This window comes from Aeromonas sp. QDB14 (assembly GCF_027707845.1).
GTDB classification, from domain to species: Bacteria; Pseudomonadota; Gammaproteobacteria; order Enterobacterales; family Aeromonadaceae; genus Aeromonas; species Aeromonas caviae.
This window is the reverse complement of sequence record NZ_JAPCJD010000008.1, coordinates 1-99,102: the sequence shown is the minus strand read 5'-3', so window position 1 is coordinate 99,102 and position 99,102 is coordinate 1. Positions and strand designations below refer to the sequence as shown.

89 protein-coding genes and 1 pseudogene are annotated in these 99,102 nt (G+C 61.5%); 53 read left to right on the top strand and 37 right to left on the bottom strand.

Annotated features, from left to right (window positions below):
* The first annotated feature begins 209 nt into the window (after positions 1-209).
* The 3 genes from PG887_RS04535 to PG887_RS04525 all read left to right on the top strand — a co-directional run bounded on the left by PG887_RS04535 (position 210) and on the right by PG887_RS04525 (position 1,759).
* Positions 210-683, top strand: coding sequence for a cupin domain-containing protein (locus PG887_RS04535; protein ID WP_039040728.1), 474 nt, complete (start codon positions 210-212; stop codon positions 681-683).
* A gap of 17 nt (positions 684-700) precedes the next feature.
* A complete protein-coding gene (locus PG887_RS04530) occupies positions 701-1,186 on the top strand; it encodes a GNAT family N-acetyltransferase (protein WP_201926149.1) in 486 nt (161 codons plus the stop codon).
* Between the two features lie 264 nt (positions 1,187-1,450).
* On the top strand, positions 1,451-1,759 hold the full coding sequence (locus tag PG887_RS04525; RefSeq protein WP_042879252.1) for a putative quinol monooxygenase: 309 nt from the start codon (positions 1,451-1,453) through the stop codon (positions 1,757-1,759).
* 45 nt (positions 1,760-1,804) lie between these two features.
* Here PG887_RS04525 and PG887_RS04520 read toward each other — a convergent pair whose 3' ends face one another.
* Positions 1,805-2,743, bottom strand: a complete 939-nt coding sequence (locus PG887_RS04520; protein ID WP_270821242.1) for a LysR family transcriptional regulator — start codon at positions 2,741-2,743, stop codon at positions 1,805-1,807.
* Between the two features lie 308 nt (positions 2,744-3,051).
* Here PG887_RS04520 and xapA point away from each other — a divergent pair, with 308 nt between their 5' ends.
* The 4 genes from xapA (at position 3,052) to PG887_RS04500 (ending at position 7,006) form a co-directional block, all read left to right on the top strand.
* On the top strand, positions 3,052-3,879 hold the full coding sequence (xapA, locus tag PG887_RS04515; RefSeq protein WP_048207782.1) for a xanthosine phosphorylase: 828 nt from the start codon (positions 3,052-3,054) through the stop codon (positions 3,877-3,879).
* Positions 3,880-3,904: 25 nt separating this feature from the next.
* Complete coding sequence (locus tag PG887_RS04510) at positions 3,905-5,164, top strand: NupC/NupG family nucleoside CNT transporter (protein ID WP_042879248.1); 1,260 nt, start codon at positions 3,905-3,907, stop codon at positions 5,162-5,164.
* Between the two features lie 62 nt (positions 5,165-5,226).
* On the top strand, positions 5,227-5,784 hold the full coding sequence (gene deoC / locus PG887_RS04505; protein WP_270821241.1) for a deoxyribose-phosphate aldolase: 558 nt from the start codon (positions 5,227-5,229) through the stop codon (positions 5,782-5,784).
* Positions 5,785-5,980: 196 nt separating this feature from the next.
* Positions 5,981-7,006 (top strand): Wadjet anti-phage system protein JetD domain-containing protein, encoded by a 1,026-nt coding sequence (locus tag PG887_RS04500; protein ID WP_104454229.1) that lies wholly within the window; start codon positions 5,981-5,983, stop codon positions 7,004-7,006.
* A 341-nt stretch (positions 7,007-7,347) separates the two neighbouring features.
* On the opposite strand, the gene PG887_RS04495 is transcribed toward PG887_RS04500, so the two are convergent.
* Positions 7,348-7,926 (bottom strand): PhnA domain-containing protein, encoded by a 579-nt coding sequence (locus PG887_RS04495; RefSeq protein WP_039040739.1) that lies wholly within the window; start codon positions 7,924-7,926, stop codon positions 7,348-7,350.
* 179 nt (positions 7,927-8,105) lie between these two features.
* Between PG887_RS04495 and PG887_RS04490 the strand changes: the two genes are divergently transcribed.
* From PG887_RS04490 to PG887_RS04465, 6 genes are all read left to right on the top strand, one after another.
* Positions 8,106-9,299, top strand: coding sequence for a methyltransferase (locus tag PG887_RS04490; protein ID WP_049636771.1), 1,194 nt, complete (start codon positions 8,106-8,108; stop codon positions 9,297-9,299).
* Between the two features lie 188 nt (positions 9,300-9,487).
* Positions 9,488-10,933, top strand: a complete 1,446-nt coding sequence (locus PG887_RS04485; protein WP_270821240.1) for a chitinase — start codon at positions 9,488-9,490, stop codon at positions 10,931-10,933.
* A gap of 122 nt (positions 10,934-11,055) precedes the next feature.
* Complete coding sequence (locus PG887_RS04480) at positions 11,056-11,421, top strand: VOC family protein (protein ID WP_221365486.1); 366 nt, start codon at positions 11,056-11,058, stop codon at positions 11,419-11,421.
* A gap of 207 nt (positions 11,422-11,628) precedes the next feature.
* Complete coding sequence (locus PG887_RS04475) at positions 11,629-12,027, top strand: GFA family protein (protein ID WP_041211468.1); 399 nt, start codon at positions 11,629-11,631, stop codon at positions 12,025-12,027.
* 29 nt (positions 12,028-12,056) lie between these two features.
* Positions 12,057-12,284: a DUF4287 domain-containing protein gene (locus PG887_RS04470; RefSeq protein ID WP_270821239.1), complete on the top strand. Its 228-nt coding sequence runs from the start codon at positions 12,057-12,059 to the stop codon at positions 12,282-12,284.
* Positions 12,285-12,330: 46 nt separating this feature from the next.
* On the top strand, positions 12,331-12,741 hold the full coding sequence (locus PG887_RS04465) for an SRPBCC domain-containing protein (protein ID WP_270821238.1): 411 nt from the start codon (positions 12,331-12,333) through the stop codon (positions 12,739-12,741).
* Positions 12,742-12,831: 90 nt separating this feature from the next.
* Here PG887_RS04465 and smrB read toward each other — a convergent pair whose 3' ends face one another.
* Entirely contained in the window at positions 12,832-13,356 is a 525-nt protein-coding gene (smrB, locus tag PG887_RS04460) for an endonuclease SmrB (protein ID WP_041211465.1), read from the bottom strand.
* A 65-nt stretch (positions 13,357-13,421) separates the two neighbouring features.
* Between smrB and prmB the strand changes: the two genes are divergently transcribed.
* Both prmB and aroC read left to right on the top strand, forming a co-directional pair.
* A complete protein-coding gene (gene prmB / locus PG887_RS04455) occupies positions 13,422-14,357 on the top strand; it encodes a 50S ribosomal protein L3 N(5)-glutamine methyltransferase (protein WP_039040745.1) in 936 nt (311 codons plus the stop codon).
* 16 nt (positions 14,358-14,373) lie between these two features.
* Positions 14,374-15,462 (top strand): chorismate synthase, encoded by a 1,089-nt coding sequence (gene aroC, locus PG887_RS04450; RefSeq protein ID WP_042017130.1) that lies wholly within the window; start codon positions 14,374-14,376, stop codon positions 15,460-15,462.
* 87 nt (positions 15,463-15,549) lie between these two features.
* On the opposite strand, the gene PG887_RS04445 is transcribed toward aroC, so the two are convergent.
* The gene (locus PG887_RS04445) at positions 15,550-16,368 is read right to left on the bottom strand and encodes a substrate-binding periplasmic protein (RefSeq protein ID WP_442866331.1); all 819 of its coding nucleotides are present in this window, start codon (positions 16,366-16,368) and stop codon (positions 15,550-15,552) included.
* A gap of 305 nt (positions 16,369-16,673) precedes the next feature.
* Here PG887_RS04445 and PG887_RS04440 point away from each other — a divergent pair, with 305 nt between their 5' ends.
* On the top strand, positions 16,674-18,080 hold the full coding sequence (locus tag PG887_RS04440) for a DEAD/DEAH box helicase (RefSeq protein WP_201893893.1): 1,407 nt from the start codon (positions 16,674-16,676) through the stop codon (positions 18,078-18,080).
* An 86-nt stretch (positions 18,081-18,166) separates the two neighbouring features.
* Here the strand turns inward: PG887_RS04440 and PG887_RS04435 are convergent, their stop codons facing one another.
* The 4 genes from PG887_RS04435 to cra all read right to left on the bottom strand — a co-directional run bounded on the left by PG887_RS04435 (position 18,167) and on the right by cra (position 22,296).
* Positions 18,167-18,856 (bottom strand): RES family NAD+ phosphorylase, encoded by a 690-nt coding sequence (locus PG887_RS04435; RefSeq protein ID WP_270821237.1) that lies wholly within the window; start codon positions 18,854-18,856, stop codon positions 18,167-18,169.
* Positions 18,856-19,260, bottom strand: coding sequence for an antitoxin Xre-like helix-turn-helix domain-containing protein (locus PG887_RS04430; protein WP_039040750.1), 405 nt, complete (start codon positions 19,258-19,260; stop codon positions 18,856-18,858). Before PG887_RS04430 ends, PG887_RS04435 begins: the two co-directional genes overlap by 1 nt.
* Before the next feature lie 243 nt (positions 19,261-19,503).
* The gene (locus PG887_RS04425) at positions 19,504-20,697 is read right to left on the bottom strand and encodes an aromatic amino acid transport family protein (RefSeq protein ID WP_041211460.1); all 1,194 of its coding nucleotides are present in this window, start codon (positions 20,695-20,697) and stop codon (positions 19,504-19,506) included.
* Positions 20,698-21,309: 612 nt separating this feature from the next.
* A complete protein-coding gene (gene cra / locus PG887_RS04420) occupies positions 21,310-22,296 on the bottom strand; it encodes a catabolite repressor/activator (protein ID WP_010674823.1) in 987 nt (328 codons plus the stop codon).
* Positions 22,297-22,603: 307 nt separating this feature from the next.
* Here cra and fruB point away from each other — a divergent pair, with 307 nt between their 5' ends.
* From fruB to fruA, 3 genes are read left to right on the top strand one after another with little or no spacing between them, the layout of a single operon-like run.
* A complete protein-coding gene (fruB, locus tag PG887_RS04415; RefSeq protein WP_151027431.1) occupies positions 22,604-23,704 on the top strand; it encodes a fused PTS fructose transporter subunit IIA/HPr protein in 1,101 nt (366 codons plus the stop codon).
* A complete protein-coding gene (gene pfkB / locus PG887_RS04410) occupies positions 23,704-24,693 on the top strand; it encodes a 1-phosphofructokinase (protein ID WP_270821236.1) in 990 nt (329 codons plus the stop codon). The genes fruB and pfkB overlap by 1 nt, the downstream gene beginning before the upstream one ends.
* Positions 24,690-26,414: a PTS fructose transporter subunit IIBC gene (gene fruA, locus PG887_RS04405; RefSeq protein ID WP_103243090.1), complete on the top strand. Its 1,725-nt coding sequence runs from the start codon at positions 24,690-24,692 to the stop codon at positions 26,412-26,414. The genes pfkB and fruA overlap by 4 nt, the downstream gene beginning before the upstream one ends.
* Before the next feature lie 82 nt (positions 26,415-26,496).
* On the opposite strand, the gene PG887_RS04400 is transcribed toward fruA, so the two are convergent.
* On the bottom strand, positions 26,497-26,748 hold the full coding sequence (locus tag PG887_RS04400) for a DUF1289 domain-containing protein (protein ID WP_104454219.1): 252 nt from the start codon (positions 26,746-26,748) through the stop codon (positions 26,497-26,499).
* Positions 26,749-26,898: 150 nt separating this feature from the next.
* On the opposite strand from PG887_RS04400, the gene mltA reads away from it, so the two are divergent.
* Positions 26,899-28,050: a murein transglycosylase A gene (gene mltA, locus PG887_RS04395; RefSeq protein ID WP_270821235.1), complete on the top strand. Its 1,152-nt coding sequence runs from the start codon at positions 26,899-26,901 to the stop codon at positions 28,048-28,050.
* A gap of 111 nt (positions 28,051-28,161) precedes the next feature.
* Here mltA and yfaE read toward each other — a convergent pair whose 3' ends face one another.
* The 5 genes from yfaE to ubiG form a co-directional block, all read right to left on the bottom strand.
* Entirely contained in the window at positions 28,162-28,482 is a 321-nt protein-coding gene (gene yfaE, locus PG887_RS04390) for a class I ribonucleotide reductase maintenance protein YfaE (protein ID WP_406568611.1), read from the bottom strand.
* A 48-nt stretch (positions 28,483-28,530) separates the two neighbouring features.
* Positions 28,531-29,664, bottom strand: a complete 1,134-nt coding sequence (gene nrdB / locus PG887_RS04385; RefSeq protein ID WP_104454217.1) for a class Ia ribonucleoside-diphosphate reductase subunit beta — start codon at positions 29,662-29,664, stop codon at positions 28,531-28,533.
* A 79-nt stretch (positions 29,665-29,743) separates the two neighbouring features.
* Positions 29,744-32,011: a class 1a ribonucleoside-diphosphate reductase subunit alpha gene (gene nrdA / locus PG887_RS04380; RefSeq protein ID WP_010674815.1), complete on the bottom strand. Its 2,268-nt coding sequence runs from the start codon at positions 32,009-32,011 to the stop codon at positions 29,744-29,746.
* A 588-nt stretch (positions 32,012-32,599) separates the two neighbouring features.
* A complete protein-coding gene (locus PG887_RS04375; RefSeq protein WP_029314563.1) occupies positions 32,600-33,286 on the bottom strand; it encodes an HAD family hydrolase in 687 nt (228 codons plus the stop codon).
* Positions 33,286-34,002, bottom strand: a complete 717-nt coding sequence (gene ubiG, locus PG887_RS04370) for a bifunctional 2-polyprenyl-6-hydroxyphenol methylase/3-demethylubiquinol 3-O-methyltransferase UbiG (protein WP_270821234.1) — start codon at positions 34,000-34,002, stop codon at positions 33,286-33,288. Before ubiG ends, PG887_RS04375 begins: the two co-directional genes overlap by 1 nt.
* Positions 34,003-34,201: 199 nt before the next feature.
* Here ubiG and gyrA point away from each other — a divergent pair, with 199 nt between their 5' ends.
* Positions 34,202-36,949: a DNA topoisomerase (ATP-hydrolyzing) subunit A gene (gene gyrA, locus PG887_RS04365; RefSeq protein ID WP_270821233.1), complete on the top strand. Its 2,748-nt coding sequence runs from the start codon at positions 34,202-34,204 to the stop codon at positions 36,947-36,949.
* Between the two features lie 304 nt (positions 36,950-37,253).
* Positions 37,254-37,427, top strand: a complete 174-nt coding sequence (locus PG887_RS04360) for a hypothetical protein (protein WP_164882096.1) — start codon at positions 37,254-37,256, stop codon at positions 37,425-37,427.
* Positions 37,428-37,433: 6 nt separating this feature from the next.
* On the opposite strand, the gene PG887_RS04355 is transcribed toward PG887_RS04360, so the two are convergent.
* On the bottom strand, positions 37,434-38,489 hold the full coding sequence (locus tag PG887_RS04355) for a PA0069 family radical SAM protein (protein ID WP_239053626.1): 1,056 nt from the start codon (positions 38,487-38,489) through the stop codon (positions 37,434-37,436).
* A gap of 174 nt (positions 38,490-38,663) precedes the next feature.
* On the opposite strand from PG887_RS04355, the gene PG887_RS04350 reads away from it, so the two are divergent.
* Positions 38,664-39,254, top strand: a complete 591-nt coding sequence (locus PG887_RS04350) for a tetratricopeptide repeat protein (RefSeq protein ID WP_199767334.1) — start codon at positions 38,664-38,666, stop codon at positions 39,252-39,254.
* A 3-nt stretch (positions 39,255-39,257) separates the two neighbouring features.
* Here PG887_RS04350 and PG887_RS04345 read toward each other — a convergent pair whose 3' ends face one another.
* Positions 39,258-39,473, bottom strand: a complete 216-nt coding sequence (locus PG887_RS04345) for a hypothetical protein (RefSeq protein ID WP_124245003.1) — start codon at positions 39,471-39,473, stop codon at positions 39,258-39,260.
* 322 nt (positions 39,474-39,795) lie between these two features.
* On the opposite strand from PG887_RS04345, the gene thrS reads away from it, so the two are divergent.
* The 13 genes and pseudogenes from thrS (at position 39,796) to PG887_RS04280 (ending at position 54,974) form a co-directional block, all read left to right on the top strand.
* Entirely contained in the window at positions 39,796-41,724 is a 1,929-nt protein-coding gene (thrS, locus tag PG887_RS04340; RefSeq protein WP_010674801.1) for a threonine--tRNA ligase, read from the top strand.
* 3 nt (positions 41,725-41,727) lie between these two features.
* Complete coding sequence (gene infC / locus PG887_RS04335; protein WP_026139078.1) at positions 41,728-42,276, top strand: translation initiation factor IF-3; 549 nt, start codon at positions 41,728-41,730, stop codon at positions 42,274-42,276.
* 86 nt (positions 42,277-42,362) lie between these two features.
* Positions 42,363-42,560: a 50S ribosomal protein L35 gene (gene rpmI / locus PG887_RS04330; RefSeq protein ID WP_005300673.1), complete on the top strand. Its 198-nt coding sequence runs from the start codon at positions 42,363-42,365 to the stop codon at positions 42,558-42,560.
* Between the two features lie 15 nt (positions 42,561-42,575).
* Positions 42,576-42,932, top strand: coding sequence for a 50S ribosomal protein L20 (gene rplT / locus PG887_RS04325; RefSeq protein WP_010674800.1), 357 nt, complete (start codon positions 42,576-42,578; stop codon positions 42,930-42,932).
* A gap of 306 nt (positions 42,933-43,238) precedes the next feature.
* Positions 43,239-44,222, top strand: coding sequence for a phenylalanine--tRNA ligase subunit alpha (pheS, locus tag PG887_RS04320; protein ID WP_041211447.1), 984 nt, complete (start codon positions 43,239-43,241; stop codon positions 44,220-44,222).
* Between the two features lie 12 nt (positions 44,223-44,234).
* Positions 44,235-46,622: a phenylalanine--tRNA ligase subunit beta gene (pheT, locus tag PG887_RS04315; protein WP_128271363.1), complete on the top strand. Its 2,388-nt coding sequence runs from the start codon at positions 44,235-44,237 to the stop codon at positions 46,620-46,622.
* A gap of 3 nt (positions 46,623-46,625) precedes the next feature.
* Positions 46,626-46,922: an integration host factor subunit alpha gene (gene ihfA / locus PG887_RS04310; RefSeq protein ID WP_005300715.1), complete on the top strand. Its 297-nt coding sequence runs from the start codon at positions 46,626-46,628 to the stop codon at positions 46,920-46,922.
* 36 nt (positions 46,923-46,958) lie between these two features.
* A pseudogene (locus tag PG887_RS04305) lies at positions 46,959-50,899 on the top strand (ATP-binding protein).
* A 1-nt stretch (position 50,900) separates the two neighbouring features.
* Positions 50,901-52,151 carry a response regulator gene (locus tag PG887_RS04300; RefSeq protein WP_052815378.1) on the top strand — a complete coding sequence of 417 codons (1,251 nt, stop codon included), beginning with the start codon at positions 50,901-50,903 and terminating at the stop codon, positions 52,149-52,151.
* On the top strand, positions 52,152-52,766 hold the full coding sequence (locus PG887_RS04295; RefSeq protein ID WP_052815379.1) for a GNAT family N-acetyltransferase: 615 nt from the start codon (positions 52,152-52,154) through the stop codon (positions 52,764-52,766).
* A gap of 72 nt (positions 52,767-52,838) precedes the next feature.
* A complete protein-coding gene (gene cobB, locus PG887_RS04290) occupies positions 52,839-53,612 on the top strand; it encodes a Sir2 family NAD+-dependent deacetylase (protein ID WP_041211443.1) in 774 nt (257 codons plus the stop codon).
* Positions 53,613-53,697: 85 nt separating this feature from the next.
* Entirely contained in the window at positions 53,698-54,177 is a 480-nt protein-coding gene (locus tag PG887_RS04285; RefSeq protein WP_041211442.1) for a hypothetical protein, read from the top strand.
* A complete protein-coding gene (locus tag PG887_RS04280) occupies positions 54,174-54,974 on the top strand; it encodes a hypothetical protein (RefSeq protein WP_158656183.1) in 801 nt (266 codons plus the stop codon). Before PG887_RS04285 ends, PG887_RS04280 begins: the two co-directional genes overlap by 4 nt.
* A gap of 89 nt (positions 54,975-55,063) precedes the next feature.
* On the opposite strand, the gene PG887_RS04275 is transcribed toward PG887_RS04280, so the two are convergent.
* The 7 genes from PG887_RS04275 to PG887_RS04245 form a co-directional block, all read right to left on the bottom strand.
* A complete protein-coding gene (locus PG887_RS04275; protein WP_041211440.1) occupies positions 55,064-56,089 on the bottom strand; it encodes a substrate-binding domain-containing protein in 1,026 nt (341 codons plus the stop codon).
* Complete coding sequence (gene rbsK, locus PG887_RS04270; protein ID WP_270821232.1) at positions 56,089-57,021, bottom strand: ribokinase; 933 nt, start codon at positions 57,019-57,021, stop codon at positions 56,089-56,091. Before rbsK ends, PG887_RS04275 begins: the two co-directional genes overlap by 1 nt.
* 97 nt (positions 57,022-57,118) lie before the next feature.
* Complete coding sequence (rbsB, locus tag PG887_RS04265) at positions 57,119-57,994, bottom strand: ribose ABC transporter substrate-binding protein RbsB (protein ID WP_039040773.1); 876 nt, start codon at positions 57,992-57,994, stop codon at positions 57,119-57,121.
* Between the two features lie 30 nt (positions 57,995-58,024).
* The gene (gene rbsC / locus PG887_RS04260) at positions 58,025-58,993 is read right to left on the bottom strand and encodes a ribose ABC transporter permease (protein WP_042863889.1); all 969 of its coding nucleotides are present in this window, start codon (positions 58,991-58,993) and stop codon (positions 58,025-58,027) included.
* Entirely contained in the window at positions 58,990-60,519 is a 1,530-nt protein-coding gene (rbsA, locus tag PG887_RS04255; protein WP_270821231.1) for a ribose ABC transporter ATP-binding protein RbsA, read from the bottom strand. The genes rbsC and rbsA overlap by 4 nt, the downstream gene beginning before the upstream one ends.
* 35 nt (positions 60,520-60,554) lie before the next feature.
* Positions 60,555-60,974: a D-ribose pyranase gene (gene rbsD / locus PG887_RS04250; RefSeq protein ID WP_128342447.1), complete on the bottom strand. Its 420-nt coding sequence runs from the start codon at positions 60,972-60,974 to the stop codon at positions 60,555-60,557.
* Positions 60,975-61,219: 245 nt separating this feature from the next.
* Positions 61,220-61,837 carry a glutathione S-transferase family protein gene (locus PG887_RS04245; protein ID WP_039040777.1) on the bottom strand — a complete coding sequence of 206 codons (618 nt, stop codon included), beginning with the start codon at positions 61,835-61,837 and terminating at the stop codon, positions 61,220-61,222.
* Positions 61,838-62,094: 257 nt separating this feature from the next.
* On the opposite strand from PG887_RS04245, the gene PG887_RS04240 reads away from it, so the two are divergent.
* Positions 62,095-62,850, top strand: coding sequence for a hypothetical protein (locus PG887_RS04240; protein ID WP_042017089.1), 756 nt, complete (start codon positions 62,095-62,097; stop codon positions 62,848-62,850).
* Positions 62,851-62,911: 61 nt separating this feature from the next.
* Positions 62,912-63,574 carry a DUF2987 domain-containing protein gene (locus PG887_RS04235; protein ID WP_041215137.1) on the top strand — a complete coding sequence of 221 codons (663 nt, stop codon included), beginning with the start codon at positions 62,912-62,914 and terminating at the stop codon, positions 63,572-63,574.
* 71 nt (positions 63,575-63,645) lie between these two features.
* Here PG887_RS04235 and ttcA read toward each other — a convergent pair whose 3' ends face one another.
* The 11 genes from ttcA to ccoN form a co-directional block, all read right to left on the bottom strand.
* Positions 63,646-64,554, bottom strand: coding sequence for a tRNA 2-thiocytidine(32) synthetase TtcA (ttcA, locus tag PG887_RS04230; protein ID WP_010674783.1), 909 nt, complete (start codon positions 64,552-64,554; stop codon positions 63,646-63,648).
* 67 nt (positions 64,555-64,621) lie between these two features.
* Entirely contained in the window at positions 64,622-65,569 is a 948-nt protein-coding gene (gene uspE, locus PG887_RS04225) for a universal stress protein UspE (RefSeq protein WP_039040780.1), read from the bottom strand.
* Positions 65,570-65,705: 136 nt separating this feature from the next.
* Positions 65,706-66,461 carry an FNR family transcription factor gene (locus PG887_RS04220; RefSeq protein ID WP_010674781.1) on the bottom strand — a complete coding sequence of 252 codons (756 nt, stop codon included), beginning with the start codon at positions 66,459-66,461 and terminating at the stop codon, positions 65,706-65,708.
* Positions 66,462-66,529: 68 nt separating this feature from the next.
* Entirely contained in the window at positions 66,530-67,216 is a 687-nt protein-coding gene (locus PG887_RS04215; protein ID WP_201997120.1) for a sulfite exporter TauE/SafE family protein, read from the bottom strand.
* Entirely contained in the window at positions 67,200-67,406 is a 207-nt protein-coding gene (gene ccoS, locus PG887_RS04210; RefSeq protein WP_124243799.1) for a cbb3-type cytochrome oxidase assembly protein CcoS, read from the bottom strand. Before ccoS ends, PG887_RS04215 begins: the two co-directional genes overlap by 17 nt.
* Positions 67,407-67,488: 82 nt before the next feature.
* The gene (locus PG887_RS04205) at positions 67,489-69,885 is read right to left on the bottom strand and encodes a heavy metal translocating P-type ATPase (protein WP_270821230.1); all 2,397 of its coding nucleotides are present in this window, start codon (positions 69,883-69,885) and stop codon (positions 67,489-67,491) included.
* Between the two features lie 88 nt (positions 69,886-69,973).
* On the bottom strand, positions 69,974-70,462 hold the full coding sequence (locus tag PG887_RS04200) for a FixH family protein (RefSeq protein ID WP_134997855.1): 489 nt from the start codon (positions 70,460-70,462) through the stop codon (positions 69,974-69,976).
* A 113-nt stretch (positions 70,463-70,575) separates the two neighbouring features.
* The gene (gene ccoP, locus PG887_RS04195) at positions 70,576-71,565 is read right to left on the bottom strand and encodes a cytochrome-c oxidase, cbb3-type subunit III (RefSeq protein WP_270821229.1); all 990 of its coding nucleotides are present in this window, start codon (positions 71,563-71,565) and stop codon (positions 70,576-70,578) included.
* Complete coding sequence (locus tag PG887_RS04190; protein WP_010674775.1) at positions 71,565-71,744, bottom strand: CcoQ/FixQ family Cbb3-type cytochrome c oxidase assembly chaperone; 180 nt, start codon at positions 71,742-71,744, stop codon at positions 71,565-71,567. Before PG887_RS04190 ends, ccoP begins: the two co-directional genes overlap by 1 nt.
* An 11-nt stretch (positions 71,745-71,755) precedes the next feature.
* Positions 71,756-72,370, bottom strand: coding sequence for a cytochrome-c oxidase, cbb3-type subunit II (gene ccoO, locus PG887_RS04185; RefSeq protein ID WP_010674774.1), 615 nt, complete (start codon positions 72,368-72,370; stop codon positions 71,756-71,758).
* An 18-nt stretch (positions 72,371-72,388) separates the two neighbouring features.
* Positions 72,389-73,813 carry a cytochrome-c oxidase, cbb3-type subunit I gene (ccoN, locus tag PG887_RS04180; RefSeq protein WP_010674773.1) on the bottom strand — a complete coding sequence of 475 codons (1,425 nt, stop codon included), beginning with the start codon at positions 73,811-73,813 and terminating at the stop codon, positions 72,389-72,391.
* A gap of 279 nt (positions 73,814-74,092) precedes the next feature.
* Here ccoN and PG887_RS04175 point away from each other — a divergent pair, with 279 nt between their 5' ends.
* The 14 genes from PG887_RS04175 to rmf all read left to right on the top strand — a co-directional run bounded on the left by PG887_RS04175 (position 74,093) and on the right by rmf (position 94,412).
* Positions 74,093-74,551, top strand: coding sequence for a hypothetical protein (locus PG887_RS04175; RefSeq protein WP_103243112.1), 459 nt, complete (start codon positions 74,093-74,095; stop codon positions 74,549-74,551).
* A gap of 108 nt (positions 74,552-74,659) precedes the next feature.
* The gene (locus PG887_RS04170; RefSeq protein ID WP_139736345.1) at positions 74,660-75,118 is read left to right on the top strand and encodes a GAF domain-containing protein; all 459 of its coding nucleotides are present in this window, start codon (positions 74,660-74,662) and stop codon (positions 75,116-75,118) included.
* A gap of 101 nt (positions 75,119-75,219) precedes the next feature.
* Entirely contained in the window at positions 75,220-75,864 is a 645-nt protein-coding gene (proQ, locus tag PG887_RS04165) for an RNA chaperone ProQ (RefSeq protein WP_010674770.1), read from the top strand.
* Between the two features lie 8 nt (positions 75,865-75,872).
* Positions 75,873-77,888 (top strand): carboxy terminal-processing peptidase, encoded by a 2,016-nt coding sequence (gene prc / locus PG887_RS04160; protein WP_045524882.1) that lies wholly within the window; start codon positions 75,873-75,875, stop codon positions 77,886-77,888.
* 129 nt (positions 77,889-78,017) lie between these two features.
* Positions 78,018-80,642 carry an aminopeptidase N gene (gene pepN, locus PG887_RS04155; RefSeq protein WP_270821228.1) on the top strand — a complete coding sequence of 875 codons (2,625 nt, stop codon included), beginning with the start codon at positions 78,018-78,020 and terminating at the stop codon, positions 80,640-80,642.
* Positions 80,643-80,709: 67 nt separating this feature from the next.
* The gene (locus PG887_RS04150) at positions 80,710-80,931 is read left to right on the top strand and encodes a DUF2835 family protein (RefSeq protein ID WP_010674767.1); all 222 of its coding nucleotides are present in this window, start codon (positions 80,710-80,712) and stop codon (positions 80,929-80,931) included.
* A gap of 274 nt (positions 80,932-81,205) precedes the next feature.
* On the top strand, positions 81,206-86,047 hold the full coding sequence (locus tag PG887_RS04145; protein WP_270821227.1) for an NAD-glutamate dehydrogenase: 4,842 nt from the start codon (positions 81,206-81,208) through the stop codon (positions 86,045-86,047).
* A gap of 47 nt (positions 86,048-86,094) precedes the next feature.
* The gene (gene pyrD / locus PG887_RS04140) at positions 86,095-87,105 is read left to right on the top strand and encodes a quinone-dependent dihydroorotate dehydrogenase (protein WP_039040791.1); all 1,011 of its coding nucleotides are present in this window, start codon (positions 86,095-86,097) and stop codon (positions 87,103-87,105) included.
* An 85-nt stretch (positions 87,106-87,190) separates the two neighbouring features.
* Positions 87,191-87,727: a cell division protein ZapC gene (locus PG887_RS04135; protein ID WP_270821226.1), complete on the top strand. Its 537-nt coding sequence runs from the start codon at positions 87,191-87,193 to the stop codon at positions 87,725-87,727.
* Positions 87,728-88,035: 308 nt separating this feature from the next.
* Positions 88,036-90,207, top strand: coding sequence for a bifunctional 23S rRNA (guanine(2069)-N(7))-methyltransferase RlmK/23S rRNA (guanine(2445)-N(2))-methyltransferase RlmL (rlmKL, locus tag PG887_RS04130; RefSeq protein WP_039040793.1), 2,172 nt, complete (start codon positions 88,036-88,038; stop codon positions 90,205-90,207).
* Positions 90,207-90,434 carry a glutaredoxin family protein gene (locus PG887_RS04125; protein ID WP_042017071.1) on the top strand — a complete coding sequence of 76 codons (228 nt, stop codon included), beginning with the start codon at positions 90,207-90,209 and terminating at the stop codon, positions 90,432-90,434. The genes rlmKL and PG887_RS04125 overlap by 1 nt, the downstream gene beginning before the upstream one ends.
* A gap of 72 nt (positions 90,435-90,506) precedes the next feature.
* Positions 90,507-92,417, top strand: coding sequence for an ATP-binding cassette ATPase Uup (gene uup, locus PG887_RS04120; protein WP_029314544.1), 1,911 nt, complete (start codon positions 90,507-90,509; stop codon positions 92,415-92,417).
* A gap of 8 nt (positions 92,418-92,425) precedes the next feature.
* The gene (locus tag PG887_RS04115) at positions 92,426-94,075 is read left to right on the top strand and encodes a DUF3466 family protein (protein ID WP_010674760.1); all 1,650 of its coding nucleotides are present in this window, start codon (positions 92,426-92,428) and stop codon (positions 94,073-94,075) included.
* A gap of 157 nt (positions 94,076-94,232) precedes the next feature.
* Complete coding sequence (gene rmf / locus PG887_RS04110; protein ID WP_005315693.1) at positions 94,233-94,412, top strand: ribosome modulation factor; 180 nt, start codon at positions 94,233-94,235, stop codon at positions 94,410-94,412.
* A gap of 80 nt (positions 94,413-94,492) precedes the next feature.
* Here rmf and fabA read toward each other — a convergent pair whose 3' ends face one another.
* The 3 genes from fabA to PG887_RS04095 form a co-directional block, all read right to left on the bottom strand.
* Positions 94,493-95,053 (bottom strand): 3-hydroxyacyl-[acyl-carrier-protein] dehydratase FabA, encoded by a 561-nt coding sequence (gene fabA, locus PG887_RS04105; protein ID WP_010674758.1) that lies wholly within the window; start codon positions 95,051-95,053, stop codon positions 94,493-94,495.
* A gap of 78 nt (positions 95,054-95,131) precedes the next feature.
* Positions 95,132-97,111, bottom strand: coding sequence for a Lon protease family protein (locus PG887_RS04100; protein ID WP_041211430.1), 1,980 nt, complete (start codon positions 97,109-97,111; stop codon positions 95,132-95,134).
* Between the two features lie 207 nt (positions 97,112-97,318).
* Positions 97,319-98,614, bottom strand: coding sequence for a tyrosine-type recombinase/integrase (locus PG887_RS04095; RefSeq protein ID WP_041201615.1), 1,296 nt, complete (start codon positions 98,612-98,614; stop codon positions 97,319-97,321).
* 229 nt (positions 98,615-98,843) lie between these two features.
* On the opposite strand from PG887_RS04095, the gene PG887_RS04090 reads away from it, so the two are divergent.
* Positions 98,844-99,083 (top strand): hypothetical protein, encoded by a 240-nt coding sequence (locus tag PG887_RS04090; protein ID WP_270821224.1) that lies wholly within the window; start codon positions 98,844-98,846, stop codon positions 99,081-99,083.
* The last annotated feature ends 19 nt before the right edge of the window (positions 99,084-99,102 follow it).

Genomic DNA, 99,102 nt, shown 5'->3' with positions numbered 1-99,102 from the left:
AGGGTACCACCAATCAGCAGTTGGCCACCTCTCGCCATTCATCCATGAGTGTCGCACTTATTATCTGAATTCCCGAAACAGGGTGTCTTTGCCATCTGGCGGCAACCGGGCATGACATGGTGTGTGAGACCCCCTTCAACCCCTGCCCATGTTTCGCCGCTAAGGAGCAGGCTATAAAGTGAGACGTCATTCACAGGGAGGATCAGAACATGACTGACAAGCGCGCCATTCAGGCAACGGCCATCCCCGAGCACAAGGCAAAGTCCCTCTATCCGGAGCCCTTTGCCTCCCTGGTCAAGCACCGCACCCGGCGCAGGCTGGGGGATCATTTCGGCCTCGCCAATTTCGGGGTCAATCTGACGACCCTGGCACCGGGGGCCATCTCGGCGCTCAAGCACCATCACGGCCTGCAGGACGAGTTCGTTTATGTGCTCTCGGGCAATCCCACCCTGCGCCACGGGGAGGAGGAGTACCGGATGTCGCCGGGGGAGTGCATCGGCTTCAAGGGGGGCAGCGGCCTGGCCCACCAGTTGCTCAACCACGGTGAGGTGGACGCCGTCTATCTCGAGGTGGGGGACAGGCTGCCAGGGGACACCGTCGACTATCCCGACGACGATCTGGCCCTGGTACAGGGGGCCGATGGTGCCTGGTCAGCCAGACACAAGGATGGCAGCCCCTACTAGGGGGAGCTCTTCGGGCAATGAGAGAGACCTCCATGGTGTTCAGCCCCTTTTCTGCTGTCAGGGCAGAGGATTTTCTGCCGCTGCTCAACGACGAGACGCTGCGAAAGCACCTGATCCCTCACCCGCTTTTCGATGTGGCCGGGGTGCACGACTGGATGGCGTACAAGCTGGGAGTCGACGCCCGGCCAGGTTGTCGCGTGCGCGCCATCTTCCTCGACGGCACCCTGGCGGGGTGGTGCGGCATCCAGCCCGATGACGAGGGGGTGGAGCTTGCCATCGTGCTCGCCAGGGCCGGCTGGGGAAGCGGCGTGGCGATTTTCAACGAGATGATGGGGTGGGCGAGGGAGCTTGGCCATCGGACGATCCTCTTTCACTTGCTGGATACCCGCCCGCCTTATCGATCCCTCGCCAGACGGGCCATCTGGGTGAGGAAAACGCGCCTGGGCGAACACCCTTTCACCACCTATTGCCTTGACGTTGAGCGCTGGTCTGCAGGCCCTTAGCCTGGACCAGGGGGCAGCAAGCCGTGCCGCCTCCTGGCGGGTCCCGTTGCCACCCTTTGCGCCATGATCCCTCCCGCTCGTTTGTTCCTCCGTGCACGGCGTGGTTATCCACCCCGTTGAACACAGTGTTCATTCTGCCCCCCTATATGGCCTCCACCGTCCTGCCTACACTGGGCAACGTCTGATGGGGGGCATTCGGCAGTATAAATCGCTGTCCAGGTTGCACTCTCTGGCGTGTTGACGATGTACAACGGAGAAAACTGGATGAAAAAAGAGACAGACAAACTGGTATCGATCGCGGTGCTCAAGGCCCGTGACGGCATGGGAGAGCGCCTTCGCGATGCCCTGCTTACCTTGATTGACCCCACTCGCCAGGAGCCGGGCAACCTCGATTACGTACTGTTCGAGTTGAAGGATGAACCCGGCACCTTCTACATGCGGGAAGCCTTCGTGAGTCAGGCCGCCCTGGATGCCCACTGTGAGACCGCGTATTTCCAGGCTTTCGCTCGCCAGGCGGACGAGCTGCTGGCCGAACCCCTTCGGCTTGTCTTCATGGAAGAAGTGAGCCCCTGATCCTTGCCGCAGAGCCCGATGATCCCCTCATCGGGCTTTTTGCCTTCAGCCTCGCTCCGGCAGGTTCATCTGCTCGCTCATGGTGTCGATGAAGTGGCGGATGGCGGTGGTCGTCGGCTGCCCGGCCAGGGGCGGAGCATGGAGCACGCAGAGATCGGCGGGGATCCCCTGCTCGAGGCGGATGAAGCGCATGTGGGGCCACTTCTGGCGGGCGTAGCTCGCGGGCACAAGGGCCACCTGCTGGCTGGTGGCCACCACTGCCATCAGGGTATTGAGCTCCACCACCTCCTGACGCAGGCGGGGGTAAAAGCCCTCCACCAGGCAGGCGTTGATGATGAGATCCGTGGAGGCGGAGTTGGCGCGGCTCATCAGCACGAAGGGCTCTGCGGCGAGTTCAGGGAGGGAGACCCGCTTGCGATCCCGCAGGGGATGCTCGTCCGATACCACCAGCACCATGGACTCCCGATAGACAGTCTCGGCCTGCAGCGGGTGGATGTTGAGGGTGTCGGCGAAGCGGGCGAGGCCGATGTCTATCTCCTTGCTGGCCAGCGCCTGCTTCTGGCGCTCGGGGGAGAGCTCGGTGAAGGAGATCTCGCACTCGGGGTGGCGCTGGTGACAATGGCGGATCACCTCGCCAAAACCGGCCCAGAAGATGGAGCTGACCAGCCCGATGCGGATCTGGTTGCGCTCCATGCGCCCTGCCTGCACCACCCGGTTGAGTCCGCTCTCCAGCACGTCGAACAGGCGATCGCATTCGGCCTGCAACAGGCGCCCTGTGGGGGTCAGGTTCACCTGGCGGGTGTGGCGCTCAAACAGGGCCACCCCCAGCAGGGATTCGAGTTCCTTTATCTGGGCGCTGAGCGGCGATTTGGAGACATTGAGCCGCAGGGCTGCCCGGCTGAAGTGGCCCTGGCTGGCCACTTCATGGAAGTAACGCAACATCTTGAGGGTGACGCGATCGCGCCATTGGGTGTCCGGGAACATGGTCTCTCCAGGCTTTAAGGGTGAGATCGCCGTCAAAGTTCGGGCACGGGAATGGCGGGGCAGGGAGGCAGGTCCCTCCTTAAACCGCGATCCGCATCACTCCGGTTTTTCCCCTCCGGCGACCCGTTTGACGGTGAAATGGCATGAAGCAGCGGTTTTTGGGCCATTTCGTGTGCGTCATTACCCCATTACGCCGCTCATTGTGCTGTATATCGGGATAATCAGGCCGATTTTAGCGATTTTTGTCGTCCAATACCTCCCCTAGAGTGAGCGTCATGTCTCATTCACAGCCTCAAGAGGTACAACTCATGCAACACGATCCCGTACTCAATGCCGTCGCCACCATTCTTGCCCGCAAGCCGGGGTTTGCCCCCCGCGCCGCCATGATCCTGGGCTCCGGCCTCGGGGTGCTGGCCGATGCGCTGGAAGAGAAGGTCACCATTCCCTACGAGGAGCTGGACGGCTTCCCCGTCAGCACGGTAGCGGGCCACAGCGGCGAGCTGGTGCTCGGCAAGCTGCACGGGGTGGACGTGGTCTGCATGAAGGGGCGTGGCCACTACTACGAACACGAAACCATGAAGGTGATGACTACCCCGGTGCGCACCTTCAAGCGCCTGGGCTGCGAGCTGCTGCTGGTAACCAATGCGGCCGGCTCGCTGCGCCCGGAGCGCATCGGGGTCGGCTCCCTGGTCATCTTCAACGATCACATCAACACCATGCCGGGCACCCCCATGACGGGGGCCAATGACGAGGCCTACGGCCCGCGCTTCTTCAGCTTGGCCAATGCCTATGACAAGGGGTTGCGCAGCGAGGCGCTGGCGCTGGCCGAGCGGGAGGGGATCGCCGTCAATCAGGGGGTGTTCGTCTCCTACAGCGGCCCCTGTTTCGAGACCGCCGCCGAGATCCGCATGATGCAGATCATCGGGGGCGACGTGGTGGGGATGTCGGTGGTGCCCGAGGTGGTCAGCGCCGCCCACTGCTCGCTGCCGGTGCTGGCCATCTGTGCCATCACCAACATGGCGGAGGGGCTCGGTGACGTGCAACTCTCCCACGAGCAGACCCTCAAGTGCGCCAAGCTGGCGGAAGCGGACTTCATCCGCCTCATCAACGCCTTCATCCAGCACCACTTCCAGTAAGCAGGGAACGACCAGGAGGTCAGATATGTTTGCAGCAGGATTTCTCGGTATGGCGGCGCTGATCCTCATCGCCGTGTTCGCATCGACCAACCGCAGGGCCATTCGCCTGCGCACCGTGGGGCTGGCGCTGGCCTTGCAGGTCGCCATCGGCGCTCTGGTGCTCTATGTGCCGCTGGGACGCCGGGCGCTGGAGGGGATGGCCCACGGGGTCGAGGCGGTGCTGGCAAGCGGCAAGGCGGGGATCCACTTCCTGTTTGGCAACCTGGTCAACTTCTCGGTGGACGGCATCGGCTTCGTGTTTGCCCTCAACGTGCTGCCCCTGGTGGTCTTCTTCTCGGCGCTCATCGCCGTGCTCTACTACCTCGGCATCATGCAGGTGGTGATCCGCATCATCGGTGGCGCCATGGCGCGGCTGCTTGGCACCTCCCAGACCGAATCCATGTCGGCGGTGGCCAACGTCTTCGTCGGCCAGAGCGAGGCCCCGCTGGTGGTCAAACCCTACATGCCCAGGATGAGCGATTCGGAGTTCTTCGCCGTCATGTGCGGCGGCATGGCCTCGGTCTCCGGCACCGTGCTGGCGGGCTACGCCATGATGGGAGTGGACATGCAGTACCTGCTGGCGGCCTCCTTCATGGCGGCGCCGGGCGGGATCCTGTTTGCCAAGCTGATCATCCCCGAAACCAGCCAGCCGGATTACGTCTTTGACAACAGTATCCAGTTTGATGGCAAGAAGCCGGAGAACGTGCTGGCAGCGGCAGGCGAGGGGGCCAGCAGCGGCCTCAAGCTGGCGGCGGCCATCGGCGCCATGCTGATCGCCATGATTGGTCTGGTGACCCTGGTCAACACCCTGCTGGGCGGGGTGGGGGAGATGGTGGGCATGCCGCTCTCCCTCGAGCTCATCCTGGGCTGGATCTTCTCGCCGCTCGCCTTCCTGCTCGGGGTACCGCTGGCGGACATCGGCATCGCTGGCGCCATGATCGGCAAGAAGCTGGTGGTGAACGAGTTCGTGGCCTACAGCGATCTGGCGCCCTACCTGAAAGACGCCAGCACGGTCACCGCCGCCGGTCTGCAGGTGCTGGAGGAGAAGTCCAAGGTGATCATCAGCTTCGCTCTGTGCGGTTTCGCCAACCTGGCCTCCATGGGGATCCTGATCGGTGGCCTCGGCACCCTCTGCCCGTCACGCACCGACTTCATCGCCCGCTACGGTCTGCGTACCGTGCTGGCGGCCACCTGCTCCAACCTGATGAGCGCCGCCATCGCCGGTGTCTTCTTCTCCCTCGCCTGAGTCTCTCACCCTTTGTTTCGGGGCGCTGCGGCGCCCCTCTCTTATCCCGACAGGAGCTATTTATGAACGACGTGACTGCTTTTGAACCTGCCTGCGCCACCACAGAGGCGGCCATCCTAGCCATCCACTTGATGGATCTCACCAGCCTCAACGACGATGACCACGACGCGCGCATCATCGCCCTCTGCCATCAGGCCCGGACCCCTGTCGGCACCACCGCTGCGGTGTGCATCTACCCGCGCTTCGTGGGGCTGGCCATGCTCACCCTGGCGGCTCAGGGCACCCCCGAGGTCAAGGTTGCCACCGTGGTCAACTTCCCCCACGGCGACGATGATCTGGCAACCGTGTTGGCCGAGACCCGCGCCGCCCTCGCGGATGGCGCCGACGAGATCGACCTGGTGATCCCCTGGCGTGCCTTGATGGCCGGGGACGAGGCACCCGCCCGGGCGCTGGTGCGCGGCTGCAAGGCGTTGTGCGGCGCCCGGGTGCTCAAGGTGATCATCGAATCCGGCGAGCTGCAGGAGCCTGCGCTTATCCGTGCGGCCTCCCTGCTTGCCATCTTAAATGCGAAAGGGGACTCCCTCCGACGTAGGTGGGAGGGAGTCCCCTTTCGCATTTAAGATGGCGTCGCAGCATACTGATTTCACCGATGTCGATGGATTGCCAATCGTAACCGCTGACCATCCTGCCACGAGCTTGTGGACGGGTGACGGTTTGAAAGAGCGATCTTCCTTTGGTGCGAGACAGGTCACGGTTGTGGACAGAAAGATCCCCTCTACTTGGCCATATGGAACCGCAATGAAAGAGGGGGGGAGGATGTCACTTTTTGATGAGCGTCGTGTGCAGGATCTCTGTGCCCGCTTGCTGGCAGACACTAATAACCAGGGATATTCACTCGATAGCAAGCATGGCCGCGAGTTGAGAGATCTCCTGCAGGCTGTGGGTGGAGTCAAGCCAGTGGGACGAGGGGCTCGTCATGTGTTGACCGATGCTGGAAGGAATTATCTCGCAGCACAGCTGGCACAGGTTGCACCAGTGATGCCGGACAGGCGTGACACGATACGGGCTCTCGGGGTGGACCTGCCCGCACATCTAAACCAGGCCAGTTTTCATGCCCTCTGGTATGGGGACAGCAAGAGCGGGATAGATCCAGATAATGATGCTATCGACATCACGCTGACACAGGATGAAGTGATTCGACTTCGCACGCTGAGCCCGCTGTCACTCATCGACCAGGACGGACTGCGCCACGACATGAGGGCGCAACTGGCACTATTGGGAGAGCTGGTCTTACCGGAGCGCTGCTTGAGTAAGTTACATGGCATTGAGTGGCAGGGGCGGCAACTGGTCACGGTGGAGAACAAGGGAGCTTTCGTGGATTACCCGCTGCAAGTGGGGGAGTTGTTGCTCTATGTGCCTGGCCGCAATACCAAGTTGGCACGTCAGGTATTCCCGCTGTTGCCGGCTGCCGTACCCTGGGCCCATTTTGGCGATCTGGATCAGCGCGGATTGGATATCGCTAACGAGCTGGCCCATGCCCTTCGTCGTCCGTTGGCTCTTTGGCTACCCGACACCTTGATGGCCTATGTTCATCACTATGCCCGCACTCTGATCCGCCGTCTGGAGGGGCAACCGATCAGCAGAGGCAAGATCCCATGGGAGGAGGTCCCCGTGGTGAGTGAGCATGGCAAGCAACTGGAAGAGGTCCTTATATATCTGATCGAAAGGGGATTGTGGTTGGAACAGGAAGTATTGGTGCTAGCCGGAGGTTGGCAGTCATGGCCACTCGACGCGCCTTGCGGCCAACGCAGTAATGAAAAAACCGCCATCAGGCGGTTTTAATGGTTGTCAGCCCCTATTTCAGGGCTTTTTTCAGCTTTTTGATCTTGCTTTCGTGCTTGGCGATTTTCGCCTGGCGGGCGGCGATCTTCTTCTTGATCTCTTTCTTGCTGGCCATGGGGCGGCTCCTTGTCTCGTGGGCGCCATGGGGATCAGGGTGCCCGGGGTCTTTCCATGCGTGCCGGGAAGGCCCTCTCCGTTGGCGCACTGACAGTCAGGGGAGGGGCATACCGCGGAACTGGTTTGCAGGATAGTCCAGTTTCCCGCGAGTGCCACCCGAACGGCAGGAAACAGAGGCAACAAAAAAGCGCCCCTGGGGGCGCTTCTGGCTTGAAGGGGCGGTATCAGGCCTTCTTCAGATAGGCGGCCACCAGCACGATCTGCATGCCGTTGACCTTGCCCTCGATGTGCAGCGGGTTGTTGGTCAGGCGAATGCCCTTGACCAGGGTGCCGCGCTTGGCGGTGAAGCCCGCGCCCTTGACGTCCAGATCCTTGATCAGGGTGACGGAGTCCCCTTCCACCAGCACGGCGCCATTGGAGTCGACGGTCGGCACGCTGTCGTCATCGTCGCTGGTCACGCCGGCGTCTGCCCAGGCCTTGACCTCGTCTTCCATGTACATCATGTCCAGCATGTCCTGGGCCCAGAGCTCGCCCCGGGCGACGAGGGCCTTCAACTGGCGCCAGGCCATCACCTGCACCGCCGGCACCTGGCTCCACATGCTGTCACCCAGGCAGCGCCAGTGGTTCACCTCCGTGGTGTCCGGCTGCTCCAGCTGGCCGCGGCAGGTGGCGCAGAGGGCCACGCTGTGGTCGTCGTCGCTGGCGGGGGAGTGCGGCACCGGGAAGGCAGTCAGCGCATGTTCTGCGCCACACAGCTCGCATTTGGCATTTGCACGGGCTTGCAGGATGGCATTGATGGTCATGATTGGGTTCCGTTTATAGGGGTAAAGCGGCTCGCCGTGGCGGGCTGCGCGAATGAGGGGGCGGAATATAGCACAAATCCCTGCTTTTTGTCAGGCTACCAGCGGCGCACAGGCGAGTGCTTTTTGACGGCAGATCGCTAGAATGAGCCTCCCTTTTTGCGCCAAAGGACAGGTTCACCGTGCTGGCCCACCGTTTTCGACAACTGGACTGCTTGCTCACCGCCGAGCGACGCTGGTGGCAATACCAGCCCTATCACCATTTGGGGATCGCCTTTGCCCGCGAGGCGCCAGCCCTTGCGAAGTGCCTGGCAGCCCTGACCCTTGACGAGATAGCGCACCTCGACGGGGACATGGATGCGCTCTGCACCCTGCTTGCCCCCTGGATCCCGGCGGGGGCCGAGTTGCAGGCCCTCGGCGAGCTTGCCCCTTTCGCCCCAGAGCCCGTCCAGTGCGCCAGGACCATGGCGATGTACATGCCGGGACGCAAGCAGGGGCAGATAGAGGCCTTCACCGGCTGCCTGCCCCCCCACCAAGGTCCCTATCTGGAGTGGTGCGCCGGCAAGGGGCATCTGGGGCGCCTGGTGTCGCTGCACCGTGGCGCGGAGATCCTTAGCCTGGAGTGGCAGGGGGCGCTCTGCGAGGAGGGGCGGCGGCTCGCCGCGCGCGACGGCGCCAACATGCGGTTCGTGGAGGCGGATGCCTTTGCCGCCGAGTCCGGGGCCCTCATCGCCCCGCACCATCACGCCATGGCGCTCCATGCCTGCGGCGATCTGCACACCCATCTGTTGACGCGGGTGGCCGAGGGGCGTGCCCAGGGGGTGACCCTCTCCCCGTGTTGCTACCACCTCATCAGAGGAGAGCACTACGCGCCCCTCTCCCGGGCCGCCAGGGCCAGTGCCCTGCGCCTTGGCAAGAGCGATTTGAAGCTGCCGCTGCAGGAGACGGTGACCGGCGGTGCCCGCATCGCCCGGCTGCGGGAGCGGGAGGTGGTGTGGCGCCTCGCCTTCGACTGCCTGCAGCGCCAGGTGCGCGGGGTGGATGAGTACCTGCCGGTGCCCAACCTGCAAAAGAGCCTGCTGACCGGGGGCTTCGAGGATTTCTGCCACTGGGCCGCCGAACGCAAGGGGATGGGCTTGCCCGCGGGGCTCGACTACGCCGCCTTGCTGGCACAGGGGGAGCGGCGCTTTGGCGATGTCGCCCGCATGGAGCTGGTGCGCCACCTGTTTCGCCGTCCCCTGGAAATCTGGCTTCTGCTCGATCGCGCCCTTTTCCTCGAGGAGCAGGGCTACCGGGTGGAGGTGGGCACCTTCTGTCCCAAACCCATGACCCCGCGCAATCTGCTGATCCGGGCGGTGCGCGCAGGGGGGATCTGAGCAAGAGTCCGGACAGGTCGGATGGCTGCGGCCGCAAGACCAGGGGCTGGATCCCCCTGCAAACGAGCGCCATCTGAGTGCAGGGAGGCATGGCTCACAATTTCGCCAAATTCTTAATTCTTGTCGTGAATTTAGTTGTCAGGATGCCTATGCTCGCCCTGACATTTTCAAGACAAGGATGGTTACCCATGTTCATGCTCACGCGTACCGCCTGCCTGGTTGCCCTCGTCTGGGCACTGCCCAGCCAGAGCGCCATGACAATCCAGCCCGATCCCCAGAACAGCGGCGGCTATGTGATGGCGGCGGCGGATCTTGCCAGTGCGGCCCAGGCCAAGACCGCCAACCCCATGTACGGGATCTGGTCCCACGCCCTGGCCACCCGGCCCAATTCGGTGGTGGAGGCCATCGTGGCACGCGCCCCCGGCAACCCGGACAACGTCAAGCGGGTCGAGCGGGTCTTCACCGAATCGGACTGGGAGTTCCTGACCCAGATGGCCGCCCCGGAGTACACCTACGAGCGCTTCCTGCGGGCGGTGGGCAAGTTCCCCGCCTTCTGCGGCGACTACACGGACGGGCGCAATGCGGACGCCATCTGCAAGAAGTCCATCATCACCGCCTTCGCCCACTTTGCCCAGGAGACCGGCGGCCACATTGCCAAGGAGAATGTCTCCGACAACCCCCTTGGGCTGGAGGAGTGGCAACAGGCCCTGGTGCACGTGCGGGAGATGGGTTGGTCTGAGGGGCAGACCGGCTACACCACGGGGTGTGGCCAGAGTGACTGGCAGAACCGGCGCTGGCCCTGCAGCACCGGTCAGGGCTATTTCGGTCGCGGCGCCAAGCAGCTCTCCTACCACTTCAACTACGGCGCCTTCTCCGAGGCCATGTTCGACGGCGACGCCACCGTGCTCCTCAATAACCCCGGGCTGGTGGTGGACTCCTGGCTCAACCTCGCCTCCGCCATCTGGTTCTTCCTGACGCCCCAGGCTCCCAAACCCGCCATGCTGCACGTCATCGACCGGACCTGGGTGCCCTCCCAGCGTGAGCTGGCGGCGGGCATCGGCTACGGCTTTGGCACCACCATCAACATCATCAACGGTGGCATCGAGTGCGGCGAGCAGAACAAGAACAAGGGCCAGCCGGTCAACCGCATCCGCTACTGGGAGGGGCTTGCGGCCCACTACGGGATCCCGCTGCTGGCGGACGAGAAGAACACCTGCTGGCAGCAGATCCCCTATGGCAGCCTCAACCTCAACGGCGCCACCGACGTGCTCTACACCAACTGGGACGGCAACTGGAAATACTACCCGGACAGACCCGGCGGCTACTCCTTCGAGTGTGATCTGGTGGGGTACCAGACCGCCTATTCGGCCCTGGTGCCGGGGGATTACGAGAAGTGCGTGACCAACTTCTACGGCTCCCACGCCAGCTGGCCCAAGGTACAGGTGGTGGCCACGCTGGATCCGGCCCCGGTCGACCCCGGCACGCCGCCGGTGGACGGGGTACCGGCCTGGGAGGCAGGCAAGGTCTACACCGCGGGCAACAAGGTGAGCCACAAGGGGGTCATCTATCAGGCCAAGTGGTGGACCCAGGGCAACGAGCCGGGCAAGGGGGATCCCTGGGCACCGGTGACCTGAGAGTCAGTACAAGCGCAAGCACCCCGTGGAGGCCGCGCGCCTCCCTTGTTGATCGCCGCGCTGGCTTGTTGCGCCTCTTTTGGCACTGATAGCCTGCGGGTTCACACCGAGGGAGGATGACCATGAACATCGCCATTCATTTTGAAATTCCGGTACAGGATTTGGAGAGAGCCATTCGCTTCTATGAGGGGGTCTTCGAGACGGTGCTGGAGCGGGTGCAGATCGATGGCAACGAGATGGCGCTCTTTCCCCTGGAAAGTGGCACGGCGGGCTGCTCCGGCGCCCTGGCGAAGGGGGAGAGCTATGTGCCGAGTCTGGATGGCACCCGGATCTATCTGCGGGTGCCTGACATCGAGGGGGCCATGGCCCGGGCACTGGCATCGGGCGGGGCCTGTCTCTATCCCGTCACCCGGGTCGGGGAGAGCCTCCGGGTGGCGGAGTGTCGGGATTGCGAGGGGAATCGCATCGCCTTGCAGGAGGGAACCTGACCATTATTTATCCTGTGCATGGGGTGTGTTGAGTCATTCACTCGATGAATAAAGAAGGGGATTTTCCCGCTCCGGGAGCCTCAGCCCCGCGGTGAGGCTCCGGAATGGTCAGTTGCCGCCCCCCGGATCCCGTGCTACTTCATCTGGTGCGGCAAGAAGGCGAGCACCCGTTCGCCCGGTCTGTCGCCCCAACTCTCAGGAGGCATCATGGAAGGACATTGTCTGTGTGGCGGGATCACCGTGTCGAGCGGCGATCACAAGGAGGTCAACCTGTGTCACTGCGCCATGTGCCGGCGCTGGTCAGGGGGACCCATGTTCGCGGTGCACGGGGGCAAGGGCGTACGGTTCACCGGGATGGCCCCGGTGGCCTACCGCTCGTCGGAGTGGGCGGAGCGCGGATTCTGCCCCACCTGCGGCACCCATCTTTTCTACCATCTGTTGCCGACGGACGAGTACATCCTCTCCGCCGGCCTGTTTCAGGATCAGGGGTTCGAGCTCACCGGGCAGATCTTCATCGACGAGAAGCCCGACTTCTATGCCCTCAAGAACGACACCCCGACCCTGACCGGACAGCAGGTGTTCGAGCAGTTCGCCCCCAAACCCTGAGCCTGTGGCCACCTTGAGGAGAAGCCATCATGGATGAACAACCGAAGGTGAAGGGGCCTGCCTTCTATTTTCCCGCCATCGAGCAGAAATACGGCCGGCCCATCGCCCACTGGCTGACCCTGCTGGCGGGGCGAGAGGAGCGCAAACACGTGGCCCTGGTGGCCTGGCTCAAGGACGAACACGCCATGGGCCACGGCCATGCCAATGCCCTGGTGGCCCACTTTTTGGCGCAGCCCGATGCGCCCGGCGTGGCATGACAGTGCCACAGTGCAAAACGTGCAGGAAAGCCAGAGGAGCAGAGAGATGAAGATAAGCGTCAGCGTCTGGGTTGCCAGGCCGATTGCCGATGTGTGGCAGGGCTGGAACACCCCCGCCAGCATCATGGCGTGGAATGCCGCCTCCCCGCAGTGGCACTGCCCCCAAAGTCGGGTGGAGCTGCGGGTGGGTGGGCGTTTTTGCCGCCACATGGCGGCGCGGGATGGCAGCACGGGGTTTGATTTCGAGGGGACCTTCACCGAGGTCACCGCGCCGACGGGGCTCGGCTACGTCATGGACGATGGCCGCGAGGTGAGCGTGCGGTTCGTGGCAGAGCAGGGGGGCACCCGGGTGGAGGAGCGGTTCGATGCCGAGTCCCTGCACAGCGGCGAACAGCAGCGGGCGGGGTGGCAGAGCATCCTGGATAACTTCAAGCGCCATATGGAAGTCGTCGGCTGACCCCTGTGGGGCGCCAAGAAAAAACCACCGCAAGCTGGCGGTGGTTTTTTTATGGCGTTCGCCCGGGGCAAGGTGGGGCGGGGAAGGGGGTCACTCCTCGATGTCCAGCAGCACCAGGATGGCGCTCTCGCCACCCCACTCCCGCGGCGCCTGGTGAAAGGCGCGCACAGCGGGGTGCTGGGCCAGCCAGCTCGGGATGCGCTGCTTGAGGATGTGCTTGCCGATGCCGTGCATCACCGAGGCGACGTGGATGTTCTCTTTTCGGCACAGGGTGAGCAGGGCCGCCAGCTCCTGCTTGGCCTGGTGCTGGTTCATGCCGTGCAGATCCAGATAAATCTCCGGCGGGTAGCTGCCGCGCTTGAGCTTTTTCAGCTCGAATTTTGACACGTCGTCGCGCACGTAACGGGTCGGCCCGTCCGCCTCGAGATGGGGCTGGTACTCGTCGCTGAAAAAGTGGTCAACCCCAAGCTTTTCGCGGCTCTCGCGCACTTCGCGTTTCTGCTTGACCGGGCTTGAGGAGGCCCTTATGGTATCTTGCTTAATTTTCCGGGTACCTTTGACAGCATCACGAAACAGCAGGCTTTCCTCGTCTGTGAGTGAGGGCGTTTTTTTCATCAGGTACTCGTCTTGCTCGCTGTATAAAATTCTCGGGCCGGATATTACTCGACTTGGAGGTGGATTTGGACAAGATATTTATCGATGAGGTGGTTGCCGAAATGCACACCATCCAGGACATGTTGCGCTGGGCCATGAGTCGTTTCAACGACGCCGGGATCTTCTACGGACATGGTACCGACAACGCCTGGGATGAGGCCGTGCAACTGGTGCTGCCCGCGTTACATCTGCCGCCGGACGTGGATCCCGCCATGCGCCACTCCCGCCTGACCACCAGCGAGCGCCACCGCATCGCCGAGCTCATCATCCGCCGCGTGCAGGAGCGCATTCCGGCGCCTTACCTGACCAACAAGGCCTGGTATGCGGGCTGGGAGTTCTATGTGGACGAGCGGGTGCTCATCCCGCGCTCCCCCATCGCCGAGATGGTGGCCAACCGCTTCGCCCCCTTCCTGAAAGACGAACCGACCCGGATCATGGACTTGTGCACCGGCTCCGGCTGCATCGCCATCATCATGGCCCACGAGTTCCCCCATGCGGAAGTGGATGCCATCGACATCAGCGTCGATGCCCTCAACGTGGCCGAGCGCAACATCAACGATCACGGCCTCGAGCAGCAGGTCATCCCCATTCGCTCCGATCTGTTCCGGGATCTGCCGGCCGGTGACAAGTACGATCTCATCGTCTCCAACCCGCCCTATGTGGACTCCGAGGACATGTCGGATCTGCCGGAGGAGTTTCGCCACGAGCCGGAGCTGGCCCTGGCGTCTGGCTCCGACGGCCTCAAGCTCACCAAGCGTCTGCTGGCCAATGCCGCCGACTTCCTGAAAGAGGATGGCGTGCTGGTGGTCGAGGTGGGCAACAGCATGATCCACCTGGAAGCCCAGTTCCCCGAGGTGCCCTTCACCTGGGTCGAGTTCGAAAACGGCGGCCACGGCGTCTTTGTGATGACCCGCGCAGAGCTCGAGCAGTACCAGGCCCATTTCGCCATTTACAAGAACTAAGCAGCAAGGAGCATTCATGGCAGGGAACAGTTTCGGCCAACTCTTTCGGGTCACCACCTTCGGCGAGAGCCACGGTCTGGCGCTGGGCGCCGTGGTCGACGGCTGCCCGCCAGGGCTGGAGATAAGCGAAGACGATTTGCAGGGGGATCTGGACAGGCGCAAGCCCGGTACGTCCCGCTACACCACCCAGCGCCGCGAGGCGGACGAGGTGAAGATCCTCTCCGGGGTGTTCGAGGGCAAGACCACGGGCACCTCCATCGGGCTGCTCATCGAGAACACCGATCAGCGCTCCAAGGACTACTCCGAGATCAAGGATCTGTTCCGACCCGGCCACGCCGACTACACCTATCACCAGAAGTACGGCCAGCGTGACTACCGTGGCGGCGGCCGCTCCTCGGCCCGCGAGACCGCCATGCGGGTCGCGGCGGGGGCCATCGCCAAGAAGTACCTGAAACAGGTGCACGGCATCGAGATCGTGGGTTTTCTCTCCCAGCTCGGCCCCATCAAGGCGGAAGGGTTCGACGAGAGCCAGATCGAGCAGAACCCCTTCTTCTTCCCCGATGCGGGCAAGCTGGAGGCGCTCGATGAATACATGCGTGCCCTCAAGAAAGAGGGCAACAGCGTGGGGGCCAAGGTGTGTGTCGTGGCGCGCAACGTGCCGGTGGGCCTTGGGGAGCCGGTGTTCGACCGCCTCGACGCCGACATCGCCCACGCCATGATGGGCATCAACGCGGTGAAAGGGGTGGAGATCGGTGACGGCTTCGCGGTGGTGGAGCAAAAAGGCTCCGAGCATCGGGACGAGATGACTCCGACCGGCTTTGCCAGCAATCATGCGGGGGGCATCCTGGGGGGCATTTCGTCGGGTCAGGAGATCGTGGTGAGCATGGCCCTCAAGCCCACCTCCAGCATCACGGTGCCGGGCAAGACCATCACCACCAGCGGTGAGGCCACCGAGATGATCACCAAGGGACGTCACGACCCCTGCGTCGGCATCCGTGCCGTGCCCATCGCCGAGGCCATGCTGGCCCTGGTGCTGATGGATCACCTGCTGCGCCACCGCGCCCAGAACCAGGGCGTGCACACCCAGACCCCGCAGCTGCGCTGATCATGCTGCGGGCAGGGTGAGTGATCACCAGGAACGACAAGGCGACCCCAGGGTCGCCTTTTTCGTGGTTTTTTGCCGGCGTCGGCGTCAGGGGGCCGATGGCGTCGAGAGCGATGGGTGCCGGGTTGCGTCCAGGCGGCAGCGGGGCGGCGTAAAGGCGGGGTCCGGTGAGGGCAGGGTGGCGATGGCGGCATCGATGCGGGCGAGCGCCTCATGGTTCACGGCCTCTTTGGCAAACATCAGGCGCACCGGCTGCTGGTGCAAGAGCACCTGACACTGGATGGCGTCGCTCGCCCCGAGCTGGCCGAGCCGGTAGCGGGCGTATTGCCACTCCATGATGACGCCGTCGAGGCGGCGCGCCAGCAAGAGGGTGAGCAGCCTGTCATCGCTGTTGTATTCACTCGCCTGCCCGAGGGCAGGGCACTCCTCGTTCATCGGCAGGGGGCGGGTACCCCGCAGCTTGCCAAGTCGAAGCCCCTTGGCCTGGCAGAGGGTTGCCAGCTCGGTGAACCCTTGCCAGCTGTCGGGCTCTCCGGCCTGCGGGCGCTGGCTCAGCAGCACGAAGCTGGCGCGCCGATAGGGGGCGGAGAAGCGGGCGAACCGCTCCCGTTCAGGGGTTTTCAGGGCGCCCATGGCCACGTCCAGCTGCTGGCGCTCCATGAGGTAGAGAGCCCGAGCCCAGGGGAGGTTGCGAAAGGCGGGCTCAACGCCTGCCTTGTCCAGGATCTGGCGGGTCAGGGTCACGTCCAGTCCGCCGAGGGTGCCGTCGGCAGCGATCTGGCTGAAGGGGGGCCAGTGGCTCCAGGCCACCGACAGGGTCTCCCTGGCGACGAGGGGCGGGGCGAAGAGCAGGGGCAAGACGAGGCCCAGCATGCGCCGGGCGGTGGGGGTGAACTTCCGTTTCAATCAAAACCTCCTGTTCCGTGTATCGCGCCGTCCCCGGCAGGCTGTGCAGGGGCTTTGATACATACGGCGATTCGGGCCATTTTGTCCTGCCTTTGTCGCTATTTCCAGCCGCGCTGGGAGGTGCATCACATTTTCCTCGTCTAAGTGCGCCAACTCCGTTAGACTGCGCCTCTATTCTTTCCCCTTTGCTCTGCTCCCCGGGGAAATCGTTGTTTTCTCTATAGGCCCGGATCCTGTGAGATGGCATCGGCTCAGCAGAGGAGCCCCACCACGATCTTTGGCGCCCCTATCCCTAGCAGGTAACTATGAGTTTTACTTCCCTCGGTCTGGCCGAACCCTTGTTGCGTGCCGTTGCCGAGCAAGGCTACGACACCCCGTCTCCCATCCAGCAACAAGCGATCCCGGCGGTACTGGCTGGCCGTGATCTGATGGCCGCCGCCCAGACCGGGACCGGCAAGACCGCAGGTTTTACCCTGCCGATGCTGCAGCGTCTGACTGAAAGCAAGCGCAAGGTCTCCCCGAACCGCATCCGCGCCCTGGTGCTGACCCCGACCCGCGAGCTGGCCGCCCAGGTGGGCGAGAGCGTGCGCAACTACGGCAAACACCTGCCGATCCGCAGCCACGTGGTGTTTGGCGGCGTGAGCATCAACCCGCAGATGATGGCGACCCGCCGTGGTCTGGACGTGCTGGTGGCCTGCCCGGGCCGCCTGATGGATCTCTACAACCAGAACGCCGTCAAGTTCGATGAAGTGGAGATCCTGGTACTGGACGAAGCGGATCGCATGCTCGACATGGGCTTTATCCGCGACATCCGCCGCATCCTGGCCCTGCTGCCGAAGAAGCGCCAGAACCTGCTCTTCTCCGCCACCTTCGCCGACGAAATTCGCGAGCTGGCCACTGGCCTCCTGGACAACCCGGCGGTGATCGAAGTGACCCCGCGCAACAGCACCGCCGAGCGCATCGAGCAGCTGGTGCACCCCTGCGACAAGGCCAACAAGATTGCCCTGCTGAGCCATCTGGTCACCAGCAACGACTGGCAGCAGGTGCTGGTGTTCACCCGTACCAAGCACATGGCCAACCGCGTTGCCGAGACCCTCGACAAGAACGGCGTCAGCGCTGCCGCCATCCACGGCAACAAGAGCCAGGGTGCCCGTACCCGTGCCCTGGCCGGTTTCAAGGATGGCAGCGTCAAGGTGCTGGTGGCGACCGACATCGCCGCCCGTGGTCTGGACATCGACAAACTGCCGCAGGTGGTCAACTTCGAGCTGCCGAACGTGGCGGAAGATTATGTGCACCGTATCGGCCGTACCGGCCGTGCCGGCGCTGCTGGTCACGCCATCTCCCTGGTGGCCGCCGATGAGGGCAAGCTCATCAAGGCCATCGAGCGGCTGACCAAGCAGAGCATCCCCTGCGAGCAGGTGGCCGGTTTTGAAGCCTCCCGCGAGACCCTCGACAACATCGCCCGTGGAATCGGTGCGCCGCTTCGCAAAGAGCCGCGGGATCCGAGCGAGCAGCGCCGTGCGCCGCGTCCGCAAGGTCAAGGCCAGCGGCAGGGTGCCGGTCGCTCCGGCAATGGCGCCGGTGGTAACGGCGGTGGCAATCGCACTGGCAACGGTGGCAAGCCCAAGCCCCAGGGTGGTCAGCGTCCGGCTGATGGCGCCGCGAAGCCGGCCCAGGCCCGTCGTCCCCGTCGCGCCAGCCACAACCAGTAAGCGGCCAGGGAGCCAGGCTCCCCCACTGTTCGGTTGATACAAAAAGCCCCGCCAATCTGGCGGGGCTTTTTTTGTCCTAGTAGACGCTATTCACCGTAGAGGCGGATCTCCAGCACATGAGTGATGGCCTCGCCGCTCCAGTGGTACTCCAGATGACGGGCGTGGTCCACCCGGCTGACCAGACGGGGGCGATAGAGCACGTGACAGTCGTGACCGGGGTGGCGCACCGAGCGGTAGTGGATGCCGTCCGCCCCGGCGACCTTCTGCTCCCGGGCGAAGGCCTGGGCGGGGCCGTAATCGGTGGCGTGATAGAGGGGGCCTGGCAGAAACGCCGGGCCCGTGATGTCGATGAGGCTGGCCCTGAACTGCGCCTGGATCACCCGCATCTGCACCTTCTGGGCCGGCTCCCGGGTGTACCCGAAGATCCGCTCCCTGTGGTAGACCGTCTCCTTGATGCCGGTGTCGAGGGAGGGGGCACAATAGTAGCCGCCAAAGTCCCCCGTGGTGAAACGGGCACCCTCGGGATTGAGGTGGGTGAAGGCGGCCATCACATAGCTGCCGCCGGGCAGCCCCACCAGCCAGTCTTCCCTGGGCACCCGCATCAGCTCGCCCGCCTCTTCCCTCAGCCTGTCGTTGGTCAGCGCCTCGACGGCCCAGACCGCCTCAAGCTCGTCGGCGGTAGCGACGTCTTCATAGAGGCAGATGGGGGGAAAGCGGCTCGGAATGATGCGATAGGCGCAGGCATTGTGGAAGGTGCGCAAGGGCGGGGAGGACATCAGGCCATCTCCCCGCGCCAGGCGTGCAGCCGGGTGGCCACTTCGTAGAGATCGGCCACCCGCCCACCCTGCATGACCTCCATGGCGCTGCGCCCGGCGAAGAAGGGGTGGCTGTTGGGTTTGCGCACCCAGCCATAGATGCTCTCATCCAGGCTGAACAGCAGCCGCAGGCTCTTGTGGATGTTGAGTAGATAGCTCATCCGCTCCTGGAGATCGGCGCTGAGCCGAATGCCGCCGCTGGCCTCCTTGTACTTGTTCAGGGTGGAGCGGGAGGTAATGCCAAGCAGCCTGAGCTGTTCATCCGTGCTGCACTGCCATTTGTCCAGGATGCGAAACACCACGGGCAGGGCCTTGCTGGGATCGACGGCGGGCTGTTGCCGGGGGAGAGATGCGGTGGCGGCCATGTTGCCTCCCGGGTTGGCGTGCCAGACGGGCACGGGATCATGGGTTGTCTGCTAAGCAGTGTAGGGCAGGGGCGCAGTCATGTACATATCTATACATGGTTGCACTCAAATGTTCATTATTGGATGGGCTTCGCGAGGAGGGGCGCGGGTCGGCCAAGTGAGCCCGTGCCAATGACACGCCCCGCCAACTGGGTTGGCGGGGCGTGTCTCTTTGCGGCGTTTCTGCTTGTCGGGTCGGGGAGATCAGAGGGCGGGCAGCAGCCCCATGCTGACGCTGACCTGTACCCCGACGATGAGTACCCCCATGGCACCGGCCAGACCCAGGGCCAGCACGCCACCCGGGACGCGGTAGTGGTCTGCCTCGGCCTGCTTTCGGCTCTGCCACACCAGGGCCACCGGCAGCAGCACCGCCAGCACCGCCAGCGCAATGGCGGCGTAACCCAGCGCCATGATGAAGCCTTGCGGGAAGTAGAGGGCGAACAGCAGGGGCGGCACGAAGGTGATGAGGCCGGTCTGGGTGCGGCCCTGCCAGTTGTCCTTGCGACGGGTCACCTTGGCCATGAAGTCGAACAGTCCCAGGGTCACCCCGAGGAAGGAGGTGGCGAGCGCGAGATCGGCGAACAGATGCATCGCCTGGTTGAAGGCGGGCCAGCTCACCAGGCCGCCGACGTTGGCCAGCAGGCTATCCAGGGCGCCGCCGGTCTGGATCAGGGATTGCTGGCCCAGCAGCCCCAGTATGGCGACCTGCCACAGTACGTAGAGCACGAGCGGCAAGGCGGAGCCCCACACGAAGACCCGGCGCAACTGCCTGGGGTTGTCCCCGAGGTAGAGCATGACACTCGGGATGGAGCCGTGAAAGCCGAAGGAGGTGAAGATGACCGGCAGGCCCGCCAGCAGCAAGCCTTCCCCGAGGGGCATGGAGAGCAGGTGCTGCCCCTGGGCGCGGGGCAGCAGCAGCGCCAGCACCGCCACCATGATCACAAGCTTCACGGTGAACATCAGGCGGTTGAGGTAATCCACCTGCCTGGTGCCGACGCACACCATGCCGCCAAACAGCAGGGTAAAGACCCAGGCCGCCTGCTCCTGGCCGAGGGGCAGGCCGGCATCGGCCAGTGCCTGGGCCAGCAGGCTGCTGCCGCCGCTGATGTAGGCGGAGGCCAGGGCGTAGAACAGCATCAGGATGCAGAAGGAGGCGATGCCCTTGCCCCAGGGGCCGAGCAGGTGATCCGCCAGCTGGTGCAGGTACCACTTGCCGGTGCTGAGGCTGGCTTCCACCTGCAGCATGGCGGTGAAGGCCATCAGGGCCCAGAGGCCGATCATCAGCATCAGGGTGGCGGGGCCGCCCAGGGACGAGGAGGCCAGCGGCAGGGCCAGCATGCCGGCGCCTATGGTGGTGCCGGCAATCAACAGGGTACAACCCAGGGTCTTGGTATTCATGTCATCCATCCGAAAGTGAGGGGCGCTGTTGCAAACAAGAGAGAGCCAGTTGGCTGTGTCGGGAGACGCCTCCGGGGAAAAGCCGGAGGCTAGCAATATCGGTGTGGATACATCTGTACCTGAAACCTGTCAGTTGTAAAAATTGGTTGCCAAGTTAGCGGATTGAAATGGCGGAAACAACCCCTTGAAAGCGGATTTTGTGCTGTAGCAAGCCGAAGGGTGGCAATAAAAAGTGACACATTGCGCCATGCGCCGAAAAAACGCGCCCCTCAGGGGGAGGCTGCCCGTCAGGCTGCGTTGCGGGTCGACATCGAGAGCGCCCGCGTTGGCGGCAACAGGGCTTGCAGAGGGTAACACGGGGCCCTGGTGGTGCGACTGGCCCGATATAAGCAAACATCGGGTCATACTCCCAAAAGCCATCATTTTCACTTATAGCGAGCCGAGGCGCCGATAAACGTGCCCTGGCGCGGGGTTGCCGCCCGGCAGATCACCTCAAAGCCAGAAGGCGAAGGGCAAAAGCTGAGACAACAGAGGAGAACACAAGCAGGTGTGGGGGAGGAGGCTCAGGGGCTGGCACTGCGGGCCGCCCCGGGGTGGTGCGTCGTTGCCGGGTCAGCGGCGGCGTTTGAGGGTACGGCTCACATAGTGCAGGCCGCTCTGGTAGTCGCCATTGACCGCCTTGAGGGCCAGCGTCAGGGCCTGGCTTGCCAGGGCGTCGTGCTGCTGGGGCAGGGAGTTGATGCCAAAGGGAAGGAAATCGAGCAGGCGGTCATCCCCGAAGGTAGCCATGGCGAGCTGGCTCATGTCGGCCTCCTGCTCCAGCAGGTAGTCGAGCACCCCCTCCATCAGGATGTAGGAGGTGGTGATCAGCGCCTCGGGCAGTTGGCCGAGCTGCTGATGGAGCGTCTTGATCAGGCGATACCCTTCGGTGCGCGAGAAGTGGGCCCCTTCACACAGGTGGCGGGTCGCACTGTGGCTGGCAATGGCCTGCTCGAAGCCCGCTTTTCGCTCCTGGCTGATCGTCAATTCCGGTAGTGCAGTGATCAAGGCGATATGACCGATGGCCGGGGTGAGCAGGGAGGCGGTGAGGTCCAGGCTCGCCTTCTGGTTTTCACTCGCGACGGTGACGAAGTGCTCGGTGGCCATGGCACGGTCGATGGCGAGGATCTGCACGCCCCGGGACTGCTGCTCCAGGTAGAAGGGATCCGCCGGGGGGAGGCAGCTTGCCACCAGGAGCGCGTCCACATGGCGGCTCACCAGCATCCGGGCCAGCTCCTTTTCGGTGTCCGGATCGTCCTCCGAGCAGACGATGAGCAACTGATATCCCTGGGTGCGAGCCCCTTGCTCCAGGCGCTTGGCGAGCTTGGCGTAACTGGCGTTTTCGAGGTCGGGCAGGATGAAGCCGAGGGTGCGGGTCTGGCCGCCGCGCAGGGAGGCGGCGCGGCTGTCCGGCTGATAGTTGTGGGCATGGACCACGGCCATCACCTTGTCGCGGGTTGCCTGGCTGATGCGGTATTGATCGGCCTTGCCATTGATCACATAGCTGGCGGTGGTGCGAGAGACACCGGCCAGCGCGGCGATTTCATCCAGTTTCATCATGTTGGCTCTGTTTGAGTTGCAAGGCCCGCGCCGGTTCCTGGTTGGGGCGCCGAAAAGTGTGCGCGGGATCATATCATTGAAACGTACTTTCTGCGGGATCTTGAACAATGCGCTGAAACGATTCAGTCTGAGTGTAAGTGAAACGATTCAGCTTGTCAGTAACGGATGATTATCTGCACTTGGAAATGGGTTCCGGCTCACCAAAGCGAGAGATCACCGTCTATTGTCAGCAGGCAAGTTACCCAAAAATCGAGTTGAGTTGAGCCGGTACGCCGCGAGGCGAAGCCGGACCTGATGGAGAATCTCTATGTTGAAGTTGGCGCGACAGCAAATCCTGCTGGGACAATCGGTGACGACCAAGGCGGACGCCATCGCCCTGCTGGCAAGCAAACTGACCGACGCCGGTCTGGTTGAAGCAGGTTACGTGGACGGCATGCTGGCGCGGGAAGCGCAGCACGCCACCTATCTTGGCAGCGGTATCGCCATTCCCCACGGCACCACGGACACCCGTCATCTGGTGAAGAGCACCGGCGTCATGGTGGCCCAGTTCCCCCACGGCATCGAGTGGGACGAGGGGCAGATTGCCTACGTCGCCATCGGCATCGCCGCCAAGTCCGACGAGCACCTGGGGATCTTGCGCCAGCTCACCCACGTGCTGGGTGACGAGCAGGCCGCAGCCCAGCTCAAGGGGGCGATCGACGAAGAGACCATCATCAATATCCTGACTGGAGCGACTGCCGCCAAAGAGGTGCAATACCTGACCCTGGCGGACTTCCCGGCCGACGACCAGGACCAGTTGCTGCTGGGGGCTGCGGCCCGCGCCAAATCCGCAGGCTGGGGAGACGCCGCCATGGTGAGCGCCCTCCTGGCCAGCCAGCCTGTTCACCTGGGGGAGGGCATCTGGCTGGCCCGTGCGCAAGCGGCCCAGACCGGTTGGGTGCTGGCCACCCCGAGCACCCCGCTGAACGTCGGTGAATTGCCGGTCAGCGCCCTGCTGCTGCTGTGTGCCGCAGATAGCGGCCATTTGCCGCAACTCGAGAATCTGGCCAAGCTGGCCGCAGCCGGCCAGCTGGCCACCCTCTCTGGCAGCGACGGTCTGGCCATGTTGCAGGCGGGTCCGGCGAGCGGGCTGTCCGAGACCTTCACCATCATCAACCCCCACGGTCTGCACGCCCGTCCGGGCGCCATGCTGGTCAAGGTGGCCAAGGAGTATGAATCCGACATCCGCGTCGCCAACCTCGATGGCAGCGGTGAAGCCGTCTCTGCCAAGAGCCTGATGAAGGTGATCGGGCTTGGGGTCAAGTGCGGTCATCGTCTGGCGTTTCGCGCCGAAGGAGCGGATGCCGAAGCAGCCCTCAAGGGCATTGGCGAAGCCATTGCCGCCGGCTTGGGCGAGGGGGCGCACTGATGGACATCGTCACCATCACCCTCAATCCCGCGCTCGATCTCACCACCCGTCTGGAGGCCATGCACCCTGGCGAGGTCAATCTGGTGAGCGAGGCCAACTTGCGCGCAGCGGGCAAGGGGATCAACGTTGCCATGGTCTTGAAAGATCTCGGCCGTGACGTAGGCCTGACCGGCTGGCTCGGTGAGGGCAACCAGCAGAGCTTCGTCTCCCTGTTCGAGGAACGTGCCCTTGCCGATCACTTCGTGCGCGTGGCGGGCGACACCCGGATCAACGTCAAGATCTCCGAACAATCCGGCCGGGTGACCGATCTCAATCTGCCGGGACTCGCCGTGCAGGAAGGCGATGTCAGCGCCCTGGAAGCGGCGCTGGAGCGACTGGCTCCCCACTCCGACTGGTTCGTGCTGGCGGGCAGCCTGCCCAAAGGGGTGGCCCCCGATTACTGCGCGCGCCTCATTCGCCTGCTCAAAGCCAAGGGCAAGCAGGTGATCTTCGATTGCAGCGGCGCGGCGTTGAGCGAAGGGATCAAGGCGGCGCCGACGCTGGTCAAACCCAACCTGGAAGAGCTGAGCCAGTGGGCCGGTCGCCCCGTGAAGACCCTGAGCGAGCAGGCCGAGTGCGCCCGCGCGCTGCAGGCCAGCGGGATCCCCAACGTGGTGATCTCCAATGGTGCCGACGGCCTCATCTGGTTTGCACCGGATGCCACCTGGCAGGCGATGCCGCCGCGCATGGAGGTGGTCAGCACCGTGGGTGCCGGCGACTCCCTGGTGGCGGGCCTGGTCCATGGCATGAGCCTAGACTGGACGCCGGAGCAGACCCTGCGTCTGGCCACCGCCGTCTCGGCACTGGCGGTGAGCCAGGTCGCGGTCGGCTTCAACGATATCAATGTGCTCAAACCGTTACTCGAGCAGGTGCGCGTACAGAGTCTGGATGATCTGGCACCGACTCAACCTCAACCCCATTTGATGGCTAACTCAGGAGATGCCCAATGAAAGCAATTCTGGTTACGGCTTGCCCGGCGGGCATTGCCACCAGCTTTCTCGCTGCAAAACGGATAGAACAGCAGGCCAAACTGGCTGGCTGGGAGCTCACCCTCGACGTCGAGTCCAGCGTGCAGCCCCGTCAGGTTCCCTCGAAAGAGCAGATTGCCGCCGCCGACCTGGTGCTGGTCGTTGCCAGCGCACCGGTGGATCTGGCCGCCTATGACGGCAAGTCGCTCTATCGGGGCGACATGGATCTGGCGCTCCAGGATCCCGCTGCCCTGCTGGAAGCCGCGCGAAGCGGTGCCAGCGTCTATCGCCATGAGGCGGCACCTGTGGTTGCCAAACCGGCCAGCGGTGCCAAGCGCATCGTGGCGGTGACGGCCTGCCCGACCGGGGTGGCCCACACCTTCATGTCGGCCGAGGCCCTGGAGACCATGGCCAAGCAGCTGGGTCACCAGATCCGCGTCGAAACCCAGGGCTCGGTCGGTGCCCAGAATGCCTTGACGGCGGACGAGATTGCCGCCGCCGATCTGGTGTTCCTCGCCACTGACATCGAGGTGGACATGGCGCGCTTTGACGGCAAGCCGGTCTATCGCACCAGCACGGGGGCTGCCCTGAAGAAAACCCGGGCCGAGCTCGACAAGGCCTGGACCGAGGCGAAGGTCTATCGCCACAGCGGCGCGGCTGCGGTCAAGAAAGAGGAAAAGGCGGGCCCCTACAAGCACCTGCTGACCGGTGTCTCCTTCATGCTGCCCATGGTGGTAGCGGGGGGCCTTATCATCGCGCTCTCCTTCATCTTCGGCATTGAAGCGTTCAAGGAAGAGGGGACGCTGGCCGCGGCCCTGATGAAGATCGGTGGCGGCTCCGCCTTCGCCCTGATGATCCCGGTGCTGGCAGGCTACATCGCCTACTCCATCGCCGACCGTCCGGGTCTGGCGCCCGGCATGATCGCCGGTATGCTGGCAAGCTCGCTCGGCGCCGGTTTCCTTGGCGGCATCGTCGGCGGCTTCCTCGCCGGTTACAGCGCCAAGTTCCTGAGCGACAAGGTGCGCCTGCCGGTCACCCTGGAAGCCCTCAAGCCCATCCTCATCATTCCGCTCTTTGCCAGCCTGTTCACCGGTCTGGTGATGATCTACGTGGTAGGTGGCCCGGTGGCGGGCATCATGAATGCCATGACCGAGTTCCTCAACAACATGGGCTCTGCCAACGCCGTGCTGCTGGGTGTCATTATCGGCGCCATGATGTGCTTCGACATGGGTGGCCCGGTCAACAAGGCGGCTTATGCCTTCGGTGTCGGCCTGCTCGCCTCCAAGACCTATGCCCCCATGGCAGCGGTCATGGCCGCCGGCATGGTGCCTGCACTGGGGATGGGGATCGCGACCTTCCTGGCCAGCAGAAAGTTCATCAAGGCGGAGCAGGAGGCGGGCAAGGCCTCCTTCGTGCTGGGTCTGTGCTTCATCTCCGAGGGGGCCATCCCGTTTGCCGCCAAGGACCCCATGCGCGTCATCCCGGCCTGCATGGCGGGCGGTGCCCTGACCGGTGCGCTCTCCATGCTGTTCGGCTGCGAGCTGGTGGCACCCCACGGTGGTCTGTTCGTGCTCTTCATCCCGAACGCCATCAGCCATGTGATGATGTACATCCTGGCGATCGCGGCCGGTTCTCTGGTGACCGGGGTGGCTTACGCCATGCTCAAGCGTGGCGAGGAGCAGGCCAAGCTGGCGACCGCCTGAGGGCGTCACGGCGTGACACACTCTTCATGACAAGGCGGCCCTGGGGCCGCCTTTCTTGTTGGGGGGAGGGGCAACGTGGGATTTAAAAATCCCAGCCTGGCGGGGGCGGCGGATCGGCCGCCTCTGCGGCCTGCGCCTTGCGGCGAGCGGCCTCGACCCTGGCCTTGCGGTTGCGGCACAGGCGCATCACCTCCTGCTGCTGGGCAGGGGTCATGGCAAGCCAGTTGAAACGCTCCTCGCGGCTTCGCAGGCATCCCTTGCAATACCCCTTGTTGTTCAGTTCGCAGACCCCGACACAGGGGCTCTGGAGCGGGAAGATTTCGAGCTGTTCCATCCATGACCTCTCACACCTTGTCACCTTGTTATAACCCAGAAGATCACGGCAGGAGAAATCCGTCGTCAGGGGCGTGAAGGCGTTTGCTTTCCCCGGGCAATTTTGGCATCTTCCCCGCCGTGCAAGACACTCGGTGTTATATGAGGACATATGAATAGACATGCGTACTGGTTGGCCGCCGCCGTGGTGGGGCTGGCCGGTTGTGCGGGCAACCCTGAACCGGTCAAGGTGCCCCAGAAGAAGGCGGAATCCGGATGTTTTCTGAACTGCGAGATCCCTGTGAATCTGGGCAAGCAGTATCTGGATGGTGCCCTGCCGGGGGATCTGGTGCGGGTGGAGCGGATCAACAGCCGCGCCCGCGCCGATTACAGCAAGTTCGGTCCCCAGAGCCGGATGGTGATGGAACGCTCCGGCCGCATGGCGAGCCGCTATGGGGAGCTCTACCGTCAACTCTCACGCTGGGTCGCCAATGGGGGCAATCCCGCCCATATCACCCAGTACGGCATCAGCCTGGCGCAGCTTGGCGGTGCCGACCGCATGGGCAACGTGCTCTTCACCGGCTACTACTCGCCGGTGCTGGAGGTGCGCCATCGCCCGGACGCCCAGTACAAGTATCCCATCTATGCCATGCCCAACTGCGGCGGTCGCTGCCCGAGCCGGGCCGAGATCCACCGGGGGGCGCTGGCCAACCGGGGGTTGGAGCTGGGCTACAGCAAGTCCCTCATCGACAACTTCCTGATGGACGTGCAGGGTTCCGGCTTCGTTCACTACGGCGATGACGACCGGCTGCAGTACCTCGGCTACAGCGGCAAGAACGGCCACGGCTATGTCAGCATTGGCCGGGTGCTCATCGACCGTGGCGAAGTGCCCGAGGAGCAGATGTCCATGAAGGCCATCAAGGAGTGGGCCAATCGTCAGCCGGAAGAGAGCGTGAAGGAGCTGGTGGAGCAGAACCCCTCCTATGTCTTCTTCGAGCGCCGTCCCACCAACGACGTGGTGGGGGCCGCCGGCATTCCGCTGTTGCCGATGGCGGCGGTGGCTGCCGATAAGACTCTGCTGCCCATGGGCACCCCCATCCTCGCGGAAGTACCGCTGCTGGACAAAGAGGGCAACTGGACCGGCAAGCACCAGCTGCGGCTGCTGATTGCGCTGGATGTGGGGGGCGCGGTGAAGAAGGGCCACCTCGATCTCTACCACGGTATGGGTGAGAAGGCCGGTGTCGCGGCCGGTCATTACAAGCACTTTGGCCGGGTCTGGAAGCTGGGTCTGCACCACGGGCCGACCGCCGCCCCCTGGTTGTAACGCAAGAGGGTCATGGCCCCTCATTTAAGAGACGGGACATTCCCATGAAAAAAGCCGCCGGAGCAATCCGGCGGCTTTTTGTTTGCGGGGCAGATCTGGCGACAAGGGCCGTCAGCCCTTTCGGATATCGAGCTTGATGGCGCCCACCGGCTGGCAGCAGCAGGGGAGGCACTCCCCCTGGGAGACAAAGGCGAGCGGGACGGCGGCGTAGTGCACCTTGCCCGCCAGCAGCGGGGTGCGGCAGGCGCCGCAATAGCCGCTGCGGCACTGGAACTCCACGTGATGGCCGTGGCGCTCCAGGGTCTCCAGCACGCTTTCGCCGGGATGGGGGCGCAGCACACCGTCCAGGGTCTGTACCTGGGGGGCTTGCCCCTCCGACGCCGTGGTGGCGGAATGCAGGGGCGCGTTCAGGGTGGCGGTGGCGTCACTCACGGACGTCGCTCTCCCGCATCATGGTCTGCCAGCAGAGGTCGCCTTGCATCACAGCTCGAAGTCACCCAGATCGTCGGCGTGCACTTCACTGTCTATCTGACCCACCAGATAGGAGCTTACTTCCACTTCCTGGGGCGCCACCTGCACGTTGTCGGAGGAGAGCCAGGTGTTGATCCAGGGGATGGGGTTCTGCTTGGTGCCGGCAAAGGCCGGTTGCAGGCCGACGGCCGCCATGCGCAGGTTGGTGATGTATTCCACGTACTGGCAGAGGATATCCTTGTTCAGGCCGATCATGGAGCCGTCCTGGAACAGGTACTCGGCCCACTCCTTCTCCTGCAGGGCCGCTTCCTTGAACAGCTCGAAGCAGGCCTGCTCGCACTCGACGGCGATCTCCGCCATGTCGGGGTCGTCGTTGCCGCTGCGCATCAGGTTCAGCATGTGCTGGGTGCCGGTCAGGTGCAGCGCTTCGTCACGGGCGATCATCTTGATGATCTTGGCGTTGCCCTCCATCAGCTCGCGTTCGGCGAAGGCGAAGGAGCAGGCGAAGCTCACGTAGAAGCGGATTGCTTCGAGGGCGTTGACGCTCATCAGGCACAGGTAGAGCTTCTTCTTGAGCTCCCGCAGGCTGATGGTGACTTCGCGATCCCCGATCCGGTGGGCCCCCTCACCGTGCAGGTGATAGACGGAGGTGGCCTCGATGAGATCGTCATAGAAGTGGCTGATGGAGCCGGCGCGCTTCAAGATCTGCTCGTTGGTCACGATGTCGTCGAACACCTGGCCCGGGTTGTTGACGATGTTGCGGATGATGTGGGTGTAGGAGCGAGAGTGGATGGTCTCGGAGAAGGCCCAGGTCTCGATCCAGGTCTCCAGCTCCGGAATGGAGACCAGGGGCAGCAGGGCCACGTTGGGGCTGCGGCCCTGAATGGAATCCAGCAGGGTCTGGTACTTCAGGTTGGAGATGAAGATGTGCTGCTCGTGGGGCGGCAGAGCCTGGAAGTCGATGCGGTCGTGGGAGACGTCCACCTCTTCCGGGCGCCAGAAGAAGGAGAGCTGCTTCTCGATCAGCCGCTCGAAGATGTCGTGCTTTTGCTGGTCATAACGGGCCACGTTGACCGACTGGCCGAAGAACATCGGCTCCTTGAGCTGATCGTTTTGGGTCTGGCAAAAAGTAGAGTAAGCCATGGTTAGAATGCCGTGAAATAGGGAAAACAGGAGGGCGGGAGCTTGATGCTCCCGCCCGGTTTATCAGTGCGTTTCGCGGTTAGATCTTGCAAGCCCCGCCAGCGCAGCCGTCATCTTGCAGATCGGTCTGGGTGTCGTCGGCACCATCACGGGTGTTGTGATAGTAGAGGGTCTTGAGACCGTATTTGTAGGCGGTCAGCAAGTCTTTGAGCAACTGCTTCATCGGCACCTTGTTGCCTTCGAAGCGGGCCGGGTCGTAGTTGGTGTTGGCGGAGATCGCCTGATCCACGAACTTCTGCATGATGCCGACCAGCTGCAGGTAACCGTCGACGCTCGGCTGTTTCCACAGCAGTTCGTACTGATCCTTCAGGCGGTGGTACTCCGGCACCACCTGCTTGAGGATGCCGTCCTTGGAGGCTTTCACCGACACCAGGCCGCGGGGCGGCTCGATGCCGTTGGTGGCGTTGGAGATTTGGCTGGAGGTCTCGCTCGGCATCAGGGCGGTCAGGGTGGAGTTGCGCAGACCCACGGTCTTGATCTCTTCGCGCAAGGTTTCCCAGTCCAGGTGCAGGGGTTCATTGCACAGGGTGTCCAGATCCTTTTTATAGGTATCGATGGGCAGGATACCCTGGGCATAGGTGGTCTCGTTGAAGGCCGGGCAGGGGCCGAACTCGCGGGCCAGTTGCACGGAGGCCTTCAGCAGGTAGTACTGGATCGCCTCGAAGGTGCGGTGGGTCAGGGCCAGACCGGAACCATCGGAGTAGCGGGCACCGTTTTTCGCCAGGTAGTAGGCGTAGTTGATGACGCCGATACCCAGGGTGCGGCGGTTCATGCTGCCCTTCTTGGCGGCCTTGAGCGGGTAGTCCTGATAGTCGAGCAGGGCGTCCAGAGCGCGCACGGCCAGCTCGGCCATCTCTTCCAGATCTTCCAGCTTCTCGATGGCGCCCAGGTTGAAGGCGGAGAGAGTGCACAGGGCAATCTCGCCGTCCTCGTCATCCACGTTGTTGAGCGGCTTGGTGGGCAGCGCAATCTCGAGGCAGAGGTTGGACTGGCGCACCGGTGCCACGCTCGGGTCGAACGGGCTGTGGGTGTTGCAGTGATCCACGTTCTGGATGTAGATGCGACCGGTACCGGCGCGCTCTTGCATCATCAGGGAGAAGAGATCCACCGCCTTCAGGGTCTTCTTGCGAATGGCCGGATCCTGCTCGTACTTGACGTAGAGCGCTTCAAACTTGTCCTGGTCCGCGAAGAAGGCGTCATAGAGGCCGGGTGCATCGGACGGGGAGAACAGAGTGATGTCACCGCCCTTGATGAGGCGCTGGTACATCAGCTTGTTGATCTGCACGCCGTAGTCCATGTGACGGACCCGGTTTTCTTCCACGCCGCGGTTGTTCTTCAGTACCAGCAGGCTCTCCACCTCGGTGTGCCACAGCGGGTAGAACAGGGTGGCCGCACCGCCGCGCACGCCGCCCTGGGAGCAGCACTTCACCGCAGTCTGGAAGTATTTGTAGAAGGGGATGCAGCCGGTGTGGAAGGCTTCGCCGCCACGGATGGGGCTGCCCAGACCACGGATGCGACCAGCGTTGATGCCGATGCCGGCGCGCTGGGAAACGTAACGCACGATGGCGCTGGCGGTGGCATTGATGGAATCCAGGCTGTCGTCACACTCGATCAGCACGCAGGAGCTGAACTGGCGGGTCGGGGTGCGCACGCCGCTCATGATCGGGGTCGGCAGGGAGATCTTGAAGGTCGAGACCGCATCATAGAAGCGCTTGATGTAGTCCAGACGGGTATCTTTCGGATACTTGGAGAAGAGGCAGGCCGCTACCAGGATGTAGAGGAACTGCGGGCTCTCGTAGATCTCGCCGGTGACGCGGTTCTGTACCAGGTACTTGCCTTCGAGCTGCTTGACCGCCGCGTAGGAGAAGTCCATGTCGCGCCAGTGATCGAGGTAGCCGTTCAGCTCCTCAAATTCCGCCTGGGTGTAGTCTTCCAGCAGGTGCTTGTCGTACTTGCCCATGTCCACCAGTCTGGCGACGTGCTGATACAGGTGGGGCGGCTCGAACTGGCCGTAGGCCTTCTTGCGCAGGTGGAAGATGGCCAGACGGGCAGCCATGTACTGGTAGTCCGGGCTTTGCTCGGAGATGAGGTCAGCAGCAGCCTTGATGATGGTCTCGTGGATGTCGGCGGTACGGATACCGTCATAGAACTGGATGTGGGACTTGAGCTCCACCTGGGAGACCGACACGTTGTCGAGCTTCTCGGCAGCCCAGTCGAGCACACGGTGAATTTTATCCAGATCGATGGGTTCTTTGTGTCCGTTACGCTTCGTCACAAACAAGTTCATTGGCTGATGACCCCTTTCATTGATACCTGCCGGTATCGGTTGATTCCCGAAAAGCCATCGCACAATGGCGCAACCCGGCTCCGTCTGTCGAGGGAAACTGGGCAGGGATTGTGCGATGAATCACAAGATGTAGTGTTATTTTTAATGCGAACTACAAGATAGTGAGGTCGATGCGGTAATGCAATCTGTGGATAACGCATTAGCTGTGGATAAATTGTGGGTGTCGGGACGGGAGTTAGTGGACGCTCACAGCGAACGGGTTTTCATCCGTCCGATCCGTCAAATGCAAGTCCGGCGATCGAAGATGGAAAATTAAAATAACTTTTTTTGCTTGCGAAAGCAGGGTGTTTTTACTAGCAAATTCGGTCTGCTCATCCCTTGTGCAGTCAGGGTCAAAAGGTGTCCTGTTACGCCGTTCGGGGGGTTGCCAAGCCCATAAAAAGAGGGATCGTCCGGGATCCCTCTGGTGTGCTGCGGGGGGAGCTGCGCGCCGGGGCAGATGCCCACACGGCCATCGGGACAACATCAAAGTTGCCCCGCAGATCCACCTCTATCCGGATGCCTTGTCGGTCATGGGCAATGAACGTGTCAGCTCAGCTCGTAACGCAGCCAGTGGTGCAGGGCCTGCACGGTATCAAAGTGAAGATCGGCGCCCCAGAGGGCGGGATCCTCGTCATCATTGAGATAACCCCAGCCAGCCACCGCGGTACGCATGCCGGCATTGCGGCCAGCCTCGATGTCGCGCACGTGATCCCCCACATAGAGACACTGGCTGGCCGCGATGCCGAGGCGCTCGCAGGCAAAGAACATGGGGGCGGGGTCGGGCTTGCGCACCGGCAGGGTGTCGGCGCTCACCGTCACGCCGCAACTGGCGAGTTCGGGCAGGGCTGCCAAGAGCGGTTCGGTGAGAAAACCCGGCTTGTTGGTGACAATGCCCCAGGGCAGCTTTTTCTCGTCGAGCCACTCGATGAGATCCACCATGCCTTCATAGGGGCGGGTGCCGACGCAGAGGTTGGCGGCGTAGTAGTCGAGCAGGGCGGTGCGAAGGCGGGTGGCCCCCAGCTCCTCCAGCAGCTCGTCCCCAAGACCGGCCCTGAGCAGCCCGAGGGCCCCGTGGGAGGTGGTCTGGCGGATGATGTCGTCAGAGAGCGGAGCAAAGCCTTCGCTTATCAGCACGTGATTGACGGCGGCGCCAAGGTCTGGGGCGGTGTCGAGCAGGGTGCCGTCCAGATCAAACAGCACGCAGCCAAGGGGCATCGGGTGAGGTGTGCTCATCAGCCTTGCTCCGGGCGCTCGAACGCCACCATGTAGTTGACGTCGACATTCTTGCCGAGCTTGAAGCTGTTGGAGAGCGGGGCGTAGTGAACGCCGCTCATGTCCCGCACCAGGAGGCCCGCCGCTTCCCCCATGCGACACAGTTCGGCGGGGGTGATGAACTTCTTGTGGTCGTGGGTACCCTTGGGGACCATCTTCAACAGGTACTCGGCCCCGAGGATCATCATCAGATAGGCTTTGGGGTTGCGGTTGATGGTGGAGACGAACACCTTGCCCCCCGGCCGTACCAGGGTGGCGATGGCGCGCAGCACCGAGGCCGGGTCCGGCACGTGCTCCAGCATCTCCATGCAGGTAACCACGTCATACTGGCCCGGCGCCTCATCGGCGTGGGCTTCGGCGGTGATCTGGCGGTACTCGAGTTCCACGCCCGCCTCGAGGGCATGGAGGCGGGCGACCCCGAGGGGCTCCTTGCCCATGTCGATGCCGGTGACCTTGGCCCCCCGGCGGGCCATGCTCTCGGAGAGGATGCCGCCACCGCAGCCGATGTCGAGCACGCGCTTGCCAAACAGGCCGCCGCTCTTGTCGGTGATCCAGTCAAGGCGCACCGGGTTGATTTGATGCAGCGGCTTGAATTCGCCCTCCATGTCCCACCAGCGGGAGGCGATGGCTTCAAATTTGGCGATTTCTGTCAGATCGACATTGGCATCACTATTCATGTTTTGATGATCCTGTGGCAAGGCGCGCAGCGGGCTGGGCGCGCGCAATCTATTGTCCTGGCGGGCATTATAACGGACCGACCTCGTCGCACCAGCCCGATGTGCTCATCGGATTTGTGGCTTAATGTATTTGGCTCAGTGTGTTACCATGTCGCGCTGTTTAAGCCAAAGAACAACTAATTAGGGATTAAGGCTTTCTATGAGCGATCTGGCCAGAGAGATCACGCCGGTCAACATCGAAGAAGAGCTCAAGAGTTCCTATCTGGATTACGCCATGAGCGTGATCGTAGGACGAGCTCTGCCGGATGTGCGTGATGGCTTGAAACCGGTTCACCGCCGCGTTCTGTATGCAATGAACGAGCTGGGGAACGACTGGAACAAGCCCTATAAAAAATCGGCCCGTGTGGTCGGTGACGTAATCGGTAAATATCACCCGCATGGCGACATCGCCGTGTATGACACCATCGTCCGGATGGCGCAGGATTTCTCCATGCGCTACATGCTGGTCGACGGTCAGGGCAACTTCGGTTCGGTGGACGGCGACAACGCCGCGGCCATGCGTTACACCGAAGTGCGGATGGCGCGCATCTCCCACGAGCTGCTGGCCGATCTGGACAAAGAGACCGTGGACTGGGTGCCGAACTACGACGGTACCGAGATGATCCCGGCTGTCATGCCCACCAAGGTCCCAACCTTGCTGGTCAACGGCTCCTCCGGTATCGCGGTGGGCATGGCGACCAACATCCCGCCTCACAACCTCACCGAGATTGTCAACGGCTGCCTGGCGCTGATCGAAAACGGCGACCTCACCATTGACGAGCTGATGACCCATGTCACCGGCCCGGATTTCCCCACCGGCGGCATCATCAACGGTCGTTCCGGCATCGTGCAGGCGTACCGTACCGGTCGCGGCTCCGTCTATGTGCGGGCCAAGGCTGAAGTGGAGGTGGACGAGAAGACCAGTCGCGAGACCATCATCGTTCACGAGATCCCCTATCAGGTGAACAAGGCTCGCCTGATCGAGAAGATCGCCGAGCTGGTCAAAGAGAAGAAAATCGAGGGCATCAGCGCCCTGCGCGATGAGTCCGACAAAGACGGCATGCGCATCGTCATCGAGATCAAGCGCGGCGAGTCCGGCGAGATTGTGCTGAACAATCTCTACAAGCACACCCAGATGCAGACCACGTTCGGCATCAACATGGTGGCGCTGGACAACAACCAGCCCAAGGTTATGAACCTCAAAGAGATCCTGGATGCGTTCCTGCTGCACCGCCGTGAAGTGGTGACCCGCCGGACCGTGTTCGAGCTGCGCAAGGCGCGGGATCGGGCGCACATCCTGGAAGGGTTGGCGGTGGCATTGGCCAACATCGACCCCATCATCGAGCTCATTCGCCACAGTGCGACCCCGGCGGATGCGAAAGCCGCCCTGGTAGCCAAGGGCTGGGAGCTCGGCAACGTGGCCGCCATGCTGGAAAAAGCGGGCGACGACGCGGCTCGCCCCGAGTGGCTGGAGCCGGAGTTCGGCATCCGTGAAGGGCAGTACTTCCTGACCGAGATCCAGGCCCAGGCCATCCTTGACCTGCGTCTGCACAAGCTGACCGGCCTCGAGCACGAGAAGATCCTGGAAGAGTACCAATCTCTGCTGGATCTCATCGCCGAGCTGCTGCACATCCTGGCAAGCCCGGAACGCCTGATGGAAGTGATCCGTGACGAGCTGCTGGCCGTTCGCGAGCAGTACGGCGACGAGCGTCGCACCGAGATCAGCATGTCCAGTGCCGAGATCAACATCGAAGATCTGATCACCCCGGAAGACGTGGTCGTTACCTTGTCTCACCAGGGCTATGTGAAGTATCAGCCGCTCTCGGACTACGAGGCCCAACGCCGCGGTGGTCGTGGCAAGTCGGCCACTCGGATCAAGGAAGAGGACTTTGTGGAGCGTCTGCTGGTGGCCAACACCCACGACACCATTCTGTGCTTCTCCACCCGTGGCAAGGTCTACTGGCTCAAGGTGTATCAGCTGCCGGAAGCGTCCCGTGGCGCCCGCGGTCGTCCGATCATCAACCTGCTGCCGCTGGATGAGGGTGAGCGCATCACCGCCATCCTGCCGGTGAAAGAATATGACGCCGACAAGTATGTCTTCTTCGCCACCGCCAACGGCACCGTGAAGAAGACCAGCCTGTCCGACTTCAGCCGTCCGCTCTCCTCCGGTATCCGTGCCATCAACCTCAAAGAGGGTGATGAGCTGATCGGGGTGGACATCACCGACGGCAGCAACGAGATCATGCTCTTCTCCGATGCGGGCAAGGTGGTTCGCTTCGCGGAAGGCAGCGGTCGCGCCGATGCCGATGCCACTGACGAAGTCGATACCGATGACGACACCGGCAACGACGATGACGGCAGCGACAACGGCGAAGGCACCGAAAGCAAAGGCACCTTCAAGGGCGTACGTCCCATGGGTCGTACAGCTGCCGGTGTGCGCGGCATCAAGCTGGGCGCCGGTGACAAGGTGGTCTCCCTCATCGTGCCCCGTGGTGATGGTGCCATCCTCACCGCCACCGAGAACGGTTACGGCAAGCGTACCGCGCTGGACGAGTACCCGACCAAGAGCCGTGGTACCCAGGGCGTCATCTCCATCAAGGTGGATGAGCGCAACGGCAAGGTTATCGATGCGATCCAGGTCGAAGATACCGACCAGATCATGCTGATCACCAACGGCGGTACCCTGGTTCGTACCCGGGTGTCCGAGGTGAGCGTCATCGGCCGCAACACCGGCGGTGTGCGTCTGATCCGTACCGGTGAAGACGAGACCGTGGTCGGCCTGCAGCGCGTTGCCGAGAGCGACGAAGAGGAAACCGAGGCCCTGGCTGTTGAAGGGGAGGTGTCTGAAGGCACCGACACCGCAGCGGACGCTGGCTCCGTCGATACCGGGGAGGCGGGCGACGAGTAATCGTCCCCCTTTGTCCGGTGCAAAAGAGCGACCTTGATGGTCGCTCTTTTTTTGTCCGCCTCACCGCAGGCTCTCCCCGTCCCTGTGCTTGCCCTGGCGCCCTCTTTTCTGCTGCCAGGCTCCGTCTGCCGTGCATGCAGCCCTGCCTGCCACGGCGTCATCTTCCTGATATGCAGGGTTGGTTCCATCGCATCAACACGATTCCTTCACTCGACTGTCATGGCCCTGTCATGACGGCCAGCCATGCTGCCTGCGTTGAATGAGGCCACCATAGAGGCAGGCATCGCTTGCCAGGAGCACTGTAATGACGAGCTGGGTAATGTGGGAGATCTGGTGGAGCCGGATGTGGGGAGGACAGGAGAAGGCGCGCCTTAGGGTGGATGAGGAGGAGGTGGCGCACGAGCCATCCCGCCTGCCTGCGGAGCTGATTGCACAGCGCCATCCAGCGGGAAGCTGCCCGCCGAGACCACGGGGCTGACGGCGCTCAGAACAGACGCAACTGTTCGCCCGGGCGGATGAAGGCGGCCGTATTGAGTGCTATATGGCGCTTGCCCAGTTGCAGCCGCCTGCTGATCAGGCGAAAGCGCTGGGCGAGCAGGTCGGCAAACAGTCCTTCACCTCGCATGCGGCTGCCAAAGGTAGCGCTGTTGAGTGTGCCACCCCGGCTTGCCCGCAGCTGGTTGAGGATCGCCTCTTTCTGGCCGGGATAGTGCGTATCGAGCCAGTCGCAAAAGAGGGTGGTGAGCTCGTGGGGCAATCGCAGCAAGATGTAATCCGCACAGCCCGCCCCGGCGTCGACGGCGGCCTTAATGATCTGTTCCAGTTCAGGCTCGTTGAGCCTGGGGATCATGGGGGCGGCGAGCACGCCGACCGGCACACCGGCCTTGGCCAGTCGTTCGATCACCTTGATCCGCCCAACCCCCGTGCTGGCCCTGGGCTCCAACTGTCGCCTCAGCGTCTCATTGAGGGTGGTGACCGACACCATCACCTGGCATAACCCTTCTCGGGCCAGCTCGGTCAGCAGATCGAGGTCGCGCAGGATCATGGCGCTCTTGGTGATGAGCCCTACCGGATGGCGATGAGCCAGCATCACCGTCAGGAGTTCACGAGTCAGGCGATAGTGGTGCTCGATGGGTTGATAGGGATCGGTATTGGCCCCCAGCACGATGGTTTGTGGCTGATAGGCTGGTTTGGCAAACTCCCGTCGCAGCAGCTCGGCAGCATTGATTTTGGCAAACAGCTTGCTCTCGAAATCCAGCCCGGGTGAGAGCTCAAGGTAGGCGTGGCTGGGTCTGGCATAGCAGTAGATGCAGCCATGCTCGCACCCCTGATAGGGATTGATGGAGCGACCGAAGGGAAGATCCGGCGAATCGTTGTAGCTGATGATGCTGCGGGCGCTGATCTCCGTCACCTCGGTGCGGGGAGCGCTGGCGGCAAATGCCGCGTCCCAGTCGCTCTGACTCCAGCCGTCGTCAACTGGTTCGATTTGCGGGCCGCTGAAGCGGTGCTCGACATTGTGGTTCGCGCCTCGTCCTGCCATCACATCACCAATGCACTGTTTATATATACAGTTATTTTGCTGTGTAGCCCCTCAAACTGCAAGTTCGCAAAGAGCGACCCCATGAAAGAGGGTGAACCCAGGTGATCTCCTGCTTGATCTGTTGCTACATTTCGTTTACATAGACGAAATGCGAACCAGATCACGGAAAATGTCATGCAACCTACTATCGCCCGCTGGCTCTTCATCGCCCTCATTGCGCTGGTCATCTGGCGTCTGATCCCGCTCTCCACTGAGCAGGAGCTGGCGGCGGCCAACCGCGCCTGGCGGACAGGGCACTTTGATGAGGCGACCCGGATCTGGACGCCGCTGGCGGAGCAGGGCCAGCCACGGGCAAAGGCGCTGATGGGTTGGAGCCATGAAGTGGGGCAGGGGAGCGAGCAGGATATGGATCGCGCCATCCGACTCTATCGTCAGGCTGCGCAGGCGGGGGACGCTCTCGGCCAGTATCGGCTGGGAGAGGTCTATCTGCGCGGGGCCGGGGTGAAGCGGGATCTGCACGAGGCGTTTCGCTGGATGGAGCTGGCAGCCAGGAACGGTGATGTGCCCGCCATGCTGAAGGTGGGCATCCTGCAACTGATGGGGGTCAACGGGCGGGTTGAACTGGCCGAGGCGAAGCAGTGGCTCTATCAGGCCTCGCAAAAGGGCAACAAGATGGCACTCCAGGTGTTGCAGGAGATGGCGCTGGCCGAGGAGGGGCGCAGCGCCTTCGATTTCAATGGCCACTCTTTTCTGAACGCCGGCTAGGGATCAACGGCTGGCGGTGACTTTGCCGGGCGTCACGTCCGTGACATAGAGGGTACTGCGCTCGGCACTGTGGACGATGCTGCATACCTCCCGCTTGCTGCCATCGCCCAGGATCACCAGCTCACCGATATGGACGGGACAGTGAGTCGTGAGAAGGTGATCCGGATGAACCAGCTTTTCTGCATGCTCCGGAAATGAAATGTCGTAGGTGTACATCATGCTCCCCTTGCTTTGGCTGACGCCTCAATCTGGTACAGGGTATGGCAGCAGAAGGGCGCCCTCGCAAGTAGGACAGGTTGACACCCGCGCTTAGACGGTATGCAAAATCGCCAAGACAGCTTGTCTGGGTTGTCGCGTCTGATACAATCCCCCGCTGTACCTCTCAATGGATGGCCTTGCACACGCCATATGGTGTGCCACTGCCGTGTACCAACCGTATTGTGAACGGTGAAACTCGGGAGTGAACAGCTGGACATGAAAGGGTTTCTCCAACCTGCATGTGGCCTTTGGTAGGGGTCACCACTGTATAAGGAAACACCTAATGCCAATCATTACTCTGCCTGACGGCAGCCAACGTCAATTTGCCCACGCCGTTTCCGTCATGGATGTGGCCGCGGACATCGGTCCCGGTCTCGCCAAGGCGTGCATTGCCGGTCGGGTAAACGGTGAACTGGTGGATGCCTGCGAGCTGATCGAAGCCGATGCCTCCCTGGCCATCATCACCGCCAAAGACGAAGAAGGTCTGGACATTCTGCGCCACTCCTGTGCTCACCTGCTGGGTCATGCCATCAAGCAACTCTGGCCCCAGACCAAGATGGCCATCGGTCCCGTCATCGACAACGGTTTCTACTACGACATCGATCTCGACCGCACCCTGACCGACGAAGATCTGGCTGCCCTGGAAGAGCGCATGCTGGCGCTGGCCGCCAAGGATTACGACGTCATCAAGAAGAAGGTCTCCTGGCAGGAAGCGCGCGACGTGTTCGAAGCCCGTGGCGAGACCTACAAGGTCGAGATCCTGGATCAGAACATTGCCCGTGATGACCAGCCCGGTCTTTATCATCATGAAGAGTACATCGACATGTGTCGCGGCCCGCACGTGCCCAACATGCGTCATTGCCACCATTTCAAGTTGCAGAAGATGTCCGGCGCCTACTGGCGCGGCGACTCCAACAACAAGATGCTGCAGCGCATCTACGGTACCGCCTGGGCCGACAAGAAGCAGCTCAAGGCCTATTTGCAGCGTCTGGAAGAGGCCGCCAAGCGCGACCACCGCAAGATAGGCAAGCAGCTCGACCTGTACCACATGCAGGAAGAAGCGCCGGGCATGGTGTTCTGGCACAACGATGGTTGGACCATTTTCCGCGAGTTGGAAACCTTCATCCGTGGCAAGCTCAAAGAGTACGACTATCAGGAAGTGAAAGGCCCCTTCATGATGGATCGCGTGCTGTGGGAGCGTTCAGGTCACTGGGAGAAATACGCCCAGGCCATGTTCACCACCCAGTCCGAAAACCGCGAGTACGCCATCAAGCCGATGAACTGCCCGGGTCACGTGCAGATTTTCAACCAGGGTCTGAAATCCTACCGCGATCTGCCGTTGCGCATGGCCGAGTTCGGCTCCTGCCACCGCAACGAGCCGTCAGGCTCCCTGCACGGCCTGATGCGGGTACGGGGTTTCACCCAGGATGACGCCCACATCTTCTGTACCGAAGAGCAGATCATGGAAGAGGTGTCTGCGTGCATCCGCATGGTCTATGACGTCTACGGCACCTTCGGTTTCGAAAACATCGTGGTCAAGCTCTCGACCCGTCCGGAGCAGCGTATCGGCTCTGATGAAGCCTGGGATCGTGCCGAGGCCGCGCTGGCCGAGGCGCTGGAACTCAACGGCCTGAAGTACGACCTGCAACCGGGCGAGGGGGCTTTCTACGGTCCCAAGATCGAGTTCACCCTGCACGATTGCCTTGATCGTGCCTGGCAGTGTGGTACCGTGCAGCTCGACTTTGCCCTGCCGGGCCGTCTTGGCGCCACCTATGTGGGCGAAGACAACGAGCGCCACATCCCCGTGATGATCCACCGCGCCATTCTGGGCTCGCTGGAGCGCTTCATCGGGATCCTGACGGAAGAGTACGCCGGTCTGTTCCCGACCTGGCTGGCTCCGACCCAGGCCGTGGTCATGAATATCACGGATAACCAGGCCGATTATGCTGTGAAAGTTGCCAAGGCATTGAATGATGCGGGCCTTCGCGCAAAAGCGGACTTGAGAAATGAGAAGATTGGCTTTAAAATCCGCGAGCATACTTTGAAGCGAGTACCCTTCATGCTGGTCTGCGGCGACAAAGAAGTAGAAGCCGGCAAGATTGCAGTGCGTACTCGTAAAGGGGCTGACCTGGGCTCTTATCCTGTTGAAGAGCTGATTGCTCTGTTGACCCAGGAAGTTCAGACCCGCGGACAAAAGAAAGTGGAGGAATAAGCTATAAAAGGCGGAAAAAAACTGGGCAAGCAACCGCAAGCCCGCGCTCACCGGATCAATGAAGAGATCCGTCTGAAAGAAGTTCGTCTGACTGGTCTGGATGGTGAAGCCATTGGCATCACCTCCATTCAGGATGCGCTGAACTTGGCCCTTGAGGCAGGAGTGGATCTGGTCGAGATCAGTCCGAACGCTGAGCCGCCCGTTTGCCGGATCATGGATTACGGCAAATTCCTCTACGAAAAGAGCAAGACCACCAAAGAACAGAAGAAAAAGCAGAAAGTCGTCCAGGTCAAGGAAATCAAATTCCGTCCTGGCACAGACGAAGGCGACTATCAGGTAAAACTACGCAACCTGGTTCGCTTTCTGGAAGACGGGGACAAGGCAAAGGTCACTCTGCGCTTCCGTGGTCGTGAAATGGCCCACCAGGATCTTGGTATCAAGGTTCTCGAGCGCGTCAAGAACGATCTGGAAGAGCTGGCTGTAGTCGAATCGTTCCCGAAAGTCGAAGGCCGTCAAGCTGTGATGGTCCTCGCACCCAAGAAGAAATCTTAAGGCCCACAAGAAATTGACTCATGGGGCTGGCCCCATGAGTCGGTTCGCCTTGCGATTTTGTTGTCACTCACAATGCGGAGTATGAAATGCCGAAGATGAAAACCAACCGGGGCGCCGCAAAGCGCTTCAAGAAGACTGGCTCAGGTCGCTTCAAGTGCAAGCACAACCACCTGCGTCACATCCTGACCAAGAAGAGCAGCAAGCGTAAGCGTCAGCTGGGACCGAAGTTCTTTGTTTCCGCTGCCGACCACAAACGTGTTGTCGCTTGTCTGCCGTACGCATAAGGGGGGATGTGAAAAATGCCAAGAGTTAAACGTGGTGTGACCGCTCGCGCTCGTCACAAGAAAGTAATGAAAGCCGCCAAGGGTTACTACGGCGCCCGTTCCCGTGTCTACCGCGTAGCGGTACAAGCGGTAACCAAAGCTGGTCAGTATGCCTACCGTGACCGTCGCCAGAAGAAGCGTCAGTTCCGTCAACTGTGGATTGCACGTATCAACGCTGCAGCCCGTCAGAACGGCCTGTCCTACAGCCGTCTGATCGACGGTCTGAAGAAGGCTTCCATCGAGATCGATCGCAAGATCCTGTCCGATATCGCCGTTCACGACAAGCTGGCTTTCACCGCCCTGGTTGAAAAAGCTAAAGCAGCTCTGGTCTAATCCAGCTCTGTTATAAAAATAAAGGAGGCTCAGGCCTCCTTTTTTGTTGCTCATTTTTGAGCGTTGGCAGGTAGCATGCCACGTTCATGAATGCTTTATCCTTCCATATGCCAACAAACTAGAACAAACGACGCTTGTCATAATCCTGTTGCATCTGGCTTGTGGCTTTATCCATATAACAAAATGATTTGCAGGGAGAAAAGCCCGTCATAACTATGGTCAGCCAAGGGGCTTTTTTTGTATTATTCCCCTCTTGACCTTATTTAGCCTAAAGGCTCCTGTTCCGGGAGTGGTGACGAGGAAGACATGCAACAGCTTGAAGAAGTAGTCGGCCAGGCCAAGGCCGAAATTGAGGGCGTGAGCGACATCGCCGCCCTCGACGAAATCCGGGTCAAATATCTGGGTAAAAAGGGCTTTTTTACCGAGCAGATGAAGGGACTGGGTGCCCTGTCCGCTGAAGAGCGTCCCGCAGCGGGCGCCGTGATCAACCAGGCCAAACAGCAGGTTCAGGATGCCCTAAACGCGCGTCGTGAAGCCCTCGAAGTCGCCGTGCTGAACCAGAAGCTGGCCGCCGAGACCATCGACGTCAGCCTGCCGGGCCGCCGCATCGAGAATGGCGGTCTGCACCCGGTGACCCGCACCATCGAGCGCATCGAGCGCCTGTTTGGCGAGATGGGCTTCAAGGTTGCCCGTGGTCCCGAGATTGAAGATGGCTTCCACAACTTCGATGCGCTGAATATCCCGGCTCACCACCCGGCGCGTACCGATCACGACACCTTCTACTTCGATCCTGATCTGATGCTGCGTACCCACACCTCCGGTGTGCAGATCCGCACCATGGAACATCAGCAGCCGCCGATCCGCATCATCGCGCCGGGCCGCGTCTATCGTAACGACTACGACATGACCCACACCCCGATGTTCCACCAGGTCGAAGGCCTGCTGGTTGACGAGCATGCCAGCTTCACCGAGTTGAAAGGCATCCTGCACGACTTCCTGCGCAACTACTTCGAGGAAGACTTGACGATTCGCTTCCGTCCTTCCTATTTCCCGTTCACCGAGCCGAGCGCCGAAGTGGACGTGATGGGCAAAAACGGCAAGTGGCTGGAAGTGCTGGGCTGCGGCATGGTGCACCCGAACGTGCTGCGTTCGGTCGGCATCGATCCGGAAAAATACTCCGGCTTTGCCTTCGGCATGGGCGTTGAGCGCCTGACCATGCTGCGTTACGGGGTCAATGACCTGCGTGCCTTCTTCGAAAACGACCTGCGCTTCCTCAAGCAGTTCAAGTAAGGGCGAGAGAACATGAAATTCAGTAAATCCTGGGTGATGGAGTGGGTCCGCACCGAGTTGAGTGACAATGCACTGGCCGAGCAGATCACCATGGCCGGTCTGGAAGTGGACGCCGTGGAAGCGGTAGCCGGCCAGTTCAACAATGTGGTGGTGGGTGAAGTGGTCGAGTGCGCCCAGCACCCGGACGCCGACAAGCTGCGGGTGACCAAGGTCAATGTGGGCGAGGCCGAGCTGCTGGACATCGTCTGCGGTGCGCCGAACTGCCGCGCCGGCCTCAAAGTGTGCGTGGCCAAGGTCGGGGCGACCCTGCCGGGTGATTTCACCATCAAGAAAGCCAAGCTGCGCGGCCAGCCGTCCCACGGCATGCTCTGTTCCTTCAGCGAGCTGGGCATCGACGTCGAAGCCGATGGCATCATTGAGCTGCCGCTGGATGCCCCCATCGGGACCGATATCCGTGAATACCTCGCGCTCAACGACGTCAGCATCGATGTGGATCTGACCCCGAACCGTGCCGACTGCCTCGGCATCGCGGGTCTTGCCCGTGAAATCGGCGTGCTCAACAGCGTGGACGTGGTCGAGCCGACCTGGGCGCCGGCTGTTGCCACTATCGATGCAACCTTCCCGATCCGGGTTGAAGCGTCAGCAGATTGCCCCCGTTATCTGGGCCGTGTCATCAAGGGGCTGAACCTGCACGCCCAGAGCCCGCTCTGGATGCAGGAGAAGCTGCGCCGTGGCGGTATTCGTTCCATCGACGCCATCGTTGACATCACCAACTACCTGCTGCTGGAATACGGCCAGCCGATGCACGCCTTCGACCTGGCGACGCTTGAAGGGGAACTGGTGGTGCGTCGCGCCAAGGCCGACGAGCCCATGACCCTGCTCGATGGCAACGAGGTGAAGCTCAAAGAGACCACGCTCGTGATTGCCGATGGCAAAGGCCCTGCCTGCATGGCCGGCATCTTCGGCGGCGATCGCACCGGTGTCTCCGAGACCACCACCGACATCCTGCTGGAGTGCGCCTTCTTCGCGCCGCTCTCCATCACCGGCCGTGCCCGTGCCTACGGTCTGCACACCGACTCCTCCCACCGCTTCGAGCGCGGGGTGGATCCGCAGCTGCAAGCCAAGGTGATGGATCGTGCCACCCGTTTGCTGCTAGATATCTGCGGCGGTGAAGCGGGTCCGGTCATCGAAGTCAAATCCGATGCCCATCTGCCGAAAGCGGCACCCATCAAGCTGCGCCGCACCAAGCTCGACAAGGTGATCGGCATCAGCGTAGCGGATGCGCAGGTGGTCGAAATTCTGACTCGTCTGGGCATGCAGGTAACCGTAGATACTGACGGCTGGACCGCGCTGGCCCCCTCCTGGCGTTTCGACATCGCCATCGAGGAAGACCTCATCGAGGAAGTGGCCCGCATCTACGGCTACAACAACATCCCGAACCTCAAACCCGCCGCCTCCCTCGCGATGGTAGAGCAGGCAGAAGGACAGGTGACCCTGAAGCGGGTGCGCGACCTGCTGGTTGACCGCGGTTTCCAGGAAGCGATCACCTACAGCTTCGTGGATCCCAAGGCTCAGCAGACCCTGTTCCCGCAGAGCGATGCCATCGTGCTGCCGAACCCGATCTCGGTCGAGATGTCCGCCATGCGCGTCTCTCTGTTCCCGGGTCTGGTGCAGGCGGTGGTCTACAACCAGAACCGTCAGCAGCCACGCGTGCGCCTGTTTGAGCAGGGTCTGCGTTTCATCAAGGACGAGAATGCCGAGAACGGCATCCGTCAGGAACCCATGCTGGCCGGCATCATCACCGGCAACCAGGGGGACGAGCACTGGGATGTCAAGGCCCGTCCCGTCGACTTCTTCGATCTGAAGGGTGACCTGGAAGCGGTACTGGATCTGACTGCCGAAGGGGCTACCTTCACCTTCGAGCGCACCGAGCACAGTGCCCTGCATCCGGGCCAGAGCGCAGCCATTCTGCGTAATGGCGTCGTGATCGGCCACATCGGCGTGATCCATCCGAGCCTCGAGAAGAAGCTGGGGCTCAAGAGCCGCGCTGTCATGTTCGAGCTGGAGCTGGACAAACTGACGCCGGCCAAGGTGCCGGTTGCTGCCGAAGTATCCAAGTTCCCGGCCAACCGTCGCGACATCGCCGTGGTGGTTGACAGACAGATCCTGGCAGGCGACGTTCTGGCAGTAATTAAAAAAGTTGGCGGAAATCAGTTAGTTGGAATAAACTTGTTCGACGTATACCAGGGCGCTGGTATGGCAGAGGACAAGAAGAGCCTGGCCATCAGCCTGGTGTTGCAAGACACCCAGCGCACCCTGGAGGAGAAAGAGATCGCCGAGACCGTGGACAATGTCGTGCGGGCCCTCGGTGAAGAGTTGAATGCATCCTTGAGGGATTGATCTATGGCGCTTACCAAAGCCGACATTGCAGAGCACCTGTTCACCCAGCTCGGGATGAGCAAGCGTGAAGCCAAAGATATGGTGGAAGCCTTCTTTGAGGAGATCAGACAGGCGCTCGAGCGTGGCGAACAGGTCAAGATTTCCGGCTTCGGTAACTTCGATCTTCGCGAGAAGAACCAGCGTCCCGGACGCAACCCCAAGACGGGGGAGGATATTCCCATCAGCGCCCGTCGCGTGGTGACCTTCCGGCCCGGCCAGAAGCTCAAGGCCAGGGTAGAAAATGTTGAACCCAACGAGTGACAAAAAGCCAGGCAATCGCCTGGCTTTTCCATTCCGATGATAAAAATCCTTCTGTTGTCCGGCGCGCTGCTGGCCTTGCCACTGCGTGCCGCCATACTCCCGCTGTCACCGGGTGCCCAGGCTTATGCCGATTCGCTCACCGGACTGACCTTCTGTTACCCGGCCCTGCAACGTCCTCCCTATCTGGAGGCGGAGGGGGGCCTGCTTATCGATCGCATGACGCGGTTGGCAGAGCTGTTGCCGGTACCGGTGCATGTCGAGAAGCGGCCGAGCTGGGCAGCCATGACGCAGGATCTGCTGAACGGGCGCTGCGATCTCATTCCTCACGTCGGGCCTGCCCGGTCGAACTCGAGCGATACCGTCTTGAGCCGGGCCATGATGGAAGCGGAGTCCGCCATCCTCTATCGGGGTGAGCTCGATCAGGCGCAGTTTCTGGTGTCACCTATCTGGCAGGCCCAGGAGATCCTGAAGCGTCTCTATCCAGGTTCATCCCAGCAACAGCTGACCGATGCCGAGAACTGGTATGGTGCCCTGGTGGCCGGCAAGGGCAGCGCCTATCTCGGCGATTATCTGCAACTGCGCTACCTGATGCGGGAATTCCCGGATGAAGGGCTGCGCCTTCGTCGTCTTCGCAGCGATGATCTGGTCATCAGTTACCGGCTGATGATGCGCAACCAGCCCGAGTTGCTGGAGCTGGTGGATACGGCCATCCGCTATTTGCCGCCGGGCAGTCTCTACCGGGATCTGGGCAAGTATCTGCCTCAGGGTGAGCAGGATGTGAATCCTCTGCATTTTACCGACAAGGAGCAGGCCTGGCTGGTCGGCAAGGCCCACACCATCAAGATGGTGGCGGATCCCGGCTTCATGCCATACAGCGGTGTCAACCAGCAGGGAGAGCTCATTGGCTGGAGTGCGGATGTCTTGCGGGAAGTGAGTCGGCAGACAGGGCTGCGCTTCGAGCTGGTACCCGCCGCCAGCCGGGAGGAGGCGTTGGCATTGCTGCGCAGTGGCGATGCCGCCATGATGGTCGGGCTGATGGAGTCCGCCGCCCTGAACAAGGAGTTCGACTTCACCCGGATGGTGGCGACCAGCCGCTATGCTCTGGTCAGTCGCAGCAAGAGGGGGCCTGCCTCCCTCGCGGACGTCAGTGGCAAGGTGGTGGTCCCGAGAATGCTCTATGATCCCGGCCTGCTTGCCCGGTTCGGCCAGCATGAGTGGGAGGTGACCGACAACCTGCTGCAGGGATTGGCGGCGGTGCGGCATGGGGATGCCCAGGCCATGCTGGCGGAGTTGTACCAGCTCCAATATCCCATTCGAAACAACCAGTTGAGCGAGCTGACCATCACCGAATTGCCGGAGCGTTTCGGCCTCGGTTTTGCCATCCGGCCGGAACAGACCAGCCTGGCAGGGGTGCTGGATCAGAGCCTGATGACCCTCAATGATCGGCAGGTGGACGAGCTGGTGCAACGCTGGCGTCGCCTGGTGGTCAACCAGCAGGAAGGGGTCAGCTACGGTTTCTGGCTTGGCTCCGTGTTGCTGGCACTGCTGATCAGCATGGCGGTGATCTGGTCAGTCTGGCGTTCCCGCCAGCAACTGGCCCAGGAGGCCCGCGAGCGTCACAAGGTAGAGCAGGCGCTGGCGCTGGAAAGCAAGTTCAGGGAGTCTCTCTTCCAGGCGCTCCCCGTGCCCGTGTTCTTGCGCAATGACAAAGGGGAGGTGATCAAGCGCAACAAGCGGGCCAAGCGCATGGAGGCGCGCTACGCCGCCGATCTGGTGCTGCCCGCGCCACAGTTGCAGGGCGCCGAAGGGGAGCTGGCGCTGCACGAGCAGGTCTACTCCTATGCCCAGATCCCCTTGCGACTGGGCCCCCAGGCACCGGCAGGGGATCTTATCGCCCTCTCCGACATCAGCGCCCTGCGCGAGCGTACCCGCCTGCTGCGTCAGGCAGAGCGGCGCCTGCGCGCCCTCACCAATACGGTGCCCGGTGTGGTGCTGCAATTCACCCTGCTGGGGGGGCCATCACCCGGGTGGAGTTTGTGAGCCGGGGCAGTCACGAACTGCTGGGGCTGGCGAGCCAGCAGATCCGGGTCAATCCCAACGAGACCCTGACTCGCATCTCCCACCAGGACAGGCGCGAGATGCGAGCCCCCATGCTGGCCATGCTGCAAGCCGGGCGACCTTTCTCCCATCTGCTGCGCTATCAGCACCCCGCCAAGGGAACCCGCTGGCTGCAATTTTCCGGCAGGGGGCGCCGTCAGGGGGAGGGGTGGCGGATCTACGGGGTGGTGCAGGATGTGACGGCCAGGGTGGAGCAGGAGCACTCCCTGCAGCTTTCCCACGAGCAGGCCCAGCAGGCCGTGCTTGCCAAGGGGCGCTTCCTGGCCGCCGTGAGCCACGAGATCCGCACCCCCATGAACGCCATGCTCGGCTTGCTGGAGTGGCTCGAGCAGACCGGACTCAATGCAGAGCAGGCCTCGGCTCTGGCCCATGTCAGGCAGGCGGGCAATGAACTGCTCGGGCTGCTCAACGACGTGCTCGACTTCAGCCGCAACGAAACGCGTCAGTTGCGCCTCTCTGTACAGCCCACGGATCTAGTGGAGCTGTGCGAACACGTGGCGGCGGTGCACTGGTCCAAGGCGCGATCTCGCCATCTGCAACTGCGCCTGGCGCTCGACCCGGCGCTGCCCGCCTTGATGGAACTCGATCCCCACCGGGTGCAACAGGTGCTGCACAACCTGCTCTCCAACGCCATCAAGTTCAGCGAGCGGGGAGAGGTGGTGCTCTGGGCCCGGCGACAAGGGGAGTGGATTTTGTGCGGGGTGGACGACGAGGGGCCCGGGATCAGTGCCGAGCTGTTGCCCCGGTTGTTCCTGCCCTTCGAACAAGGGGAGGAGCCTGGCCAGCCCAGAGCCCAGGGAACCGGGCTTGGGCTAGCCATCTGCCGCCAGTTGATGGAGCAGATGGGGGGCGAGATCCGGGTCGAGCCTCTGGCTCGCGGGGGTAGCCGTTTCCTCTGCTCGTTGCCCCTCAGGCATGCGCAGGAGAAGGCGCCCTGGCAACCGCGCGTCAAGACGGTCTCCCTACAACTGTTGCCCGGGGAGCTCGAATATATGCGGGCCTGGCTCGCAGAGTTTGGCGTGGCCGAGGATCCGGCGGCACCTTGCCTTGGGGCCATGCAGGACGATGGGGGCTTGTGCGCCTGGTACTGGCAGGGGGAACCCTGGATCCCGGGCTCCGTGGTCAGCCTGCTGCAGCTCAGACTCGTCCGTGGCGCCGAGGAGATCACGGACCTGCCGGGGGCAGGCAGGCGGGTGCTGCTGGTGGAAGATCACGAGGTGAACAGAATGCTGATCAGCATGCAGCTGGGTCAGCTGGGGGCCCGGGTATTGAGCGCGGCCAATGGCCGTCTGGCACTGGAGATCCTGCAATCGGAGTCGGTGGATCTGGTGCTGACGGATCTGCAGATGCCGGTGATGGACGGCGCCGAGCTCTGCAGGCAATTGCACGCCGATGAACGCTGGCAGCATCTACCCGTCTACGTGATCACCGCGGATCTCAGCGAGCAGGCGGCGCAGCGACTGGCGGAATGCGGCTGTCAGGGCCATCTGGACAAACCCGTCTTGCTCAGGGATCTGGCCGTATTGCTTCGTACCGTCTTTGGCCCCCATGACGGGGGGAAGGCACCGCAGCCAACGGCAGCCCTTTCCCTGCCCGTGTCCCTCAGCCCGGCCCTCGTAGACATCTATCTGGCATCGGTTCACCATGATCTGGCCGACATTGAGCGGTGTGTCACACAAGGGGACGAGAAGGCCCTCAATACGGCTTTACACAAGATGAAGGGGGCCGCCAAAATGGTGGGGGCTACCCCCCTGGTAGAGGTGATCGACCGTTGGCAGGAGGCCCCCGGACATCCCCTTGCAGCCGCCTTGAGGCAGTGCGTGGAAGAGGTCTGCCGACAACTGGGCGAGAGAGCATGAGATGATCATCACAGATGAAGAGTTGATGGACTTGCTGGAGTCTGATGACAGCCAGGAGCCAACGTTTTACCCGGTCAGCGTCTATGCCCTGGACGCCGTCTCCCATCTGGCGGTCAAGGGAGCGGGCCTGCCGGCCTATGCCAATCTGCACCGCACCCGACCCGATGCCGGCTGGCAATGGGAAGGACTGTTTGCCGCCGGGGCCATCGCCCTGTTTGATCCTGCCTCTCATCAGGGGGCCGACTATCTGCCTCATCTGTTGGCTCCCGGGGCGGGGATCTATCGCCTCAGCGATCCCTGGCTCGAGGGGTTGCAGGCACGAGAGCAGGGGTGGCGTGCCTGGCTCGCCCAGTGCCAGATCCTGCTGCTCGAAGATCACCCCTTCCAGGGAGCCTGCATTCAGCAGGAGATCCAGGGACTGGGGTTGCCCTGCCACTGGGTTCAGGATGGCGAAGGGTGCCTCAAGGCGCTGGAAGAGGGGGGCGTGAGATTGCTTATCTGTGATCTCAGCCTAGCGGAGCAGGATGCCATCAGCCTGCTGATGAGCCATCCCCAGTATCGCCACAGCGGTCTGCCCATCATCCTGCTCTCCGCTCATGATCAGACCCTGATAGACGGCGCCCGGCGTCTCCTGCACGATGCGGGTTTCAACGTGCTGGCCGCCCTGGCCAAGCCGCTGCAAAGCGACGATCTGCTGCGTCTGCTCAAGATGCTCTATCTTGGCCCCCAGCGTCAGCGCAGGCTGGGCGGGCTCAAGCGCACCGTGCGTAGCTGGCAGGGAGAGGCGAGAGGACAGCTTGGGCTGCTGGCAGATGCGGCTTCCTGCACGCTGCCGATCTGGCTGAGCCTGAGCGGTCTTTCCCCTCACTGGGAGCCGCTCAAGCTCTGGCTCGAGCAGCATGGACGAGAAGCAAGCGAACTCACCCTGGTCATCCACCGACGGGATCACCTGCTGAGCCAGGCGGACCGTTTCGCCCTGGTGCTGCAGGCGAGCCTCGCGGGGGCCAGACTCGCGCTGCTGCTCGATCATGCCCAGCACCTGCCGTTTGATCTCATCGAGCGTCTGCCGTTGCAATCCTTGCTGCTCGGGCAACACCTGCTGCCCGAACTGGAGGCGATGGCTGCCGACTCCTTGCTGGCCCGCTTCATCCAGCGCTCCCGGGAGCTTGGCATCGCGCTCTACCTCGACGACCCCTTCAACCTGCAGGATGCCGCCCAGTGGCAGGATCGCGGCGTGGCAGGGCGCTGGTAAATGGCTCGCTATCTTTGCTGGCCGCTCGATGAGCCGCGCTTGTGGCAGGGAATGTCGGGTTGGACGGCTCCCGCCTCACGGGCCGCCTTGCCGATGACGATGGTGGTGGGGGGGCTGACTTGCCGCTTGCAGGAGCTGGCGGGCAGCGACCCGAAGCGAATATGCGCGGCCTATGACGCCCTGAGCGAGCAGAGCGTCTATTTGCGCTTCATGCGGGCCAAGCAGCCTGCGACGGCCGAGCAGCTCGCCTTCTTTCTCGACTACCCCAGAGAACCCCAGATAGGATTGCTGCTGACCGACGAGCAGGGGGGGCCGCTTGCCATGGCCCAGTCCGTTCGCCGGCGCCTGCACCCGGACAGGGCCGAGTTTTCCTGCATCGTCGCGGATCATTTTCAGCATCGCGGCGCCGGGCGTCGCATCCTGCTGGCGCTTGCGCGGCTGGCATACGGGGAGGGGATCCGGGAGTGGACGGCGGAAGTGCTCGGCCAGAATCGCCCCATGCTGGCTCTGCTCAAGGGGCTCGGGTTGCCGCTTACCCTGGTGACAGGACGGGAGATGGTCTTTGCCAGGCTGGATCTCGCGCCCATGGCGAGCTTTGTGCTCCCATCGGCCTAAGACCAAGGGCGAATGGGCCGCCTCTTGCTCCTGTGCTAAGGTCAGCCTGTTACCCGTTGGAGGAGAACAACCATGGTGCAGTCAGCCAAACATATCGTGATCCTCACCGGTGCCGGCATCTCGGCCGAATCCGGTATCAAGACCTTCCGGGCCTGTGATGGCCTGTGGGAAGAGCACATGGTGGAGGACGTGGCCACCCCTGAAGGCTATGCGCGGGATCCCGAACTGGTACAACGTTTCTACAATGCACGGCGCCATCAGTTGCAGCGCGCCGAGATCCACCCCAATCCGGCCCACTATGCATTGGCCCGTCTGGAGCGCCTGCTGCCGGGGCGCGTCACCTTGGTCACCCAGAACATCGACAACCTGCACGAGAGTGCCGGCAGCAAGAACCTCATCCACATGCACGGCGAGTTGCTCAAGGCCCGCTGCCCGGGCTCTGGTCAGGTGATCGAGTGGCGCGGGGATCTCCATCAGGAAGAGCTGTGTTCCTGCTGCCAGTTTCCCCACCCGCTGCGCCCCCATGTGGTCTGGTTCGGGGAGATGCCCCTCGGACTTGACCGCATCTACTCGGCCCTGGCTCAGTGCGATCTCTTCATCTCCATCGGGACCTCCGGGGCGGTCTACCCTGCCGCCGGATTCGTCCATGAGGCCGGCCTGAACGGTGCCCATACGGTGGAGCTCAATCTGGAGCCGAGCGAAGTGGGCAGCCAGTTTGATGAAAAACGTTATGGTCCGGCTTCCTTGCTGGTGCCCGCTTTTGTGGATGAACTCCTGCAAAGTTGCGGAGTGCATCAGCCTCTCTCCGTCGAGGGCCATAACTGGATGGAGATGCGGGGCCCCTAATTATTGATTTTTCACACAGTTGCATTGACCCACTGAAATCGCCACACTGGCTCCTAACTTCAAGATGCAGTTGGCACAACATGTCATGAACTTTCCAACGCGCGGGATGGCCTCGCTCCTGCTGGTGCTTTTCTCGTTCGGTACCCAGGCTTCCTCCTCTTCGCTATTGCAACTGATCCTGCCGGACAAGCGGGAAATCACCCTGGATGAGGCGGCGTTGGCAGCCTTGCCACAAGTGGAGTTCGAGACGGCGACGCCCTGGACCCTCGGCACTCACCGCTATCGTGGACCGACCCTGAAGAGCGTGCTGGCGCAGCAGCAGGTGGATAGTGCCAGCGCCATCGATGTTGCCGCACTCAATGGCTACCAGCAGCGGGTCGATCTCTCCCTGTTTGCCAAGGTGCCGCTGACCCTGGTGCGTTACCAGGATGACAAACCGCTCACCCGTCGCAATAAAGGGCCGCTCTGGCTGCTGGTCCCCCTCTCGGCCCATCCCGACATGGATGTGTCCGCCATCCACAACAACATGGTCTGGCAGGTGATCCGCATCGAGGTTGTCCCGTGACGCGACGACAGCGAGATAACCTGCTGCTTGCAGCCATGGTGAGTCTGTTGCAGTTTGAGTTTGTGACCCGGGAAAGCAGCTTTGATCTGGCGTGTCGCTTCGGAGTGGCCAGGCGCGAGGGTGGCGAGGATGCCGATGAGCTATTGGAGCAAGCCATATTGGCATTGAACGAGGCCAAGCGTGAGGGGACCACCCTGGTGTGGTATCAGAGTGCGATGAAGGCTGATCTCCACATGGCCCAGCGGCAGCTGCACCAATTGCGGGAATGGCTGGCGGGGGCCGCCCCTTCCCCCCTGGAGACCCTCTGCGAGGCGATGAGAGACGAGCAGGGCGTGCCGGTGACGGCGGTCAGCCTGCGCTGGCGGGTGAGCCAGCAGCCCTGTGACGTGGGCTGGATGCAAGAGCGTGGTGTCCTTGGGCCCGTGATGGCACGATGGCTGACAGAAGAGCCATGCAGTGGCACCTTGCTGGTAAGGCTTCATCAGCCTGCCCAGCTGGCCCCTCTGCTGGCGAGCCTGCCCCCCTTGCCACAGGGGAGACTGATCCTGGCATTGCCTGCGCTGATACCGGATGCCACCCTGCTTGAGAAGATGCGCGAGTGTGGCTGCATGCTGGCGCTGAGCGAGCTTGGCAGCTGCGCCCCCGAACTGCTGCAAGCGGGCTGGCCAATTCGCTACTGGCTGCCAGCACCCTCCGGGTACGAGGCGCTGCTCCAGCCGTTGGCAACGGCGCTGGGGCTGCTGCGCCTGGCTCCCCTGGGAGAGGCGCAGCAAGAGGATGATCTCAAGCTGAGTTGAGTGGTGGCTTGTGCAGTCTCGGGGCCGATGCCAAGGAGACAATACACAGAAGAGCGGCTCATGGCCGCCCTTCTGCTGCTTGCTGGCACTTAAACTGGTTTGCTGTCCGGTGAGGAAAAGGGAGCGCAGGAGTGTCTGATCACCAGGTCCGGATCCACGGTGATCATGCGGTTTGCGATGGGCTCGCCGTTGATGCGCGCCAGCAGCCGGGTGACGGCGAGGCGGCCCAGCTCCTCTTTCGGTTGATTGACCGTGGTGAGCGGGGGGGACATGAACTGGGCCAGCGCCACGTTGTCATAGCCGACGATGGAGAGATCGCGGGGGATCACCAGCCCTGCCTGATGGGCGGCACTGATGACCCCCATGGCCATCATGTCGTTGCAGACAAACAGCGCGGTGGGACGCTCTGGCAGCGCCAGCAGGCGGGTCATGGCGGCGGCGCCGCTGGCGCAGTCAAAGTCTCCCTCCTGGATCCAGCCCGGATTGACGGTGAGCCCGGCCTCCTGCATCGCTTGCTCGAAACCCGCCTGGCGCTGGTTGGCCGGGGCGCGGCTGTGGGGGCCCGTGATGCAACCGATGGCAGTGTGACCCAGCCCCAGCAGATGGCGGGTTGCCAGGTAGCCTCCACGATGGGAGTTGTCGGCGATGAGATCCACCTCGCCATTCTCCATGCCCCAGTCCATCACCACGACCGGCAGGCTCTTGAGCCAGTCGAGCTGGTTGAACACCTCCTGCTGCCCTTCACTGCACATGATGAGCAGGCCGTCGACCCGTTTCCTGAGCATCATCTTGAGGTAGGAGAGCGCCGTCTCGGCCTGTCCTTCGGTGTTGCCCAGCATCAGGTTGTAACCCTGCTCGAAGCAGTAGCGCTCCACCCCGCGCACCACCTCGGCGAAGAAGGGGTTGCTGGAGGTGGTAACCAGCATGCCGATGCTGTTGGTCTCCTTTACCTTGAGGCTGCGGGCCACCAGGCTCGGGGCATAGTTGAGATCGCGCATGGCGGCGAAGACCCGCTCCCGGGTCTCTTCGGCCACGAAGCGGGTCTCGTTGATGACGTGGGAAACGGTGGTGGTCGACACTCCCGCCAGCGCAGCCACCTCCTTGATATTGGCCATCAGTGCCCCTGCGCAGTCTGTTCAAGGAGGAAAGCATCGACCTCCTGCTTGCTCGGGATGGAGCTCTGTGCACCAAACCGGGTGACGGAGAGTGCCGCCGCCCCGTGGGCAAAGCGTACGGCCGCGTCAAAGTCGGCGCCGGCGAGCTCGGCCGCCAGGAAGGCGCCGTTGAAGGTATCCCCGGCCGCCGTGGTATCCACCGCCTTGACCCGAAAACCCGGCATGAGCGCCTGTTGCTGCCCCTTGCTGCAATAGACCCCTTGGGACCCCAGGGTGATCATCACCTCACCGATGCCCATCTGGTGGAAGCGGGCGGCAGCCTCACGGGCGCTCGCTTCGTCGGTGACCTTGACGCCGGTCAGCAGCTCGGCCTCGGTCTGGTTGGGGGTGATGAGGTCCACCAGCGCCAGCAGATCCCTTGAGAGCGGGCGTGCGGGGGCGGGGTTGAGCACCACCCGGGTGCCGTGGGCACGAGCCAGACGGGCCGCTTCCTGCACGCTCTCGAGCGGCACTTCCAGTTGCAGCAGCAGGGTGTGGGCGGCGGCGATCATCGCCTCGTGACCTTGCACCACGGCCGGGGTGAGGGCGCCATTGGCTTCGGCGGAGATGCCGATGCTGTTCTCCCCCTCGTCGCTCACATAGATGATGGCGATGCCGGTGGGGAGCCTGGGGTCGAGTTCGACGGCGCTGACATCGATGCCGTCGTTGGCAAACCCGGTTTTCATTTGGTGGCCGATGGCATCATCACCGATGCGGGCGATGAAGGAGACAGGGGTGCCGAGGCGGGCGGCGGCTACCGCCTGATTGGCGCCCTTGCCGCCGGGCACCACCTGATAGCTGTGGCCGGTCAGGGTTTCACCGGGGCGGGGAAAGTGGGGGACGCGCAGCACATGATCCGCATTCACGCTGCCGAGGACTACGAGACGATTCATTCCTATCACCCTTGGTTGAGTACATCCTGGTCTGGGTGGGCCCAGACCAGGCGGCACTGGCGGAAAAAGAGAGGGGAGGCGAACCTCCCCCAACAACTTACTTGTTGACGATTTGCAGCGGTACCGGGATGGATTTTTCCACCGGTTGACCCTTGAGCACCTTGTCGGCGGTTTCCACGCCGATGGCGCCGATGAGGGCGGGCTGCTGGGCCACGGTGGCGGCCAGTTTACCCTTGGCCACGGCGGCTTTGCCATCGTCGGTGCCGTCAAACCCCACGATCATCACCTCTTTGCCGGCGGCCTGCACGGCGCGGATGGCACCCAGCGCCATCTCGTCGTTCTGGGCGAACACTGCCTGCACGGTCGGATGGGCGGCCAGCAGGTTCTCCATGACGTTCAGACCCTTGGTGCGGTCAAAGTCGGCGGGCTGGGAGGCCAGCACCTGCAGCTTGTTGGCGGTGACCGCCAGGGCGAAGCCTTCGCCGCGATCACGGGCGGCGGAGGTACCTGCGATCCCTTCCAGCTGGATCACTTTGGCACCGCTGCCCAGCTTCTCGGCGATGAAGTCGCCAGCCAGCTTGCCACCGGCCACGTTGTCGGAGGCGATGTGGGCCTTGACGTCACCCTGGGCTGCGCCGCGGTCCAGGGTCAGCACCGGGATGTTCGCCTTGTTGGCCAGGCGAATGGCGTTGCCCACCGCTTCGGAGTCGGTCGGGTTGATCAGGATGGCATTGACCTTGCGCACGGTGAGATCTTCCACGTTGGAGAGCTCCTTGGCCGGGTCGTTCTGGGAGTCAAGCACCACCAGATCGTAGCCAAGCTCCTTGGCCTTGGCTTCGGCGCCCTCCTTCATGGTGACGAAGAAGGGGTTGTTGAGGGTGGAGACCACCATCGCCAGGGTGTGATCCGCGGCCTGGGCGGTGCCCAGCACGGACATGATGGCGGCAGCGAGCAGGGTATTGAGCTTTTTCATCATTTCATTCCTTGTGTGTGGCGTGGCTTGTTAACGGTTGCTTTTGTTATCGATCATCACGGCAAGCAAAATCACGCTGGCCTTGGCGATCATCTGGTAATAGGAGCTGACGTCGAGCAGGTTCAGGGCATTGTTGAGGAAGCCGATGATGAGGGCACCGATCAGGGTACCCATGATACGGCCCTTGCCCCCCATCAGGCTGGTGCCCCCCAGCACCACGGCGGCGATGGCATCCAGCTCGTACCCCATGCCGGCGGTGGGCTGGGCGGAGGAGAGGCGGGATGTGACGATGAGCCCGGCCAGTGCCGACAGCATGCCGCACAGACCATACACCGCGAGCTTGACCCGATCCACATTGATACCGGAGAGGCGGGTGGCCGATTCGTTGCCGCCGAGGGCATAGATGTAGCGGCCCAGGCGAGTGTGATTGAGCAGGTACCAGGCCAGCAGGAAGACGATGGCCATCAGCCAGATGGGCACCGGCAGACCCAGCAGGTAGCCGGTCCCGAGCCAGGCGAAGTGATCGGCGCCGTCACTGAAGCCGGTGGAAATGGGGCGTCCCTCGGTGTAGACCATGGTGACGCCGCGCAGGGCGGTCATGGTGACCAGGGTGGCGATGAAGGCCTGTACCTTGCCCTTGGCAATGATGAGGCCGCTGACGCTGCCAAGCAGGGCGCCGGCCCCCAGGGTGAGAGGGATCACCAGGCCGATGGGCAGCTCCATGGCCACCATGGTGGCGGCCAGGGCGCCGCACAGGGCCAGTACCGAGCCGACCGACAGATCGATGCCGGCGGTGAGGATGACCAGCGTCATGCCGACCGCCATGATGGCGTTGACCGATGTCTGGCGCAGGATGTTGAGCAGGTTGTCGGCGGTGAAGAAATTGGGGCTCAGGAAAGAGACCACGCCGATCAGCACCAGCAGCGCGACCAGGGACTTGTTCTCGATCCACCAGGCCTTGCTCATGACGCCGCGGCGGGAAAGGGTTTGGGTTGTCATTGTGCTGCCTCTTGCTCTGCTTGCCACTGTTTACCGACTGCCGCTGCCATCAGCTTCTCCTGATTGGCATCGCGGGTGTTGAATTCTGCGCTGATGCGCCCTTCGTGCATCACCATGATGCGATCACTCATGCCGAGCACTTCCGGCATTTCGGAGGAGACCAGGATGATGCTCATCCCCTCCTTCTTGAACTGGTTGATGAGCTGATAGATCTCCTTCTTGGCGCCGACATCGACGCCGCGGGTCGGCTCATCCAGGATCAGCACCTTGGGCCGGGTCAGCAGCCCCTTGGCGATGGCCACCTTCTGCTGGTTGCCGCCGGAGAGGAGCTTGATCAGCTGATCCTGACTCGGGGTCTTGATGTTGAACAGACGCACATAGTCCCCTACCGCCTGGCGCTCGGCCTTGCCGTCAATCTTGCCGCCACGGATGAACTCGCCGAGGGCGCACAGGCTCATGTTTTCGCGCACCGACAGCTCCAGCACCAGGCCGTCGCCCTTGCGATCCTCGGAGATATAGGCGATGCCTGCGGCCAGACCATCGGCCGGGCTTCTGGGTACCAGGGCGTGGCCATCCACCGTCACCTGGCCAGCGCTGATGGGGCTGGCGCCATAGATAAGCTTCATCAGCTCGGTGCGGCCGGAGCCCATCAGGCCGCTAAAGCCCAGAATTTCCCCCTGACGCAGGGAGAAACTCACCCCGCGCACGCCGGGGCCGGCCAGATCTTTCACCTGCAGGCTGACGGGGCCGAGTTCGCGCTCAAGGCGCGGATACTGCTCTTCCAGCCGACGGCCCACCATCATCTCGATGATCCTGTCTTCATCCAGATCGCTCACCGCCTGCTCGCCGATCCACTTGCCGTCCCGCAGCACGGTGACCCGATCGCAGATCTCGAAGATCTCTTTCAGGCGGTGGGAGATATAGACGATGCCGCAGCCCTGCTCGCGCAGTTCGCGAATGACGGTGAACAGCTGCTCGGTCTCGGTGTCGGTGAGGGCATCGGTGGGCTCGTCCATGATGATGACGCTGGCATCGAACGACAGCGCCTTGGCGATCTCCACCATCTGCTGTTCACCGATGGAGAGATCCCCGAGCCGGGTATCCGGGCCGTGCTTGACGCCAAGCCGTGCCAGCAGGGTGCTTGCTCGTTCGCGCAGTTGCTTGTGGTCGATGCTGCCAAAACGGGTACGGGGCTCGCGGCCGAGGAAGATGTTGGCGGCAATCGACAATTCCGGCAGCAGATTCAGCTCCTGATGGATGATGCTGATCCCCTGATCCTGGGAGTCGCGGGGGCCCTTGAAGTGAACCGGCTGGCCGCGATAGCTGATGCTGCCCGAATCGGCCTGGTAGATGCCGGTCAGCACCTTCATCAGGGTCGACTTGCCAGCGCCATTTTCGCCGAGCAGGGCCATCACCTGGCCCGGATAGACCCGAAGACCCGCTTCGTCGAGGGCGCGCACCCCGGGGAAGGTCTTGACGATCCCGGTCAGCTCCAAAATGGGTGAGAGGGGGGAGGTTGTGCTCATTTGCAGCTTCCTTGAAGAGGCCTTCTTTGAAGAATTCAGAACGCCACACCGGCGCAGAGGATCAGGTTGGCGTAGGGGGTCACCTCGCCGCTGCGCACGATCGCCTTGCTCTGGCGGGAGCGGGTTTTGAACTCCTCATGCAGGCAGTATTCGATGGCGATGGGCTTGCCCTGGGCGGCTGCGTGGGCCTCAAGCTGAACCACCAGCGCCTGATGGGCGGCGGGACTGATCTGCTTGATCTCTGTTGCCATGATCACCTTCTCCACCACCAGATCGGTGAGCAAGGCGGTCAGCACGGTTTCAAGGCTCGGCGTCCCCGCCATCAGCGCCAGATCGATTCGCTCGGGGCCTGCCGAAATGGGCAGGCCCGCATCGCAGACGGTGATCTCGTCGGTGTGGCCCATCTGCGCGACCAGCGCGCTTAAGGGAGCATTGAGCAGCTTGCCTCGTTTCATACAGCACCTCGGCGGCCTGGGACCGCATATGGATATTGAGTTGGGCAATCGGTTACGCAACCGGTTGCGTCATTAGGGCGAAAGATAGGTGTTAACCGTTAACGGGTCTAGGCAGTGATGACGAAAATGTGAAAACGATCTCAGTGACAGGGCAATTTCAGAAGAAACGGGTGTCAGAAGAGCACCCGTCTGAGAGGCGTCGCCGGATGTTGCCCGTAGAAAAAGGCGTACCCGGCGCGAGGAGATCAGAGGGCGAGCGCCGCCTGCACTGCGGGGCGGGCCAGCATGCGCTGATAGTGATCCGCCACCTTGGGAAACTCGCTGATGGCAACCCCGTCGCTCTCGAGCCAGCCTGCAATCACGAAGAGGTAGATGTCGGCCAGGCTAAAGCGCTCCCCCAGTACCCAGGGGCCGGCCAGATAGTGGCGCTCAATCTGGTCAAAGCCATCGCGCATGTTCTGGGGCATCTTGGCCTGCATGGCAGCCATGGCCTGTTCATCGTCGGCCCAGCGGCCGGGACGGCGTCCATGGGCATGGGCAACATGGACGGTGGAGACGAGGAAACTGTGTACCTCCTGCATCCTGGCCAGGAGGAAGGGGTCATCCAATGGGGCCAGCCCGGCGTTAGGAAAACGCTGGGCCACGTAGAGCAGCAGAGCCGGTGTTTCGGTCAGCACGCCATGCTCCGTTACCAGTGCCGGGACTCGCCCCTTGGGATTGATGGCGAGGTAGTCGGGGCTGCGCTGTTCACCAGCGGCCAGATCCAGGCGCTTGACAAGGTGAGGGGCACCGGCCTCCACCAGAGCGATGCGCACCGCCATGGCACAGGTACCGGGGGCAAGATAGAGCGTCAGTTCGGACATGACCGTTTTCCTTGTGTGAGAGAGAAGAGCCAGTGGACATCTCGTCCGCCAGCGCGCGCCATCATCCTACGCCCGTTGGACAGAGGGGCCAAGGGTGAGGGGAACCTCATCAAGAAGGGTTGCAAGGCCTTTGGTATCAATGGCTTTCTGAACGGAAGATAACAGGAAAAACGGCTACGCATGCCGGTTCAAACCGCTATAATGTGCCACCTTGGATCAGTCGTCAGTGAATGTTGGACAGTCAATTGAGTAATAGAATGCGGATCGGTGGAACCCTCGAACAGTCCCTCAGCCAGGGATATCGTCTGGACCTGCAAGGGGTGTTGAAAGAGGGGTGGCAACAGACTCGTCGTACCGGTTTCGGATTGGCGCTGGCCATCGCCGGGGTCATGGCAATCTGGATCCTGCTGAGCAATACCTTGCTGACACCCTATGTCGCCCGTGAAGGGGGGGATATGGATATGGCCCTGATCCTGAGCCTGCTGGTCACGGTGATCATGTCACCCATGACCTCCTCCCTCGACATGCTGGGGTTGCAGCAGTCGGTGGGGGTGCGCGCCCGGCCGAGCCAGGTATTCGACTTCTTCCGCCACTTCCTGCGCCTGGGCAGCCTGAGTCTGCTCGGCAGCCTCATCACCAGCCTGTTTGGCCCCCTGTTCGAGCTGCTGGGCGTGCCGGTGATGCTGGCCTTCATCCCTTCCGCCCTGGTGGGCATGGGGCTGGTGTTTACCGTACCTCTGGTGCTGGAGCGCGGTCTTTCCCCGGCTCAGGCCATTCTGGTCTCCCTCAAGCTCTTTGCCCGGGGATGGCCCAGCATAGTGCTGCTGCACGGGGTCATGCTGGCACTCTTCTTCCTGGCGCTCATCCCCATGGGGCTGGGACTTATCTGGGTGGCGCCGCTCTACTTCAACTGCAAGGGCATTCTCTACCGGGATCTGTGTGGGGTGGCAGTCGAAGTGACCGAGGTTGCCAGTGGCAACGACGGGCAGGGCCCGGATCATTTCAACGCATAACGGGATACCAGGGGATCAGCCGGTGTCGACCCGCCCGGAACATGATGCAAAAGGATGGCATATGAACAAGCGATACGGGATGGCGGCGCTCCTGCTGATGCCCATGCTGGGACAGGCTGAGCCGTCCCTTGAACTCGACTACGGCACCTTCTACAGCCAGATGAAGACCTTCGCCAAGGGGGAATTTGGCCATGCCAGACTGGGCTTTTATCTGGCCAGTCAACAGAACGGTCGGCGATGCGGGCTCACCTCGGCCCGGGTCTCGACCCCGGACAGGGATGTGCCCGCCGAGGTCACGGTGGATGGCGAACTGCGTCTGCCCTATGACGAAGATCTCAACCTCGACAAGGCGATCGTGGTGGTGGGGCTCACCGAGGCCCACGCCGCCTGCGATCTGTCGGTACAGGTGATGGCTGACGCCCCCGCCACACCCGAGGTGCCGCTGGCCGAGCTCGTCTCGCGCCAGCAGCAGATGCAGCGATTGCTCGACAAGATGGCCGGCATGGTCGGCCAGTATTTCCTGCCCAAGATGGAAGGGGTGCGGATCTCCATGGTGGCGCCCGCAGGCACAGCCTACCTTGTGGAGGGGGCCCGTCAGGAGGCCGTCTCCTGGCAGCAGGGGCAACTGCTGCTCAGCAATGCGCAGCTGAAGGGGTTTGCCCAGGGCAAGCTGCAACTGCAAGGGGAGATCCTGCGCCTGACCCCCTGGCTGCACAAGGGGTAGCGATCCGAGTCCGCAGATTGCCAGAATGAGAAAAGGAGCGCCTGGCGCTCCTTTTCTGTGGGTGACGGGGCTTAGCGCACCTCAATCACGTCCAGCATGTCCATCTCGTCGATGTCCAGCAGCGGCGCCTTGGGCAGCTCTGGCGGATCAAATGCCTTGTCGCCACCGTCGATGATGCCGGAGTCGCGGTTGATGCTCTTGAAGTCAAACAGCTGGTGATCGAGCAGGTGGCTCGGGATCACGTCCTGAATGGCGGTGAACATGGTTTCGAGACGACCCGGGAAGCGGCGATCCCACTCCTGCATCATCTGCTTGATGGCCTGGCGCTGCAGGTTCTCCTGGGAGCCGCACAGGTTGCAGGGGATGATGGGGAAGGCCTTGACCTCGGCATAGCGCACCAGATCTTTCTCCTTGCAGTAGGCCAGGGGGCGGATCACCACGTTCTTGCCATCGTCGCTCACCAGCTTGGGGGGCATGGATTTGAGCTTGCCACCGTAAAACATGTTGAGGAACAGGGTCTCGAGGATGTCGTCACGGTGATGGCCAAGGGCGATCTTGGTGCAGCCCAGCTCCTGGGCGGTGCGATACAGAATGCCGCGGCGCAGGCGGGAGCAGAGCGCGCAGGTGGTCTTGCCCTCCGGTACCTTCTCCTTGACGATGGAATAGGTATCTTCTTCCACGATCTTGAAGTCGATGCCGAGAGTGCTCAGGTATTCGGGCAGCACGTGCTCGGGGAAGCCGGGTTGCTTCTGATCCAGGTTGACGGCCACCAGATCGAAATGGATGGGGGCGCTGGCCTTCAGGCTCATCAGGATGTCGAGCATGGCAAAGCTGTCCTTGCCGCCAGACAGGCAGACCATGATCTTGTCACCCTCTTCAATCATGTTGAAGTCGGCGATGGCCTGGCCCACGTTGCGCCGCAGACGTTTCTGCAGCTTGTTGAAACTGTATTTCTCTTTGGCGTTAAGCTCTTCTAGCATGGCCTCAAACCCGGGACAAAAATAAGCGGCTTATTATAGCCATGTCCCGGGGGAGGGCAAGAAACGCTTATGCAGGATGACGCCTGTCATCCACAGGGCAGCTGTAATCGTCGGGTTTGAGGATGAGAATGTCGCAGTTGAGCCTGTCCACCACGTGCTCGGCGGTGTTGCCAAGCAGGGCGGCAGAGAGGCCGGTACGGCCGACGCATCCCATGATCATCAGGGTGGCATTCAGATCGTCCGCCATGTCCGGCAGCACCTCCTCCGGCAAGCCTTCCGCCACCTTGGTCCACATGTGGTTGATGCCGAATTGATCGGCATGTTCCCGCAGCAGATCTTCATGGTGTTTGCGAATGGCATCGTTGTAGGCGTTGGGATCGAACTCTGGCAGTTCGATGGCGACATTGACCGGGGTGCCCGGGTAGGTGTTGACCAGATAGAGACTGGCACCAAGCAGCTCGGCGATGGCGATCCCCTCGCGGGTGATCCGCTCGTTAAGCACCTTCTGCTCCTTGTCATCGCTCGAGCAGTTGATGGCGGCAATCAGGTTGCCCCCCCGTTGCCAGTGCCCTTCTTTTACCAGCAGAACCGGACAGGGGCATTTGCGCAGCAGGTGCCAGTCGGTGGGGGTGAAGATGAAGGTTTGCAGGAAGGAGTGTTTGTGAGTCGCCTTGACGACCAGATCGTGACGCTGTTCCAGCACTTCCTGAATGACGCACTCGAAGGGACGGTTGTGCCAAAGCACTTTCACTTCGCATTCCAGCCCTCTGGCCCGATAGGGAGTTAGGATCTCGTCGAGCCACTCCCGACGCTGGGCGATGACACCATGGCGCATCTCTTCCCGCTCGTCTGCCGAGAGCATGGCGGTCATCTCGTAAGAGAAGTCGTAAATCGTCAGGAGCAGGGTCAGCTGGGCGCCCTCATCCAGCTCGGCGACCTTGACCGCGCGCTCGAGCGCGATCTGGCGCTCCTCCTCGGGATTGATCACCACCAGAATGTTTCGGTACTTGACCATGTTCTCCTCCTTGGTAAAAAGGCCAATGATGGCAACTCTTTAGCTATTACAGCTTAGTCCAAGGGGGGAGACGGCAAGGTGTGCCGGATCAAATTTCAGGGTGATCCGATCCGGCAAAAAAGGGAATAAACGGGGATTAACCGCAGGGAGGACGAGTGGCTCCGGCCATGACGCCCAAGGCAACGTTGTCCAGTACAGTAATGTATTTGCCTTTGACGCTGATGAGACCGGATTTCTGGAAACGGCCCAGCAGGCGGCTGATGGTCTCGACGGTGAGACCGAGGTAGTTGCCGATGTCTCCACGGGTCATGGAGAGGCGGAACTCCTTGGCGGAGAAGCCGCGCTCGGAGAAACGAACCGAGAGATTGTGCAGGAAGGCAGCGAGGCGCTCTTCGGCGTTCTTTTTGGAGAGCAGCAGTATCATCTCCTGGTCGCCCATGATCTCGTTGCTCATCAGCCGCATGATCTGCTGGCGCAGTTTGGGCATCTTGCCAGAGAGGTCGTCGAGCACATCGAACGGTATTTCGCACACCATGGCGGTTTCCAGCGCCTGGGCGAAGGAGGGGTGGGCCTGCTTGTGGATGGCGTCGAAACCGACCAGATCACCGGCGAGGTGGAAGGCGGTGATCTGTTCGTCACCCTGTTCGGTGATGGTGTATGACTTGATGGTCCCGGAACGTATGGCATAGAGCGACTTGAGCTCATCGCCGGCCTTGAACAACTCTTCACCCTTCTGGAACGGCTTTTTGCGCTCGATGATGCTGTCGAGCTGATCGAGCTCGTTATCGTTCAGGGTGAAGGGGATGCAGAGCTGGCTGATGCTGCAATCCTGGCAATGAATTGCACAGCCACCGCTCTGAATACGTCTGCCAGGTTTCTTGTCCGGGATCATAGGCTCAAATGAATAATTGATTTATATCAAACAAGTTTACCACCATCTCATCCGTTTTGGATAGGGTTTCAAAAGGACGCCATCCCGATCCAGAGGGTGTGGATCCCGTAGGCAATAAGCAGCAAGGCGCCCCCAAGGCGCAGGCTGCGCAGGGTGAGCCAGTAGCGCAATCGGTCTGCCAGCCCCCCCAGTGCAAACAGGGTCGGCAGGGTGCCGAGGCCGAAAAAGAGCATGATGAGTGCCCCGCCACTCGCGGAGCCTGCGGCAGCGCTCCAGGTCAGCATGGAGTAGACGAGGCCGCAAGGGAGCCAGCCCCAGACCATGCCAAAGGGGAGGGCCTGCCTGGCTGATGTAAACGGGAGAAACCTGCCTGCCAGCGGCTTGATGAGAGGCCAGAACTTCGCACCGATGCGCTCGAGCAGCAAGACGCCATGCCACCAGCCAGCCAAGTAGAGGCCGAGCGCTATCATCAGCAGGGAGGCGATGAAGCGAAGCCCTGCCAGGGCGTGTTTGCCAGCGCCTATCTCCGTGGTGGTGGCGAGCAAACCACCCACCAGCGCGCCCGCCAGCACATAGCTCAGGATGCGCCCCAGGTTGTAGTTGAGCAGATAACCGAGTCGGCCCCAAAAATGCTGCTTCTCGGCAGGTATGGCCATGGAGAGCGCTGCGGACACGCCGCCGCACATGCCGATACAGTGGCCGGCACCGGCAAGCCCGACCAGCAGGGCGCCCATGAGGTCAAGGCTGCTGGTCATGAGGCTTGCTTTCCTGTTCTGCTTGTTGTTCAGGGGGGGGCAATGGGCGCTGCTCCTCGTCAAACAGGATGTTGGAGCCCTGCCTGTCGAGATCCTCGAACTGCTCGGAGCGGATGGCCCAGAAGAAGACGGCTCCTGCAATGACAACGAACAGGATGGCGATGGGGATGAGGACGAAGATGATGTTCATGGCGCGGACCCTGTGGTGAAAGGGGGATGATAACCCGGCGAGGCAAGAGGTGCCGCCACCCGGGAGGATGCCAGATGGCTGCTCACCGGTTGAGCCGCATGGAGTTGGTGACCACGATGAGGGAGCTCAGGGACATGCCAGCAGCCGCCAGATAAGGGGGGAGCCAGCCACTTGCCGCCAGCGGCAGCACAAGCAGGTTGTAGCCGATGGACCAGGCAAAGTTCTCCTTGATGATCTTGCGAGTGCGCAGGGCCAGGGCCCGGGCTGCCAGCAGACGGGAGAGATCGTCGGCCAGCAGGATGGCGTCGGCACTGTTCTTGGCCAGATCCGTGCCCCCCGCCATGGCAAAGGACGCGTGGGCGCCGGCCAGTACAGGGGCGTCGTTGATGCCATCTCCCACCATGATGCTGATATCCCCGGCCGCTTCCCGGGCCTTGAGATAGGCCAGCTTGCCGTCCGGGGTGACCCCTTTTACCAGCTCATCGACCCCCAGCTCGCGGGCCAGCATGTCCGCCTGGTCCGAACCGTCGCCGGTGAGAATGGTGGTTTGCAGGCCTGCCTCCTTGAAGGCCTGGATCAGTGCACCGGCATCGGGGCGCAGCGTGTCGGCCAGGATGAAACGGGCCAGCAGTCCGTGTTCATCGGCCAGATAGATGGCCAGCCCTTGAGCGGCATTCTCTTCTTGCGCCAGTTGGAGCCAGCGTGCACTGCCGATGCGGTAATGCTTGCCCTCAATTACTCCCTGCACGCCGTGGCCGATGACGGGGGTGACGTCGCTGGCGGCGAGCGGTACCCCGTCCGCCAGTGGTTTGCTTCGAAACGCACGGGCGATGGGGTGCTCGGAGTAGGTCTCCAGGGCATGGGCGAGTGCGAGGCAGCGGGCTGCGTCGAGCTCGCCGAGGGGCTGGGTGCTCACCAGGCTGATGTTGCCCGTGGTCAGGGTTCCCGTCTTGTCCATCACGATGCGGTTGGCCCGGGTCAGAATGTCCAGCACGTGGCCGCGGCGCAGCAGGATGCCGCTGCGGGTCAGGTTGGCAGTGGCCGAGGTCAGTGCGGTCGGGGTGGCCAGCGAGAGGGCGCAGGGACAGGTCGCCACCAGCACCGCCAGGGTGACCCAGAAGGCCCGCTCGGGCTGATGAAAATGCCAGAAGGTCCAGACCGCGGCCGCAATGATCAGGAGCACCAGGATAAAGTGGCGCGACAGCACGTCCGCCAGTTGGGCGATGGCGGGCTTGTCGTCCAGAGCATGATCCTGCAGGCGCATGATCTGGGCCAGACGCGACTCTTCAATGGGATGGCTGACCCGGATCTCCAGGGGGGCATCGGTATTGATGGTGCCTGCATAGACGGGATCCCCGGCCTGCTTGAGCAGAGGCAACTGTTCGCCAGTCAGCATGGATTCGTTGAGGCTGGCCTGGCCCAAGGTGACGATGCCGTCTGCCGGCAGGGTGGCCCCCGCGAGTACCCGCACCCTGTCTCCGACTCGCAGCGTCTTGGCGGCCACCTCGTGTTCGCCGTCATCATCGATGCGGGTCGCCATGATGGGCACCAGACGCGCCAGGTTGGAGCTCGACTCCGACGCCTTGCGCCTCGCTCGCAGTTCCAGCAGACGGCCCAACAGCAGGAAAAAGACGAACATGGTGATGGAGTCGTAATAGACCTCACCCGTGTTGAAGACCGTGGCCCAGATGGAGGCGACGAAGGCGCCGATCAGTGCCAGCGACACCGAAACATCCATGGAGAGGTGCCCCTGCTTCAGGCTGCGCCATGCCCCCACGTAAAAAGGCTGGGCCGAGTAGATCATGATGGGAGTGGAGAGCAGAAGGCTTATCCACTTGAAGTAGATCATGAACTCCTCTTCCACGCTGATGAAGAGGTCCATGTAGAGTGCCACGGCGCACATCATCACCTGCATGGAGCCAAGGCCGGCCAGCGCCATGCGGAACATGTAGCTGCGTACCTCTTTGGCGTAGAGTGCTTCCTGTTGATGAGTCTGGAAGGGATAGGCGCGATAGCCGACCCTGGCAAAGCCCTTGAGAATGTCGCTCAAAGAGAGCTGGGCCGGATCCCACTTGATGCGGGCGCGATGGGTGGTGGTATTGACGTTGATGTAACGCAGACCGCGCAGGGTCATCAGGTGCCGCTCGATGAGCCAGGCACAGGCGGCGCAGGTCAAGCCTTCCACCGTCAGCTGGATCTCGCGCGTAGTTTCGCGACCCGTACCGGTGTCGGTGACGAACTCCTGCTGCACCTCCGCCAGATCGTAGTGGGTGAGGGCGGCGAGCTCTTCGGGCACCAGTTCTCCCTTGATGCCGGGAGCGGTGCGGTGTTCGTAATAACTGGCGAGGCCGCATTCGAGAATGGTCTGTGCCACGGCTTGGCAGCCAGGGCAGCACATCGGCTGAACGATGCCTTTGATCTCGAGAGTAAAGTTACTGCCAGTGGGAACCGGTTCACCACAGTGAAAACAGCCGGTCATGGTGATCATCCCTCTTTGATGCAGCCCTGCAGGCCGGGTCGGGGAGAAGGGTGGCTGACCGGCGTGCCGATCACCCTGCCTTCGTGATTCAACGTCCCTTGGGATCGAGCTCAATCGCTGTCTGAGTCGGCAGTTGTGCCGTCTCCTGGAGGCGCCATTCATGGTTGAAGGCATCGACCCGCACGTGCCACTTGCCGGTGAGGGGCTTGTCCAGCATCAGGCGATAGACTCCCTTGCCATCGGCCGTCAGCAGATGTTCGCTGTCCAGGCCCGCCAACGTGGGATGAAACAGGGAGAGGTGCAGTGCTTGTCCTGGTGGGATCTTCCCTGCCAGGGGAGTCAAGGTCAGCTCCTTGTCGCTGACATTGAGGGCGATACGGATGCCGAGCGCCTCGGCGCGATCGAACTTGCTGAGATCCTGGTTAATCTCCTTACCCTGCTTGTAGTAGTCCTCCGCTACCAGGTTGACCCCATCCTTGCTGGCAATGATGGCGGTGGCGATGCTGCCTACCACGGCAGCACAGGGGAGGGCGATGATGAACCAGGGCCAGAATTGGCGATACCAGGGTTGGGTCATGATGCTACCGAAACAAATGGTTAACGAAATGGCGGTAATTCAGCCAACACAAGATAACAAAAAGCCTCGAAGAGTCGAGGCTTTTTGCTGATTAATCACGTGCTTATCACATGTTACTGCTGATTTTGCCGATCGTTGTGGGACAAGCTGTAAACGTAGGAGGCGAGCAGGTGTACCTTGTCTTCCCCCAGAATGTCCTTCCAGGCCGGCATCACGCCGTGGCGCCCGTGGGTGATGGTCTGTTCGACCACCTGACGGGAGCCGCCATAGAGCCAGATGTTGTTGGTCAAGTCGGGTGCGCCGAAGGCGATGCCGCCCTTGGCATCCGGGCCGTGGCAGGCGGCGCACATGGCAAAGCGTGCTTCCCCTTTCTTGGCTTCCACCAGATCAACCTTGCGACCGGAGAGGCTCAGCACATAGGAGGCCACCTCCTTCACCCCGTCCTGACCCAGGATCTCGCCCCAGGCGGCCATGATCCCCTGACGACCGCCCATGATGGTGGTCTTGATCTGGTCGGGTGCGCCGCCCCACTGCCATTCGCTGTCGGTCAGGTTCGGGAAACCGCGGCCACCGCGGGCATCGGAGCCATGACACTGGGAACAGTTTTGCAGGAACAGGCGCTGACCCACCTTCAGGGCTTCCGGATCCTTGGCGATCTCGGTGATCTCCTTGTAGCTCTTGCCGTCAGCCTGATAGGTCAGCTCGCGGAACTTGGCGCCGTAGATCTCGTCGGCCTTGGCGAGTTCCCGGTCGTATTCCACCGCGCGTCCTTCGGCCTTGGCAGACTCGGCCGCCGTCTTGGACTCGGCCAGGGAACGCACATCCTGGTTGGAGCTCTGCCAGCCCAGCAGACCCTTGAAGTTGCCAAGGCCCGGGAAGGCGAGCAGGTAAATGAGCCCGGTGACGATGAAGAAGAGGAACATATAGGACCACCACTTCGGCAGGGGATTGTTGATCTCCTCGATGCCGTCGAAGGTGTGACCCATGGGTTTGCCCTCTTCGGCCCCCATCTTGTCCTTCATGCACCAAGCCAGCAGCAGGAAGCAGCCGAGAATGGTGCCAAGGCTTATGACGGTCACAAAAATGCTAAACAGAGTGCTCATTATTGCTTCGCTCCTGCGTTCTTGTTATCAGCACTGGGTTGCTCGTCATCGGCAAAAACCAGGTTGGCGGCCTCGTCGAAAGAAGCCTTGCGGCGCTTGCTGTAGGCCCAGACGATGATGCCAATCATGATGACCATCAGCAGCAGGGTGTACAGGCCGCGAAATGTGCCGTAATCCATATCCCGACTCCTTATTTCAGGGCATGGCCCAGTGATTGCAGATAGGCGATCAGCGCATCCAGCTCGGTCTTGCCCTTGACGGCCTCACCGGCGCCGGCGATGTCGGCATCGGTATAGGGCACGCCGAAGTGATCCCGGAACAGAGCCAGCTTCTTGCCGGTCAGCTCGCCGCTCAGCACATTGGTCTCGAGCCAGGGGAAGGCCGGCATGTTGGACTCGGGCACCACGTCGCGCGGGTTGATGAGGTGGGCGCGATGCCAGTCATCTGAGTAGCGACCGCCGACCCGGGCCAGATCCGGGCCGGTACGCTTGGAGCCCCACAGGAAGGGGTGCTCCCACACGCTCTCGCCGGCAACCGAGTAGTGGCCGTAGCGCTCGGTCTCGGCGCGGAACGGGCGGATCATCTGGCTGTGGCAGACGGTGCAGCCTTCGCGGATGTAGATGTCGCGTCCTTCCATCTGCAGGGCGGTGTAGGGCTTGAGGCCCTCCACCGGCTCGTTGGTCTGCTTCTGGAAGAACAGGGGGGTGATTTCCACCAGGCCCCCCAGGCTGATGGCGAAGATGATGCCAATCACCAGCATGGGGACGCTTTTTTCAAAAATCTCGTGACGGTTGTTGTTGCTCATGCTTTAAACCCCTTCAAATCAGGCTGGCTGTGCGACGGGTTCCAGAGAACCCTTGGGCGCAGTGACGGTGCGATAGGCGTTGTAGGCCATCAGCAGCATGCCGGTGACGAAGAAGCAGCCACCCAGGAAGCGCACGAAGTAGAAGGGATAGGAAGCTTGCAGCGCCTCCACGAAGCTGTAGGTCAGGGTGCCGTCGTCGTTGACCGCACGCCACATCAGGCCCTGCATCACACCGGAAATCCACATGGCGACGATATAGAGCACGGTGCCCACGGTGGCCAGCCAGAAGTGGACGTTGATGAGCTTGATGCTGTACATGCGCCCCTGCCCGAACAGGTTCGGGATCAGGTGGTAGACGGCACCGATGGACACCATGGCAACCCAGCCCAGGGCACCGGAGTGAACGTGACCGATAGTCCAGTCGGTGTAGTGGGAGAGGGCGTTGACGGTCTTGATCGCCATCATGGGGCCTTCGAATGTCGACATGCCGTAGAACGACAGGGAGACGATCAGGAAGCGCAGGATGGGGTCATAACGCAGCTTGTGCCAGGCACCCGAGAGGGTCATGATGCCGTTGATCATGCCGCCCCAGGAGGGCACGAACAGGATGAGGGACATCACCATGCCCAGCGACTGGGCCCAGTCAGGCAGGGCGGTATAGTGCAGGTGGTGCGGACCGGCCCAGATATAGAGGGAGATCAGCGCCCAGAAGTGCACGATGGAGAGGCGGTAGGAGTAGACGGGGCGACCCGCCTGCTTGGGCACGAAATAGTACATCATGCCAAGGAAGCCCGCTGTCAGCAGGAAGCCCACTGCGTTGTGGCCATACCACCACTGCACCATGGCATCCATGGCACCGGAGTACATGGAGTAGGACTTCATGCCGGAGAGCGGCACTTCCATGTTGTTGACGATGTGCAGTACGGCCACCGTGATGATGAAGGCACCGAAGAACCAGTTCGCAACATAGATGTGGGAGGTGGTGCGCTTGACCAAGGTGCCGAAGAAGACGATGGCATAGCTCACCCAGACCACGGCGATGGCGATGTCGATGGGCCACTCCAGCTCGGCGTACTCTTTGGAGGTGGTGTACCCCAGCGGCAGCGAGATGGCTGCAGACAGAATGATCGCCTGCCAGCCCCAGAACACGAAGGAGGCGAGGGGACCACCAAACAGCCGGACCTGACAGGTGCGTTGCACCACGTAGAAGGAGGTGGCCATCAGGGCGCTGCAACCAAATGCGAAGATGACCGCATTGGTATGCAGGGGACGCAGACGGCTGTACGTCAGCCAGGGGGTGTCAAAGTTGAGGGCAGGCCAGATCAACTGGGCTGCAATCAATACACCCACCGACATGCCGACGATACCCCAGACAATCGTCATGACGGTGAACTGGCGCACAACGGTGTAGTTGTACTCAGGGTGGTTTGTTGTATGGCTCATCGTTGTATTCCGCTTCCGATGCTGTTGTTAGTGTTGCCCGGTGTCCTGGGCCATTTTCACCCCGGTTTTGCAAAATCCTCTCGTTAACATCTGTTAATAAAAGGAAAAGCAAAAGGTGGTTAAATGAAAATCCATTGAGAATGATACTGAAATGACCGGTAAAATAACAGTACAAACAGTGATATATTTGGCTCCAGCGGGTCTCATGTCCGCCAGTTTTTACCTTGCGCCAGATCACGAAAATTACATTTTCAAAGTACCTTACAGAGCTGTTTTTTCATGAAAGAGAGACTCACTTCACGCAAAATCGTCCACCTGTCCATGGTGCTGGTCATTTTGCTCTCCCTGATGGCCTATCGAACCTGGTTTTCAGGCACTGGAAGCGACCATGCAGAGGGCACCAATGTTCAGATTTGTGATCTGTCCCACAGCCCCTGCCGCCTCATCGTCGGGGATCGCCCGCTGACGGTCAGCATCGATGGCTTGCCGATCCGCCCTGAACATGACTTTGTCCTGCGCCTTCAAGGGGGTGTGCCGGCCATCACGCCGGTCAAGGCCTGGCTCGAGGGCAAGGAGATGTTCATGGGGCTCATCCCCGTGCTGTTTGAACCCAGCCAAACGGGGTGGCGAGGGGTGACCCAGGTGGGAAGTTGTACGACCGAGGCGATGGACTGGCTCCTGACCATCGAGTGGAGCAATGGCCAGCGCCATCAACTGACGTTGGGCGCGGCACGTTGAACGGACTCTCATCGGGCCCCAGGAGGGGGGATAATTGAAAATTGATTTGAAATTTTCAGGCAGGACGGTACCTTGCATTGATTATCAAGGAGTGAAGTTCATTTAATCATGATTGAAAAACAAGCATTTTATCGCACGCTCAACCAGCAGGCCCAGGCATTGCTGGAGGGCGAACCCGACATGATCGCCACCCTGGCAAACCTGTCTGCCCTGCTCAATCAGGAACTGGCTGACATCAACTGGGTTGGTTTCTACCTGCTGCAGGGCGAGACCCTGGTGCTCGGCCCGTTCCAGGGCAAGCCAGCCTGTGTGCGCATCCCGGTCGGGCGCGGCGTCTGTGGCACTGCGGTTGCCGAGGGCAAGACCCAACTGGTGGACGACGTTCACCAGTTCGCGGGGCACATTGCGTGCGATGGTGCCAGCAACTCGGAAATCGTGATCCCGCTGCACCGTGGCGGGGAGATCATCGGGGTGCTGGACATCGACAGTCCAATTTTTAACCGCTTTGACGAGCAGGACCGGATTGGCCTCGAAGAAACGGTGCAAATTTTGGAAAGCATGCTCTAAGTCATTGCTAGATGGTTCGCAAAAGGTCCCAAGCTCTCTATAATGGGGCCTTTGTTGTGTTCGGGCATGCCCGTGCGTCTATATGAAAGCCAAGGTTATACATGGAAAACACTGAAAAGCTGAAGAACAGTAAAGAGATCGTCGCCTACCTGGTCGAGAAATTCCCGGCCTGCTTCATCGCTGAAGGAGAGGCCAAGCCACTCAAGATTGGCATCTTCCAGGATCTGGCCGCGCGTCTTGCTGATGACGAGAGAGTCTCCAAGACCATGCTGCGCTCTGCTCTGCGTCAATACACCTCCAGCTGGCGTTACCTGCATGGCCTCAAGGCTGGCCAGGCCCGTGTCGATCTGGACGGCAACCCGGGCGAGCTGCTCACCGAAGAGCACATCGAGCATGCCAAACAGGCGCTCAAGGAGAGCAAGGAACGTGTCTTTGCCAGCCGCCGCACCAACACCAAGGAGAAGGAAGACAAGCCCAAGCAGCCGCGTCGCAACGCGCCGCGCAAGGCTGACGCTCCCCGCTCCGACAAGCCCAAGTCCGCCCCTGCTCCCAAGGCTGCACCGGTCGCCGATGCGCCGCTGGTGAAAGTGGATGCCGCTACCCTGAAAGTCGAGCAGGGCGTGCGCGTCGTGCTGGGCAAGTCCCCTGTGCCTGCGACCATCAAGGAAGTGACCAAGGATGACGTACAGGTTCAATTGCAGACCGGCATGATGTTGCGGGTCAAGTTCGAGCATCTGGTTCTCTAAGGAGACGAATGTTGAAGCATGGCGTGATTCGTTTTTCACTCGTTGCCTGTAGCCTGGCGCTTGCCGGGCTCGCACAGGCCATCGAGCCGGTGCTCAAGGAAAGTGATTTGCCTGTGTTGGCTCAAGAGAGCCAACATGCTACGGCCAGCAAGCGAATTGCCAATCTGTTTACCCGCTCCCACTACAAACAGTTCAAGCTGGACGACGCCTTTTCCTCCGTGATCTTTGACAAGTATCTGGAGAATCTGGACTACAGCCGCAACCTGTTTCTGGCCTCTGACATCAGCCGTTTTGAGAAATATCGTACCGGTTTTGACACCGACCTCGAGCGAGGACGACTGGCTCCGGCCTACGAGATGTTCAACCTGAGTCAGCAGCGGCGGTACGAGCGGTTCGAATACGCCCTCAAACTGCTCGACACTCCCTTCGATTTTACCCAGAAAGACAATTACGTCTTCGATCGGGAAGGGGCTCCCTGGCCCAAGGATGAAGCCGAGCTCAACGAGCTGTGGCGTCAGCGGGTCAAGTTCGATGCCCTGAGCCTGAAGCTCAGCGGCAAGGAGTGGCCCGAGATCAAGGAGCTGCTTGGCAAGCGTTACAACAACGCCATCAAGCGGATGTCCCAGACCGAGAGCGAGGACGTGTTCCAGCTCTTCATGAACTCCTTCGCCCGCGCCATTGAACCGCACACCAGCTATCTGTCTCCACGCAGCGCCGATCGGTTCAACACCGAGATGAACCTCTCGCTGGAGGGGATTGGTGCCGTGCTGCAGGCGGAAGATGACTTCACCGTCATCCGCTCCCTGGTGCCCGGCGGCCCGGCGGCCAAGTCCAATCACCTGAAACCCGATGACAAGATCACCGGGGTGGGGCAGGACGACGGCAAGATTGTGGATGTTATAGGCTGGCGTCTTGACGACGTGGTCGAGCTCATCAAGGGGCCGAAGGGCAGCAAGGTGAAGCTGGAGATCCAGCGCGGCAAGGGCGCGACCGCCAAGACCGAGCTGGTGGAGCTGGTGCGTGACAAGGTGCGTCTGGAAGACAGAGCCGCCAAGTCCAAGGTGATCACCGCCGAGGGCAAGAAGATCGGCGTGCTCGAGATCCCGAGCTTCTACGTCAATCTGCACGACGACGTGATCAAGGAGATCTCCAGCCTCAACAAGCAGAAGATCGACGGCCTCATCGTCGATCTGCGCGGCAACGGCGGCGGTGCCTTGACGGAAGCCTCCGCCCTGAGCGGTCTCTTCTTCGCCAGCGGCCCCGTGGTGCAGATCCGTGATCACATGGGTCGCATCACCGTCAATGGTGACGACGACGGCAATGTCTACTACGGTGGCCCCATGTCGGTGATGATCGACCGCTACAGCGCTTCGGCGTCCGAGATCTTCGCCGCCGCCATGCAGGACTATGGTCGTGCGCTGATCCTCGGCGAAAACTCGTTCGGCAAGGGGACGGTGCAGCAGCATCGCAGCCTCGCCAAGGTCTATGACTTTTACGAGCAGCCGCTGGGTCACGTGCAGTACACCATCGCCAAGTTCTACCGTATCGATGGCGGCAGCACCCAGAACAAGGGGGTTGCTCCCGATATCGCCTTCCCGACCGCAGTGGCGCCGGGTGAGACGGGGGAGAGCCGCGAGTTCAACGCGTTGCCTTGGGACAAGATCGCCTCGGCCAGCTACGAGCGACTGGGGGACTTCTCCAGCCTGCTGCCCAAGCTGAAATCGGCCCACGAGGCGCGGATCACCAAGGATCCGGAATTTGCCTATGTGCTGCAGGACATCAAGGAGTATCAGGCGGACAAGGACAAGAAGTCGGTCTCCCTGAACGAAGCCGAGCGGCTGGCTGAACAGGCCAAACAGGACGAGAAGGCGCTGGCGCGAGCCAACGAGCGGCTGACTCGTCTTGGCAAGCCGACGGTGAAGAGCCTGGATGAACTGCCGACCGATTTCGAGGCACCTGACGAATACCAGGTGGAAGCGGCCAACATCACGGCGGATCTGGCCACCCTCAGCAAGAAGAGCTGATGCTGGCAATGGAATGACAAGGGCGACTCGGGTCGCCCTTTCTTTTGCCTGAATGCAAACTATTTGACCCTGTCCGAGCCTTGTGACAGCCTCTGACACGTCAATAACAAAGCGTGGAAGCACACAATAATGACTGAACAACCTCAGGCCATGACGGCCAAATATCGCCAGGATTACCAGGCTCCCCTCTATTGGTGTGACAGCCTGGATCTCGATTTTCAGCTGCAAGAGCCCCTGACCCGGGTCACCGCCATCTCCCGTTTGCGTCGCAGCGGCGATCACAATGAACCCCTGGTGCTAGACGGCGAGGGGCTTGACCTTGTCAGCGTCAGTGTGGATGGCGTGCCCTATCAGCAATACGAGCAGGGAGAGAGCTGCCTGACCCTGTTCAACCTGCCGGCCGAGTGCGTGCTGACCGTGGTCACCGACATCGATCCCGCCGCCAACACGGCGCTGGAGGGGCTCTACAAATCCGGCGATGCCTATTGCACCCAGTGCGAGGCCGAGGGCTTTCGTCGTATCACCTATTATATGGACAGGCCGGACATCCTGGCCCGTTACAGTACCCGCATCACCGCCGACAAGGCCAAGTACCCCTATCTGCTCTCCAATGGCAACAAGGTCGCGAGCGGCGATCTGGACGACGGTCGCCACTTCGTGCAGTGGCAGGATCCCTTCCCCAAACCGAGTTACCTGTTTGCCCTGGTGGCCGGTGACTTCGATGTGGAACGCAACCACTTCATTACCAAAAGCGGCCGCCAGGTGGCGCTCGAGATCTTCGTGGACAAGGGCAACCTGGACCGCGCCGGTTTCGCCATGGAGAGCCTCATCCACTCCATGCGCTGGGACGAGCAGCGTTTCGGCCTCGAGTATGACCTCGACATCTACATGATCGTGGCGGTGGACTTTTTCAACATGGGGGCCATGGAGAACAAGGGGCTCAACATCTTCAACTCCAAGTTCGTGCTGGCCAACCCGGCCACTGCCACCGATGCGGACTACCACGGCATCGAGCGGGTGATCGGCCACGAATACTTCCACAACTGGACCGGCAACCGCGTCACCTGCCGCGACTGGTTCCAGTTAAGCCTCAAGGAGGGGCTGACGGTGTTCCGGGATCAGGAGTTCTCTTCCGATCTGGGGTCGCGCGGCGTCAACCGCATCAACAACGTGCGCACCGTGCGCGGTCCGCAGTTTGCCGAAGATGCCGGCCCCATGGCCCACCCCATCCGCCCGGATGTGGTGATCGAGATGAACAACTTCTACACCCTGACCGTCTACGAGAAGGGCTCTGAAGTGATCCGAATGATGCATACCCTGCTGGGGGAGGACGCCTTCCAGGCGGGCATGCGCCTCTACTTCGAGCGTCACGACGGCTCTGCCGCCACCTGCGACGACTTCGTGCAGGCGATGGAGGATGCCTCCGGGGTGGATCTCGCTCGCTTCCGCCGCTGGTACAGCCAGTCCGGCACCCCCGAGCTCACCGTGACCGACGAATACGATGCCGAAAGCGGTGTCTATCGTCTGCACGTGAGCCAGCACACCCCGCCGACCCAGGATCAGCCACAAAAGCTGCCGCTGCATATCCCCCTCGACATCGAGCTCTACGATGAGCAGGGGGCCGTCATCCCGCTGCAATACCAGGGCAAGGCCATTGGCAATGTGCTGGACGTGCTGGAAGCACAGCAGACTTTCGAATTCGATCGGGTGCCGGTCAGGCCAGTACCTTCCCTGCTGCGGGACTTCTCCGCCCCGGTCAAGCTGCACTATGACTACAGCGACGAGGCCCTGGCCTTCCTGATGCGCCATGCCCGTAACGAGTTTGCCCGCTGGGATGCGGCCCAGATGCTGATCAATAAGGCGGTGATCGACGGGGTTGCGCGGGTGCAGCACGGGCAGGAGATTGCACTCTCCCACACCCTGCTGGCGGCCTTTGTCGCCATTCTGGACGAGGCTGCACTGGATCCCGCCCTCAAGGCAGAGATCCTGGCCCTGCCGGGGGAGGCGACCCTGGCCGAGCTGTTCGAGGTGGCCGACATCGACGCCATCCATCAGGTGCGCAACGGCATTCAGACTGCTCTGGCCCACGCCTTTGGCGACCGCCTGCTGGCGTGCTACGAGAGCCTGCGTCTGCCGGCTTATCAGGTGGTCCATGCCGACATGGCCAAGCGGGCCCTCAAGGGTGTGGTGCTGGGTTATCTGGCGGCGCTGGATGCCGCGAAGGCCGATACTCTGGTGCGCGAGCAGTACGGGGCTGCCGACAACATGACCGACACCCTGGCGGCGCTCCAGGTGGCCAACAGCCATCTGCTGCCGTGCCGCGCCGCGCTCTTGGCCGACTTCGAAGGCAAATGGGCCCATGATGGCCTGGTACTGGACAACTGGCTGCGGTTGGTGGGGGCCAAGCCGGCCAAGGATGTGCTCCATGACGTGAAGCAGGCGATGGCGCACCCGACCTTCAGCATCCGCAACCCGAACCGGCTGCGGGCGCTCATCGGCAGCTTCGCCATGAACAACCAGGTGCAGTTCCACGCTGCCGATGGCAGCGGCTATCACTTCCTGACCGATCTCTTGATCGAGCTCAACGAGGTCAATCCCCAGGTGGCGTCCCGCCTCATCACCCCGCTTATCCAGTTCAAGCGGCTCGATGAGGGGCGCAAGGCGCTGGTTCGCGCCGAGCTGACCCGCCTGGCCAACCTGGACGGGCTGGCGCGGGATCTGTTCGAGAAGGTGAGCAAGGCGCTGGCACAGTAAGCGTCACGATGGCGGGCAGGGGAGCCTGGCTCTCCTGCCCGTTTTTCATGGATGACCAGGAGGTGACATGAGGCAATACACTTTTCGGCTCTCCCTTGGCCGCGACGAAATCATGTTGATGTACCAGGGGCAGGTGAACCGCCTGGTGGTACGTACCGAGCAGGGTCTGACCCTGGAGCTGGGGTTGGAGAAAATCCGGCGTTTTGTGTCGGAGAGCGGCGTTCACGGCTACTTTCGACTGAAAACCCAGGATGATCATCGCTTCATTTCCCTGGAACGCATAAATTAACAAAACTTGAACATCAATCCGGGTAATTATCTGCTTTAAGTCACTATCTATCCGGTAAATGGCGCGGCATCCAGTGGGATTTTCTGAATTTTGCCAACTTGGCAAAATTTATCACAACCCAAGCCGTGATCTGCCCCTTGTTTTTAACATCCCGTTATCACCTTTGCTCGCCTTCCTTGATCCAAGCCATTACACTTCGCTGCAACTCTGTACCGGCGCGCATCCTGGGTGGATGTCGCCGTGTCTGTGATGTCGTCCGATAAGGAAACTAGCAATGGCATTGAAAGACGCCCCTACCTCCGTTCTGCTCGAAAACGTTCTCAGTCTGATCCACCAGAAATTGCCGAAAAACAGTGCCTCCCTGGTCGAATGTTTCGTTGCCAAGTTCTACGGCAACATGGCCAGCACTGATCTGCATGACCGCAATGACAGCGATCTCTATGGCGCCGCCCTCAGTCTGTGGAATGCCCTCAACCACCGCACCGGCATCGAGCCCTATATCCGGGTCTACAACCCCGAGCTGACCCGCCACGGATGGCAGTCTCCCCATACCATCGTCGAGATCATCCTGCAGGATTCCCCCTTCCTGGTGGACTCCATCCGCATGGCGCTCAAGCGTCTCAATATCACCGCCCACATGATGCTGCACCAGCCGCTGCACCTAATCCGCGGCGAAGGCGGCAAGATTGGCGCCATCCTGGATCTGGACAACACCGCAGAGCAGACCTCGGTGGAAACCGCCTTCCTCATCGAAATCGATCACCTGACCGGTGAAGAGGAGATGGACGCCCTGACTGCCGAGCTCAACTCGGTGGCGCGGGAAGTGGCCCTGGCGGTGGGAGACTGGCAGCCCATGCTGACGCGCCTGAACGAGATCATCGAGGAGCTGCCCAAACGCAAGAACCCGGTCAGCCAGGCCGAGGTGGACTCCTGCGTCGCCTTCCTCAAATGGGTGGCCGCCCACAACTTCACCCTGATGGGTTATCGTCGCTACGACGTCAAGGCGGTGGAGGGGGATCACGAGATCCTGCCGCAGCCCGAGTCCAGCCTGGGGCTGATGAAGAACTCCATCAAGGACGAAGGCCAGCGCCTCGGCACCATGCCCGCCAGCGCCCGTCACGCGGCCCTCAGTTCCGACTTGCTGATCCTCACCAAGTCCAACAGCAAATCCCGGGTGCATCGTCCGGCCTATGTGGACTACATCGGCATCAAGCGTTTCGACGAGCACGGCAAGGTGGTGGGAGAGGATCGCTTCATCGGCCTGTATGCCTCCTCCATCTACAACACCAGTGCGACCCAGATCCCCCTCATCAGCCACCGCCTCGAGCGCATCATGGTCGCCTCCGGCTTTGAAACGGGCTCCCATGCCTACAAGGCGCTGCTGAACGTGCTGGAAACCTACCCGCGCGACGAGCTGATCCAGGCCCGTGAAGAGGAGCTGCTGGCCACCGGTCTCGGGGTGCTGGAGATGCAGGAGCGGGACATGCTGCGCCTGTTCGTGCGCCGCGACGTCTACGGCCGCTTCTTCTCCTGCATGGTCTATGTCACCAAGGAGCGCTACAACACGGCGCTGCGGGTCAAGACCCAGCAGATTTTGCAGAAATATTTTGGCAGCAGCATCGATGTGGAGTTCAACGTCTACTTCACCGAGGGTGTGCTGGCACGGACCCACTACATAGTGCGGGTCAACAACAACAACGTGGATGTGGATGTGAACGAAGTACAGAACAACCTGATTGAAGCGGCCCGCAGCTGGGATGACCGCCTGGATTCCGTGCTGCTTTCCCACTATGGCGAGGCCCGCGGCAACGAGCTGCGCCGCCGTTTCAGCACCGCCTTCCCCCGCGCCTACAAGGAAGATGTGCTGCCGGGCTCTGCCGTGGCGGACATCATGGCCCTGGATGGATTGAGCGAGGCCGAGCCGCTTGGCATGCTGTTCTACCGCGCCCAGGAGGAGGAGAACGATCGCCGGGTACGCCTCAAGCTGTTCCACCGAAGCGAACCCATCCACCTCTCCGACGTCCTGCCCATGCTCGAAAACATGGGGCTGCGCGTCATCGGCGAGACCCCGTATCAGGTACGGACCCCCACCGGCGAGGTGTTCTGGATCCTCGATTTCTCCATGCTGCTGCGGGGCGAGCAACCGTTCGATCTGGAGCAGAGCCAGCAGCGCTTCCAGCAGGCCTTCGCCGCCATCTGGAACAAGACCCTGGAAGATGACGGCTTCAACCGTCTGGTGCTGGGGGCCGGCCTCACCGGTCGTCAGGTATCCGTGCTGCGGGCCTATGCCAAATACATGCGCCAGACCGGCGTCTCCTTCAGCCAGTCCTATATCGAGGAGACCCTGACCCGTTATCCGGACATCGCCCAGCTGCTGTTCACTCTGTTCGAACAGCGCCTGGATCCGGCCATCAAGCAGGATGCCAAGGTGCAGGCCAAGCTGCACGAGGAGCTTGCGGCCAAGCTGGATCAGGTCGCCAACCTGGATGACGATCGCATCATTCGCCGCTATGTGGAGATGATCGACGCCACCCTGCGCACCAACTACTACCAGCTGGACAAGGCGGGCAACATCAAGCCCTACATCTCCTTCAAGCTGGCCCCCTCCAGCATCACCGATATGCCGCTGCCGCTGCCGAAGTTCGAGATCTTCGTCTACTCCCCGCGAGTGGAAGGGGTACACCTGCGCTGGGGCAAGGTGGCCCGTGGCGGCCTGCGCTGGTCCGATCGCAAGGAGGACTTCCGCACCGAAGTGCTGGGTCTGGTGAAAGCCCAGCAGGTGAAGAACACCGTCATCGTGCCGGTGGGCGCCAAGGGCGGCTTCTATTGCAAGCAGATGCCGGCAGGCGCCCCCCGTGCCGTCATCCAGGAGGAGGGCAAGGCCTGCTACCGTCTGTTCATCCGCGGCCTGCTCGATGTGACCGACAACATCATCCAGGGCGAGGTGATCCCGCCAAAATCCGTGGTGCGTCACGACGAGGATGATTATTACCTGGTCGTGGCCGCCGACAAGGGCACCGCCACCTTCTCCGACATCGCCAACGAAATCAGCCTCGAATACGGCCACTGGCTCGGCGATGCGTTTGCCTCCGGCGGCTCGGTCGGCTATGACCACAAGAAGATGGGCATCACCGCCCGCGGCGCATGGGAATCGGTCAAGCGCCACTTCCGCGAGATTGGCATCAACTGCCAGACCACCGACTTCACCTGCGTGGGGATAGGCGACATGGCCGGCGACGTGTTCGGCAACGGCATGCTGCTCTCCGAGCACATCCAGCTGGTGGGCGCCTTCAACCACATGCACATCTTCGTCGACCCGACCCCGGATGCGGCCAGGAGCTTCGTCGAGCGCAAGCGCCTGTTCGAGCTGCCGGGCTCGAGCTGGGATGACTACAACCGTGAGCTCATCTCCAAGGGGGGCGGCATCTTCCTGCGCTCTGCCAAGTCCATCAAGCTGAGCCCGGAAATGCAGACCCTGCTCGGCACCGACAAGAGCGGCATGGCCCCGAACGAGCTGATCAAGGCGCTGCTCTGCCTGAACGTCGACCTGCTCTGGAACGGCGGCATCGGCACCTATGTGAAGAGCGCCCGCGAGAGCGACGCCGACGTCGGGGATCGCAGCAACGACGTGCTGCGGGTCAATGGGCGTGACCTGCGTGCCCGCATCGTGGGCGAGGGTGGCAACCTGGGCTTCACCCAGCTTGGCCGGGTGGAGTACGCCAGTCAGGGTGGTCGCATCAACACCGACTTCACCGACAACGTGGGCGGGGTGGATTGCTCCGACAACGAGGTCAACATCAAGATCCTGCTGAACCAATTGGTGGCGGCCGGTGACCTGACCCTCAAGCAGCGCAACCAGATGCTCTACGAGATGACGGATGCGGTGGCCCAGGTGGTCATCACCAACGCCTACCGCCAGTCACAATCCATCTCGGTGACCGCCTTCCGTGGTGCCGAGCAGCTGAAAGAGCAGCAGCGCTTCATCCAGGGGCTGGAGCGGGAAGGCAAGCTGGACCGGGCGCTCGAGTTCCTCCCCTCCGACGAGGAGCTCTCCGAGCGGATGGCGGCAGGGCAGGGGTTGACCCGACCCGAGCTGGCGGTGCTGGTGGCCTACGGCAAGATGGTGCTCAAAGAGCAGCTCAACTGCCCGGAAGTGACCGAGGAGCCCTTCCTCGCCAACATGCTGGTCACCAGCTTCCCGACCCAGTTGCAGCAGCAATTTGGCGCTGCCCTGGCCCAGCACCCGCTGCGCGGCGAGATCATCGCGACCCGGGTGGCCAACATGCTGGTCAACGACATGGGGCTCAACTTCGCCAGCCGGATGAAGGACGAGACCGGTGCTTCGGTGGCGGAAGTGGCCTGCTGCTTCGCCATGGCGCGCGAGGTGTTTGGCCTCAACCAGCTGTGGCGCGACATCGAAGGGTGTGACAACGGGGTGGATGCCCAGACCCAGCTCGAGCTGATGTTCTACAGCCGCCGCATCGTACGCCGCGCCACCCGCTGGTTCCTGCGCGCCCGCAACCGCAGCTGGAGCATCGGCGAGAACATCGCCTTCTTCCGCCCGGCCTTCGAGACCCTGAGTCAGCACCTTTATGAGGTAATGGACGAGAGCGAAGTGGCCGAACACAGCCAGGCGGTCGCCGCCCTGATGGAGAAACAGGTGCCGGAGGCCATCGCCCGTCGCGTGGCCCACATGAGCAGCCTCTTCTCCTGCCTGGATCTGGCGCAGATTGCCGCGGAGCACAAGACCGACATCCTGCGGGTTGCCAACGTCTACTACCGCCTGGGTGCCAAGCTGGATCTGCACTGGTTCCTCGAACAGATCAACCATCAGCCGGTGGGCAACCACTGGCAGGCGATGGCGCGGGCCTCCTTCCGCGAAGATCTGGACTGGCAGCAACGCAGCCTCACCTCCGTGGTACTGGAAGGGTGCAAAGAGCAGGGGGAATGCGCTACCATACTGGCCGACTGGATTTCGGAGCATGAGCAACTCTTGTCCCGTTGGACCCACATGTTGGCCGACTTCAAGACCACGAGCACGCACGAGTTCGCCAAGTTCTCGGTGGCCTTGCGAGAGTTGAACCTGCTCCAGTTGAATTGCCGAACCTCGGCATAACCCCAAAAGCCCCGGCCAGTTGCCGGGGCTTTTTTTAAGGAGCAAGCATGCTGTACCCACTCGCCAGGCATTTCCTGTTCAAACTCAATCCGGAGCAGGCTCACGATCTCTCCATCAAATATTTGCCCCGCCTTCTTGGTACCCCGCTTGATTGTTTCTTCCGCCACTCTCTGCCCAAACGCCCCGTCACCGTCATGGGGCTTAATTTTGCCAATCCGGTGGGGTTGGCCGCCGGTCTGGATAAAGACGGGGAGTGCATCGATGCCTTCGGCGCCATGGGGTTCGGTTTCATCGAGGTCGGTACCGTGACCCCCAGACCCCAGAGCGGCAATGACAAGCCACGTCTCTTCCGGGTGATCCCGGCCGAGGGGATCATCAATCGCATGGGCTTCAACAACAAGGGCGTCGATCATCTGGTGGCCAAGGTGAAAGAGGCCAAATATCAGGGGGTGATCGGCATCAATATCGGCAAGAACAAGGACACCCCCATCGAGCAGGGCAAGGATGATTACCTTCTCTGCATGGACAAGGTGTATGACCACGCCGGTTATATTGCGGTCAATATTTCCTCGCCAAACACCCCGGGTCTGCGTCAATTGCAATATGGCGATGCGCTGGATGAACTGCTGGCCGCATTGAAACAGCGCCAACAGGAGCTGGCCGAGAAATATAAAAAGTATGTGCCGCTGGCCGTGAAAATTGCCCCGGATCTGTCACTCGATGAAATAGATCAGGTAGCCGCCTCTTTGATCAAGAACCGTATTGACGGTGTCATCGCCACCAATACCACTCTGGAGCGGGAGATGATATATGACATGCCCCATGCCGCAGAGGCTGGCGGGCTCAGCGGTCGTCCGCTCCAGCACAAGAGCACCGAGGTGATTCGCCACCTGGCCAAGGCCCTCGACGGCGCCCTGCCCATTATCGGTGTGGGTGGTATCGACAGCGCCATGGCGGCTCGGGAAAAACTGGCAGCGGGTGCCAGTCTTGTCCAGATTTACAGCGGCTTTATTTATAAAGGGCCGAGTCTGGTCAAAGAGATCGTTACCCATATTTAAAAAATAACCGGTTGCCCTTATTTAACGTTGCTCAAATTCTCGACATGGAATAAAGTCGAGGGACGGCTTAGATAAGGGCACCACCATGTGTATTCAACCCAATGACAATTGGCAGTGGCATTATGACGCTCAGGATGATCGCCTGATGCTGGATTTGTCCGATCGCATGATATTTGCCACCGAATATAAAGGTCGACAACTTGTTCCCTGTTCTTTCACCACCCAGCCTTTTTGTGTGGATGATGCCGCCCTCTATTACCAGTTGATGGACAAGGCTGCTGAACTCGACTGGAGTACGCCCCACCAGGTCCAGCTGGTCCTCAATGCCATCGCCGTCAGCCGTTTTTATAAACCCCTGATGCCGCAAAGCTGGTTCTTTCATGAACAGCAGGCTCATGTTATTCCAGAGATGGGATCCCTGGTGTGGATGGATACTCCCCACGGTCGGGGGGAATTCATGGTCATCGAAGCCGGCGATCAGGCGAGCGTTTGCCTGAACCTGACCGACGAACTGGTGCTGACCAACAGCAAGATGCTGCCGCGCTTTGCCGTGATCAAGGTGATGAATAACCGGATGCAAGCCAGAGTCCGGGCACAGACACAATATCGGGAAGTGGGCTGACGATGGGGCCGTTATATGGCGACGAATAAGTCTGTTATAGGCCTGCTATATTGGTCTGATATTTAAGCGCACAGTCTCTCTCTTGTTCCATTATTTGTCTTTTTCCTTCGTCTGGTCGTCACGACCATTTTCTGCCTGGTCCGGGCAAGATTTTCGAATTCTTTACGAATGTGATGGTAGACAGCTGCCAGCCAAGAGCGGGATCCTGTCGCCCGCAAGGGGGGAGGGGAGAGTCTGCCGCGCCTCTTGCCGTTTATATGGCGCCTTTGTCCAAGGTTCGAGTGCCGAGCGCGGGCCGATAAGGTATAATGCGGCACTATTTTTATGGCATCCCCGTGAGCGTGATGAAAGAATTTTTTGCAACCTGCCCCAAGGGGCTGGAAAACCTGCTGGCCGTCGAGCTGACCAATCTGGGTGCGGAGCAGGTCCGTGAGACCGTGGCCGGCGTCCACTTCAAGGGCGAACTGGCCATCGGCTACAAGGCCTGTCTGTGGAGCCGCTTTGCCTCCCGTATCGTGCTGGTGCTCTCCGAGTTCCAGATGAACGACGATCTGGACCTCTACCTCGGGGCTCATACCATTCCCTGGGAGGAGCACTTCTCCGGTACCGCCACCATCGCGGTGGACTTTACCGGTACCAACGCCTCCATTCGCAATACCCAGTACGGCGCCCTGAAGATCAAGGACGCCATCGTCGATCGCTTCACCAAGCGCGGCCACGTGCGCCCGGATGTGGACAAGAAGTCTCCGGACATTCGCATCATGGCGCACCTTGGCAAAGGCAAGGCCAATATCACGCTGGACTTGTCAGGACCGGCGCTGCACCAGCGCTTCTATCGCCAGGGCACCGGCGAGGCGCCCCTCAAAGAGAACCTGGCTGCGGCCATGATTGCCCGCAGCGGCTGGGCTGGCGAGCCCATGATGGACCCCATGTGCGGCTCCGGTACCCTGCTGATTGAAGCGGCCTTCATCGCTGCCGACATGGCGCCTGCGCTGCGCCGTGAGCGCTTCGGTTTCGATCGCTGGCTGCAACACGATGGTGAACTGTGGCAGAGTCTGATGATGGAAGCCCAGGTGCGTGCCAAGCGCGGCATGCAGCGCTGCGAGGTGAAACTGTTCGGTTGCGATGCGGATACCCGGGTCCTGATGAAGGCCCGTGACAACGCCAAGGCCGCCGGCGTGGCCCATCTCATTACCTTCAAGCAGGCCGATGTCACCAAGCTGGAAAATCCGCTGCCGATGCCGGCTGTGGAAGGAGAGAGCCGTCAGGTCGGCATGCTCATCTCCAACCCGCCCTATGGCGAGCGTCTCGGTGAATTCCCGGCGTTGCTGGAAGTGCATCAGGCCCTTGGCGATGCCCTGCGCCGCGGCTTCCAGGGGTGGAAGGTCACCATTCTCTCCGCCTCTCCCGAACTCCTGAGCTGCCTGCGCTTGCGTGCCGACAAGCAGTATCGCCTGTTCAACGGCGCCCTCGAGTGCCAGTTGCGCAACTATCAGATCGCCCTCGATGCCGTCGCTTCCCAGAAAGAGGTGGCCCAGGACTTTGCCAACCGTCTGCGCAAGAATCTGAAGACCCTCGAGAAATGGGCGAGCAAGGAGAACCTCGATTGCTACCGCCTCTATGACGCGGACTTGCCGGAATACAACGCCGCCATCGACCGCTATCAGGATTATCTGGTGGTACAGGAGTACGCGGCGCCCAAGGACATTCCCGCCCAGAAAACCCGCCAGCGTCTGCTGGACATGGTGCAGGCCGCCATCAAGGTGACCGGCATGGACGGCGAGAAGGTGATCCTGAAGGTGCGCGAGCGCCAGGAAGGCAAACAGCAGTACCAGAAGCTCTCCGAAGAGCAGCACCGGATGGAGGTGCAGGAGTACGGTGCACGCCTCTGGGTCAACCTCTACGACTATCTGGACACCGGCCTCTTCCTCGACCACCGCCAGACCCGCCGCATGTTGGGCCAGATGGCAAAGGGCAAGCGCTTCCTGAACCTCTTCGCCTACACCGGCAGTGCCACCGTGCACGCGGGGCTCGGCGGCGCCCGCGAAACCACCACGGTGGACATGTCGCGCACCTACCTCAACTGGGCCCAGGACAACATGCGCCTCAACTCGCTGGTGGGCCGTGAGCACAAGTTCGTGCAGGCGGACTGCCTGAAGTGGTTGTCGGAAGCCGACGAGCAGTACGACCTCATCTTCATCGATCCGCCCACCTTCTCCAACTCCAAGCGGATGGACGAGAGCTTCGACGTGCAGCGGGATCACCTGCTGTTGATGCAGCACCTCAAGCGCCTGCTCGCGGCGGACGGCACCCTGGTCTTCTCCAACAACAAGCGCCACTTCAAGATGGACTTGGCCGGCCTTGACGCCATCGGTCTCAAGGCGCAGAACATCACGAACAAGACCCGGCCCAAGGACTTCGAGCGCAACCAGCATATCCACAACTGCTGGATCATCACCCACGCCGAGGCACAAGGCTGATGCTGACCCTGTTTCACACCGACGGCTGCCACCTGTGCGAACAGGCGTGGGCGCTGGTGGAACAGGCCGGGATGGCCGCGCAGACCCGCCGCTGCGACATCCTGGAGGAGGAGGCCTGGCTCGAGGCTTACCGGGTGCGCATCCCGGTGCTGCAAGACAGTGCCGGCCGGGAGCTGGGCTGGCCCTTCACCCTGAGGGAGCTGCAAGGCTGGCTGGCACAGGGGTGAGCAGGATTTGACGACAAAACGGGGGCAGATTCACGCTGCCGCCCGTTTTTTCATAAGCAACAAGGAACAAACATGGCTCTTTTGACATTGCACGGCGCGTCCCTGTCGTTCAGTGATTTTCCGCTGCTCGACCATGCCGAGCTCACCATAGAGCGGGGCGAGCGCCTCTGTCTGGTGGGGCGCAACGGGGCGGGCAAGTCTACCCTGATGAAGGTGATTGCCAGCGAATTGCCGCTGGACGACGGCCGTCTGGTGTTGCAACAAGATTTGAAAGTGACCCGCCTCGAGCAGGATCCGCCCGCCTCGAGCGAGATCACCGTGTTCGATTACGCCGCAGAAGGGCTGGCCGGGGTAGGGGAGCTGCTCAAGCAGTACCACCATGTCTCCCACGCCCTGGCGCACGACCCTTCCGATGCCAACATTCGCACCATGAGCCAGTTGCAGGAGCAGCTCGACTATCAGAACGGCTGGCAGTACGAGACCCGCATCAATCAGGTGCTGACCCTGCTCGATCTCGACCCTGATGTGACGCTCGACAGTCTGTCTGGCGGCTGGCTGCGCAAGGTGGCTCTGGCCCGCGCCCTGGCGTGTGACCCGGATCTGTTGCTGCTGGACGAGCCGACCAACCACCTGGACATCGATGCCATCAACTGGCTGGAAGAGTTCCTCAAGGACTTTCGCGGCGCCATCGTCTTCATCTCCCACGACCGGGAGTTCATCCACAAGCTGGCGACCCGGATCATCGATCTCGATCGCGGCGTGATCACCTCCTGGCCCGGCAACTATGACGAATATCTGCAAGGCAAGGAGGAGTGGCTGCGGGTCGAGGAGCTGAAAAACGCCGAGTTCGACCGCAAGCTGGCCCAGGAAGAGGTATGGGTGCGCCAGGGGATCAAGGCGCGTCGTACCCGCAACGAGGGACGGGTGCGGGCCCTCAAGGCGATGCGCATGGAGCGCACCCAGCGCCGGGAACTGCAGGGCAAGGCCAAGCTGCAACTGGACGAGGCGGGCCGCTCCGGCAAGCTGGTGTTCGAGACCGAGGGGCTGGGGCTGGACTTTGGTGATCGCACCCTGTTCCAGGGACTGGATCTGCAGGTGCTGCGCGGGGACAAGATTGCTCTGGTTGGCCCCAACGGCTGCGGCAAGTCGACCCTGATCAAGCTGCTGATGGGCCAGCTCGAGGCGAGCCGTGGCTCGGTGCGCCAGGGGACCAACCTGGAAGTGGCCTACTTCGATCAATACCGTGAGCAGCTCGATCCCGAGAAGACGGTGGTGGACAACGTGGGGGAGGGCAAGCAGGAGGTGATGGTTCGCGGCCGCTCCCGCCACATCCTTGGCTACCTGCAGGACTTCCTGTTCGAGCCCAAGCGGGCGCGCACCCCGGTCAAGGCCTTGTCAGGGGGCGAGAAAAACCGTCTACTGTTGGCCAAACTCTTCCTCAAACCCAGTAACTTGTTGATTCTGGATGAACCAACCAACGACCTGGATGTCGAAACGCTGGAATTGCTGGAAGAGCTGCTCACCGATTATCCGGGCACCCTGCTGCTGGTCAGCCACGATCGCCGTTTCATCGACAATACCGTGACCGGCTGCTGGCTGTTTGAAGGGGATGGACGGATCAGCGATTATGTCGGGGGCTACGCCGACATGATGGCCACACGAGCCCTGCAGGCCGCCCAACAGACGGCCAAGCCGGCCCCGGTCAAGGTGGCAGAGCCTGTCGCATCGGCAGCGGAGCCTGCGAAAAAAACACGAAAACTCTCTTACAAGTTGCAACTGGAGCTGGATAATCTGCCAGCCCGGCTGGAACAGTTGGAAATGGAACTCGATGCCCTGCAGGCCGAGATTAACCACCCCGGTTTCTTCTCCCTGCCAGCAGAGCAGACCCAGCCCAAACTGGATGCATTGAATGCGGCAGAGGCCGCATTGGAACACGCCTTCTCCCGTTGGGAGGAGTTGGAAGCGTTGAAACATCAAGACTAAGGAAGTAGATGAAAAAGCAATTATCCATGCTGGCCATCCTGGTCGGCGCCAGCCTCAACGCGCAGGCGGCACAAAGCTCCTTTTTCACCATCGTCGATGACGAAGTCAAAGGCTATGCCAGCGGGATCAGCGGCGATGCCAACGGCCTCATCGGGCTCAACACCAAGAACAACATGGCGGAATACTTCTCCACCGTGCGGTTTGCCGACTTCCTGGTGGATCGTTTCCGTTTCGAGCAGGGTTGCATGCTCTCCAACTCGGTCTGCAACTCCTTCTGGAGCGACAACTCGGGCTTTGCCTACCAGTGGCGTCGCGACTTCCTGGACAAGGTGGATCAACGCAGCAACCTGGGCTACGTGACCAGCTCCGAGGTCGATGGCCTGGTGACGGCCCTCGGGGATGTTCCGGAGGATCGGGTCGGTTACAAGATGAATGGCAAGCTGCGCACCGCCTTTGCCGTGGTCAATGACGGCAACCCGGTCGAGCTCAAGGATGCGGCCAGCACCCACGGCCTGAGCGTACCCACCTCCATCAAGAAGCTGGACAACGGTCAGTATCTGGTGACCGGTACCGCGGCCAGCGACAAGTATCGCCACAAGGTGGGCGGTGATTTCTACAAGTGGTGTTTCGAGACGGGCAATGACAGCCAGTACGGTGACTTCCGCTACTGCCCCGGGGTCGATACCCAGGCGAGTTTCTGGCTGCTCAACAGCTCGGGCGGGTTCAACAAGCTGATGCAGGCCGGCACCTATGGCCATCAGCGTGACGAGGTGCTGCAAACCGCTTCTGCACTGGGCGTGGCCAAGTACAACGGCACCCTCTACGGCGTGGGCTACAGCTCTACCGGCGAGGTGGGCACCGGTGATCTGGATGGCCGCAACCTCGCCAGCTACTGGACCCTGGATACGGCTGCCGGCACCGTGGGCACCACCAAGATCATCCCGCTGCCGGATGGCGAGCCTGGCAAGGACGATGCCAAGCTGCAACACAGCTGGGCCGTGGCCGTCAACGACAACGGCTACGTGATCGGCAACCAGCGCTATCGCATCAACAAGGGTCAGAACCGCCCGGTGGAGATGTTCCTGTTCAACCTGAGCAAGCCGGGTACGGCGGCCAGCCTTCCTCTTCAAGACAAGCCGGTCTCGGGGGCAGGCTCGGAAGCGGCCGCCATCAACGAGCACAACATGGTGGTTGGCTGGCGCGACTCCCGCCATCAGACCCAACCGGTGGTCAATGGCACCAACCGCATGCAGGAAGCCTTCCTGCTGAACGCGGCCGCCCCGGCCAACAGCTGGTATCTGAACGATCTCATCTGTGGCAAGGATGACGCCGGCAACAAGCAGTGTGCCCAGAACGGCAAGTACTATCACATCGCTTATGCCAGCGGCATCAGCAGCGACGGCACCATTGCCGCGACGGCGTATCGCTATGACAGCGAGAGCGACCTCAACAAACGCGCCAACGCCACCGTGGTCGCCGTCAAACTGACGCCGGCCGTGGCGGATTATCAGGGCAATGCCCCGGCCAGCTATGTGGTCAGCAATGCGCCGGTCAACAACCAGACCGGTCAGGATGGTGGCGAGGGCGGTGGTGGCAGCCTGTTCTGGTTGACTCTGCTGGCGCTGCCCTTTGCCTGGCTGCGTCGCTATCAGCGATAAGTAAGTGTCATCAAAAATTAATGCAGTTCAGTATCTTGTGTCACAACCCCTGAATAGCATGGAATTTTTTGTTTGACCCTGCCTCCCCCCTGGGGTAAAGATGAAGGCGACCGGTGAAAAACTGGTCGCTTTTTTTGTTCCACGAAGAGGGTCGTAGATGATGAAGAGACAGAAACGGGACCGTCTGGAGAGAGCTCGCGCTCGTGGTTATCAGGCTGGCGTAGTCGGCAAACAGAAAGAAGCGTGTCCGTACCAGTGCCTGGATGCCAGGGGCCATTGGCTTGGTGGTTGGCGCGATGCCATGGAAGGGCGAGGCTCAGGCCTCTTCATGAAGTAACCGATACTTCATCACTCATTACAATAGGAAAGGGGCCATCGTGGCCCCTTTACGTTGTCTCTGCTCACCCAGGAGCAGGATCAGAATGCGGTGGTGTCTTTGAACAGGCCCACTTTCAGATCGGTGGCGCTGTAGATGGGGCGACCATCCACTTCCACGACGCCATCGGCAATGCCCATGACCAGTTTGCGGTTGATGACGCGCTTGAAGGTGATCTTGTAGGTGACCTTCTTGGCCGTCGGCAGGATCTGGCCGGTGAACTTGACTTCACCGACACCCAGCGCACGTCCTTTGCCAGGACCCCCTTTCCAGCCCAGGAAGAAGCCGACCAGTTGCCACATAGCATCCAGGCCCAGGCAGCCGGGCATGACGGGATCGCCGGGGAAGTGGCAGTCGAAGAACCAGAGATCCGGCGTGATATCGAGTTCAGCCAGGATTTCACCCTTGCCGTGCTCGCCGCCATGGTCGTTGATCTTGACGATGCGATCCATCATCAGCATGTTGGGGGCGGGCAGCTGGCTGTTACCTTCACCAAATAATTCGCCACGGCTGCAGGCAAGCAGCTCTTCACGGGTAAAGGACTCTTTGCCTTGTTCGCACAGGGAGAGGCGGGGATCAGTGGTGTCGTTATCTAGGGTCACGCTGTTTATCCTTCATATGGGTCAAAGCCGGGCCAATTTAGCTTACAGATGTTCGCTAAACAACTCCGATCACTTCATTTAACGGCCAAGCAGCCGATCCAGCAGGCTGCGCAGCAGGCCGCCACTCTTGGTTGCCGTGCCATTGAGTTCGTCCAGTCTCTCCTGGATGCGGCCAAACAGGGTATCCGGCATGTCTGGTTCGCCAGCAACGCAGCCGGTGAGCAGCTCGATAGCCTCTTCCACGTGATCCACCGGGTGGATGTGGAACTGGCCGGCCTCTACTGCCGCGATCACTTCATCAGAGAGGTTGAGCTGCTGGGCGTTGGTGCCGGGCAGCAGAATGCCTTGCTTGCCGGTGAGGCCGTGGATCTTGCACACCCGGAAGAAGCCCTCAATCTTCTCGTTCACGCCGCCAACGGCCTGCACATTGCCGAACTGGTCGACCGCACCGGTCACAGCGAAGTGCTGGTAGATGGGCTGGCGGGCGAGGGCAGAGAGCAGGGCACACAGGCCGGTCAGGGAGGCGCTGTCACCATCGATCTCGTGGTATGACTGCTCGAACACCAGGTTGGCCGAGAGCGGCGAGGGGTTCTCTGCGCCGAACTTGTTGGAGAGGTAACCGTGGATGATCATCATGGCTTTGGCGTGAATGTGCCCGGCGAGCTCCGCCTTGCGCTCGATGTCAGCCACATCGCCATCCCCGAGGTGGACGGTCGCGGTGAGGCGTACCGGCTCCCCGAAGTCATAGGGATGGCCGGCCACCTGGATGACGGAAAGGCCGTTGATCTGGCCAACCTCTTCACCGTCGGTCTGCAGCAGGATCTGGCCGTCGATAACACCCTGATCCGATTGCTCCACCAGATAGTTGAGGCGGTAATCCTGCTCTTCCAGGGCGAGCAGGATATGTTCGTCAGTGACGCTGGTCGCTTCCAGCTCGCGGGCCAGGCTGTCGGCCATGCGCATGATGGCGCCGAGCTGTACCTCGGAGAGGGATAGCCACTCCTGGTGGTCACACAGGCGGCTGGCATGGCGACAGAGGGCGAGGAGGGCACTTGGCGTGAAATCCAGCAGCGCCCAGCGCGCTCGCAGCCAGGCGAGATATTGCAGGAAGGCGGGGAGATCTTCCTCGATGTTCACTTCGGAGACCAGATCGGCACGCAGGAAGATGCGCTCCGCCATGTCCCTGTCCAGCATCTGGAATTCCGCCACGTCCAGCCTGTCACCGACCAGGATCAACTTGAACCGGATGGGGGTCGCTTCCGGGGTGAAGAACGGTGTCAGCGTCTTGCCTTCCTGATAGGCATTCCAGTCCAGCTCGCCTTTTTGCATGGCGTTTTTGAGCTTGAACCAGAGATGAGGCTGATCCAGCAGCTCATCGAGCTGAAGTATCAGGTAACCACCGTTGGCTTCCCGCAGCAGACCAGGTTCCAAAAGGTGCTGGTTGGCGTAGACGGAGCCTTGTTCCGTCTGATAGTTGATAGAGCCGAACAAGGTATCCCAGTTCAGGTCACGGCCGTAGACGACAGGGGCTTGCTGATCCTCATGATGGATCAGCAGGTTGATGAGCACCGGGTGCTGGAACTCGAGGCCCTGGGCGACATGGGCGGCCAGATCGGAGAGGAAATCCACGATCTTGGGGTCGTTGTTCTGTTTGCGGATGATCCGGGTGACCAGCCGCTCGGCGTCGAGATGGTGGCTCATCAGCTTGAGCAGCTCACCGACCATTTCGCAGAACTCGAAACCCGAGCCCGGTTGCAGGCGCAGCCAGATGGGCTTGAAAGGGTTGTTGAGATTCTCGGTATAACAGAGATCGAACAGGTCGCCATCCTTGCCATTCGAAGAGGCGATCAGGGTCTGGCAGACATTCTCGTAATCTGCACCGGGGAAACCGTTGAGGATCATGACCGGGCAGTCACCATCAAAACTGGCCAGCCGTTTGATACCCGAAATCGCTCTGGGTTGCAGGGCGGCAAACGGAATGGGGTCGAGTTCGCCAAGTGTGGGGAACTGCTCAATCGAGAAAGCGGGTTTTAATTGTTCTGATGTTAATTCAGCCACTTAAGACATCCGGTCGGGGATAGGATCAATTGCCACCATTATACACAGTTCGGTTGAGGGTGACAGAATACCAAGATATTTCATTTAACATAATATACATTATGCGCAGTGTCGTATTTTATGAGTCCCAGGGCATAATCAATCAAGGATTGCCTTTAGGTCCCGTGTCTTGGTTATGAGTGCAGTTTTATTGTTCACCATTGGTTATCAGTCATATGTACGGTTCTGGTCGAGCAAGTGATCCAGCGGCTTGCGGCTGGCACTCTCGTGACGTTCCCGGTTGCCGGTGTGCAGGTACTTGGAGGTGGTGTCGATGCTGTCGTGTCCCGCATCGGCTTGTACGTGGGATAAAGGCCGGCCGTGCAGATTGATGTCATGGGTGATACCGGTATGGCGAATGGAGTGCGGCGTCAGGGTTCGCATTTCAGCGGCATCCTGATCAAAACCGTCTTGTTCGGCGAGGCTTGCGGCCTGTTCAAATACCGCCATTACCAGGTCTCGAAGCTGGCGGATACCCAGATTGGCATTGAGTTCGCCTTGTTCGCGGCCATGGGCCGCCGCCTTGTGGCGTACGAACAGCGGGGTCTGCTCGCCGGGGGCCGGCAGTGGCGAAAGGCCAAGAAAGGTACGATAGCGAGTCAGGGCTTCGAGCAGAGCCTGAGAAACGGCCACGGTGCGACGTTTACCGCCTTTGCTGCGGGGAATGTCATAACCCCAGACGCCCGTTTTGGCGTCACGTCGAAACTGGCCCATGACGGGGCTGAAACCCGGCCTGGCCGCCACCTCGGAAATCCGCAGATAACAGGCATACATCAGACAGATGAGAAAGCGGCTGCGCTCATGTTGTGCCGGGCATTCGGCAGCGAGCTGTTCGGCGGCTTGCATCACATAAGACCATTGCAGCTCAGTGAAGGATTGCGCGTCTTCACCAGCCTCCTGGGGGCCCGCACGTTTAACCCGCTGCAGCAGGAGAGCCGGATTGCGATCCATGTACTCCTCCTGGATGAGAAACTGGAAGAAGGCGGACAAAATGGCGAGTTTTGTCTTCATCGCCTGCTCACTCAGTCGATACGGTAGCTCCCGGCCCAGTTCCCGCTTGCCAAGAAACGGACGCCACAGGGGGTTTGGCAACCGTTCCCCCCACTCCTTGTCGAGCACGAACTGGGCGACGTTGCGGTAGGCAATCAGTCTGGACGGTGGCGCCTGGCAATAGTCGAGATAGCGCATCATGATGCGCCTGGTGAGATCCCTGGGGCTGATGGCCACCTCGCAAAAACACCAGTGCAAAAAAGTGGTCAGCTCACTGCGATAGGTCTTGTAGTTGTTTTCGCTGTGGCGCTGCTCCAGCAGCCAGTCGACGGCCAGCTCATACACGATCCCCGCGTCGGGGACTTTGCCAAGACTCAGGGTGGCGAGGTACTGGTTGACCTGGGGATTGCCCGCCTCAAGGTGGTCCACGCTATCGAACAGTGGCATGGCGGGTGGAAGTGCTGGATGAGTCATGATGGTGTGTGATGTCGGTTGAATGTTTTGAACGGGGCCGCACCCCCCTGATGCCGATAAATGGGGTTATCGGCATCAGGGGTTGCAGTGCGCCTTGGGGGCAACGACCTGAGGCATCTTGCTGTGATACCCCATGATAACGAGCAATCGGCATATTCAATAAATATGCGGTGTGGTTGGAAAATTCTCGGGGAAAAGAGGCGTGACAATGACTTAAGTTGCACTTTTCATGAATGAGAAAGTGGATTCTGCCTCACATCCCCTTCCCCGCCCTTTCGTCTCAAGCCACGCTCTTCAGGGGCTTCCCCTTTGGCAGTTCAGTATCCAGCTTGTCTTCTTTGGGGGAATTCCCCTGCCCTTTTCCACCGCGCAATACCTGCTGCAACTGATCCCGCTGCTCGGCCAGATAAAAGGTTCATCGCGGCTTTCCGGGGAAGGCCGCCTTGATTTTCAGAAAAAAGTATTCTGAGTCCCTAAATCCATATGCC

What these genes read in the sequence shown, in the direction of transcription:
- PG887_RS04535 (WP_039040728.1), top strand. Translation starts at nt 210, where the DNA reads ATGACTGACAAGCGCGCCATTCAGGCAACGGCCATCCCCGAGCACAAG.
- PG887_RS04530 (WP_201926149.1), top strand. Translation starts at nt 701, where the DNA reads ATGAGAGAGACCTCCATGGTGTTCAGCCCCTTTTCTGCTGTCAGGGCA.
- PG887_RS04525 (WP_042879252.1), top strand. Translation starts at nt 1,451, where the DNA reads ATGAAAAAAGAGACAGACAAACTGGTATCGATCGCGGTGCTCAAGGCC.
- PG887_RS04520 (WP_270821242.1), bottom strand. Translation starts at nt 2,743, where the DNA reads ATGTTCCCGGACACCCAATGGCGCGATCGCGTCACCCTCAAGATGTTG.
- xapA (WP_048207782.1), top strand. Translation starts at nt 3,052, where the DNA reads ATGCAACACGATCCCGTACTCAATGCCGTCGCCACCATTCTTGCCCGC.
- PG887_RS04510 (WP_042879248.1), top strand. Translation starts at nt 3,905, where the DNA reads ATGTTTGCAGCAGGATTTCTCGGTATGGCGGCGCTGATCCTCATCGCC.
- deoC (WP_270821241.1), top strand. Translation starts at nt 5,227, where the DNA reads ATGAACGACGTGACTGCTTTTGAACCTGCCTGCGCCACCACAGAGGCG.
- PG887_RS04500 (WP_104454229.1), top strand. Translation starts at nt 5,981, where the DNA reads ATGTCACTTTTTGATGAGCGTCGTGTGCAGGATCTCTGTGCCCGCTTG.
- PG887_RS04495 (WP_039040739.1), bottom strand. Translation starts at nt 7,926, where the DNA reads ATGACCATCAATGCCATCCTGCAAGCCCGTGCAAATGCCAAATGCGAG.
- PG887_RS04485 (WP_270821240.1), top strand. Translation starts at nt 9,488, where the DNA reads ATGTTCATGCTCACGCGTACCGCCTGCCTGGTTGCCCTCGTCTGGGCA.
- PG887_RS04480 (WP_221365486.1), top strand. Translation starts at nt 11,056, where the DNA reads ATGAACATCGCCATTCATTTTGAAATTCCGGTACAGGATTTGGAGAGA.
- PG887_RS04475 (WP_041211468.1), top strand. Translation starts at nt 11,629, where the DNA reads ATGGAAGGACATTGTCTGTGTGGCGGGATCACCGTGTCGAGCGGCGAT.
- PG887_RS04470 (WP_270821239.1), top strand. Translation starts at nt 12,057, where the DNA reads ATGGATGAACAACCGAAGGTGAAGGGGCCTGCCTTCTATTTTCCCGCC.
- PG887_RS04465 (WP_270821238.1), top strand. Translation starts at nt 12,331, where the DNA reads ATGAAGATAAGCGTCAGCGTCTGGGTTGCCAGGCCGATTGCCGATGTG.
- smrB (WP_041211465.1), bottom strand. Translation starts at nt 13,356, where the DNA reads ATGAAAAAAACGCCCTCACTCACAGACGAGGAAAGCCTGCTGTTTCGT.
- aroC (WP_042017130.1), top strand. Translation starts at nt 14,374, where the DNA reads ATGGCAGGGAACAGTTTCGGCCAACTCTTTCGGGTCACCACCTTCGGC.
- PG887_RS04440 (WP_201893893.1), top strand. Translation starts at nt 16,674, where the DNA reads ATGAGTTTTACTTCCCTCGGTCTGGCCGAACCCTTGTTGCGTGCCGTT.
- PG887_RS04435 (WP_270821237.1), bottom strand. Translation starts at nt 18,856, where the DNA reads ATGTCCTCCCCGCCCTTGCGCACCTTCCACAATGCCTGCGCCTATCGC.
- PG887_RS04430 (WP_039040750.1), bottom strand. Translation starts at nt 19,260, where the DNA reads ATGGCCGCCACCGCATCTCTCCCCCGGCAACAGCCCGCCGTCGATCCC.
- PG887_RS04425 (WP_041211460.1), bottom strand. Translation starts at nt 20,697, where the DNA reads ATGAATACCAAGACCCTGGGTTGTACCCTGTTGATTGCCGGCACCACC.
- cra (WP_010674823.1), bottom strand. Translation starts at nt 22,296, where the DNA reads ATGATGAAACTGGATGAAATCGCCGCGCTGGCCGGTGTCTCTCGCACC.
- fruB (WP_151027431.1), top strand. Translation starts at nt 22,604, where the DNA reads ATGTTGAAGTTGGCGCGACAGCAAATCCTGCTGGGACAATCGGTGACG.
- pfkB (WP_270821236.1), top strand. Translation starts at nt 23,704, where the DNA reads ATGGACATCGTCACCATCACCCTCAATCCCGCGCTCGATCTCACCACC.
- fruA (WP_103243090.1), top strand. Translation starts at nt 24,690, where the DNA reads ATGAAAGCAATTCTGGTTACGGCTTGCCCGGCGGGCATTGCCACCAGC.
- PG887_RS04400 (WP_104454219.1), bottom strand. Translation starts at nt 26,748, where the DNA reads ATGGAACAGCTCGAAATCTTCCCGCTCCAGAGCCCCTGTGTCGGGGTC.
- mltA (WP_270821235.1), top strand. Translation starts at nt 26,899, where the DNA reads ATGAATAGACATGCGTACTGGTTGGCCGCCGCCGTGGTGGGGCTGGCC.
- nrdB (WP_104454217.1), bottom strand. Translation starts at nt 29,664, where the DNA reads ATGGCTTACTCTACTTTTTGCCAGACCCAAAACGATCAGCTCAAGGAG.
- nrdA (WP_010674815.1), bottom strand. Translation starts at nt 32,011, where the DNA reads ATGAACTTGTTTGTGACGAAGCGTAACGGACACAAAGAACCCATCGAT.
- PG887_RS04375 (WP_029314563.1), bottom strand. Translation starts at nt 33,286, where the DNA reads ATGAGCACACCTCACCCGATGCCCCTTGGCTGCGTGCTGTTTGATCTG.
- ubiG (WP_270821234.1), bottom strand. Translation starts at nt 34,002, where the DNA reads ATGAATAGTGATGCCAATGTCGATCTGACAGAAATCGCCAAATTTGAA.
- gyrA (WP_270821233.1), top strand. Translation starts at nt 34,202, where the DNA reads ATGAGCGATCTGGCCAGAGAGATCACGCCGGTCAACATCGAAGAAGAG.
- PG887_RS04360 (WP_164882096.1), top strand. Translation starts at nt 37,254, where the DNA reads ATGACGAGCTGGGTAATGTGGGAGATCTGGTGGAGCCGGATGTGGGGA.
- PG887_RS04355 (WP_239053626.1), bottom strand. Translation starts at nt 38,489, where the DNA reads ATGGCAGGACGAGGCGCGAACCACAATGTCGAGCACCGCTTCAGCGGC.
- PG887_RS04350 (WP_199767334.1), top strand. Translation starts at nt 38,664, where the DNA reads ATGCAACCTACTATCGCCCGCTGGCTCTTCATCGCCCTCATTGCGCTG.
- PG887_RS04345 (WP_124245003.1), bottom strand. Translation starts at nt 39,473, where the DNA reads ATGATGTACACCTACGACATTTCATTTCCGGAGCATGCAGAAAAGCTG.
- thrS (WP_010674801.1), top strand. Translation starts at nt 39,796, where the DNA reads ATGCCAATCATTACTCTGCCTGACGGCAGCCAACGTCAATTTGCCCAC.
- rpmI (WP_005300673.1), top strand. Translation starts at nt 42,363, where the DNA reads ATGCCGAAGATGAAAACCAACCGGGGCGCCGCAAAGCGCTTCAAGAAG.
- rplT (WP_010674800.1), top strand. Translation starts at nt 42,576, where the DNA reads ATGCCAAGAGTTAAACGTGGTGTGACCGCTCGCGCTCGTCACAAGAAA.
- pheS (WP_041211447.1), top strand. Translation starts at nt 43,239, where the DNA reads ATGCAACAGCTTGAAGAAGTAGTCGGCCAGGCCAAGGCCGAAATTGAG.
- pheT (WP_128271363.1), top strand. Translation starts at nt 44,235, where the DNA reads ATGAAATTCAGTAAATCCTGGGTGATGGAGTGGGTCCGCACCGAGTTG.
- ihfA (WP_005300715.1), top strand. Translation starts at nt 46,626, where the DNA reads ATGGCGCTTACCAAAGCCGACATTGCAGAGCACCTGTTCACCCAGCTC.
- PG887_RS04300 (WP_052815378.1), top strand. Translation starts at nt 50,901, where the DNA reads ATGATCATCACAGATGAAGAGTTGATGGACTTGCTGGAGTCTGATGAC.
- PG887_RS04295 (WP_052815379.1), top strand. Translation starts at nt 52,152, where the DNA reads ATGGCTCGCTATCTTTGCTGGCCGCTCGATGAGCCGCGCTTGTGGCAG.
- cobB (WP_041211443.1), top strand. Translation starts at nt 52,839, where the DNA reads ATGGTGCAGTCAGCCAAACATATCGTGATCCTCACCGGTGCCGGCATC.
- PG887_RS04285 (WP_041211442.1), top strand. Translation starts at nt 53,698, where the DNA reads ATGAACTTTCCAACGCGCGGGATGGCCTCGCTCCTGCTGGTGCTTTTC.
- PG887_RS04275 (WP_041211440.1), bottom strand. Translation starts at nt 56,089, where the DNA reads ATGGCCAATATCAAGGAGGTGGCTGCGCTGGCGGGAGTGTCGACCACC.
- rbsK (WP_270821232.1), bottom strand. Translation starts at nt 57,021, where the DNA reads ATGAATCGTCTCGTAGTCCTCGGCAGCGTGAATGCGGATCATGTGCTG.
- rbsB (WP_039040773.1), bottom strand. Translation starts at nt 57,994, where the DNA reads ATGAAAAAGCTCAATACCCTGCTCGCTGCCGCCATCATGTCCGTGCTG.
- rbsC (WP_042863889.1), bottom strand. Translation starts at nt 58,993, where the DNA reads ATGACAACCCAAACCCTTTCCCGCCGCGGCGTCATGAGCAAGGCCTGG.
- rbsA (WP_270821231.1), bottom strand. Translation starts at nt 60,519, where the DNA reads ATGAGCACAACCTCCCCCCTCTCACCCATTTTGGAGCTGACCGGGATC.
- rbsD (WP_128342447.1), bottom strand. Translation starts at nt 60,974, where the DNA reads ATGAAACGAGGCAAGCTGCTCAATGCTCCCTTAAGCGCGCTGGTCGCG.
- PG887_RS04245 (WP_039040777.1), bottom strand. Translation starts at nt 61,837, where the DNA reads ATGTCCGAACTGACGCTCTATCTTGCCCCCGGTACCTGTGCCATGGCG.
- PG887_RS04240 (WP_042017089.1), top strand. Translation starts at nt 62,095, where the DNA reads ATGCGGATCGGTGGAACCCTCGAACAGTCCCTCAGCCAGGGATATCGT.
- PG887_RS04235 (WP_041215137.1), top strand. Translation starts at nt 62,912, where the DNA reads ATGAACAAGCGATACGGGATGGCGGCGCTCCTGCTGATGCCCATGCTG.
- ttcA (WP_010674783.1), bottom strand. Translation starts at nt 64,554, where the DNA reads ATGCTAGAAGAGCTTAACGCCAAAGAGAAATACAGTTTCAACAAGCTG.
- uspE (WP_039040780.1), bottom strand. Translation starts at nt 65,569, where the DNA reads ATGGTCAAGTACCGAAACATTCTGGTGGTGATCAATCCCGAGGAGGAG.
- PG887_RS04220 (WP_010674781.1), bottom strand. Translation starts at nt 66,461, where the DNA reads ATGATCCCGGACAAGAAACCTGGCAGACGTATTCAGAGCGGTGGCTGT.
- PG887_RS04215 (WP_201997120.1), bottom strand. Translation starts at nt 67,216, where the DNA reads ATGACCAGCAGCCTTGACCTCATGGGCGCCCTGCTGGTCGGGCTTGCC.
- ccoS (WP_124243799.1), bottom strand. Translation starts at nt 67,406, where the DNA reads ATGAACATCATCTTCGTCCTCATCCCCATCGCCATCCTGTTCGTTGTC.
- PG887_RS04205 (WP_270821230.1), bottom strand. Translation starts at nt 69,885, where the DNA reads ATGACCGGCTGTTTTCACTGTGGTGAACCGGTTCCCACTGGCAGTAAC.
- PG887_RS04200 (WP_134997855.1), bottom strand. Translation starts at nt 70,462, where the DNA reads ATGACCCAACCCTGGTATCGCCAATTCTGGCCCTGGTTCATCATCGCC.
- ccoP (WP_270821229.1), bottom strand. Translation starts at nt 71,565, where the DNA reads ATGAGCACTCTGTTTAGCATTTTTGTGACCGTCATAAGCCTTGGCACC.
- PG887_RS04190 (WP_010674775.1), bottom strand. Translation starts at nt 71,744, where the DNA reads ATGGATTACGGCACATTTCGCGGCCTGTACACCCTGCTGCTGATGGTC.
- ccoO (WP_010674774.1), bottom strand. Translation starts at nt 72,370, where the DNA reads ATGAGCAACAACAACCGTCACGAGATTTTTGAAAAAAGCGTCCCCATG.
- ccoN (WP_010674773.1), bottom strand. Translation starts at nt 73,813, where the DNA reads ATGAGCCATACAACAAACCACCCTGAGTACAACTACACCGTTGTGCGC.
- PG887_RS04175 (WP_103243112.1), top strand. Translation starts at nt 74,093, where the DNA reads ATGAAAGAGAGACTCACTTCACGCAAAATCGTCCACCTGTCCATGGTG.
- PG887_RS04170 (WP_139736345.1), top strand. Translation starts at nt 74,660, where the DNA reads ATGATTGAAAAACAAGCATTTTATCGCACGCTCAACCAGCAGGCCCAG.
- proQ (WP_010674770.1), top strand. Translation starts at nt 75,220, where the DNA reads ATGGAAAACACTGAAAAGCTGAAGAACAGTAAAGAGATCGTCGCCTAC.
- prc (WP_045524882.1), top strand. Translation starts at nt 75,873, where the DNA reads ATGTTGAAGCATGGCGTGATTCGTTTTTCACTCGTTGCCTGTAGCCTG.
- pepN (WP_270821228.1), top strand. Translation starts at nt 78,018, where the DNA reads ATGACTGAACAACCTCAGGCCATGACGGCCAAATATCGCCAGGATTAC.
- PG887_RS04150 (WP_010674767.1), top strand. Translation starts at nt 80,710, where the DNA reads ATGAGGCAATACACTTTTCGGCTCTCCCTTGGCCGCGACGAAATCATG.
- PG887_RS04145 (WP_270821227.1), top strand. Translation starts at nt 81,206, where the DNA reads ATGGCATTGAAAGACGCCCCTACCTCCGTTCTGCTCGAAAACGTTCTC.
- pyrD (WP_039040791.1), top strand. Translation starts at nt 86,095, where the DNA reads ATGCTGTACCCACTCGCCAGGCATTTCCTGTTCAAACTCAATCCGGAG.
- PG887_RS04135 (WP_270821226.1), top strand. Translation starts at nt 87,191, where the DNA reads ATGTGTATTCAACCCAATGACAATTGGCAGTGGCATTATGACGCTCAG.
- rlmKL (WP_039040793.1), top strand. Translation starts at nt 88,036, where the DNA reads ATGCGGCACTATTTTTATGGCATCCCCGTGAGCGTGATGAAAGAATTT.
- PG887_RS04125 (WP_042017071.1), top strand. Translation starts at nt 90,207, where the DNA reads ATGCTGACCCTGTTTCACACCGACGGCTGCCACCTGTGCGAACAGGCG.
- uup (WP_029314544.1), top strand. Translation starts at nt 90,507, where the DNA reads ATGGCTCTTTTGACATTGCACGGCGCGTCCCTGTCGTTCAGTGATTTT.
- PG887_RS04115 (WP_010674760.1), top strand. Translation starts at nt 92,426, where the DNA reads ATGAAAAAGCAATTATCCATGCTGGCCATCCTGGTCGGCGCCAGCCTC.
- rmf (WP_005315693.1), top strand. Translation starts at nt 94,233, where the DNA reads ATGATGAAGAGACAGAAACGGGACCGTCTGGAGAGAGCTCGCGCTCGT.
- PG887_RS04095 (WP_041201615.1), bottom strand. Translation starts at nt 98,614, where the DNA reads ATGACTCATCCAGCACTTCCACCCGCCATGCCACTGTTCGATAGCGTG.
- PG887_RS04090 (WP_270821224.1), top strand. Translation starts at nt 98,844, where the DNA reads ATGAATGAGAAAGTGGATTCTGCCTCACATCCCCTTCCCCGCCCTTTC.